The 115,343-nt window shown below is 41.2% G+C and carries 96 protein-coding genes, 1 pseudogene and 1 riboswitch (2 of these 98 running past the window's edge); of the genes and pseudogenes, 34 read left to right on the plus strand and 63 right to left on the minus strand.

The window, feature by feature from the left end:
* Both FZC88_RS13645 and FZC88_RS13650 read right to left on the minus strand, forming a co-directional pair.
* A protein-coding gene (locus FZC88_RS13645; RefSeq protein ID WP_148970072.1) for an acetyl-CoA C-acetyltransferase crosses the window boundary here: on the minus strand, positions 1 to 446 show its start. Its footprint begins 733 nt before the window's first position; only the first 446 of its 1,179 coding nucleotides appear in the window; it begins with the start codon at positions 444 to 446; its stop codon lies beyond the left edge, outside the window.
* A gap of 37 nt (positions 447 to 483) precedes the next feature.
* A complete protein-coding gene (locus FZC88_RS13650; protein WP_148995282.1) occupies positions 484 to 2,868 on the minus strand; it encodes a 3-hydroxyacyl-CoA dehydrogenase/enoyl-CoA hydratase family protein in 2,385 nt (794 codons plus the stop codon).
* A 245-nt stretch (positions 2,869 to 3,113) separates the two neighbouring features.
* Here FZC88_RS13650 and FZC88_RS13655 point away from each other — a divergent pair, with 245 nt between their 5' ends.
* The 3 genes from FZC88_RS13655 (at position 3,114) to FZC88_RS13665 (ending at position 6,018) form a co-directional block, all read left to right on the plus strand.
* Entirely contained in the window at positions 3,114 to 4,715 is a 1,602-nt protein-coding gene (locus FZC88_RS13655; protein WP_148995283.1) for a bifunctional metallophosphatase/5'-nucleotidase, read from the plus strand.
* Positions 4,716 to 4,782: 67 nt separating this feature from the next.
* Positions 4,783 to 4,920 carry a YuzL family protein gene (locus tag FZC88_RS13660; RefSeq protein WP_148970075.1) on the plus strand — a complete coding sequence of 46 codons (138 nt, stop codon included), beginning with the start codon at positions 4,783 to 4,785 and terminating at the stop codon, positions 4,918 to 4,920.
* Between the two features lie 471 nt (positions 4,921 to 5,391).
* Positions 5,392 to 6,018, plus strand: a complete 627-nt coding sequence (locus FZC88_RS13665) for a YczE/YyaS/YitT family protein (protein WP_148995284.1) — start codon at positions 5,392 to 5,394, stop codon at positions 6,016 to 6,018.
* 111 nt (positions 6,019 to 6,129) lie between these two features.
* Here the strand turns inward: FZC88_RS13665 and FZC88_RS13670 are convergent, their stop codons facing one another.
* The 3 genes from FZC88_RS13670 to FZC88_RS13680 form a co-directional block, all read right to left on the minus strand.
* On the minus strand, positions 6,130 to 7,593 hold the full coding sequence (locus FZC88_RS13670; protein ID WP_148995285.1) for a potassium/proton antiporter: 1,464 nt from the start codon (positions 7,591 to 7,593) through the stop codon (positions 6,130 to 6,132).
* 164 nt (positions 7,594 to 7,757) lie between these two features.
* Positions 7,758 to 8,273 (minus strand): GNAT family N-acetyltransferase, encoded by a 516-nt coding sequence (locus tag FZC88_RS13675; protein ID WP_148995286.1) that lies wholly within the window; start codon positions 8,271 to 8,273, stop codon positions 7,758 to 7,760.
* An 84-nt stretch (positions 8,274 to 8,357) separates the two neighbouring features.
* The gene (locus FZC88_RS13680) at positions 8,358 to 9,275 is read right to left on the minus strand and encodes a proline dehydrogenase family protein (protein ID WP_148995287.1); all 918 of its coding nucleotides are present in this window, start codon (positions 9,273 to 9,275) and stop codon (positions 8,358 to 8,360) included.
* Positions 9,276 to 9,590: 315 nt separating this feature from the next.
* On the opposite strand from FZC88_RS13680, the gene FZC88_RS13685 reads away from it, so the two are divergent.
* Both FZC88_RS13685 and FZC88_RS13690 read left to right on the plus strand, forming a co-directional pair.
* Positions 9,591 to 9,854, plus strand: coding sequence for a hypothetical protein (locus FZC88_RS13685; protein ID WP_148995288.1), 264 nt, complete (start codon positions 9,591 to 9,593; stop codon positions 9,852 to 9,854).
* Between the two features lie 16 nt (positions 9,855 to 9,870).
* Positions 9,871 to 10,218, plus strand: a complete 348-nt coding sequence (locus FZC88_RS13690) for a spore coat protein (protein WP_148995289.1) — start codon at positions 9,871 to 9,873, stop codon at positions 10,216 to 10,218.
* Positions 10,219 to 10,369: 151 nt separating this feature from the next.
* Here the strand turns inward: FZC88_RS13690 and FZC88_RS13695 are convergent, their stop codons facing one another.
* Genes FZC88_RS13695 through FZC88_RS13715 form a run of 5 tightly spaced genes read right to left on the minus strand, consistent with a single transcriptional unit; the run spans position 10,370 to position 14,299 of the window.
* Complete coding sequence (locus tag FZC88_RS13695; RefSeq protein ID WP_148995290.1) at positions 10,370 to 10,633, minus strand: DUF2573 family protein; 264 nt, start codon at positions 10,631 to 10,633, stop codon at positions 10,370 to 10,372.
* A 28-nt stretch (positions 10,634 to 10,661) separates the two neighbouring features.
* Entirely contained in the window at positions 10,662 to 11,384 is a 723-nt protein-coding gene (locus FZC88_RS13700; protein WP_187443629.1) for an IucA/IucC family C-terminal-domain containing protein, read from the minus strand.
* A 35-nt stretch (positions 11,385 to 11,419) separates the two neighbouring features.
* Entirely contained in the window at positions 11,420 to 12,238 is an 819-nt protein-coding gene (locus tag FZC88_RS13705) for an ABC transporter ATP-binding protein (RefSeq protein WP_044338193.1), read from the minus strand.
* A gap of 15 nt (positions 12,239 to 12,253) precedes the next feature.
* A complete protein-coding gene (locus FZC88_RS13710) occupies positions 12,254 to 13,309 on the minus strand; it encodes a FecCD family ABC transporter permease (protein WP_148995291.1) in 1,056 nt (351 codons plus the stop codon).
* A gap of 3 nt (positions 13,310 to 13,312) precedes the next feature.
* Entirely contained in the window at positions 13,313 to 14,299 is a 987-nt protein-coding gene (locus tag FZC88_RS13715; RefSeq protein ID WP_148995292.1) for a FecCD family ABC transporter permease, read from the minus strand.
* A gap of 225 nt (positions 14,300 to 14,524) precedes the next feature.
* Here FZC88_RS13715 and FZC88_RS13720 point away from each other — a divergent pair, with 225 nt between their 5' ends.
* The 4 genes from FZC88_RS13720 (at position 14,525) to FZC88_RS13735 (ending at position 19,389) form a co-directional block, all read left to right on the plus strand.
* Entirely contained in the window at positions 14,525 to 15,487 is a 963-nt protein-coding gene (locus tag FZC88_RS13720; protein ID WP_148995293.1) for an ABC transporter substrate-binding protein, read from the plus strand.
* A 202-nt stretch (positions 15,488 to 15,689) separates the two neighbouring features.
* Entirely contained in the window at positions 15,690 to 17,195 is a 1,506-nt protein-coding gene (locus FZC88_RS13725) for a spore germination protein (protein WP_148995294.1), read from the plus strand.
* A 17-nt stretch (positions 17,196 to 17,212) separates the two neighbouring features.
* Positions 17,213 to 18,301 carry a GerAB/ArcD/ProY family transporter gene (locus FZC88_RS13730; protein ID WP_148970088.1) on the plus strand — a complete coding sequence of 363 codons (1,089 nt, stop codon included), beginning with the start codon at positions 17,213 to 17,215 and terminating at the stop codon, positions 18,299 to 18,301.
* Complete coding sequence (locus FZC88_RS13735) at positions 18,298 to 19,389, plus strand: Ger(x)C family spore germination protein (RefSeq protein ID WP_148995295.1); 1,092 nt, start codon at positions 18,298 to 18,300, stop codon at positions 19,387 to 19,389. The genes FZC88_RS13730 and FZC88_RS13735 overlap by 4 nt, the downstream gene beginning before the upstream one ends.
* A gap of 43 nt (positions 19,390 to 19,432) precedes the next feature.
* On the opposite strand, the gene FZC88_RS13740 is transcribed toward FZC88_RS13735, so the two are convergent.
* Entirely contained in the window at positions 19,433 to 20,473 is a 1,041-nt protein-coding gene (locus FZC88_RS13740) for an oxidoreductase (protein WP_148995296.1), read from the minus strand.
* Between the two features lie 708 nt (positions 20,474 to 21,181).
* On the opposite strand from FZC88_RS13740, the gene FZC88_RS13745 reads away from it, so the two are divergent.
* Positions 21,182 to 21,496, plus strand: a complete 315-nt coding sequence (locus FZC88_RS13745) for a thioredoxin family protein (protein WP_148995297.1) — start codon at positions 21,182 to 21,184, stop codon at positions 21,494 to 21,496.
* A gap of 62 nt (positions 21,497 to 21,558) precedes the next feature.
* On the opposite strand, the gene FZC88_RS13750 is transcribed toward FZC88_RS13745, so the two are convergent.
* From FZC88_RS13750 to FZC88_RS13770, 5 genes are all read right to left on the minus strand, one after another.
* A complete protein-coding gene (locus tag FZC88_RS13750) occupies positions 21,559 to 22,983 on the minus strand; it encodes an esterase/lipase family protein (protein WP_148995298.1) in 1,425 nt (474 codons plus the stop codon).
* A gap of 188 nt (positions 22,984 to 23,171) precedes the next feature.
* Positions 23,172 to 24,356: a GTP-binding protein gene (locus FZC88_RS13755; protein WP_148995530.1), complete on the minus strand. Its 1,185-nt coding sequence runs from the start codon at positions 24,354 to 24,356 to the stop codon at positions 23,172 to 23,174.
* Positions 24,357 to 24,398: 42 nt separating this feature from the next.
* Positions 24,399 to 25,556, minus strand: a complete 1,158-nt coding sequence (locus FZC88_RS13760) for an FAD-dependent oxidoreductase (RefSeq protein ID WP_148995299.1) — start codon at positions 25,554 to 25,556, stop codon at positions 24,399 to 24,401.
* A 97-nt stretch (positions 25,557 to 25,653) separates the two neighbouring features.
* Positions 25,654 to 26,556 (minus strand): TIGR03943 family putative permease subunit, encoded by a 903-nt coding sequence (locus FZC88_RS13765; protein WP_187443630.1) that lies wholly within the window; start codon positions 26,554 to 26,556, stop codon positions 25,654 to 25,656.
* A 14-nt stretch (positions 26,557 to 26,570) separates the two neighbouring features.
* A complete protein-coding gene (locus FZC88_RS13770; RefSeq protein ID WP_148995301.1) occupies positions 26,571 to 27,569 on the minus strand; it encodes a permease in 999 nt (332 codons plus the stop codon).
* A gap of 182 nt (positions 27,570 to 27,751) precedes the next feature.
* On the opposite strand from FZC88_RS13770, the gene FZC88_RS24085 reads away from it, so the two are divergent.
* Positions 27,752 to 27,892 carry a hypothetical protein gene (locus tag FZC88_RS24085; RefSeq protein ID WP_187443387.1) on the plus strand — a complete coding sequence of 47 codons (141 nt, stop codon included), beginning with the start codon at positions 27,752 to 27,754 and terminating at the stop codon, positions 27,890 to 27,892.
* 57 nt (positions 27,893 to 27,949) lie between these two features.
* On the opposite strand, the gene FZC88_RS24090 is transcribed toward FZC88_RS24085, so the two are convergent.
* Positions 27,950 to 28,105 carry a hypothetical protein gene (locus FZC88_RS24090; protein ID WP_187443631.1) on the minus strand — a complete coding sequence of 52 codons (156 nt, stop codon included), beginning with the start codon at positions 28,103 to 28,105 and terminating at the stop codon, positions 27,950 to 27,952.
* A 114-nt stretch (positions 28,106 to 28,219) separates the two neighbouring features.
* Here FZC88_RS24090 and FZC88_RS13775 point away from each other — a divergent pair, with 114 nt between their 5' ends.
* A complete protein-coding gene (locus FZC88_RS13775) occupies positions 28,220 to 28,399 on the plus strand; it encodes an H-type small acid-soluble spore protein (protein ID WP_148970097.1) in 180 nt (59 codons plus the stop codon).
* A gap of 65 nt (positions 28,400 to 28,464) precedes the next feature.
* Here FZC88_RS13775 and FZC88_RS13780 read toward each other — a convergent pair whose 3' ends face one another.
* The 4 genes from FZC88_RS13780 to FZC88_RS13795 all read right to left on the minus strand — a co-directional run bounded on the left by FZC88_RS13780 (position 28,465) and on the right by FZC88_RS13795 (position 34,275).
* Positions 28,465 to 29,844, minus strand: a complete 1,380-nt coding sequence (locus FZC88_RS13780) for an alkaline phosphatase (RefSeq protein ID WP_148995302.1) — start codon at positions 29,842 to 29,844, stop codon at positions 28,465 to 28,467.
* Between the two features lie 176 nt (positions 29,845 to 30,020).
* A complete protein-coding gene (locus tag FZC88_RS13785) occupies positions 30,021 to 30,878 on the minus strand; it encodes a dimethylarginine dimethylaminohydrolase family protein (RefSeq protein WP_148995303.1) in 858 nt (285 codons plus the stop codon).
* Between the two features lie 179 nt (positions 30,879 to 31,057).
* Positions 31,058 to 32,638: a long-chain-fatty-acid--CoA ligase gene (locus tag FZC88_RS13790; protein WP_148995304.1), complete on the minus strand. Its 1,581-nt coding sequence runs from the start codon at positions 32,636 to 32,638 to the stop codon at positions 31,058 to 31,060.
* A 185-nt stretch (positions 32,639 to 32,823) separates the two neighbouring features.
* On the minus strand, positions 32,824 to 34,275 hold the full coding sequence (locus tag FZC88_RS13795) for a DEAD/DEAH box helicase (RefSeq protein WP_148995305.1): 1,452 nt from the start codon (positions 34,273 to 34,275) through the stop codon (positions 32,824 to 32,826).
* An 89-nt stretch (positions 34,276 to 34,364) separates the two neighbouring features.
* On the opposite strand from FZC88_RS13795, the gene FZC88_RS13800 reads away from it, so the two are divergent.
* Together FZC88_RS13800 and FZC88_RS13805 are read left to right on the plus strand one after the other, a co-directional pair.
* The gene (locus FZC88_RS13800) at positions 34,365 to 34,820 is read left to right on the plus strand and encodes a hypothetical protein (RefSeq protein WP_148995306.1); all 456 of its coding nucleotides are present in this window, start codon (positions 34,365 to 34,367) and stop codon (positions 34,818 to 34,820) included.
* 78 nt (positions 34,821 to 34,898) lie between these two features.
* Positions 34,899 to 35,435, plus strand: a complete 537-nt coding sequence (locus tag FZC88_RS13805) for a flavodoxin family protein (RefSeq protein ID WP_148995307.1) — start codon at positions 34,899 to 34,901, stop codon at positions 35,433 to 35,435.
* Between the two features lie 113 nt (positions 35,436 to 35,548).
* On the opposite strand, the gene FZC88_RS13810 is transcribed toward FZC88_RS13805, so the two are convergent.
* Positions 35,549 to 35,977: a MarR family winged helix-turn-helix transcriptional regulator gene (locus FZC88_RS13810; protein WP_148995308.1), complete on the minus strand. Its 429-nt coding sequence runs from the start codon at positions 35,975 to 35,977 to the stop codon at positions 35,549 to 35,551.
* Positions 35,978 to 36,166: 189 nt separating this feature from the next.
* Between FZC88_RS13810 and FZC88_RS13815 the strand changes: the two genes are divergently transcribed.
* The 3 genes from FZC88_RS13815 (at position 36,167) to FZC88_RS13825 (ending at position 38,578) form a co-directional block, all read left to right on the plus strand.
* Positions 36,167 to 36,589, plus strand: coding sequence for an organic hydroperoxide resistance protein (locus FZC88_RS13815; protein WP_148995309.1), 423 nt, complete (start codon positions 36,167 to 36,169; stop codon positions 36,587 to 36,589).
* 132 nt (positions 36,590 to 36,721) lie between these two features.
* Positions 36,722 to 37,132 (plus strand): VOC family protein, encoded by a 411-nt coding sequence (locus tag FZC88_RS13820; RefSeq protein ID WP_148995531.1) that lies wholly within the window; start codon positions 36,722 to 36,724, stop codon positions 37,130 to 37,132.
* Positions 37,133 to 37,387: 255 nt separating this feature from the next.
* Positions 37,388 to 38,578, plus strand: coding sequence for an NAD(P)/FAD-dependent oxidoreductase (locus FZC88_RS13825; RefSeq protein WP_148995310.1), 1,191 nt, complete (start codon positions 37,388 to 37,390; stop codon positions 38,576 to 38,578).
* Between the two features lie 17 nt (positions 38,579 to 38,595).
* Here FZC88_RS13825 and FZC88_RS13830 read toward each other — a convergent pair whose 3' ends face one another.
* Genes FZC88_RS13830 through FZC88_RS13850 form a run of 5 tightly spaced genes read right to left on the minus strand, consistent with a single transcriptional unit; the run spans position 38,596 to position 42,648 of the window.
* On the minus strand, positions 38,596 to 39,231 hold the full coding sequence (locus tag FZC88_RS13830) for a Crp/Fnr family transcriptional regulator (protein WP_148995311.1): 636 nt from the start codon (positions 39,229 to 39,231) through the stop codon (positions 38,596 to 38,598).
* Complete coding sequence (gene msrB / locus FZC88_RS13835; RefSeq protein WP_148995532.1) at positions 39,228 to 40,370, minus strand: peptide-methionine (R)-S-oxide reductase MsrB; 1,143 nt, start codon at positions 40,368 to 40,370, stop codon at positions 39,228 to 39,230. The genes FZC88_RS13830 and msrB overlap by 4 nt, the downstream gene beginning before the upstream one ends.
* A complete protein-coding gene (locus tag FZC88_RS13840) occupies positions 40,370 to 41,419 on the minus strand; it encodes a HAMP domain-containing sensor histidine kinase (RefSeq protein WP_148995312.1) in 1,050 nt (349 codons plus the stop codon). The genes msrB and FZC88_RS13840 overlap by 1 nt, the downstream gene beginning before the upstream one ends.
* Positions 41,409 to 42,116 carry a response regulator transcription factor gene (locus tag FZC88_RS13845; RefSeq protein WP_148995313.1) on the minus strand — a complete coding sequence of 236 codons (708 nt, stop codon included), beginning with the start codon at positions 42,114 to 42,116 and terminating at the stop codon, positions 41,409 to 41,411. Before FZC88_RS13845 ends, FZC88_RS13840 begins: the two co-directional genes overlap by 11 nt.
* A 13-nt stretch (positions 42,117 to 42,129) precedes the next feature.
* On the minus strand, positions 42,130 to 42,648 hold the full coding sequence (locus FZC88_RS13850) for a DM13 domain-containing protein (RefSeq protein ID WP_148995314.1): 519 nt from the start codon (positions 42,646 to 42,648) through the stop codon (positions 42,130 to 42,132).
* A 163-nt stretch (positions 42,649 to 42,811) separates the two neighbouring features.
* Here FZC88_RS13850 and FZC88_RS13855 point away from each other — a divergent pair, with 163 nt between their 5' ends.
* The 3 genes from FZC88_RS13855 to FZC88_RS13865 all read left to right on the plus strand — a co-directional run bounded on the left by FZC88_RS13855 (position 42,812) and on the right by FZC88_RS13865 (position 44,915).
* Positions 42,812 to 43,894, plus strand: coding sequence for an MBL fold metallo-hydrolase (locus FZC88_RS13855; protein WP_148995315.1), 1,083 nt, complete (start codon positions 42,812 to 42,814; stop codon positions 43,892 to 43,894).
* A gap of 58 nt (positions 43,895 to 43,952) precedes the next feature.
* Positions 43,953 to 44,495 carry a DUF6944 family repetitive protein gene (locus tag FZC88_RS13860; protein WP_148970111.1) on the plus strand — a complete coding sequence of 181 codons (543 nt, stop codon included), beginning with the start codon at positions 43,953 to 43,955 and terminating at the stop codon, positions 44,493 to 44,495.
* Positions 44,496 to 44,654: 159 nt separating this feature from the next.
* Entirely contained in the window at positions 44,655 to 44,915 is a 261-nt protein-coding gene (locus FZC88_RS13865) for a spore coat protein (protein ID WP_187443632.1), read from the plus strand.
* 103 nt (positions 44,916 to 45,018) lie between these two features.
* Here FZC88_RS13865 and FZC88_RS13870 read toward each other — a convergent pair whose 3' ends face one another.
* Both FZC88_RS13870 and FZC88_RS13875 read right to left on the minus strand, forming a co-directional pair.
* Positions 45,019 to 45,867, minus strand: coding sequence for a VOC family protein (locus FZC88_RS13870; RefSeq protein ID WP_148995316.1), 849 nt, complete (start codon positions 45,865 to 45,867; stop codon positions 45,019 to 45,021).
* 15 nt (positions 45,868 to 45,882) lie between these two features.
* Positions 45,883 to 46,284 carry a DoxX family protein gene (locus tag FZC88_RS13875; RefSeq protein WP_148995317.1) on the minus strand — a complete coding sequence of 134 codons (402 nt, stop codon included), beginning with the start codon at positions 46,282 to 46,284 and terminating at the stop codon, positions 45,883 to 45,885.
* 151 nt (positions 46,285 to 46,435) lie between these two features.
* Here FZC88_RS13875 and FZC88_RS13880 point away from each other — a divergent pair, with 151 nt between their 5' ends.
* Complete coding sequence (locus FZC88_RS13880) at positions 46,436 to 46,750, plus strand: winged helix-turn-helix transcriptional regulator (protein WP_148995318.1); 315 nt, start codon at positions 46,436 to 46,438, stop codon at positions 46,748 to 46,750.
* A 7-nt stretch (positions 46,751 to 46,757) separates the two neighbouring features.
* On the opposite strand, the gene FZC88_RS13885 is transcribed toward FZC88_RS13880, so the two are convergent.
* Positions 46,758 to 47,768 (minus strand): nuclease-related domain-containing protein, encoded by a 1,011-nt coding sequence (locus FZC88_RS13885; protein WP_148995319.1) that lies wholly within the window; start codon positions 47,766 to 47,768, stop codon positions 46,758 to 46,760.
* A 309-nt stretch (positions 47,769 to 48,077) separates the two neighbouring features.
* Here FZC88_RS13885 and FZC88_RS13890 point away from each other — a divergent pair, with 309 nt between their 5' ends.
* On the plus strand, positions 48,078 to 49,280 hold the full coding sequence (locus tag FZC88_RS13890) for an MFS transporter (RefSeq protein ID WP_148995320.1): 1,203 nt from the start codon (positions 48,078 to 48,080) through the stop codon (positions 49,278 to 49,280).
* A 102-nt stretch (positions 49,281 to 49,382) separates the two neighbouring features.
* Here the strand turns inward: FZC88_RS13890 and FZC88_RS13895 are convergent, their stop codons facing one another.
* Positions 49,383 to 49,538: a DUF1540 domain-containing protein gene (locus FZC88_RS13895; RefSeq protein WP_082051198.1), complete on the minus strand. Its 156-nt coding sequence runs from the start codon at positions 49,536 to 49,538 to the stop codon at positions 49,383 to 49,385.
* A 143-nt stretch (positions 49,539 to 49,681) separates the two neighbouring features.
* On the opposite strand from FZC88_RS13895, the gene FZC88_RS13900 reads away from it, so the two are divergent.
* Entirely contained in the window at positions 49,682 to 49,957 is a 276-nt protein-coding gene (locus tag FZC88_RS13900; RefSeq protein ID WP_148995321.1) for a hypothetical protein, read from the plus strand.
* A gap of 42 nt (positions 49,958 to 49,999) precedes the next feature.
* Here FZC88_RS13900 and FZC88_RS13905 read toward each other — a convergent pair whose 3' ends face one another.
* From FZC88_RS13905 to FZC88_RS13915, 3 genes are all read right to left on the minus strand, one after another.
* Positions 50,000 to 50,761 (minus strand): hypothetical protein, encoded by a 762-nt coding sequence (locus FZC88_RS13905; RefSeq protein ID WP_148995322.1) that lies wholly within the window; start codon positions 50,759 to 50,761, stop codon positions 50,000 to 50,002.
* Positions 50,762 to 50,778: 17 nt separating this feature from the next.
* Positions 50,779 to 51,228, minus strand: a complete 450-nt coding sequence (locus tag FZC88_RS13910; protein ID WP_148995533.1) for a flavodoxin — start codon at positions 51,226 to 51,228, stop codon at positions 50,779 to 50,781.
* Positions 51,229 to 51,407: 179 nt separating this feature from the next.
* Entirely contained in the window at positions 51,408 to 52,613 is a 1,206-nt protein-coding gene (locus FZC88_RS13915) for an MFS transporter (protein ID WP_148995323.1), read from the minus strand.
* Between the two features lie 171 nt (positions 52,614 to 52,784).
* Here FZC88_RS13915 and FZC88_RS13920 point away from each other — a divergent pair, with 171 nt between their 5' ends.
* The gene (locus FZC88_RS13920) at positions 52,785 to 53,219 is read left to right on the plus strand and encodes a MarR family winged helix-turn-helix transcriptional regulator (protein WP_148995324.1); all 435 of its coding nucleotides are present in this window, start codon (positions 52,785 to 52,787) and stop codon (positions 53,217 to 53,219) included.
* A 21-nt stretch (positions 53,220 to 53,240) separates the two neighbouring features.
* The gene (locus tag FZC88_RS13925; RefSeq protein WP_148995325.1) at positions 53,241 to 53,996 is read left to right on the plus strand and encodes a sugar phosphate isomerase/epimerase family protein; all 756 of its coding nucleotides are present in this window, start codon (positions 53,241 to 53,243) and stop codon (positions 53,994 to 53,996) included.
* 47 nt (positions 53,997 to 54,043) lie between these two features.
* On the opposite strand, the gene FZC88_RS13930 is transcribed toward FZC88_RS13925, so the two are convergent.
* Positions 54,044 to 55,024 (minus strand): zinc-binding dehydrogenase, encoded by a 981-nt coding sequence (locus FZC88_RS13930; RefSeq protein ID WP_148995326.1) that lies wholly within the window; start codon positions 55,022 to 55,024, stop codon positions 54,044 to 54,046.
* 161 nt (positions 55,025 to 55,185) lie between these two features.
* Here FZC88_RS13930 and FZC88_RS13935 point away from each other — a divergent pair, with 161 nt between their 5' ends.
* Positions 55,186 to 55,557: a winged helix-turn-helix transcriptional regulator gene (locus FZC88_RS13935; protein ID WP_148995327.1), complete on the plus strand. Its 372-nt coding sequence runs from the start codon at positions 55,186 to 55,188 to the stop codon at positions 55,555 to 55,557.
* Positions 55,558 to 55,597: 40 nt separating this feature from the next.
* Here FZC88_RS13935 and FZC88_RS13940 read toward each other — a convergent pair.
* The 9 genes and pseudogenes from FZC88_RS13940 to FZC88_RS13980 form a co-directional block, all read right to left on the minus strand.
* Positions 55,598 to 56,104 (minus strand): annotated as a pseudogene (locus FZC88_RS13940) (DUF1731 domain-containing protein); the annotation flags it as partial.
* A gap of 314 nt (positions 56,105 to 56,418) precedes the next feature.
* Complete coding sequence (locus FZC88_RS13945; RefSeq protein WP_148995329.1) at positions 56,419 to 57,654, minus strand: aspartate kinase; 1,236 nt, start codon at positions 57,652 to 57,654, stop codon at positions 56,419 to 56,421.
* A 47-nt stretch (positions 57,655 to 57,701) separates the two neighbouring features.
* Complete coding sequence (locus FZC88_RS13950) at positions 57,702 to 59,522, minus strand: IucA/IucC family protein (protein ID WP_148995330.1); 1,821 nt, start codon at positions 59,520 to 59,522, stop codon at positions 57,702 to 57,704.
* A gap of 38 nt (positions 59,523 to 59,560) precedes the next feature.
* Positions 59,561 to 60,907, minus strand: coding sequence for a lysine N(6)-hydroxylase/L-ornithine N(5)-oxygenase family protein (locus FZC88_RS13955; RefSeq protein WP_148995535.1), 1,347 nt, complete (start codon positions 60,905 to 60,907; stop codon positions 59,561 to 59,563).
* Complete coding sequence (locus FZC88_RS13960; protein WP_397541192.1) at positions 60,882 to 61,469, minus strand: GNAT family N-acetyltransferase; 588 nt, start codon at positions 61,467 to 61,469, stop codon at positions 60,882 to 60,884. The genes FZC88_RS13955 and FZC88_RS13960 overlap by 26 nt, the downstream gene beginning before the upstream one ends.
* Positions 61,459 to 63,252, minus strand: coding sequence for an IucA/IucC family protein (locus tag FZC88_RS13965; protein ID WP_148995331.1), 1,794 nt, complete (start codon positions 63,250 to 63,252; stop codon positions 61,459 to 61,461). The genes FZC88_RS13960 and FZC88_RS13965 overlap by 11 nt, the downstream gene beginning before the upstream one ends.
* Positions 63,249 to 64,772 carry a pyridoxal phosphate-dependent decarboxylase family protein gene (locus FZC88_RS13970; RefSeq protein WP_262371870.1) on the minus strand — a complete coding sequence of 508 codons (1,524 nt, stop codon included), beginning with the start codon at positions 64,770 to 64,772 and terminating at the stop codon, positions 63,249 to 63,251. Before FZC88_RS13970 ends, FZC88_RS13965 begins: the two co-directional genes overlap by 4 nt.
* Before the next feature lie 4 nt (positions 64,773 to 64,776).
* Complete coding sequence (locus FZC88_RS13975) at positions 64,777 to 66,126, minus strand: aspartate aminotransferase family protein (RefSeq protein WP_397541193.1); 1,350 nt, start codon at positions 66,124 to 66,126, stop codon at positions 64,777 to 64,779.
* A 368-nt stretch (positions 66,127 to 66,494) separates the two neighbouring features.
* A complete protein-coding gene (locus FZC88_RS13980; RefSeq protein WP_148995333.1) occupies positions 66,495 to 67,439 on the minus strand; it encodes an arginine deiminase family protein in 945 nt (314 codons plus the stop codon).
* A 126-nt stretch (positions 67,440 to 67,565) separates the two neighbouring features.
* Here FZC88_RS13980 and FZC88_RS13985 point away from each other — a divergent pair, with 126 nt between their 5' ends.
* Entirely contained in the window at positions 67,566 to 68,891 is a 1,326-nt protein-coding gene (locus tag FZC88_RS13985) for an amino acid permease (RefSeq protein ID WP_148995334.1), read from the plus strand.
* Here the strand turns inward: FZC88_RS13985 and FZC88_RS13990 are convergent.
* Positions 68,881 to 69,627: a YqcI/YcgG family protein gene (locus FZC88_RS13990; RefSeq protein ID WP_148970129.1), complete on the minus strand. Its 747-nt coding sequence runs from the start codon at positions 69,625 to 69,627 to the stop codon at positions 68,881 to 68,883. The genes FZC88_RS13985 and FZC88_RS13990 overlap by 11 nt on opposite strands.
* Before the next feature lie 64 nt (positions 69,628 to 69,691).
* Positions 69,692 to 70,321, minus strand: coding sequence for a LysE family transporter (locus FZC88_RS13995; protein ID WP_148970130.1), 630 nt, complete (start codon positions 70,319 to 70,321; stop codon positions 69,692 to 69,694).
* A gap of 129 nt (positions 70,322 to 70,450) precedes the next feature.
* Between FZC88_RS13995 and FZC88_RS14000 the strand changes: the two genes are divergently transcribed.
* Positions 70,451 to 71,089, plus strand: a complete 639-nt coding sequence (locus tag FZC88_RS14000; RefSeq protein WP_148970131.1) for a spore coat protein — start codon at positions 70,451 to 70,453, stop codon at positions 71,087 to 71,089.
* A gap of 127 nt (positions 71,090 to 71,216) precedes the next feature.
* Positions 71,217 to 71,711, plus strand: a complete 495-nt coding sequence (locus FZC88_RS14005; protein WP_148970357.1) for a L,D-transpeptidase family protein — start codon at positions 71,217 to 71,219, stop codon at positions 71,709 to 71,711.
* A 38-nt stretch (positions 71,712 to 71,749) separates the two neighbouring features.
* On the opposite strand, the gene FZC88_RS14010 is transcribed toward FZC88_RS14005, so the two are convergent.
* The gene (locus FZC88_RS14010; RefSeq protein ID WP_148995335.1) at positions 71,750 to 72,946 is read right to left on the minus strand and encodes an aspartate kinase; all 1,197 of its coding nucleotides are present in this window, start codon (positions 72,944 to 72,946) and stop codon (positions 71,750 to 71,752) included.
* 41 nt (positions 72,947 to 72,987) lie between these two features.
* Entirely contained in the window at positions 72,988 to 74,235 is a 1,248-nt protein-coding gene (locus FZC88_RS14015) for a homoserine dehydrogenase (protein WP_148970133.1), read from the minus strand.
* A gap of 150 nt (positions 74,236 to 74,385) precedes the next feature.
* A riboswitch (SAM riboswitch) is annotated at positions 74,386 to 74,496 on the minus strand.
* A 261-nt stretch (positions 74,497 to 74,757) separates the two neighbouring features.
* Here FZC88_RS14015 and FZC88_RS14020 point away from each other — a divergent pair.
* On the plus strand, positions 74,758 to 76,143 hold the full coding sequence (locus FZC88_RS14020; RefSeq protein ID WP_148970134.1) for a DUF2254 domain-containing protein: 1,386 nt from the start codon (positions 74,758 to 74,760) through the stop codon (positions 76,141 to 76,143).
* 448 nt (positions 76,144 to 76,591) lie between these two features.
* On the opposite strand, the gene FZC88_RS14030 is transcribed toward FZC88_RS14020, so the two are convergent.
* The 7 genes from FZC88_RS14030 to FZC88_RS24675 form a co-directional block, all read right to left on the minus strand.
* On the minus strand, positions 76,592 to 76,852 hold the full coding sequence (locus FZC88_RS14030; RefSeq protein ID WP_148970136.1) for a hypothetical protein: 261 nt from the start codon (positions 76,850 to 76,852) through the stop codon (positions 76,592 to 76,594).
* A gap of 39 nt (positions 76,853 to 76,891) precedes the next feature.
* Positions 76,892 to 78,121 (minus strand): helix-turn-helix transcriptional regulator, encoded by a 1,230-nt coding sequence (locus FZC88_RS14035; protein WP_148970137.1) that lies wholly within the window; start codon positions 78,119 to 78,121, stop codon positions 76,892 to 76,894.
* A 439-nt stretch (positions 78,122 to 78,560) separates the two neighbouring features.
* Positions 78,561 to 79,061: a protease inhibitor I9 family protein gene (locus FZC88_RS14040; protein WP_148995336.1), complete on the minus strand. Its 501-nt coding sequence runs from the start codon at positions 79,059 to 79,061 to the stop codon at positions 78,561 to 78,563.
* Positions 79,062 to 79,175: 114 nt separating this feature from the next.
* Entirely contained in the window at positions 79,176 to 79,895 is a 720-nt protein-coding gene (locus FZC88_RS14045; protein WP_148995337.1) for a hypothetical protein, read from the minus strand.
* 19 nt (positions 79,896 to 79,914) lie between these two features.
* Positions 79,915 to 80,454: a signal peptidase I gene (locus tag FZC88_RS14050; RefSeq protein ID WP_148970140.1), complete on the minus strand. Its 540-nt coding sequence runs from the start codon at positions 80,452 to 80,454 to the stop codon at positions 79,915 to 79,917.
* 577 nt (positions 80,455 to 81,031) lie between these two features.
* A complete protein-coding gene (locus FZC88_RS14055) occupies positions 81,032 to 82,270 on the minus strand; it encodes a helix-turn-helix domain-containing protein (RefSeq protein WP_187443390.1) in 1,239 nt (412 codons plus the stop codon).
* A gap of 153 nt (positions 82,271 to 82,423) precedes the next feature.
* A complete protein-coding gene (locus FZC88_RS24675) occupies positions 82,424 to 86,524 on the minus strand; it encodes a S8 family serine peptidase (RefSeq protein WP_187443633.1) in 4,101 nt (1,366 codons plus the stop codon).
* A gap of 537 nt (positions 86,525 to 87,061) precedes the next feature.
* Here FZC88_RS24675 and FZC88_RS14065 point away from each other — a divergent pair.
* Positions 87,062 to 91,132, plus strand: a complete 4,071-nt coding sequence (locus FZC88_RS14065; RefSeq protein WP_148970143.1) for a S8 family serine peptidase — start codon at positions 87,062 to 87,064, stop codon at positions 91,130 to 91,132.
* Between the two features lie 505 nt (positions 91,133 to 91,637).
* Entirely contained in the window at positions 91,638 to 92,021 is a 384-nt protein-coding gene (locus tag FZC88_RS14070; protein ID WP_148970144.1) for a hypothetical protein, read from the plus strand.
* Here the strand turns inward: FZC88_RS14070 and FZC88_RS14075 are convergent.
* Positions 91,980 to 95,819 carry a S8 family serine peptidase gene (locus FZC88_RS14075; protein WP_187443391.1) on the minus strand — a complete coding sequence of 1,280 codons (3,840 nt, stop codon included), beginning with the start codon at positions 95,817 to 95,819 and terminating at the stop codon, positions 91,980 to 91,982. The two genes, FZC88_RS14070 and FZC88_RS14075, sit on opposite strands and share 42 nt — an antisense overlap.
* 1,163 nt (positions 95,820 to 96,982) lie before the next feature.
* Between FZC88_RS14075 and FZC88_RS14080 the strand changes: the two genes are divergently transcribed.
* Positions 96,983 to 97,699, plus strand: a complete 717-nt coding sequence (locus FZC88_RS14080) for a YwaF family protein (protein ID WP_148970146.1) — start codon at positions 96,983 to 96,985, stop codon at positions 97,697 to 97,699.
* A gap of 160 nt (positions 97,700 to 97,859) precedes the next feature.
* Here FZC88_RS14080 and FZC88_RS14085 read toward each other — a convergent pair whose 3' ends face one another.
* Positions 97,860 to 101,951, minus strand: a complete 4,092-nt coding sequence (locus tag FZC88_RS14085; protein WP_148995338.1) for a S8 family serine peptidase — start codon at positions 101,949 to 101,951, stop codon at positions 97,860 to 97,862.
* A gap of 134 nt (positions 101,952 to 102,085) precedes the next feature.
* On the minus strand, positions 102,086 to 103,489 hold the full coding sequence (locus tag FZC88_RS14090; protein ID WP_148970148.1) for a helix-turn-helix domain-containing protein: 1,404 nt from the start codon (positions 103,487 to 103,489) through the stop codon (positions 102,086 to 102,088).
* Positions 103,490 to 103,576: 87 nt separating this feature from the next.
* Here FZC88_RS14090 and FZC88_RS14095 point away from each other — a divergent pair, with 87 nt between their 5' ends.
* The gene (locus FZC88_RS14095) at positions 103,577 to 104,803 is read left to right on the plus strand and encodes a helix-turn-helix domain-containing protein (RefSeq protein WP_148970149.1); all 1,227 of its coding nucleotides are present in this window, start codon (positions 103,577 to 103,579) and stop codon (positions 104,801 to 104,803) included.
* A gap of 62 nt (positions 104,804 to 104,865) precedes the next feature.
* Here the strand turns inward: FZC88_RS14095 and FZC88_RS14100 are convergent, their stop codons facing one another.
* The 5 genes from FZC88_RS14100 to FZC88_RS14120 all read right to left on the minus strand — a co-directional run.
* Complete coding sequence (locus FZC88_RS14100) at positions 104,866 to 109,026, minus strand: S8 family serine peptidase (protein ID WP_148970150.1); 4,161 nt, start codon at positions 109,024 to 109,026, stop codon at positions 104,866 to 104,868.
* Positions 109,027 to 109,570: 544 nt separating this feature from the next.
* The gene (locus FZC88_RS14105; protein ID WP_148970151.1) at positions 109,571 to 110,848 is read right to left on the minus strand and encodes an MFS transporter; all 1,278 of its coding nucleotides are present in this window, start codon (positions 110,846 to 110,848) and stop codon (positions 109,571 to 109,573) included.
* A gap of 95 nt (positions 110,849 to 110,943) precedes the next feature.
* Positions 110,944 to 112,848: an alkyl/aryl-sulfatase gene (locus tag FZC88_RS14110; protein WP_148995339.1), complete on the minus strand. Its 1,905-nt coding sequence runs from the start codon at positions 112,846 to 112,848 to the stop codon at positions 110,944 to 110,946.
* 165 nt (positions 112,849 to 113,013) lie between these two features.
* Positions 113,014 to 114,222, minus strand: coding sequence for an iron-containing alcohol dehydrogenase (locus FZC88_RS14115; RefSeq protein WP_148995340.1), 1,209 nt, complete (start codon positions 114,220 to 114,222; stop codon positions 113,014 to 113,016).
* 46 nt (positions 114,223 to 114,268) lie between these two features.
* Positions 114,269 to 115,343: the 3' portion of an aldehyde dehydrogenase family protein gene (locus tag FZC88_RS14120; RefSeq protein WP_148970154.1), read on the minus strand. It continues 446 nt past the right edge of the window; only the last 1,075 of its 1,521 coding nucleotides appear in the window; its start codon lies beyond the right edge, outside the window; its stop codon occupies positions 114,269 to 114,271.

Here is a 115,343-nt window from a genome sequence, read left to right on the forward strand (position 1 = left end):
TGCCCCATACTCATATAATATTGAGGCGCGTTTTCAGCGAGCTTCGCATTCGGACGGACTACGTGACCCATCATGGGAACAAGACTCATGGATTCAGCTCCACCTGCAATTGCTGTATCAGAGTGCCCAAGCATGATTTTTTCTGCAGCATAAGCAATGGATTGCAGTCCAGATGAACAATAACGGTTAATCGTGATTGCCGGTACTGAATCAGGCAGGCCCGCAAGACCACCGATATTTCTTGCCATGTTTAACCCTTGTTCTGCTTCAGGCATCGCACATCCGATGATCAGATCATCAATGTTGCCTTCATAATTCCCTGCACGTTTGAGGGTTTCTTTAACTACAAGTGCTCCGAGATCATCTGGCCGTACCTGTGCTAATGATCCTTTTCTTGATTTTCCGACTGGTGTTCTTGCACCAGCAACAATGACTGCTTCACGCATGATATTCCCCCGCTTTCTAATATGGTATAAACGCTGATTAATTGCGTAATGGTTTTCCTTTAACAAGCATGTGCTGCATTCTTTGTTGTGATTTCGGCTGTGCAACAAGACTCAGGAATGCTTCTCTTTCAAGATCCAACAAGTATTGTTCGTCTACTTCAGTGCCGTATGGAACCTTCCCGCCAGCAATGACGTAGGCAAGTTTTTTTGCGATCATCAGATCGTGTTCCGAAATAAATCCTGATTGAAGCATGGATTGAGCTCCAAGAAGAAGCGTTGCATATCCTGTTTCACCCACAACGGGTACTTTCTTACGGATCGGTGCTGAGTATCCACCTTCATACAGGCTTAGTGCAGCCTGTTTGGCATCGTATAACAGATGATCATTGTTTACACTTACTCCATCTGCTTTATTTAAGAAGTTGTTGTCTCTTGCTTCATCACCGGATGTGGAAACCTTCGCCATAGCAATCGATTCGAATACTTTATTGGCTACTTTTTGAAGATCGAATTCCACTCCATTTGGAAGGTTCGCTAAGTGCTTCATATAGAGCTCTTTGTTTCCGCCTCCACCCGGTATCAATCCGACTCCGACTTCCACTAATCCCATATAGGTTTCCATGGACGCCTGAATATGGGCTGCAGGTAAGCAGACTTCGCTCCCTCCGCCTAATGTCATGCCGAATGGTGCTGCTACAACTGGTTTCGTTGAATATTTGATCTTCATCATCGCCTGCTGGAAGTGTCTGACGACCATATCTATTTCAAATACGTTGTCATCCTGTGCTTCCATAAGAATCATGGCAAGATTTGCTCCTACACAGAAGTTCTTGCCCTGATTTCCGATGACGAGTCCTTTATAATTCTTCTCTACTTCATCAACTGCAAAATTGATCATTTGCGTAATATCCATTCCAATGGCGTTATTTGGAGAATGGAATTCAAGAAGCGCGATTCCATCACCGATATCAATCAAGCTTGCTCCAGAATTCTTTTTGATCAGCTTCCCTTGCGTCTTTAGTGCCTTTAAGTCGATTGCCTTCGGGTTTCTTTCTACAAGTTGATAGTCTCCATTGTGATAGAAGTGACGCTCGCCATCTTCATCTTTATAAAAAGTGTAGTGACCTTCAGCGAGCATCGTTTCCACCCACTCAGGTACGATGTGGCCTTCTTCCTTCATGCGAGTCACAGATTTTTCAACACCGATTGCATCCCATGTTTCAAATGGGCCCATTTCCCATCCAAAGCCCCATTTCATGGCCTGGTCGATGCCTACGATATCATCAGCGATTTCACCATGCAGCTGGGCTGAATAGTTTAACACCGGGGACACGATATTCCATAGGAGCGTACCTGCTTGATCTTTCGCATACACAAGTGATTTTATTTTATTCTTTAATCCTTTTTCATTTTTCGCCATTTCAAGAGAGGCCGTTTTCAGCTTCTGACGTGGCTGATAATCCATCGTTTCAGGATTAAGCTCCAGGATCTCTTTTCCTTGTTTCAGGAAGAAGCCCTGTCCGCTCTTGCTTCCGAGCCATCCGTTTTCAAGCATCCTCTGCATGAAGGCCGGTACTTCAAACACTTTCTGCTCTTCACCTTCCACTTGGTCGTACACATTTTTCGCTACATGTGCGAATGTATCGAGCCCGACCACATCAAGTGTACGGAAAGTGGCACTTTTCGGTCTTCCGATCGTCGGTCCCGTGATGGAATCAACTTCTCCTACAGAGTAGCCGCCTTTCAGCATTTCTTGAACAGTGATGAGCAATCCATACGTTCCGATGCGGTTTGCTATGAAGTTCGGCGTATCTTTCGCCATCACGACACCCTTACCAAGGATGTCTTCACCAAATGTCTTCATGAAACTGACCACTTGCGGATCCGTCTTCTTCGTTGGAATCACTTCAAGAAGCTTTAAGTAACGAGGCGGATTGAAAAAATGCGTGCCTAAAAAATTCTTCTGGAAATCATCGCTTCGACCTTTTGACATTGCCTCGATTGAAATCCCGGATGTATTTGAACTGATGATGCTACCCGGTTTCCGGTATCGCTCCACTTGCTCGAACACTTTCTTCTTGATATCTAAATTCTCAACGACTACCTCAATGACCCAGTCACAATCCCCGATATTCTGAAGATCATCCTCGAAGTTGCCTGCTGTTATGAGTGAAGCGTTTTGCTTTGATGTCAATGGCGCCGGTTTTTGTTTAAAGAGCTTTTTTAAAGCGTTTTCACTAAATTGATTACGAAACGCCTTGCTCTCTTCTGTCAGTCCCTTTGCTTTATGTTCGTCGGTTAATTCTCTTGGTACGATATCTAATAAAATTGTCGGGATGCCGATATTTGCAAGATGAGCGGCAATTCCTGAACCCATGACTCCTGATCCTAACACTGCGGCTTTCTGAATTCTACGAACCAATGGTATTTCCCCCTTTTACACACTTTGAATGAATACTCATTCATTTTTTACTCAAAAAAAAGACTCGAATGAGTTCCTGTTACATCTAATATATCTGATTTTCTAAAATATCGCAATATTTAAAAGACTAAAAATGATAAATTTTACAAAAACTTTGATGTTTTTACAGTGTCATGTTCTTTCCGGATAATGTACACTTGATAACAAAATAAGGTACTGAAAATTTCAAGGATATGGGGGATCGAATGAAAAAGCAAACGACATCTATCACCATTCTAGAAACCAGTGATATACATGGCCACATATTCCCTTACTTATATGGAACGAAGAAAAAGGCGACCGTTGGATTAGGTAGAATCGCTACCTTTATAAGAGAAGTACGGAGCCAAACCGGCAATGTGTTGGTCATTGATAACGGGGATCTCTATCAAGGCACCCCCCTTACTTATTATTATATGAAACAAGCTCGTCATTTGCCAAACCCTTTTGTTTCTATTTTACATGAATTGAATTATGATGCAGCCGTGATTGGCAATCATGAATTCAATTATGGAATGGAACCCTTACGTAAAGCTCATCAAGAAGCAGAGTATCCCTTTTTGGCCGCTAACATCCTCGATAAGGGGACTATGAAGCCATTGTTCGGACTCCCTTACTTTATCAAAGTGTTCCCCAATGGGGTGAAAGCCGCTGTACTTGGTGTAACGACACATTATATTCCAAACTGGGAAAATCCCTCTCACATTGTCGATTTGTCATTTGAAGATGCCTTTACCTCCACCCGGAATTGGGTGTCCTACATCCACACAGTAGAAAAACCTGACGTGATGATTGTTTCGTATCATGGGGGGTTTGAAAAGGATATTCAAACCGGGTCACCAACTGAACGACAAACTGGTGAAAACCAGGGCTATAAAATTTGCCAGGAAGTAAAAGGAGTCGATGTGCTGCTGACTGGTCATCAACACAGAAAACTTGCCGGCACCATCAATGGTGTTTCAATCGTTCAGCCGGGAATGCATGGTGAGAGCATCGGAAAAGTAACGATTGAGTTAAAACGGAACAAGCAAGGATGGACTATTATAAACAAAGAGCCTCAGGTCATTTCAATGGATGGAATTGAGGCCGATAAAATGGTCCTTTCCATCGCCGGTGACATTGAAAGCAAAACACAATCCTGGCTGGACCAGTCCATTGGTAAGATTGAAGGAAATATGCAGATAGAAGATATATTCGAGGCTCGTATTAAGGAACATCCATTCATTGAGTTCATCCAGCGCGTCCAATTGGAGGCAGCGGACGTCTCCATTTCAGCAACGGCACTATTCAGTGAATCACAGCAGGGACTGCCAAGTATAGTCACATTGAGGGACATCGTGTCTAACTATATCTATCCCAATACTTTAACCGTTCTTGAACTTACAGGTAGGGACATACGTCTTGCCCTTGAGCGCTCAGCATCTTATTTTGCTGTAAACCAAGCAGGGGTGCTTAGTGTGAACCCGGATTTCACCACTCCTAAACCTCAGCATTATAATTATGATATGTGGGAAGGCATTGACTACGTTTTGAATATCAGCCATCCAATAGGTGAACGCGTCACCTCCCTCTTCTGCAATGGTGAACCCTTAGCAGAAGAACAGAAATATCAAGTCGTCATGAACAATTATCGTGCAGGAGGCGGCGGCGAATACACCATGTTCAAAAACAAGAAGATCATCAAAGAAATACAAATCGACATGACCGAGTTGATTGCTGACTACTTCCTCAAGTACCAAACCATAAAAGCTGCCTGTAACCACAATTGGAAAGTTGTGGTCGACGGAGAGGGACGGACCTCATTTTAAGGTCCGTCCCTCTTCTTTTTCATAATTCTAAACGGATATGGGAATCTTAGTAATGGAGGTGTTCGACATGGCTAAGCATAAGAAAAATCCTTCCAAGGCTGGAGTGAGTGCAGCAAGCGTGAAGGGAGACGCTGGTCCTACCGTTGAGATGGCCGGCGGAGGGAAAAGAAACAGTCAAAACAATCAATTTAAGAAGCAACCATAGTATTTTTCAGTAAATGCAGCACCTGATCTTGTTGATCGGGTGTTTTTTTGGTTTGGTGTGGTAATGTGCTAGTGTGTGGTTGACGTTTCAATGGTAAGTTAAAAGGCTTTGGGAACTTTATCGACCGTTCTTTGGATTTATCGACTTGACTTTTATTTCGATATATCAACCGTTATCAGGATTTATCGACCGTTTTTTCATTTTATCAACCATATTTTCAATATATCAACCGTTCGACAAATTTCGCTAAACGCAAACACTATTCCTTCCCTTCCTAACCACACACACTAATCCCAAAACTTTTCCCCTCCCCATGCAAAAATTAACTTTGCCTTGTCCCCACTTTTACAGTAAACTAAGAATATAAATTTTAAGTTGTCAGACCTCCTACTTTATAAGCACCACCTAAGGTAGCTCGTCTGTTTTTTAAAGTACAGTAATGATAACGTTTACAGAGAAGGAGACTATAAAATGAAGCGCAGACTTATGTTTTTTACGATTGGACTTTTTATTTTGACGATGGGGGTTGCCTTGATTATTAAATCTGGCCTGGGTGCTTCTGCCTGGGATGCCCTGGCCGTTGGGGAATCGAATATGTTCGGTATTACGGTTGGAACAGCTGTTTTCAAAAATGGGGTTGTACTGATCGGTCTTAATGCTCTTATTATGAAGAAGAAGCCTGATGTATTGGCTGCGGGGTCCATTCTTGTGATTGGCCTTTTGATTGATTTTTGGTTACTGGTTGTCTTTAATGATTACGCTCCTGAGATGCTGATGAATCAGGTGTTCACCCTTGCTTCAGGTATTTTGACAATGGGACTTGGGATTGCGATTTACTTACAGGCAAAATTCCCGGCAAGTCCGATGGATACACTTATGGTGGCCATCCATACGCGTTTCGGTTTAAATCTTCGTAATTCGCGAATCATCAGTGAAGGATTTGCCCTGTCACTGGCATTCCTGTTTAAGGGAGATATCGGAATCGGTACGATCATTGTTACGCTCCTATTAGGATTCGTAGTTCAATATAGCTTCCCGATTTTCGAACAACTCTTTGAAAGAAAATCAATGGGTAAAGCAGCCGTTTCTGCTGAGTAATCAATAATAAAAAGCAATCTTCCTAGTGGGAGATTGCTTTTTTATTTTGTGACATAGATTTTGGCTCATCCTGAATGAGGAGCGGCTCGTGCCCGGCTACAATTGCTCTGGTTACGTTGAACTTAATCCCCCTCTAGAATTCAAGAGCTCATTGATACGCTTTCTCTGGCTTTTATTTGCAAGTACATAAAGTGTATCATTTGCTTTGATGACGGTGTCTCCCATTGGAGTGATCAGTTCATTGTTTCGGATAACCGCTGAAATCAATGTTTTCTCAGGGAGATTGATGTCTTTAATCGCCTTGTTTGTAATATAGGCATCGTCGTTAATGAGAACTTCGAGCATTTCATTGTTTGTTTTACCAATTGAAACGAGTTCTATGCTATGAGCGACAGGGGGTCTTTCTTCTCCTGCAAGCTTAAGGTAGTTGGCTAAAGGTGAGATGGTCGTTCCTTGTATCAGAGCCGATAGAAGAACAACGAAAAACACGACGTTGAAGATGACTTCATTGTTTTCGATATTGGCAACCATTGGATACGTTGCTAATACGATTGGTACCGCGCCCTTCAAACCAGCCCAAGAGATGAAGAATTTTTCTTTTATCGAGAAGTTCTTTGCCAGGGCAAGGCTTAAATACACTCCCAGTGGTCTCGCTACGACAATCAGTAGAATCGATAGGACGATTCCTTGCCACGCAATGCTTGGCAAATGCTGAGGGAAAACCAATAAACCCAGCAGGATAAACATGACGATTTGCATCATCCAGGCAAATCCTTCATTAAAGCGGACAATCGAATGTCGGTAGGTCAATTCCTGATTTCCGACTACGATCGCCATGATATAGACAGCTAATAGACCGCTCGCTTCAAGTATGCTCGTAAAAGCGTATGTGAAGATAGCCAGTGAAATGGACAGAACTGGATACAACCCGGATGAATCAAGGTTAATCCGATTGATGATCCATACAGATGCCCATCCCAGCACCAGTCCAAGTACCAGCCCCATACCCATTTGCCAAAAAAAGCTTAAAATCAAGGTAGCTGGATTTAATCCGGGAAATTGGATCAATTGCAAAAAAGCTACCGTCAAAAAGATGGCCATCGGGTCGTTACTGCCTGATTCTGCTTCCAGTGTAGATGAGATTTTAGGTTTGATGTTTTTGTTCCCTAAAACGGAGAAAACCGCTGCAGCGTCCGTTGAACCAACGATTGCCCCAAATAACATCCCTTCCAGCCAGCTTACATCGAGGATGAATTTTGCTGCCACCCCAATAGAAAGTGTAGTCACAATGACTCCAATGGTTGCCAGTGATAATGAAGGTTTATAGACACTTTTCACATTGCTCCATTTCGTCTGAAGTCCACCTTCAAACAGGATGATGATTAAAGCAAGTGTTCCGATGAATTGTGTCATGGGAGCATTATCGAAGAAGAAATATGTATTTAGTACCATACCTACGATGATAAATAATATTAGTGAGGGAACACCTAATCGTGTGGAGAACTTTGCGGTAATGACACCGACTAAAAGCAAGAGGCCAAGCAGTAAAGTCAAGTTATCAATGGTAATTTCCATTTTATCGCCTCTTATTTCATGAAGATTATACTCTTTCATTATATAATATTGTGAATAACGTAACAATTAAAAAGCCTTGCCTGTGACCGTATGGATCAAAACTTCTTAAAGTATGAGCGGGATGAACTCCATTTCCCTCATACTGTTTAGAAGTTGAGCGGAAATCAACGACTCCTGTCTTTTCTGCTTAAAGTTTTCCCCATGATGATGTATTCATGGGGGACATTCGGAAAGAAACCATCACGAAGGGTTTTCCAGTCTTGAGAATGATAAAAGTCAATGGCTGATTGATTATCCTTGCGGGTGGTAAGTACTGCTCTTTCTTCTCTTCTATTCTGCAATAATATTCCCATCAGTCGTTTAGCAATACCTTTTCCTCTGTAATCGGGATGAACGCCAAGTTCGACCAGCTCCATGCAATTCTCCATCCATTCACGATTCCGGTGTAGATGCCGGGTTAAGAGCTCGTGATAATATTGCCCTTTTACAGAAGAATATCCATATACGTACCCTGCGACTTCATCACCCACAATAGCCAAGTACCCTTCAAACTGCGGGTACGTAGAATGACGTTTAAATTGTTGTTCCATGCCGGCCGCGTCCACCTCAAAGAGCTGGCAATAAAGATTGATCATTTTCTTAAAATACTTTCCTTCCACTCGAAACGGGACAATTATCATTGTTCCTTAACCTCCTTTCCATGATTAAAATATACAAATAAGACTCCATGAACATCCATAGAGTCTTAATACTATCTACTATTATTATTTCTTTATGACCCCTTTTAGAACAAAGGCGACATTTGCCGGTCTTTCAGCAAGTCTTCTCATGAAGTATCCGTACCAATCCGTACCGTATGGAACGTATACGCGCATTTTATAGCCTTCTTTGACCAGTTCATGCTGGCGCTCTACACGAATGCCAAAAAGCATTTGAAATTCAAATTGATCACGAGGAATGTTATACTCTTCCACGAGTCTCTTCGTATATTCGATCATCTCATCATCGTGAGTGGCAATAGCCGTATAATTGCCGTTCAACAGATGAGTTTTAATAATTTTTTTGAAATTATCGTCTACATCCTTCTTCTCGGGAAACGCAACTTCATGTGATTCTTTATAGGCCCCTTTTACTAGACGCAGGTTGGGGGAATACGCATTCAAATCATCCATATCCTTTTCTGTTCTATATAAATAGGCTTGTATTACCGTGCCGATATTATCATACTCGGACTTTAACCTCTTGAAGATATCAATGGTCTTTCCACAGCGGGAATAGTCTTCCATATCAATGGTCACAAATACATTTTGCTTAGTTGCTTCATCAAGAATCAACCTCATATTCTTCATGACAACCTCTTCGGAAATATCCAACCCCATTGATGTCATCTTCAGGGATAATTGAGATTTCAGGTTTTCTCTCCCGATCGCACGAACAGCCTCTACACATTCCAGGGCCATTTCGTTTGCCTCTCGCTCATTGTCCACAAACTCACCTAAATAGTCGATCGTTACAACAAGATTCTGACTATTCAGTTCACGAATAACCTCAACTGCCTGCAGAATGGAAGATCCTGCAACGAATCGGCCGGCTCCAAAGCGCAGGCCATATTTCTTAGCCAGTTTCGTCATCGGCTTATTTTTTGAAAGGAATAAAAAGAAATTACGCATTGCTTGCTCCATGTTGCTTACCCCCTGAAAAAACATATATATCATACTATGAAACCGTTTTCTTTATTGCTAAAAAAGAAAAATTTCATACTATTATATATCTACCAACATTTTATCACCTTTTCAACGTTTTGAATATACTTTCAATACGTTCTGAGTAGAATATTATCGAAATTTGTAAACACGTGAATAATCATGTTGAGCATTAGGAAAAATAACCTTTGCCCTATGATTATAAAACTTTCTTAAGGGGTCGTATACAGGGTAATATTACCTATCGGTCATACAAAGAAAGGGTATTCAAAGATTGAAAAGGAGGAAAAGAATATGCAACAACAACCTCAACAAGGAAGCCAGCCACAAGCCTATACTGAACCACCGCAAATGCTTACAACGAAGGATTCTTTATATTTAAATGACATGCTTGCATGGAATCTTAATGCCATGAAGAAGTGCCATTTTGCAGCTGCCCACTGTCAGGATACTGAGATTAAAGCTGAGTTGGATAAATGCGGCCAGATGCATCAACGTCACTACCAACAACTACTTGCACATTTGAATACGGCTAATCAAAACCAAAACATGATGTAGGAAGGAGTCCCAATAGATGAATCAACAGAATCAGCAAAAAATTCAAAACCCGCAAACACAAGTACCGGAAACGCCACAGATGAATGATCGAGACTTCATTACTGATGTGCTGTCTCACGAGAAATACATGACTGCTTCTTACTGTACAGCTTTGAACGAAGCGAGTCATCAAGCGTTATATCAAGATCTGCTCACGATTTTTAACGAAACCCAAAATGCTCAACGCGAACTATACAATGAAATGTTCCGCAAAGGCTGGTACAAGCTTGAAGCTGCCGACAGTCAAAAGATTCAACAATCCTTTCAGCAGCACCAACAGTATTCTTCCCAATTCCCATATGGGTATGGCGGGCAGGTTCAATAATGTCAGAAGGCAGACGCTGGTCTGCCTTTTTTGTTTTGTGATGCGTGATAAGTAGACGTGTCTGTAAAATAATCTTCTGAATCCCGACTTCAGACAAAATCCAATAAAAAAAGCACCCTCTCTAAAAGGGCACTTTACTCATAAAAACCTCTTATTCTTCCTTCTTTTTCTCATTCATTTCCGCACGATGAGCTTCATTCATCTCTTTTATCTGGCCGACGATTCGTTTCATCTCATCTTTACCATCTGGATATAATGAATTCCAATGCTTCACGAGTGCAGGCATATTTTTCGCTATGAAAGAGTACAGAGCATATTGGGTGACCATTTCTTTCTTGTCCGAATCGGTATCACCTACTAATAGCTCAGTGTATTTTTCAACCAATGCATCAAATTGTTCCGGGAATTCTTTCATTATCTTAAACCTCCTTGTGAATATTGAGCTATGTCCTTTTCACTCGACAGGTTTGCGGACATGTTTTACAACGATACTTCTCCCCATTTTCCAATCTATAGGAGAAGCAACAGGTTTTACGAACACGAACCTTTTCCGGTACAGTATCTACATTTACTTTTTCACTATAGTAACGGGCCAATGGATTTTTATGATACTGTCCGAACCATGGGCTGTTTTCATCCGATAGCAGCTGGCGGAATTGTTGATCTCGTTGTGCTCTCATTCCTTCGTTTAAAAAAACATCATCACTCTCGAAAATCCAGAAAACATAGACAGCGATATTTTCCCATAGAATAAGATTTGACTGCTTTGTCGCTTTCTTTAACGACTGTATCACTCCATTAAGATGCTCCCGAAAGATCGACTGAATATATTCCTCTTTCTCCCCGGTGGAAGTGAATTCAGTAACGGTTACATCTTTCAAATAAAACTGAGGCATCCATAATCCATTCTTGTCTCCGTCCACCAGGATCAGGTTTTCAGGCTTGAGGTTTAATTTCTTATTCCAATACGTCATCGCCATTAATCCCATTGCTGCTATGAAAGCATAGCGTTTCATGAATAAGGACGCTGCTACCTTAAGATCATCTGTCCCGATTGCCGAAAGCCTGCCGGTTAGATAAGCTTTCATTTCAATCTCCCCTAAGAAACAGCTTGCCTCTTCCCCTTTAAAAGCAGGATCCCACTCTCTATGAAAACGATATTTCATAAGAGTATCCCACTGTCCCTGGGTGAGGACATTCATCATCCCGTCTCACCCACAGCATTCAGAATGCAGCGACCTTTACCAAATGGGATGCATAACGGGGTTCCAAACAAAGGATCACGTGATACCTGACAATCCATATCAAATACATTCTTCACGAGTTCACAGCTGATTACATCTTCAGGCTTCCCTTGGGCATAAATTTGCTTATCACGGATGGCGACAATATTATGGGCATAGCGACAGGCTAAATTAAGATCGTGCAGGACCATGACGATGGTTCGCTGTTCTTTCTCGTTGAGTTCAAATAATAAATCAAGAATTTCAATTTGATGGGTCATATCGAGATAGGTAGTGGGTTCATCCAACAGAATGATGTCTGTGTCTTGCGCTAGAGTCAACGCAATCCAAGCACGCTGTCTCTGTCCCCCTGAAAGTTCATCCACTTTCCGGTGCTGCAGTTCTTCCATTTTTGTTGCCTTCAGTGCGTCCTGGACAATTTCTTCATCCTTATGGGACCACTGCTTGAGCCATGTTTGGTGAGGGTACCGACCTTGCTTAACCAGCTGCAGGACGGTCAATCCCTCAGGAGCTGTTGGCGATTGAGGAAGAATGGCCATTTTACGAGCGACTTCTTTCGTTGATAAACGAGAGATGGCTTCCCCATCTAACAGAACCGATCCTTGCTTAGGCTTTAGCAATCTGGCAATGGACCGAAGAAGAGTCGATTTACCGCAGCCATTTCCGCCGATGAAGACAGAAATCTCCCCTTTTGGAATGTCAATATTCAGTTCATCAATGATCGTTCGTTCCCCGTAAGATAGAGTCAAATCCTTCGTTTGTAAAATATCACTCATTAATGGCCAACTCCTTTAAGAATTTCTTGTTTTAAATAAAAGATAGATAAAATAAGGTGCTCCAATTGCAGCTGTAAATACTCCTGCTGGAACTTCCAGCGGCAGGAATAGAGTCCTGCCTATCAGATCTGCCACCATCACGAGAATACCACCTATAAAAGCGGCAGTCGGAAGTAACGCACCGAAAGATGATCCTACCATCCTTCTTGCCATATGAGGAGCCATCAGACCTACAAAGCCGATCCCCCCTGCAAAGGCAACCGCTCCACCCACTAGAGCCGTTGACATAAGGAGAAGTAAAAAGCGTTGTCTCTGAACGTTCCCTCCAACACTTGTAGCGATTTCTTCTCCAAGTTCCTGGATATTCAATTGACGGGTAATAAAAAAGCTCAACACTATAAAAATCAGGCTCCATGGAAGCAGAATCCACACATCCTGCCAGTCGGATCCGTTAACGGTACCTGTAATCCATATATTTACTTGACTGGCTCTATATATAGGGCCGAGGATCATAAGCAATGTAGTCAATGCTTGTGTCAAAGCTGATATACCGATTCCGATCAATACGAGCCTGACAGGTGATACACCTTTTCTCCATGCCAAGAAATAGACTAAAAAGGCAATGACAGCTGCACCGATAAATGCTGCAACAGGCATCCATTTAATACTGACCATCAAGGTATTATCATCGTTACTGAAAAGTGTCAGGAAAGCGACGACCGCCGCACCCGCCCCTCCGGTGATCCCGATTATGTCCGGGGACGCCAACGGATTTCGAATCATTCCTTGCAAAATCCCGCCTGCAACGGCCAATGCCATCCCGGCGAGCAGAGCAATGATAATCCTTGGAAGGCGAAATGATGTAACAACAAGCTGTTCTAAACTTGTTCCGCCCCCAAAGAAGACGCTTACGACCTTCCATGGTGCTATTTTCAAGTCACCAATACCCGTACTCATAATAAGGACGAGTAAAGTGATGACGCCTAATATCATGATTTTCTTCATTGCTGATATATCAACGAGCATAGAAACCCGATCCTCGAGCCAGCGCTTCCCAATAAACTTATTCATCGGTTAAAACCCCTTCCTTGCAACGTACACGAAGAATGGTGCACCAATAATGGCTGTCATAACACCAACCGGCACCTCCTGGGGCATGATGATGTAACGGGCTCCGATGTCAGCGGCCAATAGTAAAATCGCTCCGAGTACCCCTGAGTAAGGAATCAACCAGCGATGATCCACCCCGATGATTTTTCTCGCAAGATGGGGGATTACAATCCCGATAAATCCTATTGGTCCTGCAATGGCTACAGAACCCCCAGCCAGGAGCACGACCACAAGTAATGCGATAAATTTAATCAAGGCTGTTTTGAGTCCCAACCCTTTGGCAACATCTTCTCCCATGGCAAGTATATTCATTTTTCCTGCCAACATGAGAGCAAGTATCCATCCTGCCACTATATAAGGAAATACTCCAGATAAAATGTCCAGGCTCCTTCCTTGAACAGATCCTGCAAGCCAGAATAAAACCTGCTCTAATGCTGCTTCATTCAGTACAAGCAAACCCTGTGTAAATGAAGAAAACATTGCCGTTATGGCAGCCCCTGCTAACGTCAGCTTCATGGGGGTCAAGCCGTTGTTCCCGACTGAGCTGATGACATACACTCCGACGGCAGCAAGTCCCGCTCCCAGAAACGCCAGCCACGTAAAGGATTGAAGATTGGTTACACCAAATAACGTAACCGCCACTACCACCATAAAGGCACCACCGGCATTGATCCCGAAAATACCGGGAGATGCTAACGGATTCTTGGTCAAGGTTTGCATCAGGACTCCTGAAATTGCGAGGGATGCCCCCACTGTCGCAGCAATAAGTGCACGTGGTAAGCGGATTGTCTGGAGCACGATATGCTCAGTCGATCCATCCGGGTTGGTAAACGCTTCAAGAGCTATTCTCCACGACGTATCCGTATACCCGTAAACAATGCTGATTCCTATACACACTATGAGAAAAAGGATGGTTCCTATAAACAGAAAAAATTGGTTTTGAGTTTTCATTATGCGGTAACCTTTCTATCCCTTATTGAAATAAGGAAAGGAAAATCTATTAAAGTTCACGTTCTTTTCTTTCATTACTATTTTAAAGAAGAATGAAACAACCGTCAATGATTTTGAAAATCATTATCATTTAAGTGTTGACAATGAAAACCTTCTCATCTAATATAAAAGTTGTAATTGATAACCATTATCAACCATATATCATTTTCAGGAGGATTCATACATATGAAATTAAGAAGTTTATTATCTTTATTCCTTATCGCTTCACTTCTATTCTTAGCAGCTTGCGGTAATAAAGAAGAAAAAGAAGGTTCTGCAGGGAGCAATGATAAAAAAGAAGAAAGCTACACAGTGGAACATGCAATGGGTACGGCTGAAATCGAAGGAACTCCTAAGAAGGTTGTCATCCTTACAAATGAAGGAACAGAGGCTCTTCTCTCAATGGGCGTAACCCCTGTTGGTGCTGTACAATCCTGGACAGGTGATCCTTGGTACGATCATATTGCCGACGATATGAAAGATGTTGAAGTGGTCGGAACTGAAAGCGAATTAAACATGGAAGCCATAGCAAAGCTTCAACCGGATCTTATTATCGGGAACAAAATGCGTCAAGAAGAGCAATACAATCAGCTGAAAGACATCGCTCCAACGGTGATGGCAGAAACATTACGCGGTAACTGGAAAGAGAACTTTGAATTATACGCTAAAGCAGTAAACAAAGAAGAAAAAGGTCAAGAAGTACTAGCCGAGTATGACCAGCGAATTGAAGATCTTAAAGGTAAACTTGGAGACAAGCTGAATCAGAAAGTTTCTATGGTCCGCTTTTTAGCAGGTGACGTACGTATCTACCATAAAGATTCATTCTCAGGTGTGATCCTGGATCAATTAGGATTTGCCCGTCCTGAAGGTCAGGATGTTGATGACTTTGCTGAAAAAGGTGTGACAAAAGAGCGCATCCCGGCAATGGATGGAGATGTATTATTCTACTTCACATATGAAACGGGTGATGGAGAAGCGAACAAGCTAGCTGAAGAGTGGCTGAACGATCCTCTATTCCAAAACCTTGAAGTAGCAAAACAAGACAAGGTATACGAGGTAAGTGATGCGATTTGGAACACTGCAGGTGGAGTCGTGGCAGCAAATGCAATGCTTGATGATATCGAGAAGTTTTTCCTGGAGCAGGAATAACCAAATGAGACTGGATAAGGGATCTCCCTCGTCCAGTCTTTTTTATTTCATTCATAACCCAAATTGATTCACTTCTAACTTATCCCCTTTTATCATTCAATAGATCTTAACGTTTTTTCCCACTTCCCCCATCAAATTTCATAATTCTCCTATTTTCGGAAATACTACAGTATAGACCATACATCGAACATGAGGGATTAGTATGTTTCCATTCTTTAGAAATAAGAAAAACACCGATAACACGAAGAATAAACAGACCTATGAAAGCTTTAAGCAGGAAGCTGAAAAATCGGCTGACTATAAACAAGCCTTTTATCAGAACCCTCATACAGGGGCCAAATTCAGTCTGCATTTCATTACCACCCTGATTGATGGGAAGATTCTGCAGGAGGATGTTCTTCCCTCCTTACTTTCAAAAGATTTTCATTCATTTGATGACTTAAAGACGTTAGTTCCTGTCCTGGATATAGAAGTATCCAAGGATGAAGCTCAAATTGAACAAAAACTTTTTAATGGATATACCTTGTTAACGATGGATGCCTCTAATCGGAAATTCGCCTTCATCGCTACGAAGAATGAAATGGGAAGAAAGGTTTCCCAACCGGAAGTGGAATTCAGTGTGGTTGGTCCGAAAGAGGCCTTTGTGGAATCTCTCAGTGACAACCTTAATCTGCTCCGAAAACGTCTTCCTATTAAAGAGCTATTAGTAGAAGAATTCAACCTCGGAAAACTGACTCACACGAGAGTCGCTTTAGTCTATCTTGATGGTTTAGTGGATGAAGCCAATGTGAATACGATGCGTCAACGTTTACGAGCCGTGGATTTTGATCAAATCATGGACAGTTCATTTATTGAACAGCTCATTGCCGATAATAGCAATTCCCCTTTCCCCCAGCTATTGGATTCAGAACGACCCGATCGTGTCGCTTCTGTACTGGTGGAAGGAAAAGTAGCGGTTATGGTAGACGGGTCTCCTCATGCCTTGATTGGACCCACGACCCTTGTCGAGTTCTTTAATGCATATGAGGATTATTTCTTAAATTTCTCGATCGCCTCATTCCTCCGTCTAGTGCGGGTTTTCGCAGTAGGGTTTTCGATTTTGATTACACCGATTTACGTTGCTGCACTGACGTATCATTATGAACTCATTCCAAAGGATTTAATGGCCACCCTTGTAACATCGAGACAAGAAATTCCTTTGCCTCCTATATTAGAGGCGTTATTTCTCGAATTAACGATTGAATTACTGCGTGAGGCAGGAGCACGCCTTCCGACCAAAGTTGGTCAAACCATCGGTATCGTTGGAGGGATCGTAATCGGGACCGCATCCGTAGAGGCGGGGATTACGAGTAATGTATTGCTCATTTTAGTTGCCCTTGCTGCGCTTGCTTCCTTTACGACTCCCGTGTACCGAATGGGTAATACTATTCGTTTGCTCCGATTCCCTTTCTTGTTGTTCGCACAACTATGGGGATTATTAGGAATCGTCTTCTGTTTCTGTTTACTTATGGGGCATTTATTACAATTAACCTCACTGGGAAGACCGTTCCTGGAGCCGCTCTATCCACCGAGAATGAAGGACCTGAAAGACGCTCTGATTCGGTTCCCATTTAATAAACAAGCTGGACGTCCAGAATATTTAAGAACGAAAAAACCTTACCGGTTCCGCCCATCTGAAGGAAAGAAAAAGCTGGATATAGATGAATAAAGGTCGGAGGTGATCAGATGCTAACCATTCCAGATAGAAGAAAAATATCCCCATTCCTTGTTTTCTTTCTTATACATTCGATTCAAGTCGGGGCAGGTGTTCTGGGGTTCCAACGAATCATTTCAATGAATGCGGGGTATGATGGTTGGATTTCTGTCATCCTGGCAGGTATTTTTACTCATATCCTCATGTTCATTATGTACTTAATTTTAGAAAAATCCGGAGGGGACCTTGTATCTGCTCATACCTTGGCTTTTGGAAAATGGGTCGGGAATATATTCAACTTATTATTTTCCCTTTATTTTAGTTTGCTCGTGATAACGATTATGAGGACGTATATCGAGGTATTGCAAGTATGGATGTATCCCCGATTAAGTACGTTTATGTTTGCGTTGTTCTTCTTAATCCTCGTCTACTATATTGTGAATGGAGGAGTCCGCACCATTGCAGGTACAGCTTTTTTTGGAACTGTACTACCCAGTTATCTGCTCTTAACCTTTGCGTTTACATTTAATTACGCAGATTTCCGAAACATTTTACCGGTATTTGATCACTCTATCAAAGACATCTTAATTTCCACTAAAAATATGTCACTTACTTACCTGGGATACGAAGCCATACTGATGCTCTATCCCTATCTTAAAGATGCGAAAAAGTCTCAGAAATATGCTCATTGGGGGCTTTTTACAACTACCATCATTTACACCTTGATTGCCATCATTTCGTTTGCTTTTTTCAGTCAAAAGCAATTAGAAAAAACTGTTTGGGCCACCCTTTCCATGTGGAAAATCGTCGAAATGCCCTTTGTTGAACGTTTTGAATATATCGGAATCGCTAATTGGTGCTTAGTGATTCTGCCCAACGTGTGTATCTCTCTCTGGTGTGCCAGCAGGACCATAAAGCGAATGACACCCTTAAGACATCGTCATGCCTTAATCATCATTTGTATTCTCTGTTTGTGCACATTAACTTTTATCACTGACCGAAAACAGGTAAATTTCTTGAACACAATTTCAGGACAAATCGGTTTTTATTTCAACTTTTTTTACATACCTGCCCTCTTGGTACTGGTGACTATCATGAAGAAGGTGAGACAAAAAAAATGAAAAAATTCTTGATCCTCTTCCTTTGTTCATTGTTCCTCACAGGATGCGTAGAGAAGGAAATTCTTGACGATTTATATGTTGAAACGGCAAAGGCCTATGATTATGTGGGAGAGAATAAAATTAGAGGGACAGCTCTGTTCCCCATTTATTTATCCGATAAATCCATCCAAAACGGCACGCTGTCCGCTGAAGCATCTTCCACACGGGAAGTGCTGGAGAAACTAGAAAGAAGGGCGCAGCAGCCCCTTGTAAGAGGAAGCTTGGATGTTGTGTTGATAGGAGAAAAACTGGCAAAGAAAGGAATCATCGATATCGGCGATTCTCTCCAAAGAGACGCCAGTATTGGCGCAAGGCTATATGTGACGATAGTAGATGGAGACGCAGGTGAACTGATCAAAGGGAATTATGGGTTAAGGGGCAATGGAACGTATATTTCTAACCTGATTACACACAACATTAAACGAAGAGAGTTACCGGAAACGAATCTACATTTATTTCTATTTAATTATTTCCAAGAAGGACAAACAGCCTATCTTCCTATACTGAAGCAGCTCTCTAATGAAAGTATAGCGATTACAGGTGTTGCCCTCTTCGATAAAGACAAAATGGTCAAAAAGATCCCTGCTGAAGATATGTTTTTCTTTAAAATATTAGTGGATAAACTTGCTGAAGGAAGCCATGTCATCAAAATGGGGAAAAAGCCTGGCGCTGCAGAAGAAACGGTTGAGGCTTCCGTAACGAGTCTGATTTCAAAGCACAAAATTATCATAAAACATAAAGCTGATCCTGTTGAAGTGACAATGAGAATCAAGGTCAGGGGAATTGTCAGAGAGTATACCGGAAAAAAATTGACACCTGATAAAGTCGGAGAAGTTGAGAAAAAAATGGAAAAAGATATAGAAGAAAAATGCTTAACCATGCTGAAGGAATTTCAGGAATTAGGCATCGACCCTGTCGGCATCGGTCAAAATCAAAAACATGGGGTACGTGGGTTTGATATTAAAGAATGGAAAGAAAGCATTTATCCCCGTGTAAAATTCAATGTGGACGCAAAGGTTCAAATCTTAGAAGCAGGTACGGTAGAATAGTATCCATAAAGAAAGGCTCCTTATTATTAGGAGCCTTTCTACACTATTTCAGTGGAATAACACGTTTGCTCTCTGCACTTTCTTTACAAGCTTCAATGATTTTGATCACCTGTAAAGCATCCTCCGGTTTCACGGCAAGAGGGATGTTTTCTCTTAAGGTTCCGTATATCCCCAGATAGAATTGAGTATAATCCCCCTTTTCAGAAGGAATGACTTCTGAGGTCACTTCTTCACCAGATAGTGTTGTAAGAATACCCCAGTTTTCCTCGTCTTCCATTCCCCACTCTTCACCAAGAGGATTTTTCCCTGCTTTTAAATCATCTTCCTGACGATCCATTCCGTGCTTCACATAGCTACCCTGTAATCCATGAACCTGATAGCGTGGTCCGGGATCAAGGACTATAGAACGGGAGTATAATTGTACTCTCAATACGTCATACCCGAGGGTAATGTGGAAATAGTCTTCCGCTTTCTCCGGATTTCGCTGCGGGAACACATCTGCCTGCACCCATTTTGGTGTTCCAAACAGTGTGAGTGCTTGATCAAGGAGGTGAGAACCCAAATCATATAAAACGCCGGCTCCCTCAATTTTATTTTCTTTCCAACGATCTTTAATAATCGGACGGAAACGGTCGAAGTGGGCTTCATATGTATAGACTTGTCCTAAAGCATCTTCTGTAAGTAATTTTTGGATGGTTAAAAAGTCGGCATCCCAACGGCGGTTATGGAATACGGAAAGATGCAAGCCTCTCTCTTTGGCTAAAGCTAACAGTTCTTCCCCTTCCACACTATTCGTCACAAATGGCTTCTCTACCACTACATGTTTATCAGCAAGTAATGACTGCTTAATCATTCTGTAGTGAAGATGGTTTGGCGTTGTGATCACAACTAATTCAATGTCTTGTTGAAGTAAATCCTCAAGGGATGAAACCACAGTCGTACCCTCAATGTCCTTCAGCACTTTCTCTTCATCAGAAGAAAGCACCGCTTCGATATGAAATTCCTCCAAGCGGGAAAGTAACGGGCGATGAAAGCTTTGTCCTGAAAAACCGTATCCTACTAATCCAACGTTAATCGGTTGCATAAATGTCACCTTTTTCTTTCAAAATGTATTCCCATATTATCATGTACAAGTTCAGACGAAAAATGATTCGTTTTACAATTGATCGATTGTTTGTATAAAATAATGAAAGGCTCTTTTCGCAAAGTTTGTAGTTATCTTAAGGGAGAAAGTAGTAGTTGATTTCCGCTCCAGGATGCTCGCTTTCCGCGGGGCTGGCGGTGAGCCTCCTCGGCTTTGCCTCCGGGGTCTCACCTGTCCAGCTACAAGGCTTAGGGGCTCGAGGTCATAAGCCCCTGGGCAAAGCCCCTCCGCTTTTCGTACAGTCCAGCTATTCCCGCAGGAGTCGAGCATCCTTCCGCTCCAATCAACTTACTGAGCATAAAACCTTATTAGTGAGAGAGAAAAACAAGAATTTTAGCGAACAACCTAATTTAAGGTAAGAAAAGTTAGTTCTCCTATTAAGGAAGAAGAATTCTGTTTTCTAGTTACATTGTTTTTCTTGCACACCTTAAGCTCTGTCACGAAAAATCTTTTAAAGATGGTGAGGGGAACTGCGTAGACCCCTGCGGAAGTACAGTCGTGCCGAGACCCCGTTCGGCTAAGCTGAGGAGCCTCGGCCGAACGCTAGCTGCAAGCGGAGCAGTTCCCCTCACCATCCAGCACATACTAATTGCAGAGCTCACAACAATCTTTACGAAATGATCCTAATGAAAGAAGGAGGTTAACAACATGCAAGCAATCAAAAACAAAGAAACCTTTGAAGATTTAATTACTTCGGCAGAGCCTGTGATCGTGAAATTCCACGCTGACTGGTGTCCTGACTGCCGTCGTATGGATATGTTCATTGATGAGATCATGGAAGAGTTCAGTCAATTTAAATGGTACGACATCAATAAAGACGAATTCCCTGAAATCGCAGAAAAATATGACGTCATGGGCATCCCAAGCCTGCTTGTCTACAAAAACGGCGAAAAAATCGCGCACCTGCACAGTGCCAACGCCAAAACACCAGAACAAGTAACAGAATTCCTCGGCGCACTATAATCCATAGGTCCGTCCCCATTTATGCAGAGGGACGGACCTTGCACTTAAGTCACCTCACACCATTAATCGATGTTCCCCTTTCCATCTACATAAACGGTTTGAATAATCGTTCTCTGAAATTTGTTTCCCTCCTGGGTTTCCCCTTCAATATCGATGGTGATGTTATGGACTCCTTCTTCAAATTCTGCAAGTGGAAAAGAAGATAGATCTTCAGTTGTAATAAAGGTGGTTTGTTTTTTGTTTCCGCTCTTCGTCGGAATATGGTGGATGGTATATGTTTTCTTTATTGGTTTGCCTTGTACATTCCCTGAAGCCATTAAAGGTTCTCCATCACCGGCCAACTGACTCCCCCCCTCACTATTACCCGTATGAAACAATACGCTTAACATGTATTTTTCACTTTGACTATTATGCGCCCTCATTTCCCACTCCCCTATAAGTGGCTTTGAAATGAGAACGTAATGATGATAAGCTCCAGGGAAAAAGCCTGTTGCATCTTCCGTAATCATGAACTGTTTATACACTTGTCCGTTCGGGCTAATGAGCTCATAGATAGCAGCCTGTTGATCACTGATCCAGTCCACCGAAATTTTTTCTACCTCTTCCTCCACTGAAAACTTCTCCACTCCAACACCTACACATACCCCTCCTCTATGGAGCACCGATGTTTCGCCCTCATTTGCAAGCTCGCTCATATCAGCATTGGATACCTCTTGCACCTCTTCTGTTAAGATTTTTTTCAAATAAGGGAAAATCTCCCCGCCTACTTTTATCGTCGTATGAGACCAGTCTTGGATACTTACCTCATCCCCATAAGGAAGGCGTGAACTTGTTACCAATACCGCTCCATCACTTTGTCCAAATCGGCTTAAGTATAATCCGCCCCAATACAATGCAGAATTCATCCCACCCCATCCTGTACCACCGAATGTATAGAATGGAATGGCTTTTGCAAGTTCAAGTTCATCCGTCTGGGAACGGAAAGATTTCATATATCCCGTTTGCAAGGAGAACACGGCATTATCTTTACTTTTTAAAGCATCGGTTAACCAGCCTGCCCATTTACTATAGGCAAGGTCTGCAAGCTCTGATCCATGATGAGGGGACGAAAGAGTGATGACCCTCTCTACATATGGTCCGGCACCATAATGAACCAATGCTGTTTGAACATCGATCCCTCCTTTACTATGGCCCACAACCACTACCTTCCTCTTAAAAAGGTCATAAATCTCACGAAGCTTTTTCTCTAATAGCTGCCCATTTTTCCACATATCTTCGTCTGGATGCAAATCAATAAAAACGGCTTGGTGTCCATATTTCCGCGAAAATTCCTGTAGATCATTTTCTCTTATCCACGTGTCTGACGAGGCATGAATCCCATGAATAAATAAAATCGGATATCCCTCCGATCCTTCTGCCATTTCATCGACAAACCACCTGCCCGGTATTCCCGACGCATTCTGAATCCCATCCATTTTCTCATGCAATTTCTTTACCTCCCTTAAGATACCCTATCTTCATTATCGTTTAGAAGAATCAAAATATCAGTAGGAATGTTAAATATAGGAATAAAGTTACAACTTCCATGTTCGTATCTTATGTTTCATAATCCGTCTTCACAAAAAGAAGACGAATGAAAAAAGCCAGGCACGTTCAAGCGCCTGGCTTTTCTCGTCTATCTATCTTCCACCGCAAATGCAGGGATCGGGTCTTTAAATTCTGTCCAATCCCCTGCCATTTCTTTTTCTGTTAACAAGCAGCTATCTAATGACTCCTCTATTTCTTTCCTGTTCATCCCAAGACCGATAAATACGATTTCGTTCATTCGGTCCCCATAAACAGGATCCCATTTCTCAGCTAATTCCACTTCTTCAGCGAGGATTTCCTTTCTCTCATTTTCAGGATAAGCAGCTACCCATTCCCCTACCCCCTGAATGATGATCGATGGACCTGCCTGAGATAATAAGCCCGTCATGTCGTTTCGGGTCGGCAGCCAAAAGAACCCCTTTGCACGCACGATGTCAACCGGCCACTCCTCCATCCATGTCATAAAACGTTCAGGGTGAAAGGGCTTGTTACGCCGATACACAAAAGAAGAGATTCCATATTCTTCAGTCTCGGGTGTGTGTTCTTCTTGTAATTCTATTATCCACCCGGCTGCCTGGCTGGCTTTCTCAAAATCAAATAATTGGGTGTTCAGTACTTGATCCAATGAAATGTTGGAATGTGAAGCTTCAATGATTCTAGCTTCCGGGTTCAACTTATGAAGGACAGCTTTTAATTCTATTACATCCACTTCTTCCACTAAGTCTACTTTATTTAAAACAATCACATTCGCAAACTCTATTTGATCAATCAGTAAATCCACTACTTCCCTTGTGTCCCCTTCGTCTGTTGCCTGCTTTCGATCCAGCAGAGTTTCACCACTTGCAAAATCATGCCAGAATCGGTTGGCATCTACAACCGTCACCATCGTATCCAGTCTTGTGTTTATCGTTAGATCAATATGCATCTCTTCATCCATATATGTGAATGTTTGAGCTACGGGAATAGGTTCCGAGATTCCGGTAGACTCAATCACAATATAATCAATATTCCCCTGATCGACCAATCGCTGTACTTCTATCATTAAATCTTCTCTCAAGGTGCAGCAAATACAGCCATTTTGAAGCTCGACTAATTTTTCTTCAGTTCTGGTAAATCCGCCACTCTTCACGAGGGACGCATCGATATTCACTTCACTCATATCATTCACAATAACCGCTATTCGCTTATCTTCCCGATTATGTAAAATATGATTTAACAACGTTGTCTTGCCTGATCCTAAATAACCGCTTAATACTGTTACTGGTACTTTCATGATAAACATTCATCCCCCTTTAAATATCGTAATCATTACGATTTAAATTGTATAATTTACTATTCTTTCTGCTGCTTTCCTTGCACCGGAAATATTACGTGAGACCGGCCCGATTTCCAACTCAGCCAGGGGCCCTGTCACAAATAAATGATTACACCATGACAAGTCTTCTTTCACTACCGGAAACCCACATTTCGCACACGTTAACTTTTCTTTTCGAATGAGTTTTTGCAGCCAGTCCACCTTCATGACCTCTTTTGAAAATCCCGTGGCAAATAGGATGGTTTTTGCTTTTACAATCGACTTTTCCTTCGTCAAATGCAGTATTATATCATCACCTGTTACAGTCCATGATTGGACTTCAGCTTGGATAAAGGTGAACGAATTGTTTCGCTTCAAATTTCTCAACTTATTTGCTAGTTCACTTGGCATAGACCCTTTATGACGGGCATGGTCAATGACCTCTCTTCTTTCTTCATACCGGGTAAGCTTTTCAAAGCGGCTCATATGCTTAGGCCCAAGCCAGCCGGGATCACTATCAAAATCGTGAACTCTATAAAGCTGCTTGGCAATTTGATATGCGTTTCCAGGATATTTTTTACTCAGCTTAATCACAAGGTGAGCAGCCGAGATTCCCCCTCCAATCACGACGATTGGGGGCTCCATGATCGGAATGGACTCAGCAAATAAATGGCCGACTTGTTTTGGTCGGGCCGCAGCAAGATCACTTCCCCACGATGGATATGCTAATTGATTATTCATTCCCGTTGCAATCACAATGTTCTTTCCAAGAAAATGGTCCAAACCACTGGTTCTCACTATCCAATCGTTCTCTCGTTTCTCAACGTGTTCTACTTTTCCCTGAAACCATGCTTTAGAGATTTCAATTTCATCTAATACTGTGGAACTGTGTTGATTAAATAGAGAAAGAGCCGGCCTCTTATACGGCCCGTAGAAATTTTCTCCTTCATCCTTCTTAAAGGATTGCAGACTAAAGGGATTTGTATCCAAATGGTGGACAAAAGGTGAACGTAAGTATGGCATATCAATTAATCCTGTCAGCCTTTTCCACTTAAAGAGGGGCTCTGGGTAAGGATCGATTACACATATTTTATGAATTGGCACCTCTTTTTTCTTCACAAGATACGTAGCCACTGTACATCCATGGATACCTCCACCGATTATGATCCAATCATACATATTATCACCACCTGATTATATCTATTAAAACGAAATAATTACGATTTACTCAATATAAGAGAATCCTTACTTACATAAAAGTAAGGATTTTCATCCTTTATTCAATTTTAATATAGAACTCCTCTACATATGGATTAGCAGGCGGATCTATTACTTCGAACACGGGATTCTTTAAGACCGGCATTGCCTGACCACTGAAATCCACCTTATCGATCACGCCACTCACGTTAATCCACGTATCGGGTTCAAGTTTACTCAGTCCTGAATCCCGGGCCAACAATCCATAAACAGAGGCATCTGCTACGCAGCACGTCACGGTAAAGCGGGAAATCACCAGTTCATCTTCTGCAAATCCTTCATCTTTATACACAAAGCCTGTAAGCTGAATTTCTTTTCCAACGAAATCGTCCAGCTTTTCGTCCACAATACTTAATGTCTGAATATATTGTTCATCTCTTACGACTATTTTTTCTCTTTTATTTACAATTTCTTTCAACTTGTCGAAATCCTTTTCAACGGGAAACTCATCATATGGACCGAGGGTGGGCTCAGTTGCAAACGAACTTTTTTCAGCACCCTCATCTTGATTCAACCCTTTTTGTTCACTGGATGTCGGTGTTGAAAATAGACTATTCCCTACTTTCACCCCTCTCTTAGCCGCTACGGAACTATCTAATAAGTTATCCGGCAGCAGGAACCCAACCACAATCGGAAAAATGAACAGGGCATATACCATGCTGGACCTCATGAAGCCTTTCGGCAGTTCATGACCTTCACAATCACAATGGTGTTCTTTTGCAGAAGCTGAAGAAGTCCCCCGGATGATTTGGATCGCACCCAGGATTATGAAAACCCCCAGAGCAAAATACATGTAACCATGCATTTTGGGCGCAACAAAGTTTTGCAGATTAAACGTTAAGAATAGTTTCAATACCAATAGGGCATATCCGATTAAGATGATTCCCCGGATGAATGTATGGAACTGTATGGATGGTTTCATACCTCTCGCCTCCTTTAAACAAATAATTGGACTATCAATGTACATGTATACACAACAATCGTCACGACCCCAATAAAGATCAGTACAAATTTTTTATTAAAGTATGCAAGCATCAATAAAGTATTCTTGAAATCAATCATAGGTCCATATACTAGAAATGCCAATATGGACGAAGCAGAAAATATACTGCCGAACGACGATGCCACGAATGCATCAGCCTCCGAACATAATGAAATAATATAGGCAAACCCCATCATGACTGCCGGAGCCAGTACCTCATTCGTCCCTATCCCCACTAACAGTTCTCTATCAAGGTATGTCTGAAATCCTGCTGCAACGAATGCTCCGATGATAAGGTATTTACCCATGTCAAAAAATTCATCACTGGCATGTACAATCGTCTGCATTAGTTTATTGGAAGAGTGATCATGATGATGCCCGTGATCATGCTCTTTCTGTATAAGCGGATTTCTCTTTCCGTAAAATCTGTACAATAGTGCCCCGATGATCAATGCCGCTACTAAAGCAATTCCCATTCTTCCAAAGACAATCGTCATATTATTTTGGAACGCATAATAAGTTGATGCGAAGACAATCGGATTTAAAATAGGTGCCGTTACCATGACGACAATCGCAAGATGAGCAGGCATTCCTTTCTTAATCAGCCTTCTTGCCACAGGTACAATGGCACACTCACAAACTGGAAGCAATGCTCCCACCACAGCTGCAGGAAACAGAGCCAGGTAAGGAAACCTTTTCGGGATGATTCTTTGTAATAGACTCTCAGAAACAAAGACTTGAATAAGTGCGGATGCGAAGACACCAATTAAGATAAAAGGGATCGCTTCTAACAAGATACTCAGGAATATCGTAATGACATTCACCATCGAAGAAGTAAGAAACTCGTCAGGGATATAATCTTTTACCCAATCTCCCGCTAAAAAAAGAACAATAAATAACATGAATAATACTATCCCTGTCATCTCTTGACTAAAGTTCCTCAAAGAATTCATTCATTTACGTTTCCTTTCTAAAGTTTTAATCGTAATCATTTCGTTTTATATTATAACTTATTCTTGTCCCAAAAAACTATGCTAAATTATTTTTTAATCTTTCTTTAACATTTCTATTTGTGCATAACCTTTTGTTAATCTTCAAAAACTACTATTGAATCGAGTAGAATGGAGGAAATGAAATGACGAAAAAGAACAACAAAGGCAGCGAAAACCAAAATTCACCTAAGCGCGGAACGACGGAGTTTGCTAAAGAAATTACGAGTGGAGACAATAGTAAGGGGAATAAGCATAATAAAGACCAACGTAATAAAACGAAATGACAAAAACCTGCCCGATGGAAGATCGGGCAGGTTTTTGTTATGATTCAGCTGGTACTCTTACTCATCATCACCAGTAATCCTCACCGCGGCCGTATTATTTTGAATATAAGTGGGCGGTGCCGGATCAACTTCTTTTTCATTACTCCCATAAAATCTTTCATTCAATTCCATGTTTGCTTCTGTAGTGGATGTTCTTTCATTCTGCTTCTTCATGTCGTCACCCTTTCGCTATTAGAGTATCGGATTGCAAATGAAATATACGCTCATTATTCTCTGAAAAATGGACAAACTAACCAATGAAAATAGAATATAAGGAGGACATAAGTGATGGATTCTAATCGTGTAAAACAGATTTTATCTTCTTCAGCGGATATTGAAGTAAAATATAAAGATGCATCCGTTTGGATTGACTCTGTTCATGAAGATGGAAAAACAGCCGTTGTTCATCTTCGTGGACCTTTAGAAGAACGTTCTGAAGTAAGTGTTTCAGATTTAGAAGAAGCATAATCGGAAAAAAGACCATGCATTCCATCCCAAAAGGAGGGACAAGCATGGTCTAATCTCAATTAAGCTTATTTCTTATCTTTGATTTTCCCTTTATTCTTCAATAATTCAAAGATCATTTTCGCTTGATCTGTGTTATCGATCATGCCAGAGAATTTCTCTTTTTGAGGACCAAATGCATACACAGGAACGTCATCTCCTGTATGTCCATCCGTTGTCCAGCCAGTACCTGAACGTTTGTCGAAGATTTTTTCGATGGCATTATCGATTTCGGTTTGATCGCCTTTTTCTGCTTCTTCTTTCACAGAAGCGATTTCCTCTTCCGTCAGCTCAAGGTCGATATTTTCAGCTAATGTTTCTTCCACTGATGCACCATTTACAATTTGTTCTGCCATAAAGTCAGGAGTGCGTTTTGCAGCTTGAATCGGTGCCGGATCCCAATTGTATTCACCGTCTGCACCAATCGAGATTCCCCCTGTAGAGTGGTCTGCTGTAACAACTACCAATGTTTCACCATTTTCTTTCGCGAAATCTCTTACTTCTTCAAGTGCCATCTCAAAGTCTCTCATTTCACTCATAGCCCCGACAACATCATTATCGTGACCAGCCCAGTCAATTTGACTGCCTTCCACCATCAGGAAGAATCCGTCCTTGTCACCTTTTAAACGGTCGAGTGCAGATGTCGTCATATCCGCTAAGCTTGGCTGTTCTTCATCACGGTCGATCATCTTGTCCATTCCGACTTCAGAGAAAAGACCAAGAACTTGTTTGTTGTCATCATTTTTAAGTTCTTCAGCGGATTTCACATAGCTGTATCCATCCTCTTGGAACTGCTTGGCAAGATTTCGGTCATCACGTTCGAAGAAGTCCGTCCCTCCGCCCAGCATGACATCAATCTTATGTTCACCGTTAATCATTTCATCATAATAGTCATCCGCAATCGCATTTTCGCTTTTACGCTGCTCTTCATGGGCTCCATAAGAGGCTGGAGTCGCATGGGTGATTTCTGATGTCGCTACAATTCCTGTAGACATACCGTTTTCTTTCGCCTGTTCTAATACGGTTTTAACGTCGGTTTTATCATTATCGACTGCTATCGCATTATTATATGTCTTGACTCCACCGCTCATCGCCGTCGCAGCAGCTGCTGAGTCTGTTACGTTTTCTTTCTCATCCTCTGGATAAGTGGATTGTAATCCGACAAGGTAAGGATCAAATGCCGTTTTTTCCATTTCAACTGTTTCTGGATTGTCGTTCATATAGCGAAGAGCCGTTGTGTAAGGAACACCCATTCCATCACCGATCATAAAGATGACGTTCTTGGCTTTACCGTTCTTGGATTCCTTCGCTTGTGCTTCTGAATTATCTTGGTTCATCCCTATTGCAGTTCCTAGAGCCAACGTTGACACAACCGCTAACGGAATAATTTTCTTCATAGAATTCTTCATTTTTCCCCTACCTCCTGTAATTTCGACTACATTTGCAGGATAAAGGGGAAATATGAAGAGTCATTTGCAAAAGTACTACAGGAGTGTAAAGCTTCTGTAAAATGAAGAAAAACAGGTATTAAGTCACCTGTTTTTCATTAATAAATCTATCCAGTTCATAGTCAATAATACCTCATCTACTCTCTAATCAGAGGGAGCGTACAACAACGGAATGATCCGCCTGACTTGATGATTTCGGATAAATCAAGTTCGATTACGTCAAAACCCTTCGATCTTATTCGTTCATTCAAGTCTTGGTTTTGAGTAAGACTGATGATTTTTTCATTACCGATTGCTAATACATTGGGGCCCATTTGAAACTGTTCGTCCTCCGTGACAGTGATGATATTATAATGTTTCTTGATTGTTTCAAGATCCTCTTTAGTAAAGGCCGGTGGATATACAAGTGCCCATTCCTTTGAAATGATCGTAAATACACAATCTAAATGGAGGACACCTTCTTTTAATGGCAACTCATGAACGGTAAATTGGGGGAGCTGATTTCGTAAGGATTGGATGGCCAGTTGGTTCGTCCGTCCACTCACCCCGATCCAAATATTCTGCTCATCAACGAGCACATCCCCTCCTTCAATGGAATGGAGAAGTTCATTATAAGGCACTTCATTGGTTTCCAGCCATTTCTTCAGCGTTTTCACTTCGCCCCGCCTGACATCGGTATTCATCGATGCAACGAAGAACTGATCATGAATCGTGAACCCGATGTCCCTTGTGAAGACTTGTTCATTAAACTCTGGTGATGGCTGCAGGTGAATGACTTCTGAACCGTTTTTCTCTAACGTATCAACAAAGTTTTTATGCTGCAGAACCGCTTTTTCTATATTGATATTTTCCTTTAGGAAATGCTTTTGAGTCTCATTTATGATTTCATTTATTTGCATATTTTCAGGTGAAACAACGACCACTTTCTTTAACTTTCCATACTCATTGGCACAATGTGTTTTTGGATTTGGAACCAACGGGGAATTTAAACTCATCTTTACACCCTCCATTTATCTACTCTTAAAAACTGCTATTCCCTGTTATTATGCTGATAAAACTTCCTTTTTATAATTTATGCTGAAGAAGCCTAAACAGGCACGACGGGCATCCTGTAATTAAGAAATAAGGGCATTTGTCCAGACGAAAAAGGCATGCATCCGCACACCTCCTTCCATTAATGAACCATCCTGTCATGATCCTTCCAGTATTCTTTTCGGATCAAAACCTTTTGGATTTTTCCTGAAGCGGTCTTAGGTAACTCCTTTGCAAACGTAATACTTTTCGGAGCTTTGAAGTGGGCAAGCTTTTCTCTGCTGAATTCGATAAGCTCCTCTTCCGTTAAGCTGTGACCCTCCCTGATAACAACGACTGCATGGGGCACTTCACCCCAACGCTCATGGGGGATGGCTACGACCGCTGCTTCGAGGACACTGTCATGTTCATAGAGAGCCCCCTCTACTTCAATAGAAGAGATGTTTTCTCCGCCGCTTATTATGACGTCTTTCATCCGGTCGACAATTTCTATGAAGCCATCCCCGTCAACGGTCGCCATGTCACCTGTATGGAGCCATCCATCTCGAATGGCTTGATTGGTGGCTTCAGGGTTTTTATAATATCCTTCCATCACTGTATTCGTTCTGGTAACGATTTCTCCAATCGCTTTCCCGTTACAGGGCACTTCGTTTCCGACCTCATCCACTACTTTCACCTTGCTGCCGATCATACTGTATCCGGCTTTCGCCTTTAACCGGTACTTTTCTTCCTTTGGTCTGTCCTGTTCTGAAGATCTCAGGATGGACGTAGTGATGAGTGGAGAGATTTCTGTCATTCCGTACACCTGGATGAACTCCCATTTCAGATCCTCTTCCACCTTTCGGACAAAGGCTGGTGGAGGGGCTGAGCCCGCAATGACAACCCTTACATTTCGAGAGATAGTCCGCTCCCTGTCCGGGTAGTTTTCCAGAAGCATATTCAGAACCGTCGGCGCCATATGCATAACCGTTACCTCATGTTTCTCGACTTTATCTAAAATCGTCTCCGGTTCTACCTTTCTGAGCATCACCTGGGTCGCACCGTTGGCAGTATAGTAAAAGGGTGACCCCCATCCGTTCACATGGAACATTGGCAGCACGTGAAGCAAAGTGTCCTGATCGGAAACACGCAAATGATGCATGGAGGATAGGGCATGCAGATAATTTGAGCGGTGTGTGAGGAGCACTCCCTTCGGATCCCCTGTCGTTCCACTTGTATATAATAATGAAGCGATATCGGTTTCTTCCAGGTCTACGCGATCGAAAGCTTCGCTGCTGAATGAGCCGCGCCACTCGTCATAGCCGGGATATCCATCTCTGGAATCACCATGGATCACAATATGCTTCAAATTCGGCACCTTAGACAAAATCGGCTGCACCAGAGGATAAAGTTCCTCATCTACAAATAATGCTTTGCTCTCGCTATGTGTCAGGATAAATTGATAATCCGCAGGTTTTAAGCGCGTATTAAGCGGGGTCATGATCCCTCCTGCACCATAGACTCCATAGAACCCTTCCAGCATCTCGGTCGTATTCGGAGCCAGATACGCAACCTTGTCCCCTTTTTCAATCCCCAATTCCATTAGTCCTCTAGACAGTTGATTCACACGGGCATTCAGCTGCTTATATGTCAAACGCTTCACATCGTCAATAATCGCAACTTTTTCTCCATATTGCTCGACTGCCCGATCTAGAAAATCCGTTAACACTAAAGGTACATGCATATGTACAACCCATCCCTTCTGTTGGTTAATGACTATTTATATTCATTATTTTAGCAGATTCAGGAGTAGATTGGGAATATTCTGAAATTTTATATGGAGGTACTGATTTTATAGGGATCAGTATTTTGCTGAAAGATTTTCTAACCAAAAAGCATGATGACACATTGGTCATCATGCTTTTTGAGTTAGCGGCCTCTTCTATTTGAAGAGGATTTGCCTTGGCTGTTTCTTTTTGCGCTGGAGTCGCTTCTTCTTGATTTGCCGGAATCACTTGGTCTGGATTGTCTGCCTCTTGAGGAACTGGCTGAGTCTCCTCCACGTGGGGATGATGATTCTTCCCTTCTCGATCGACGACTGCGTGAAGAGTCACCACCTTCACTGTTACGAGACCGACCTCCCCGTGGAGACCTTGCTTTTCGCTCTTTATTCGCTTGGATATTCTTTTCACGTCTATCCTTCGCACTTTCATTTGATCCCTTATGGACATTGGCGGTTTCCTTAGAAGGAGCGACCTCCACGACACGACGAGGCAATGAACGGCCTATGCCGTTTTCAATCATTTCCAGATCCTGCTTGTCCTTTAGTGCAACAAAGGTGATGGCAAGCCCATCTTTTCCGGCACGTCCCGTACGTCCGATTCTGTGAATATAGCTTTCCACATCTTGAGGGATATCATAGTTGAATACATGAGTGACTCCTTCAACGTCAAGACCACGAGCAGCCACGTCGGTCGCGATAAGAAGCTGAAGTTTCGCTTCTCTGAACTTCTTCATTACTCCTTCTCTTTTCGCTTGAGATAAGTCACCGTGCAGTTCATCCACCAGGAATCCTCTCGTTTTCAGATCTCCCAGCAGCTTGCTGACCCTTCTTTTCGTTCTGCAGAAAATGATGCCTAAAAACGGCTGAACGTCATGAATTGTTTGACTAAGGGCATCTAATTTCCGGCGATCCGTCGTTTCCACGATTTCCTGCTGGATTTCCTGCACAATTTTTTCTTTTTCGCGAATTTGTACATTATGTGGATTGTTCATATAGCGCTTTCCGATCTTACGGATATCCTTTGACATCGTCGCAGAGAATAGCGCGGTTTGACGGGTGAACGGCGTCTCGCGAATGATTGACTCGACTTCATCAAAAAATCCGATATGGAGCATTTGATCTGCCTCATCCAACACTAAAAACGATACATTCGAAAAGTCCACAGTCTCCCGGCGAACGTGATCAAGCAATCGTCCAGGAGTTCCAATCACGATATGAATCGCTTTATTCTTCAGTCGCTTAATTTGCTTCTCGACATCCTGGCCACCGTACACAGCTAATACATGTATGTCATCTTCAGTAGAAGAAAGAATCTGATTTAATTCAGCAGTTACTTGAATCGCGAGCTCTCTCGTCGGAGTCACAATAAGAGATTGGATCTCATCTCTCGTTGGATCAATTTTGGCAAGCATAGGCAAAAGGAATGCCATCGTTTTCCCCGTTCCGGTCTGTGCCTGTCCAATCACGTCTTCACCATTTAATAGTACAGGGATGGTTTCACTCTGAATCGGTGTTGGCTCTGAAATGGATTGTTCTTTTAACGCATTCACGTACTTAGGCTCAATTCCTAAGGATGTAAAATCATTCAATGGGGTCACCTCTTTGTACCCATTATACCTTTAATCGTCTTTAGAAAATAGGGCTCTATGTTATAATGGGAAAATCGTAAATGAAATGAGGAGTAATAATGCTGACATATGAAGATAAATTAACCATAATCGAAGAGTTCCCTGAACTTTCACGTAAGGACGTTTCACTGAATCGGGTGAATTTCCACTTTGAAGAAAGTCTTTATGAAAAGACGACTGTGGTGTACCATCTTCATCCGAACGGAAACGGTTTTGTTTATACGGGAGGGCTTCCCGATTATGAAGCCAATAAAAAAGGTCTCGTGAATATCCGTGATTTTTCTGGTGAAAAACTGCGCGAAATTATCCGGGCTTCCATTGATCATTTGGCAACGGAAGAAGAAATCGTGCCTCCTGTGGAACAGATGTGGAAAGATGCTGAAGGACATTCCCTCATGTTGATCGAAGAGGATGACCGCTGGAATATTTATGCCGGCGATAACCTGGAAGACAGCTTTGGCGGGTATGATGAAGCAGCGTTGTATTTACGTGAGGAAGGGTTTCGCAGACGCTGATAAGAGGTCTATTTTCATGTGCAATACTAGAAAAAATGGCCAAGCTGTAAATTTGAATTCACTGAGGAGTGTTGATAAATGAAAGTATTAGCCCTTTTAGGAAGTACGCGAAAAAACGGCAACTCAGAATACCTTACAAAAAAAATCGTAGAAGGAACCGACCACACTGTCGTATCTCTTACGGACCTGCATATTGAACCGATCGAAGACTTAAGACACTCTGAAGGTGGATTCTCTCCTGTCGATGATGATTACGAAAAACTGGTCCAATTAATAGAAGAGCATGACGTATTACTATTTGCTACACCTCTTTATTGGTACGGAATGAGCGGTCCCATGAAAAACTTCTTTGACCGATGGAGTCAGTACCTGCGCGATGAGCGCTTTAACTTAAAAGAAGAGCTTACGAAGAAAAAAGCATATGTAGTGATAACCGGTGGAAGCTCAGCAAAGATTAAAGGCCTGCCCCTGGTACAGCAGTTCAATTATATTTTTGAATTCGTCCATATGGAATTTGCAGACTATATGATTGGTGCCGGAGTGAAGCCTGGAGAGATTGTGAATGACATAGCAGCACTTGAAAAAGCTGAGCGGTGGAATGCGTTATTTAAATGAGATGATCCCTTTTAAGGGGTCATCTTTTTTTAAATTCTACACTGATAAGGAAATATCACCATGATTCTACAATTTCCACAAAAAAAGATGACCACAGTCATCCCTTCTCTCTACTATCCTTGCAGTCTTCCCAATATCGTCGTCAATGTCTGATCCAATCTCTCCAACTCTTCCCCATCCATCTCTAATCGCTCGAGCAACCGAGCCGGAACACAAGCTGCTTTTTCTTTCATGGCTATTCCTTTTTTTGTAAGAGTTATCACAACGCTCCGTTCATCTTCAACAGACCGGTGACGCTCGACGAGTCCGTTCGATTCCATTCTTTTCAGCATCGGAGTTAACGTTCCCGAGTCCAAGAACAATTTCCGCCCCAATTCTTTTACAGATACCGTTCCATCTTCCCAAAGCACTAACAATGCAAGGTATTGCGGATAAGTCACACCGATTTCTTCAAGTAGCCCTCGATATAACTTGGTAATCTCCCGCTCTGCTGTATAGATCTTAAAACATATTTGATTCTCTAATAATAATGGATCTTTCATACATGTGTATTCCTTTCTTGAACATACTAACCTGAGATCATCATACAAAAAAAGATATCAATTATCAAATTTAATTGTGCAAAATTTAATTGTTGACAATTAAAAACAAAGCCGTTAATATTAATTTTGTAATATTGAATTTTGCACAATCAAAAAAAAAAAAAAACACACAAATGAGGAGTGAATGAAATGGAAGCATTATACACAGCAAAAGCAACAGCAACAGGTGGACGCGCAGGAAAAGTAACAAGCAGTGACGGAGTATTGGACGTCGGATTGGCGATGCCTAAATCACTTGGGGGTTCTGGAGCAGAAGGGTCAACGAATCCTGAACAATTGTTCGCAGCTGGATATGCGGCTTGCTTCGATAGCGCTCTTAACTTAGTGGCTCGTCAAGAAAAGAAAAAGATTGAATCGAAAGTGGCAGCTGAAGTTTCCCTTGGAAAAGATACAGATGGTGGATTCAAACTCGGCGTTGTGTTAACAGTAGCAGTAAAGGGTGTTGAATTAGATGAAGCGAAGCAATTAGTCGAAAAGGCACACGGAGTTTGCCCGTATTCTAAAGCAACGAGTGGGAATATCGATGTTGAATTAAATACTGAATTATTATAAATAATCGTGGGTAGGCAGTTAACTGCCTATCCTTTTTTTCTAAAAAAACGAACATTTGTTCTTGTTTCATTCCAACAGTTTGGACTATAATAAAGATGTAATAAAATTCATACGAACTGGAGTGGAGAAATGATGAAACATCAGGCTGCACCTTATTTTAGTTTTAGTGGCGAAGCGAAAGAAGCATTAGACTATTACAAAGAAGTGTTTGAAGGAGAAGTATTGGCAGTTCAGACTTTTGGCGAGGCCGATTACCCAAGTCCACCGGAAATCGCTGATCAAATCATGCATGCCCACTTTAAAAAAGGAGAGCTTTCCTTTATGATGTCAGATAGCTTTCCGGGTCATCAGCCAACGGTAGGTAACAATATATCCCTTATCCTGGAGCTGGAAAGTGAAGAGGACATCGATACTTACTATCGCCGTTTAACTGAAAAAGGAACCGTAGTTATGGAACTTCAAGACACGTTCTGGGGTGCTAAATATGCAAAGGTGAAAGATCCTTATGGAATCCATTGGGACTTGAATTACACGAAAAAATAACTCATCGGCTACTGCATCTTCAGCATACATAAACCATGCAGTAGCCGTTTTTCCACGTTTATACTGATACATTTCGATTGAATTTCTTCCGACTGAAATATCTCACTATCCTCATTCGAATTAATCCCGCTTTACTTATATGATGCTGGAACCCACTAAGACCCTGCGGTACAAAAATATATGTTTTATCCAAGACTGTTAAAGGGAATGGAATATGAACATTATTTAAATACGATACTTATTGGGGGAACCAAAATGGATTTGCATAATGGCCGCTTATATTGGCCTTCTACATTAAAAGATAAAAACAGAAGCTTCGATAAACATTATGATGTAGCGATTATCGGAGGGGGAATGTCCGGAGCATTATGTGCCTATTCACTTACCGAAGCGGGTTTGAACGTTGCAATCATTGAAAAACGGACTATGGCTTCAGGAAGTTCCGCTGCCAACACTGGTTTACTGCAATTTTCCAACGATATCATGCTCCATGATCTGATTGATCAAATCGGAGAAGAAAAAGCTGTCCGATTTTATAAGCTGTGTTTTGAAGCAATTGATAACCTTGAAAGAGTCGCTATGAATTTACCATTGTCTCCCGAATTCATCCGGAGGAAGAGCATCTACTATGCGAGCTCTACGCGGCATGTATCAAAGCTGAAAAAAGAATACAAAGTATTGAAGGAACATGGCTTTCCGGTAGAATATTGGTCCAAGAAAGAAATCAAACAGCGCTTGCCTTTTTCAAAACCGGGAGCATTGATCACCAATGGAGATGCAGAAGTAAATCCATACCGATTTGTGAACGGCATAATCGACTATTTAAAGGCAGGTCAAAAGACAACAATCTTTGAAAATCTTGAAGCTGGCCGAGTAGAAGAGGCAGCTGACGGTGTCAACATTCATACTTCTGAAGGTATTATTCAGGCATCTCACTTGGTTCATGCAACCGGATATGAAACTCCTCCGATCGATAAGAAAATAGGCACTGAAGTCAATCGATCTTATGCCATTGCCACTGAGCCCATTGAAGATTTATCTCAATGGCCTGAACGTGCCCTCATCTGGGAGACGAAACGCCCCTATTTATATATGCGCTCTACAGTGGATAATCGAATCATTGCAGGGGGCTTGGATGAAGATCCTCCCGAGGCACCTCAGAATGAGAAGAAAATTGAAAAAAGGGGAAAGCAAATTGAGAAAGAGGTTCAAAAGCTATTTCCCGACCTGGACATCAAAATGGACTATGCATGGGGGGCAAGCTTTGGAGAATCATTGGACAACCTCCCTTATATAGGAAAGCACCCTGAAAAAGAACGAACATATTACTTATTAGGCTACGGTGGAAACGGTACGGTATATAGCATGCTCGGATCTAACATCCTCCGTGACCTCATCTTAAACCGTACAAACCAAGACGCAGACATCGTTAAATTAGACAGGTGAAAATAAGGGACGGACCTTCAAAGGTCCGTCCCTCCCATCACAAGATAATGCTTATCTTTTTTTTGGATATGCCCTTCTGTTATCAGTTCTTTGGTGAGGCTGGTCACAGTTTCTCTTGTAGAGCCAATGAAGCTTGCGATGTCCTGGTGGGTTAGGGGGACCGTTAATTTCATGAATCTCCCTTGTTTTTCTCCAAAATTCTTCATTAGGAATGACATGAGGTAAAGGATTCGTTCTTTAACAGGTGCGTACATGATGCGTTCGAGGAACATGTTTCGTTGTTTCATATGTTGATTGAAGGTGTAGAAGAGCTCTGCAAGAAAAGCAGGTTGCGAAACGCTTAAGCTATCCAGTTGTTTAAGAGAGATGACTGTTAAGATCGTTTCATCGATAGCTTCTGCGTAAACTCCCTCGTCGTCTAAGCTGAAACGCGCTATATTACTGAAGAAATCTCCCCCACCCAGCATGGTGAGGATGGTTTTGCGTCCCTCCTCACTATTCTTATATAGCTTTATTTTCCCGGATTGAATCCTGTACAGATTTTGACTAAGTGAAAAAGGTTGAAAGATCACTTCTTTTTTTGAGTAGTTTGCGATCTTTCCCGGAAGATCACTGTTGGCTGAAGCAGATCGTAATGACGTTGCTGCATTCAAGACGACTCCCCCTCCACTTTTTTAAAATGAGAAACGAACTCTCCGTAGCCTTGATCTTCTAACTCATCTTTCGGGACAAATCGAAGGGCTGCTGAATTCATGCAATATCTTAAACCTGTTGGCTCAGGACCATCATCGAACACATGCCCCAGGTGGGAGTCTGCGTGTTTACTCCTTACCTCGGTCCGCACCATGAATAGTGTGCGATCTTCGACTTCCACAATGTTTTCCGCTACCAGGGGCTTCGTGAAACTCGGCCATCCGGTGCCACTTTTATATTTATCTTTTGAACTGAAGAGAGGCTCCCCTGAAACGATATCCACATAAATCCCTTCTTCTTTGTTGTCCCAATATTCATTATCAAATGCTTTCTCGGTCCCGTCTTCCTGAGTCACTTTGTACTGGATATCCGTAAGTTTTTCTTTTAACTCTTCTTCTGAATAGGTGGGGTAAAGTGGTTTCGTGTCGAGCTTGATGTTCCGGTCTTCTCCCCAAGCTTCATCAAGGAAGTCATCCCTTCCTGAGTTGTTTCGATAAAACTTATAGCTTAATTCATTTTTCTTATAATAATCCTGATGGTACTCTTCCGCTTTGTAAAAGGTGGCAGCGGGCTGGATCTCTGTGACGATTTCTTCTTCAAATCGCCCTGAGTCTGCTAACTCCTGTTTTGATTGCTGTGCTATTTCCTCCTGTTCTTCACTATGAGTGAAGATACCACTCACGTATTGAGGACCCCGGTCGACGAATTGTCCACCATTATCAGTAGGATCGATCTGTCTCCAGAAAATCTTTAATAGTTGCTCATACGTAATCACTTTAGGATTATATTCAATTTGAACGGCTTCCACATGACCCGTCTGTTTCGTGGAAACTTCATCATACGTTGGATTCTTTTCCTCGCCACCTGTGTATCCGGAAATGACGGAATATACACCATCCAATTTTTCAAAAGGTGGCTCCATGCACCAGAAGCATCCTCCTGCAAAGGTCGCAACCGCATGTTCATTATCCACCATAGCAGTCTTTACGGGCTCACTTCCCAAAGACTTCTCGGTCATACTTGCATACAGTTTAGGGCCGAAAAATACCGCCAGACTCACTACCAGCATCAGGCCGATTCCAATCATCACTTTTTTCATCATCTCTCCTCCTTACTCATTTCTAAAGGCAGTCGGAACCAAAAAGTACTGCCCGACTCACCATCACTTTCGACTCCGATCTCTCCTCCATGAAGTTCAACAATTTCTTTGCTTATGGACAGCCCCAGGCCAGATCCTCCTCCTGCTTTGTTACGGGACTTCTCTACCCGATAAAAACGCTGAAATATCGATGCCTGTTCTTCAAGGGGAACACCCTTTCCTTCGTCTGTGACTGAAAAGTTCATCATCTCTCCATCTTTTACTGCTTTAATTTCAAGTGACGTCTGATCAGGAGAAAAGGATAGGGCATTTTGTATGAAGTTCGTCATCACTCTTTTGATTTGAACAGGCATTAAAGGAACCAGAGGTAAATCTTCATCGTACTGTACAATCACTTCAACATGCTTCTCTTGTAAAACCCTTTCGAACTGCTGAATGGTTTCAATCAGGAGTTTATCGATTGGTGTCGGATGCGGATTCCATGGCAGTTTCCTATTTTCCAACTGTGAAAACTCCAGTACTTCTTCAATTAATAGACCCAGTTTTTCGGTTTCTGACAAAATGGTCTCGTAATATCTCTTCCGTGCTTCAGGATCTTCAATAATGTCATCGTTCAAAGCGGCAACAAAAGAATGGATCGATGATAAAGGTGTTCTAAGGTCATGGGAAACATTGGCGATCAGTTCACTTTTGAACTTCTCTGATTCCCTTAATTCGTCGAACATCGCTTCTATTCTAGTGGACATATGATTAAAGTTAGCAGCGAGCTCTCTAATTTCCTGAGGTCCTGCTTCTGTCACCTTCACATCAAAGTCACCCTTAGCCATTCGCTCTGCTTCATGGCTCATCTGCTTTACTGACTTTAATAAAGGCGATGTAATCATCAAATTTACGGCAAAGGATAGTATTCCCGCTCCAAGCGTAATAAGGGAAAGCAGGATGATGATATTGGTTGAGATAAACATCTGAACATACGAGATTGTGAGAAATACTAAGATTACGGAGAGTGAAATCGTGTTGGCTAAAATAAGGAGTGTTCTAATTTTCATAATGCTGCTGCCCCTCAAACTTATAACCTATTCCCCACACGGTTTTTATCCATTGAGGCTCAGAAGGATCGACCTCTATCTTTTCTCTTAACCTGCGAATATGAACATTGATCGTATTCGCATCACCCAGATATTCATACCCCCATAAGGTTTCGAGCAACTGGGATTTGGAGAACACCTGTGAAGGATGCTCTGCTAACAGGGTTAATAAATCGAATTCTTTCATGGTCATGTCAATTTCTCTCCCATTAACGACTACTTTTCGTTTATCCCGATCAATGAGTAAGTCTCTCCACTTAAGAACTTCCCTTTGACCTTCCCGGTTTGGAGTGGAGTAGGTCCTTCTTATTACGTTTTTGACACGGAGCAATAATTCCCGGGGACTGAAAGGTTTGGTGACATAGTCATCAGCACCTATCGTCAACCCATAAATCCGATCCTTCTCCTGCCCCAATGCTGTCAGCATGATGATGGGTGTGTCGCTGTCTTCCCTTATCTTTTCAGCTGCCTGCCACCCATCCATTTGTGGCATCATGATATCCAGTATCACGATGTCCGGTTGGAACGTTTTGTATCGTTCGATTGCCTCATATCCATTAGAGGCAGTACTCACTTCATACCCCTCCCTCATGAGATACCGTGAGCATACATCCACAATATTTTCTTCATCATCTACTAACAGCACTTTGTTTGCCATGGCTTACTCTCCTTTACATTACCTTACCTATCTCAGCACGACCGAAATCCACATTAAATTGTTTACACCAAATCACAATTTGCATTCCTGATGATGCAGAATGATCTCCTGGAATCTCATAATTTTGATTGCCGATATTCCCCTTTAATTCACCCAGTGAAATCCCTTTTTTCGTTTCCTGACCTTCTTCTACTAAGTAAACGTATAGATCCGGTCCATTGGTCACTTCAAAATTTTCCAATCGAATATTTTTTCCTGATATACTCACTTTTCCTTTTGCATCGTGATTTTCATCTGCGCCTTGAAAAATCCCGACTAATTCATTTACCTTCATTGTATCGTTTGTCATTTCGTCTTGCGAAGATGAATCGGTTTCTTTCATAGTATTCTCTTCTTGTTCTTTCATATTTGAGCCAGAAGACGATGAAACAGGCGCTTCGTTCACCACCTTATCAAAAAATAACGGAGAAACCAGCCACCATCCCACTCCTAATACTCCTACTGCAACTATTCCAATCATCCATTTTTTCATTTGCTTCTCCCCTCGTTATGATTAACGATAGTATAATAAACAAACCTTATGGATTCTTAACGAAAATCTTAAATAATTCTTAAATGTGATACTCCTTTCATTTTGGACAGTCGCAAGCTTATCTGAGATAGTAATAGATATCGAATGAAAAGGAGCAGAATCCATGCTTATATCTATATTTTCACTTACCGCTTTGATCGTGATTGCCTTCCTGGTTATCCGGTTTTATCCTGCATTTGGTGAGAAGCCTTCCCTTGAACGTGTTCAGTCCTCTCCCCAGCATTCAAAAGGCTCATTTAAAAATCCCATCCCAACTTCTATGGATACCAGCTTTTCCACGTCTCTTACAATGATTCGGGATCTTATGAAAAGAAATGCCAACCGTAAGCCTGATACCGATATTCCAAGAGTCGGATTTCCGTCCTTTAAACATCCTCATTACGTTACGAATGTAACCTGGTTTGGGCACTCTGCATCGATGATTGAGATTGAAGGAAAAAGACTACTTCTTGACCCCATGTTTGGTCGTGCGCCATCCCCGTTTCCTTGGATAGGCGGGAAGCGGTATAGCAAAGACCTTCCTTTTCACATGGATGAACTCCCTTCTATTGATGCTGTGATCTTTTCACATGATCATTACGATCATCTGGATTATGGCACGATTCGAAAGCTTCAAGGCAAAGTGAATCAGTTCTTTGTTCCCATCGGAGTAGGGAGTCACCTTGAGAGGTGGGGAATCCATTATGATCACATTGTAGAGCTTGATTGGTGGGACGAGGTTGAGTGGAGTGGTCTTACTCTGGCGTGTACCCCGGCACGACATTTTTCCGGGAGAAGCTTACATGATCGTAATGCTACCTTATGGTGTTCATGGTGTATCATCGGGAACTCTTCCAGACTCTTCTTTAGCGGTGATAGTGGATACGGCCCTCATTTTAAAGAAATAGGCAGTGTTTATGGACCATTCGATTTGTCCCTGATGGAATGTGGTCAATATGATCCCAGATGGGCGCCGATACATATGTGTCCGGAAGAGACTGTACAAGCCCATCTTGATGTGAAGGGGAAGTGGCTTCTGCCCATTCATTGGGGTGCTTTCACGTTATCTTTTCATGAATGGACAGATCCCATAATGAGAGTGACGAAAAGCGGCGCAGAACAAGGGGTTCATGTTGTTACCCCTCGAATCGGAGAAACTTTTCCTGTAGAAGGTGATTCCTACCCCTCTTTAATATGGTGGGGATGAACCAACCATCGCCTAGTTGTATACAATATCTAAGAACCTTAAAGTAGGCGATTATACTATGAGCAATGAACAAAAACTCACGTTCGGAGCATGGGTTGCGGCAATCGGAACGGTCCTTGCCGCTATTGGCAGTACCCCTATTAAAAGCATTCCAGAAGATACTTTACAGTCGTTCAATCTCGTAGGAAATGAATTGCAAGCAACGGGAAATGCATTAGAGGCAGATGCAATAGATGATTTCACCCTGACGAAAGCAGGAAATGAAATTCAAGCAATCGGAAATGTCACTGTTATAGCCGGCATACTGATTAAGTTCAATGACATAACAAAGCAAGAGTTGAATATTAAAGGAAATCTCCTCCAGGCACTGGGTGGAGGGGCTGCCCTCGCAGATTCCTTTAATGAAGAACATACGTTAGAAGAGCTTTATTCGATTTATGGCAATCTCCTCCAGATTATCGGTAACTCCCTGCAGGCCATCTCAGGCATCCTTGAGTTAAATCAAAGAGACAGCGGGAATATCAATGTAGTGGGAAGCTGGATCCAGGCAGTGGGTTCTGTCATTTCTGCATTGGTGCAAACGAAGGAATCTTCCTCCTGAGGTTGTTATACATACTCGATATGTGAGAATGTATACAACCAGGTTAGCTGTTGCTAACCATAGGTCTAATTTCACAAAGTCTCTCCAGATGGGTTAATGCCCAATCCATTTCGAATCCGGGCGAATATTCATAACCTAGATAGAGAGGAGGTTTATGTTATGAATGACTTTCACACTTTAAATAATGAAACTTTTTTCAATTTTCATGATGTACGACGCCCGATCGGACGAGTGGGATTTGGCAGGCCTGGCTTTGGTGGGTTTGGAAGAAGACCGTTTGGATTTGGATTCAACCCGTTTTTAGGTGGCCTCGCCGGTGGACTGCTTGGAGCTGCATTATTGAGTCCATACTCATATGGATATGGATACGGATATCCCCCACCTTACTATGGTTATCCTCCTTACCCTTATTATTATTAATAAAATCATACAAAAAAAGGAGCCAGCGCCACATTCAATGTGCTTAGGGCTCCTTTTTAGATATTCCTGATATTCATCCATCAAGAGGGACGGACCTCTTCTCTTACACGCTTAGATAAATCCGGTTGCCTGACGGGTCTTCAGTCAGGATTTTTCCGTTCTGTTCGCGGATGGTCGCTCCCATGGATTGAAGCTTTTGGATGATGGTGTTTCGTTTTTCTTCGGTTGGGAAGTGAAGCGTGAACCAGTTTAAACCGACACTGTTTTCAGCTGGTGCCGGAGCCCCTTCCCCATTCCAGGTGTTCAGTCCAATATGGTGATGATATCCACCCGTTGAAATGAAAAGTGCCTGACTTCCAAATCGGCTGACTACATCAAAACCAAGTCCCTCCCCGTAAAATTCCTCTGTTGATTTCAAATCAGAAACATGCAAATGGATATGACCCATGACCGTACCGGCAGGAAGTCCTTCCCACGGTTGTCCCATTGCCTCAGCCAATATCCCCCTTGCATCGATTGGATCAACGGCCATCTTTACCTGATTGCCATTCCATGTCCATTCCGATGAAGGACGGTCCCTGTAGATCTCGATTCCATTTCCATCCGGATCAGATAAATACAGAGCTTCACTGACGAGATGATCAGAAGAGCCCAGTTGAATATTCAGCTTTATGAGATGATCTAATATTTTCCCCAGATCTGTTCTATTCGGCAGCAACAGGGCAAAATGGTACAAACCTGTCGTTCTCGGCTCCTTAGGTGAAACATTTACTGGTTGTTCCAGAGATAGCAATGGGTGGATTCCATCTGCCGTCAGAGTCGCTCTATTTTCTGTTTGTTCCATCACTTTAAATCCAATTACTTCTTGGTAATAGGAAAGAGATCGCTCTAAGTTTTCAACTTTTATATTTACTTCCCCAACGAATGTATGTGGTTCTTTATGAAAATTCATCTTTATTCCTCCATTTCAATTTTGCTGTGAAAACTTTTGATCTAATGAGAACAATGATTCCTTTGCCACGACAAAATATAAAGACATCGCAAGCAGTGCTAAGTCAAATTCGTACCCGGCCATCTGTCCATTCCCTAAGAAACCTGCAGCTAATTTTACTTTAACGATTGCTCCTATCATGATTAAGCCGAATAATCCAGCTACGACGCGAGTACCTATTCCCAGGATCATGGCTAATCCGCCAACCAATTCAATGATGGCGACCACATAAGCCGCTCCCCCTGGCAGCCCTAAGCTTTGAAAGAAACCGGCCGTATTTTCGATCCCACCCTGGAACTTAGTCAAACCGTGGATGAAGAAGGTGATTCCTAAAAATATTCTTAAAATGAGTGCTCCTATTAAGTGATTCTGTAACATTGTCTATTCTTCCTTTCTTTATGTTATTTTATTAAAGTTAGTTACTTTATGTAACTTATATTATTTTAATAACTATGAACTGTCAAGTAATTAAATTACTAAAATGGTGATGATGTGGTATACTTGTTATAAAGAAGGAGGCATTGACAGAATGAATCAGTCAGAAATTTGTCCAAGGTTCGAGAAAGCCATCGGCATCTTAAGTCAACGATGGACAGCACTCATCATTTATCAATTGCTTTCCGGACCACAACGAAACTGTACCATCAAAGACGCAATAGGCATCAGCGGCAGGCTTCTTTCAGAGCGACTGAAGGACCTTGAAGAAGAAGGCATCGTACAGAGGGACGTCTATCCGGAAACACCCGTGCGTATTGAGTATTCACTAACTAAAAAAGGGTATTCTTTAGAACCTTTAATGAAAGATATAGAGAAGTGGTCCCAGGAGTGGATTGAGAAGGAATGAAAACTCGTCAGATTGTTGGCGGGTTTTTTTGTTTGTGCTTTCGGGTCGGACTTTCATCGGATGATAGGATGTATTGTGTTCCTTTTTTGGTGCCTGTTGTGGGGAAGTTTAGGGATTGGAGGAGTCTTTTTGCAACATGAGAGGAATTGATTTTTAAAAATTTTCTTAGTTCCGCATTACTTATAGTAGGTCCTATCAAAAGTTCATAGTCCTTAAAGGCTTGGATATGAGCATTGATATTTTCACTATTACAATTCATACAAAGCCATTTTCCATGCTTTCTCACTAACGGCCGATGATTGCAAGCTTCACATATGACCCCCTTTAACAGCTCTCCTTCTGTAATGTTATATCGCTCCAAGACAGAGGGATTAGGTTCTTCATGATGTCGTTTTAATGTGCGAATTATTTTTTTCATATCTTTAGGTGTTACGTTTTCTTGTCGAATAGAAACCTCTATATACTTCACCTTGTCCAGTAGAGAATGGCGATGGATGACAATTTTATTAAGGGTTTTGTTATCTGGAGAAGTTTTAATGATAGTCCGATCGTTGCTCATGACTACGCAAGAGTAAATGGGGATGTTGGGAAATCCATGCTTCGATAACCAGCTTATAAGTTGGCTTTCCTGTCTTTTAATTTGAATCGTAGGGTCCGGTAAAGCTGATTCAATACCATCTTTTGTTTGAATAAGTTGATTGAAGATGGGGTCGAAGTAAGCAGTGCCCGCAAGGTATTTGACTTCAATATTGAGGATGAATCTGGTTGAGATGAGCAGGGTGTCTATTTGAAAAAAGCTGTCTTTGTAGGGAATTCTCAGGTCGTGGAGAATGTAATATTTTTTGGGGTCTAAAAAGCTTAAAGTGTAATCTAAAGCTGTCTCTCCTTTGAATCCGGCCGTTCTTTTACCAAGTTCCTCGGATATCATGGGCAGTTTTGGATGGTTGAGGGGAAGTCGGCGGAGTAAAGCTTGTAAAATGAGGATAATTCGAGGGATGATTCGTTCTTTTTCGATCATTTTATCACTCCAATCGGGTTTTATATTACGTGTATTCTCCTTGGACTGCAGAAAATCCTGCTTCGAGATGGCAGATATTAATTTTATCAGCGGAATTTTACTTATATCAGCGGAATTTTACTTATATCAGCGAAATTTCCGATATATCAGCGAAATTCAAATTATATCAGCGAAATCTTAATTTTATCAGCGAACTGCTTCTCTTCCAGATAACTACAAAAATCCCAACCAAAAAAATCATTCCCATTCCCCTCCCGCCATAGTATATTTAGAGAAGCGAAATAAATCGACTGCGAGGGACGGACCTATATGTGGAAAAATAAAAATGTATGGATATTATTGATAGGTGAATTTATAGCAGGTCTCGGATTGTGGTTAGGGATCATCGGTAATCTGGAGTTTATGCAGGAAAAGGTGCCTTCGGATTTTCTGAAATCGGTGATTCTCGCTTCCGGACTGCTTGCGGGTCTTGCTGTTGGACCTTTAGCCGGCAGAATTACGGATCAGGCAAATAAAAAGACGGTGATGCTCATCTCAGGCTTCACCAGGTCATTAAGTGTTATTTTCATGTTGATAGCGATTGATACCGGCTCGGTGCTATGGATGGTCGTCTTCTTAGTGAGCATCCAAATCTCTGCTGCCTTCTATTTCCCTGCTCTGCAAGCTGCCATTCCGATGGTGGTGAAAGAGAAGGATTTACTGCAGATGAATGGGGTCCATATGAATGTTGCTACCCTCTCAAGGATCCTTGGTACTGCATTAGCAGGCGTCCTATTAGTGATCATATCTTTAACGATGGTATACGTTCTCTCATTAGTGGCGTATCTGGCACTATTTGTGATGACCTGGTTCTTATCAATTGAAGAAACCGCGACTACCTCTACACAAGGTGAAAAACCAAAAGGGGCAAGCTTCAATGAAGTATTTCCTGTTATAAAAGGGCTTCCGATCGTATTTATGACTCTTGTGATGACGTTGATACCACTGCTATTTATCGGCGGGTTCAACTTAATGGTCATCAACATCAGCGAGCTTCAGGATAGCTCGGAGATTAAAGGTTGGATCTATACCGCCGAAGGGATTGCCTTTATGGCAGGTGCCTTTGCCGTCAAGAAAATGGGCGAAAAAATGTCACCGTATAAAATATTATTCTTTTTTAGCTTCATCATCGGGATTGCGCAAATGATTCTTTATTTTGCAACCAGTCCGATCTTGTCAGTGCTTGCGTTTACAGTGTTTGGATTTGCCGTGGGATGCTTCTTCCCGACTGCTGCCACGATTTTTCAAACGCGTATACCGAAAGAATTTCACGGCCGCTTCTTCTCGTTCCGTAATATGCTCGACAGACTGATTTTCCAGGTTGTGCTCCTTCTCACAGGATTGCTGCTGGATCTCGTAGGACTCCAAATCATGACGGTATTATTCGGATGTCTGTCCCTTATGATGACTGGACTGTTCTATTCAAGGTACCGACAGCTCAAAACGACCACATTATCGGAACAGGCAAGTTAACTTAAAGCTCACTTTTGTGAGCTTTTTTTGTATAAGAATGAGAATTATTATCAATACTATATAAAAAGAAGACAACCACGCCTATGGTTGCCTTCTCTTCCATTACATACCCGGATCAAATGTTTTACAATCTGTTTCTTCACTGTTGTGGGCTTTGTTTCCTTTATGACTGACAACGAAAATCTGGTCTGCAGAGCACTTCTTACCTTCACGGTTATATTTGCAGTTGCTTACTTCACATAGTACGTCTTGTGCCATCTTCAAACACCTCCCTTATTATCTTTAGAGTGTACTTTCCCACCCTTTTTCATACCTGATTCGTGGAGAGTAATCATCATATATCTGAAGCTTTCACCATATAATCAAAGAGATATGTTTGATATGAAGGGAGAATCTTCGGTATGGAGCAGAGACGACTGTATCATGTTCAAAATCTTGCATTTGAAATAATGGATCAAATGAATACCAATAACGAATGGAAGAAGCCAGATCATTTAAAGCATGTGATCGATCATTTATCCCGTGCAATTGGGAGTCTTACAGATCCATCTGGGACTTTCTCTATTGATTATGTTGAAGAAAAAATTGCCACCGCCCATTATATATTGTTTAAAAACGAGAAAAAAGTTGCTCGAATAAATTTTGATAAACAATCAGCATCCGCTTTAATTGAATGAGAAAGAGGACTTACCAAAATACGGTAAGTCCTCTTCTCCTATTTAATGCTTTTTTTGAAAAAGAAATTCTATTTCATCATTGGCACAAACCTCCACAAAAGGACAGCTCAAACATACTTCCCCATTCGGTTTGGTACTGGATGATAGTGGTGCAGACAGCATATCTTTTAATTTCTCTATGTAATGCAAACCTTTCTTCATCTCTGTCGGTGACGGGCAATGGACAAATTCTTCTCCATTTAACAAGGAAACGATTCTTATCGACGAAGGAAGTCTTCCAAAGGATCTTTCACAGAAAACCACAGTCAAATAATAATACAAGGTAATCATTTCGTGATTTGTATCCACAAGATACTTGGTGACTGTGAACGATTCTTGTTCCCATTCTGCCACTTCTATCGTGAGGGATAAGTGAGTTTCAAGTTCTTCAAAGTATTGTCGAAACTTTTCATTTATAAAAAGAGGTGGTAATGTCCCATAGTTCTGCGTTAAATCCTGCATTAAGTAATCCGTCACTTTCGCCACCACTAAGTAATAATCAATCTTCGAATCAAAGATGTTTGTTTTAATAGAGGTAAGGTGCTTCTCGATGATCTCAAGTGCTTTGATGGGAGTCCTCATTTTGACGGGAAGCATAAAGAAGTCCTTTACTACTTGGTTCACAATGAACTGCATAACCTTTTTCCATTCAACTTTACTTGCTTCTTCACGCTGGATGTAGTGATAGTAAAACTTGTGGGGACAATTGATGAATTCCTTTAGATGTATATCCGATAATGTTTTAATCGAAAGTGAATAGTTCACGAATGCCTCTCCTTTCTCTAGCCCTCTTGTTTACTGAACAAGAGCTCACTAGCAAATGTGCGCCCAAATTCTTTGCACGCTTCCACATCCTCATCCTCTGGTGTTAATTCCACTTTCAAACCATCATGAATCAAACGGGCTCCCCTTTCTTGCAATTTCTCATTTAATAAATCCACCGCTGCCCCGTACTTAGGATAAAAAGAGTCACAGGAACCGAAGCTTGCGGCAATCTTAGACGATAAGTCCACGTCGTCCATGTCATCGTAAAAATCCTCAAACTCATAAGGAAGTTCGCCATCCCCCCAGGTATACGCACCTAACAGGATCCCTGCATATTCTTCAAGGACCTGAGCATTCGGACAGTCATTTATATCAATTACATCGATTTCAGCTCCGGTTTCCTTCACACCTGTCTCGATGGCCGTCGCCATTTCTTCTGTATTTCCACTCATGCTTGCATAGATCATTATAATTTTATTGGTCATGATAAACCTCCAATGTATACCTAATTGATAATAATTATCATTATCACTATAAGTAAACCATACAAACTTTCCTTCTATTTGTCAATAATTAATTGAAAATAATTCTCAATTGGGACATAAAAAAGCATCCCCCTTATGAGAGATGCTATCTTACAAATTCATTACAACTCCAATACGCCCGCTTTCTGATTTTTATTATGATTTCCACGTTTAGTTACTACTTTATAAACCACGATCGTGACGAAGATCATTCCACTGCAAATAATATACAAAGCGGAAAATCCAAACTGGGATGAAACGACTCCCAGTACAAATGATCCAACGGCAATTCCAAGGTCATAAAAAATAAAGAATGTAGCGGTCGCATGCCCTGTTCTCCTCTTAGGGGCAGCCTGAATGGACATGGTTTGAAAACTCGGAAGCAAAGCACCGTAACCAAGTCCGATAAGCGTTCCTGCAATCAATAGTAAAAGGACTGATTGAGCGATACTCAAAAGAATCAAACCGATGGCAAAAATAATAAGGGACGGATAGATGACAGCGTTTGGTCCTGACCTGTCATATAAGCGTCCTGTATATGGTCGCGATAACAGCATAGCAGCTGCAAAGACGACGAAGAATAAGCTGACGGATTCGAATATACCGACAGACTTCGCATAGACGGATATAAACGACATGATCCCGGAGTAAGCAAATGATGTTAAGAATCCTACAAGGGAAATCGGAATCGCTTTAACTTCTATCAAATCCTTAAAGGTTAATCTCCCCGGCGTTTTTGCTTCCACCCCATCGTCCTCCGAAACCTGAATGCCGAATGAACAAAGGAATCCGATGACGATAACAAAGGAAAGACTCATAAACAATGTTGAATAAGCAACCCATTGAATCAATGCTAATGAAATAAACGGTCCGACCACCACGGCTAAGTTCATTGACATGGCAAAATAACCAAGCCCTTCCCCTTTCCGGTGGGGAGGGATCATGTCTGCGGCAATCGCGACTAAAACCGTTGTGCCAATACTAAACCAAATGCCATGAAAAAAACGGAGCCCCATTAAAAGATAAAAATCATTCACCCAGAAGTAAATGAATGATGAAATCCCGAAAAACATGACACTAATAATCAACGTCTTTTTCTTTCCCAACAGCTCAATGATTTTCCCCGAGAAAGGCCGAATAATGATAGCCGAAAGTAAAAAAATCGTTGTAGCGAGACCGGCTTCCCCTTCCGTTCCGTGAAGTTCATCGATCACATAGAGTGGCAGGACGGTTAACAACGAATAGAAAACTAAAAAGATAAAAAAATTATTCACTAATGCCATAAAAAATGGCCGTGTCCATATAGATGTTTGATTGGAATGACTCATAAAATTCTCATTCTCCTTAATTAATTGTTATACTAATTATATCTATAACATGTATATTTGTAAATATAGTTGTTGTAACAACTATATTGAATTACTTTTATCGAACTTCTCAAATCATCCTGAATTTCATGTATGATAAAGAGAAGAAATGAATGTAGTAGGTGAAAAATAATGACAATGTCCCGTGACGAATCCATTGGCTTGTATACGAGCCATACAGTAAAGAATATTATTCGATTTCTTACATTTCATCTGAAAGAATTTGATGTGACACCCGAGCAATGGACTGTGTTGAAGCGATTAGCGGAGCAGGATGGAATCAGTCAAAAAGAACTTGCGATGAAATCAGAAAAAGATCAGCCGACCGTAACGAGGATCTTAGACATTTTGGAACGGAAGGAATTGATCTACAAACAGAGAAACCTTGATGATAGAAGATCATTCCTCATTTTCATATCTGAGAAAGGAATGGCTGCCAAGGATGAGCTGTCTCCTTTTATAGAGGGGTTATATGAAGAAACGATTCTTAAAGGGATTTCAGAAGAGAACTTAGAAGTATATAAGAGTGTTCTTGCTCAAATGAATGAGAACATTACTAGAAAATAGCGTAGTGATAGGAGGATGGACATGAAACAAATACCGATTGCCCTGCAAATGTATACATTGCGCAACGAAACGGAAAAAGATTTTACCGGCACCCTTCAAAAAGTAGCCGGGTTAGGATATGCAGGTGTGGAACTTGCCGGCTATGGAGGATTATCCCCGAAAGAGCTTAAGGGTACACTCGATAGTCTGAATCTTCGTGTCGCGTCAAGTCATATTCCTCTATCTGAATTAAGAAATGATGTTCACAAAGTGATTCATGATCAACAGGAGCTGGGCAGCAGCTACATTGTCTGTCCGTATCTTCCACCTGAAGAGAGAACAGAGAAGCACTATATTCAATTGATTGATGATTTAAATTCAATTGGGGAAAAATGTTTTAATGAAGGAATCACGCTTTGCTATCACAATCATGATTTCGAATTGACGACCTTATCGAACGGGAAACAGGCACTCGAAATGATCCTGAATGAAACGAATCCTCATTGGGTGAAAGCAGAGTTCGATATTTACTGGCTGACCTTCGCAGGAGAACAGCCTGTGGAATGGCTGAAAAGATATCAGGGACGAACCCCACTTGTTCATTTGAAAGATATGACGTTGGACGGTGAACGATTTTTTGCCGAGCTGGGAACGGGTGGTGTGGAACTCACTTCTGTTCTCGACTATGGTATACACAGTGATGTGGATTGGTGGATCGTTGAGCAGGATGAGTCCAGGATCTCTCCTATTGAAAGCGTCCGGAAGAGCTTAGATTATTTACGTCTGAACAAAATTTAATGAAAAAAGGAGAGTCTGGCACAACAGACTCTCCTTTTTCATCAGCATTATTTTAATTTGGCCACGATCTTTCCTTTCACATGACGTTCTGATAAACGTATCAGTGCTTCAGGAACTTCTTCCAATCTCACTACTTCTGTTAACATTGTGTCTAAGTTCCCTTCCTCTACTAAGGAAAGCATTTGGTCCCCAATTACAGCAAAATCCTTTTGGGCAACCATGTCATTCGATTGATGGGCAGCTGCCAGGGCGATTTCATGATAGGATACAACCTTTGTGAATGGTTTAATTTTTGTAAAATCAGGAGCTCCCGCAATGTAAACCATGTGACCCATATACGCCAATGCGTCTAATGAGTCTGTAGCACTTTGTCTGCTCACCGCATCCACAACGGCGTCCACTCCACGTCCATTTGTTATTTCCATCACTCTTAAATTCACGTCTTCTTCTCGATAGTCGATTACGTAATCTGCGCCAAGTGATTTTACATATTCATGATTATGGGAAGAAGCTGTGGATATTACTGTTTTGCCGGCAAGCTTGGCAAGCTGGACACCAAATCCTCCGACGCCGCCTGCTCCCCCATGAATCAGAATCGTATCTATCTTCTCCAACGGCAGTTTACGGTGAAGCGCCTGATAGGCTGTATATCCCGCCGTTGGAAGGGCAGCAGTGTCTTCAAATGTAACTTGTTCAGGGATACGGGAAACGGTATGAGCATTGATAACCGCATATTCTGCATAGCCACCTTTTTTGGTGAAGTCTCCATGGTAAACGACACGATCACCTTTCTTCCAACCGGTCACTCCCTCTCCTGTCTCTACTACCACTCCTGCTACATCAAGACCGAGAATATGCGGGTAAGACCAGACTGGCATTCCATTGGTCGCTGTTTTATAATCAACCGGATTCAAACCGACAGCATGAACTTCTACAAGCAATTCCCCTTTTTGTGGTGAAGGTGTTTCAATTTCCTCAACCTTCATGTCCTTCCATGAACCTTTATCTTTTAAAAGCAGTGCTTCCATATACATTCATCTCCTTGGAGAGTATATAATATATACTCTAAGGAAAAAGCACAAGTAGGCACTATTTAGTATCCTAGTTACCATTTAGGAACCTGGAATGAATCTTAGTAATTTGAGTGACTCAATTCCAATAGCCATCCCACCTAAATCAAGGAGGTACCATGAAACAACTACATCCGGAATACCAATGTTCCATCGACCTGGTCATCGACGTCATCGGAGGGAAATGGAAGGTACTCATTCTTTGGAATTTAAATGAAGGAGTAAAGAGGTTTAATGAGCTGAAACGTTCCATGCCAAATATCACGCAAAAAATGCTCACTCAGCAGCTTCGGGAGCTGGAGGAACATGGACTGGTCGCCCGTAAGGTGTATCAGGAAGTTCCTCCGCGTGTAGAATATTCCACGACCGAAATGGGGAAGAAACTGCAAATGACTCTTTTTGAAATGTGTAAATGGGGAGATGAGTATGCAGAGCAAAAAGGCATAGCGATGAATCGCTGTTGGACTTCATATGATTTCATGGAGAGTTGATGAAAAGGACTTGCCAAATTGGCTAAGTCCTTTTTTGTGACTAATGGGAAAGTATATGCCGAAGGGTTTTTCCCAACGTTTCATATTTAAACTGGTACCCCTCTTCTTCCAATCTTTTCGGAACGACCCACCTGCTTTTTAGTACCAATTCGGGTTCAGTTTTAATAAAGAAAGCGCCAATTTCTAGCATCCACTTTGATGTCGACAGCCCTGCTTTCTTATTCATGACAGTACGCAAGTGTTCCATAAACTCTCGGTTGGTGACAGGATTTGGAGAAGAGCAATTGAATACACCACTTAACCCCTTCTTATATTTGAGAAATAATATGATTCTGAACAAGTCTTCGATATGAATCCAACTAAACATCTGATTCCCCGGTCCCTGCACTCCTCCCAGACCAAACTTGACCAGATTTTTGTAGGGGTTCATCACTCCTCCATCCGGACCTAATACGATGGCGATACGCAAAGCCGCTTGCCGAGTATAGGTTAAATCAAATGAAAAGAAAGCCTTCTCCCATTCCTTCGCTACTTCTACAGAAAAGCCTACCAGGGTGGCATTATACCCACTATTCCGATAAAATGGTTTCTCCTTATGATGAAGAAATCTTTGAGCAAGCGGAGAAATAACTCTAGCTTGATAATAGAACGGGACGGAATAAAGTATGTGATTTCCAAATGGTTGAAGCCATTCATGATATCAACTGACAAGGTTCAACATCTTTTCCCAGGAAATGATGTTGAGTCTTATCGTAACCACGTGAAAAAAGGAGAAAAAATCGATTTCATCAAAATCGATTTTTTCTCCTTTTCACTTATGATAGTATGGCTCCTAAAATAATGGTTGCAAGCTCCTTTGATTCATACTGAAGCCTTCATCACGACTTCATAATCTAAGCCGAATCCGGTATGCAAACGTTCTGCCGCCAGCTGGACCTGGCTTTTCTCAACGACAGCCGTTATGCTTATGGCAGACTCACCTACCAATTTCACCCTGACGGCATTTTCCAATAGAATTTTGCACATGTTCATTTTAATGATTGGCTGTGATTTAATATTTTGTCCGATTGCCGACACCTTTGACAGACCGCTTTTCCCCTCGATCCGGGAGTACACCCAATTCTCTTTATCTTTTCCTTCATTTAATATCGATAATACCTCTTGATGATCGTTTTTCTTGATCAATAAGGACAGGATATTTCTACAGCTTTGTTTATATACATCGGCCTGAATGTGACGAGATGCCAGCTCACACATCAATGCTTTCTTTAACCCTTCAATATCTTCACAATCAAACAGTTCAATTCGATTAATATCCTCTTCGAACGTGATACCAATCACAGGGGTTGATCCATTCTGCTTTGCCTTTCCATGGATCATAGTTCCCCTGCCATTTTCAAAACTGGATTTCACTATCATTGGAACTCCGAATTTTTTCGCGTGTTTGACTGCCCTTGGATGAAGTACACCCGCTCCCATGATAGCTAAATTCTGCATATCTTCATAAGAAAGGGAAGTGATTTTTGACGCTTTAGGTACAAATCTGGGATCAGAGGTATACACTCCATCCACATCGGTATAGATCTCACACCGATCTGCTTGTAACGCCGATGCAAGAGCAGCTGCCGTGATATCGGATCCCCCTCTTCCCAGAGTGGAAATATTCCCATCCTCCGTCATTCCTTGGAAACCTGCCACCACAACCACTTGCCCATTATCTAATTCGTTCCTGATTCGTTTGGTATCAATAGATTGAACATGAGCATTTCCAAGGACGGAATCCGTTTGAATACCTGCCTGCCATCCTGTGAAAGAAATTGCCTCCACCCCTTGCTGATGAAGAGCCATTGTAAGAAGGGAAATCGTAACCTGTTCTCCGGTTGACAGTAACATATCCATCTCTCGCTTACTTGGTTCACTTGTGATATCACCAACCATTTTCACAAGTGCATCGGTAGTTTTCCCCATTGCAGAAACCACTACAACGACGTCATGACCTTTTTTCTTTTCCTGTATGACTCTGTCCGCCATACGTTTTATGCGCTCGGTAGAACCAACAGATGTTCCACCGAATTTCTGCACAACAACTGTACTCAAAGGTGGTCCTCCTTTCTATTTATAAATTGACGCTATTGATTGGATTTTCAGATTGACCCAACAGTCGGGTTTATTTTAAATGCAGCCAGAGCGTTTGTTACTTTCCCGAATTCAGAAGCGTGAGGACGGTCATCGTCATCAGAGTATCCGTAATCCACCATACGGTTCCGGTTCAGGCATAATTTCGTAAGCTCTGGCTTAAAGAAATCAAATAGCTTGAAACGTTCTTGTAATTGCGGGAATCTCTTCTGATAGTTAAGTATTGAGTCAGCAAGAAGACCCCAGAAGGTTTCTTCTTCCATCATTTGATTGTTCATTAACAAGTTACTCAAGTATCTCAGGTGACAGATAAAGAGACCTGTGAAGATAAACTGTGTAAGCCCTTCAGGCGGCTCCGTTCGAAGGACCGCTTTAAATTCAGTTGACAGCCCTTGCAGCTCAGGGAAATCCTGGTCTGAAATATTGACGTCATCCACAAAATCTTTAATGGCTAATCGGTGTGGTTTCCCATCCTTCAACACGACAATTGTATTTTGGCCATGAGGAGAAAAAACCGTTCCGTATTGGTAAAGGTAATGGAGAAGAGGATCCATTGCGACTTTGAAAAATTGTTTCATCCATTCTTCTGAGTCCAGGCCTGATTGTTCAATTAAACTCACAACATACGGTTTATTGTTATGATCTTCATACAGTAAGGCGGCAAGTGTAATCGCTTGTTCTCCGTCTTCCAAATACGTATAGATGCTTTCTCTCCATATGGTTCCAAGCATCTCCAAGTATTGATAAGGTGCCTGCTTTAATTGTGTATAGTAGCGGTGATTTACATTCATACTGGCATTTTCCCCTGGCAGGATGACCCGGCATTCATCTTTTAAAAATGGGTCCTTTTCAGCCATTCCTTTAATGAACTCAGTAACCTTAGGAGCAATCAGCGTTCGTTCAGATGGCAGTCCCCGATAAACCAGCGTGTTCAAAATACTCATCGGAAGCTTCACATGATGCTTATCTTTGTTCGTTCGATTCACAAATGTGCGGATCGACTGCTGAGGAAGGTAGCGGTCTTCTCCCTCTCCCAAGGGAATGATGCGCCCCATTGCCAGCTCCTCAGGGAAATTCTGAATGAGTGTGTTTTTCCATTGCCACTCGTGCACCGGCAAGAAATAGTATTCCGATGGTTCGCTTCCATTTTGTTTTACGATCTTGTCAAAACGGATTCGGTCTTCCTCACTTAGTTCACCGGCAATCAACGTTTCATAATCCAATCCTTCCACAGATTGAAACGATGCAAGATCCTTATGAACAGCAATCCAGGAAAGCTGGACCTCCTTCTGTTGTTCAGGAGCAAAGGCAAGGTAATCATCATATCCGAACCCGATTCTTCCTTTGTTATATGTAATCCATGGGTGCCCTGTCATATAACCTTCGAGGGTTGCGTAGTCTTCATGAATTAGTTCGTCCGATGTTTTCGTTCCTTTTTCAAGAAGATGGGCATCGGCTATTAATGTGCTGTTCATTTCCTTGATTAAGTGCCCCGCCGTCTCAGATGACATCCCGATGACCCCCTGGAGATCGACCAATAGCTCTATTGCGCTATCAGCTTCCTTTCTTGCTCCATTTTCAACGATATAAACCGTCGTCCATTTGACATCGAAACTATCAAACAATCGTTTTTGTGCGATATAGTGATAGTGCTTGGAACCTGTGACCTGCAGGGAATATTCAATATCCTCTCCTTCTTCTGAGAGGGTTTCAGGCCGGATCATATCTTCATACATATACTCAGACAGCATTTTACCAATCAATTTCTTGTTTACTTTCGTCCAGCTATCACTCTTAAAAACACGGTGAATTTCTTCACTGAATAACATATTATCCCTTCTTTCACTTAGTCTATGTTTCCTCTGCATCAGAGAGGAACCGGAATGTGAGCCGCTTTCGTTCCAAAGGTTTGAAACACATTTTTGTTCTGAACCTGATATACGTCTCTCCCTGTAATGGTATTGATGATGGTCGCATTACGGTGTGCACCGAGTCCAAGATCAGGTGCCCCGACTCCATGAGTATGCATTTCACCGTTCTGAACAAAAATTTCACCCGGACCTTCTACATAGGTTTCCAATCGATAATCTTCTTTCACTTTATATCTGTCGTATTCGTCCCATGCAATCCACTCTTTCATTTTTGAAAGGAATCCAGGGAATGCAGGTTTGTAGCCAGTGCCAAGAATGATGACATCTGCTTTATCTACAAAACGTTCATCCTTGATCCGGTGATAGCCATGCAGTTCAAACCCTGTTTCATTTTTTTTGATTCCGACGATCTCTGTCATGGCCTGTAAGCAAATGTCCGGCTCCTCGCTACCTACAGATCGTTCATATAAATAATCATATATATCGGCGATCGTCTCTGAACTGATGCCTTTATAAAGAAGATCTTGTTCCTTTAGGAGCTGATCCTTCTTTTCCTGCGGAAGCTGATAAAAGAAACGGGTATAATCGGGTGAAAAATACTCAAGGCCCAGTTTTGAATATTCCATCGGGAAGAATCCCTTTGAACGTGTATACCATTGCAGTGAAAACCCTTGGTTCTCCTGGTCTTTGGCTACATCGAGAAACACTTCGGCTGCACTTTGGCCGGATCCGATCACGGCAACAGATTCAGCATTTGTACAAATCTCCTTATTGGATAAATAATCGGCACTGTGAAATACGGATTTGCCCAGCATTTCCTGAAAAGCTTCAGGTACAGAAGGAACAGAACCTATTCCAAGCACGAGATGTTTCGTAAACATTGTCTCAGTTTGTAGAAGGGCATCATTCCACACGGTGACTTCATATACGCTGTCCCCACTTCCCAATTGAACCGGGACGACACTTTGGACATCCATCCCGAATCGGCATGTGTCCAACTGCTCACTCACCCACTGGCAGTAATGGTTATATTCTTTTCGCGGGATATGAAATTTTTCCAGAAAATAGAAGTGATATAAGCGGTTATGAGCCTCCAGGTAGCGGAGAAAACTGTAATCACTTCTTACATCTGCCATACTGACTAAATCCGCAAAGAACGGCACTTGTAAGGTCGTTCCGTCAATCAGCATGCCCGGATGCCAATTGAAGGCTTTCTTCTTTTCCAAAAATACGCTTTTCACTTCTGGTACCGAATCCAATAAGGCAGCTAACCCCAGATTAAACGGACCCAATCCGATCCCGATGACGTCATATAATTCATTTGATCTGTTCGTGAAGTCCATCATTCAGCCACCTCTTTTCAAATTCGCTTCTCTCACAAAACATGAGCATTCCGGTTTTGTCGGGGAGAGTAATCGGCTTAACGGGTTTAAAACCGCATTTCTCAAAAACATGAATCATTTTGTCATTTCGAATATCCGGCTCCGCTACGACTTTATTAGTCTTCTTTACTTGGAACTGATACGAAACCATCGCTCGTAATAATGGCAGGGAAAGTCCTTTACCAAGATACTCCCTCTCTCCAATTAACAGATGTATTCCCTGATCGAAAGGAGCAGGAGTATACGTTTCCTCGACCACGTCGCCCTTTACCCAATAGGCCTCCCAGTAACTCATCGCCACACCGTCAAGATACCCTGCGTACAGGGTTTGATGTGAATCAGACATTGCTTTTTTCAAATGGTCTTGGAACGTTTCAAAGGGAATATTTAAATTCCAGAATGGATGGACATGCTCCTCCATCATCCATTTGTGAATAAGCTCCGCGTCCCGGTCAAAATCAATCTTCTTAAATTGAATCGTCTTTTGGATTTCTTGATCATACACTTCGTAGTCAAAGGACATGATGGATTTCCACCTCTTTGGCAAGGGGATTCTTCACCATTGTATAGACCGATTGAGCTTCCATCGGACCGACCAGTTCATCCATGTCATAAAATCGGGTCAATAGATTCGCTTTACATGGAAGGACCGGTTGATATAATAAACTGCTCAAAAGATTGGAATCTTCCCCCCACTGCTGTTCATGGTACTCCAGACGTTCCTTTACAAGATTCATAAGTTTCTCTTCATCGATGAGACCACTTGTTCCAAAACCATTGATCAGTCCGAATAAATGGTTAAAGAAGAAGTAATAACGCAATCGTTCCTCTGCCACTTCATCGGCACAAACGGTGTCGCTTTCCTGATTTAATTCTGGAAGGAATTCTTTTAGTTTTTCTACTTTGGATTCGCTATAATAGTATCCCTGATTATCTCTGTAATAGAAGGTTTCAGGGTAACAGTTCCTCAGTTGTATCACCGAGTTCTGCTGATGGGCTTCCAGGGCGATCCCGTACGTGTGGAACAACCAGATCATAGGATCAAGCGTCAGGGATAAGTATCGATCGAACCAATCCAGGCTCACTTCTTCCAGACTTCTATTCTCTCTTTGCGCTATCCCTTTAATGATGGAATGTATTCTGGCTTTTCCTCCATAAGCATGGTCTTGGCATAGGGCTGCGATCAAGCTGGTATCACGACTGTTTTCATAGAAAGGATTTTCCCTGATGACAAGCTCAAACCCTGAAACTTCTTCTTTCAAGTCTAAGTTTAAATAAGCAGGGTCCTGGATGACCTTAAATCGTGGGAACTCTCTGTTAAGGCTTTTTCCCACTTCCGTTTCTAGTAATCTCGAAACCTCTACTCCCCTTGCCAGTTCCTTCTTTTGGTTGATGCGAAGAGAGTTTGTGATTTTGACAGGGACGGAGAATTTATACATGTATCGAGAATCTTTGCTATAGACCGTTCTGAATGATGACGTAGCCGTGAAGCGCTTCCCTAACGGACCGATGTATTCCAGTCTTCCTTCTTCCATCAGGTCTTGAACGTACACCTTTTCCAATAATGTCTTCACTTGAAGGGGGTGTACAGGAAGCAAGACGCGCCCACCCTCTTCCATCAGCATCTGTAACCATTTCTGATCTACATCAGGATCATCCTTTAACTCTTCAAGAATGATGGAAGCTGCAGATTTGTCGTCACTTGAATCCTGTTCTACCAACGATTTTTCCGCACTAAAGTAATGTAGCTGAAATTCCCCTTTATATTCAGGAGAATACAGGTGGTCTTCCTGTTCCGTCAGGCCTTGTTTACTTTTCGGGGTTGGATGAAGCATATGTCCGAATAGAAGGGACTGCTCAGCATCGATGTAGTCGAATTCTTCATCCGTAAGTGCCTCGTTGTCCTGTACCCGACTTTCAACATAGCTTTTTATACTTCGACAGCTTAAGATCACTCTTAAGAGCAGTTCGTCCTCTGCACCACTTTGACTCTTATCAAGTAAGAACTCTTTTACCACTAGTGTTGTAAGGGTAATGTAGTCGAGTGGTTTCAATTCGCATTTACCCACTCGGTAATAAAGTGGGAAGCCGAATAGATGACGATCCGTAAGAGACCAATATCTCACTGGTATAATCAATTCAATCTGCTGCAGAACCAAATGAGATACGATGACTTTCTCAAACTGTCCAAGTGACGGATCATTGTCGTAGCGGCTCTCTTGAGTGTAGTTCCCTGTTTCTCTTAAATAGCAATTCAGAAAGCTTTGCATTGTTGCATGTTCAGCAATCTCCTTAGAATTTCTCAATGTATGACCCCTCCATTTACTAATTCAGTCCCGATTTCTTCAATCTCGTGTAGAAGGGAATGAATATCTTCCGGCTTTGTTCTTGGATTTAATAACGTCAATTTCAAGAAGGTTTGACCCTTTATCACTGTTTTCGCAATAACCCCTTTCCCCTTATATAGCAGGGTTTGCTGGATCGTCCGGTTCAAATGATTGAGATCGAGATCCTTTCCTTCCATCCTTTTCGGCTGATAGCGAAAGATGACTGTATTGATTTCCGGCTCAGGGTTTTGTATCACAATGTCCTCTAACACTTCCATATAAGAAGCTGTGTATCTGGCGAGCTTCATCGTTTCATCGATCATATCCCCAAAAAGGTCGGTCCCTACTGCCTTTAAGGACAGATACAGTTTCAACGCGTCGAATCTTCTCGTCGTTTGAACCGACTTATTCACCAGGTTCAAGATGCCCTCTTCATCGTCTTTGACGGGGTTCAAGTAATCAGCATGATAGGATAGATAACGGAAATGGGCCTCATCCTTAACGAGGAAAGCTCCGCAACTGATCGGCTGGTAAAATAATTTGTGGAAATCCACCGTAATGGAGTCGGCGTTCCCCAACCCTTTCAGTTTGTCTGCATGAGAATGACTCAGCATCAGACCGCCGCCGTAAGCGGCATCGATATGGAACCATAACCCCTGCCCACGGGCTATTTCTGCCAATTCCCCCATTGGGTCGATACTTCCAAAATCGGTGGTCCCACATGTAGCAACAAGGGCAAAGGGCAATAAGTTCTCCTGATCAAGCTTCTGGAGTGTTTCATTCAATTCCCGGACGCTCATCCGATGATTTTCATCGGTCATAACCGTCACAACCGCTTGTTCTCCCAACCCTAATTGGGAAGCGGCTTTCTTCACAGTGAAATGGGCCTCTTCTGAACAAAGAATCCTTAATCGGTTAAAACCTTCGGGTAACCCATCCCGTTGTACGTTATGGTTCCATTTCGAATGACAGAAGGCATCGCGTGCCAATAGGAGTCCCATATAATTGGATTGGGTTCCACCACTTGTAAAGACTCCGCCGGATGATGCAGGAAGCTTAATTTTTTCAGTTAACCACTTCACCATTTCCGCTTCCACATAGGTGGCAGCTGTACTCTGATCCCAGGAATCCATTGATTGATTGAGCGTTGCGATGATCAATTCCGCCGCCACTCCAGGAAGAAGGGGTGGACAATGTAAATGGGCCATACTCTTCTGGTGGGAAATATGAAGACTGTTTTTTAAAATCGGTTCATTGATTTCATCCAGGACTTCTGCAAAGGATTTCCCTTCAGGAGTAATCGCCATGATCGGTTGGATTTCTTCTTTTATTGCACTGGGCATTTTTCCGATAAAAGGTTTCCCGGTACCTTCATATAGGTCTTGCAGTTTCCTGCTAACCCCATCTATCATTTTATTAAATGCACGGAGTCCTTCTCCCCCTTGATGTAGAAAGAAGGAGTCCTGGCTGGTTTCTCTTTCGATTGTTTTCATTTTCATGATTTCACTCCGCAAGAGAGGCGATTAAAGCTTCTCTGAATATCGATACCACTTCATCGACTTGCTCTTCTGTGATGATCAATGGCGGAAGGAAACGGACAACTGCCCCATGTCTTCCCCCTACCTCAAGGATCAATCCCCGTTTGAAGCATTCACGCTGGATTCCGCTTGCGACGGCAGGATTAGCCGGCTGACTTCCGCTCGCTGAATGAGGTTTAGCGGGATCAATTATTTCCACACCTACCATCAGTCCTCTGCCTCTTACATCCCCTATCTCAGGAAATTCTTGTTGAAGCTCTTTCAAGGAATGAAGGAGTCTCTGTCCCATTTCCCCGGCATGGGCAACCAAGTGATTCTCCTTAATGAACTTCAATGTTGCTGTTCCTGCTGCCATGGCCATTTGATTTCCTCTGAATGTGCCGATATGGGCCCCCGGTTCCCAGGCATCCAGGTCGCGGTCGTATATCACAACGGATAGTGGCAGACTCCCGCCGATTGCTTTTGAAAGAACAAACACATCCGGTATGATTCCTGCATGCTCAAAGGAAAATAGTTCTCCAGTGCGTCCGATTCCCGTCTGCACTTCATCGATGATGAGTGGAATTCCCCGCTCTTCAGTGATTCTTCTCATTTCCCGGATCCATTCGATCGGTGCCGGTATGGAACCACCTTCACCTTGGACCGTTTCAAAAATCATGGCAGCCGGAGGTAATATTCCGCTCTCTGGATCATCCAGGAGATTCTCGATGTATTGACTGCTGATACGATGGCTCTCTTCTCCTCCAATCCCAAATGGGCAGCGGTATGTATATGGATAAGGTAAGAAGTGAGTATCAGGCATCAGTCCTTGTACGTTCTTTTTTGGACCCAGGTTTCCACTGATCGACATCGTTCCGTGAGTGGCACCGTGGTATCCTCCTTGAAACGTAAGAATACTTTGTCTCCCGGTTGCCGTCTTCACTAATTTCAACGCAGCCTCAATCGCATCACCGCCTGTCGGTCCACAAAATTGGATCTTTGCACGATGACGAAATCCTTCCGGCAAGGAAGAGAATAATTCATTCACAAACTCCTCTTTCACAGGAGTCGTAATATCTAACGTATGTAATGGTCGTTTATCACGGATCACTTGCTCCATGGCCTCAATGACCGTTGGATGATTGTGCCCCAGCGCTAATGTTCCCGCTCCCGCTAAGCAATCCAAGTACTTATTCCCTTCCATGTCCGTGACATAGATTCCCTCTGCTTCACTGATTGCCAATGGGATTCTTCTCGGATAGGATCTCGCATTTGACTCGCGTCTCTCTTGTTGGTCCAGTAATTCTCTATTTGAAATGGCACTTTGTACATTCATAATCAAATCTTCCTTTCGTGATAGATTGGATTTTGCTTCCAACGTCATCTTAATTGATAATGATTATCAATGTCAATAGTAGTTGATAACTATTCTCAATTATTTTCATCTACTTCTAGTCATTTTGTACGGGAAAGGGTCTAATCTATCGATTGTCATCGAGTTGCTGTCATACATAGGTTTAAAGTAAAATAGTTAACAGATTTATGCGTTTACAATTTTACGTAAAGTGATATACAGGTCTTTTATCCCGACCCCATAACAGGGATAAAAGTAGTGTTAATTTAATTTAAATGAGAATGCTTGATGTCATAAAAAAAAACCGGAGAAGTAATCTCCAGTCTATTTGTCAATCAGCTCTTCATGATTCATTTCCTTTCTAAAGGCAGCGTCATGCATCTTATCCCGCCTCCACCTTTCTCAAGTTCATTCACTTCGACTTCTATCAATTTCTTCCCTCGTAATTTCGTATGCCCTTTCAATATCTTCTTATTGGCTTTGGTGCTGACTAACAGGGTCTCCGGATCCAAGTTCAGAAAATTGATATCCGCAACCGTGTGTTTTACGTCATCCGTCCAGAGAACGTCGAAGCCCTGACGTCGGATGAATTCCTCCATCATGACGTACCGGCCACCTTTCTCTGTGATGATTTGTACTGGAAAGAGCCTCATATAGCTCTTGGCTATGAGAAGGTCGGATCCGGCTACATTGCAGTTCATATCCAAATGCATGGTTTCCCCGGTTCGCGGCAAGTCGATGACCCCGATCTCCGAGAAGCCTGCCCGAAAAATCTCCTGTTGGATCTCTTCGATACTTTCAATGCTTGTCCGCATGCCTGTATTAATAAAGACAGCATCTTTATTCAGAACGAATACATCCCCATTTTCCAATGCCTTTAATCGGTTATTCTCCTTGATCGAAAACGTTTTTTCGTCAAACCATGTTTGAAACAGCTCATGACTATGTACGTATTCAGGTGCCCTCATTGTAATCCCCGCATCACCCGGAATGACAGTATTTCCATACACACATGCCAGGTCCCTTACAAATACCCTATTGATAAGCTGATGATTAAGTTCAGCCTTATCTCCCTTTAAGTACAGGGAATAATCAATAACTGTTATTCCTGCGTCTTCCATTGCCTTCTTCATACCTTCATGGTTTTCTTTCGCAATATCCTGGTTTACAGGCTTTTCCCACCCAACGTAATCCGCCGTTCTTTGGTCAGGAATGTCCAATGAAGAAGGCGTGCACACCATCACCGTCTTTAACTCTCCATGTTCGCTCCAGCAATTCGGATGAATCTTTATCATGAGCCAGCCTCCTTAATATCAGTCTCCATTACTTTCTCCTTTCTAAGGGAAATCATTCTGTGCCTTTCACATAATTCATGACCCCAAACGTCAAACTATGAGGGGTAAAGGTCAGGTGAAAAACTAATGAGTAAATGTACGAATCAAACAAATCTTACATGGTGGCAGCTTTCTTTTATAGGGGTAGGCTGTATCATTGGAACAGGTTACTTTCTGGGATCAGCCATCCCTATTCAAAGGGCGGGGTCCTCTGTATTGATTGCTTATTTAGTGGCCGGAATTGGAACATGGATAGTGTTTCAAGCCCTTGCAAAATTAACGGCCCATCATCCGGAAAAGGGGTCCTTCCGTACTTATGCAAAGCAGGCTTACGGATCATGGGCAGGGTTCAGTAACGGATGGGTCTATTGGTCGGCAGAAATGCTCATTATGGGGAGTCAACTAACCGCTCTTGCTCTATTTGCTCAATTCTGGTTTCCTTCCATTCCTCTGTGGATGTTCACTGCCGGATTTGCAAGCCTTGGATTATTGATCATTTTGATGGGCGTGCAGAAAGTGGAACAGATGGAGAATCTGTTTGGAATCATGAAAGTAGCTGCCATCGTGATGTTCGTCATCATCGCTGCTGCCGCCATGTTCGGGTGGTTAGGGACCGATGCTAAAACCCAAACGCTTCAATCTCCAATAAAAGAGATTCTGCCGGATGATGGAAAGGGCTTATGGCTCGCACTTCTTTTTGCCTTTTATGGATTCGGGGGAATTGAAGTGATGGGACTGATGGCTCAGGAGCTTAAAGACCCGAAGGATGCTCCAAAGTCAGGGAATATCATGCTCCTTATCCTGACCATCCTTTACCTTTTATCCTTTTATCTCGTATTAAAGCTCGTACCGTCAGGAAGAATTAATCCCAATGAAAGTCCATTTCTAACGGCGCTTAAACAATATGACCTTCCCTGGGTCCCACATGTATTCAACGCCATTCTGATTATTGCGGGGTTCTCCACCATGGTCGCTTCCTTATATGCAGTCTCGACGATGCTGGTGTCATTGGCTGAAGAAGGGGATGCTCCTAAGGTTTTCGCCAGAAAGGGGAAATGGAAGGTCCCCCTCCCTGCTTTCGGACTCATCACGCTTGTTGTCGCAGCTTCGATAATGATCGCCATGCTACTGCCGGACAAATTATTCGAGTATATCACTACAGCGGCGGGACTCATGCTTCTCTACACGTGGATGTTTATTCTTGCTTCCTTTCACAAGCTGATGAGCAAAGGTTGGTGGGAGCGTTCCCAAACAATCTTTGCACTCATCCTCATTTTATTGGCGATCAGCGGCACGCTTCTTGATCATGTAAGTCGCATTGGATTTTTTGTAAGCATCGGCTTCATTGTGCTGATTGCGATTGCGACAATCGTAAAAGAAAAAAGAGTTAAGCCTGAACGCTTTAACTCTTGATTTTCTTATGCATATTTAAAAATGGGCACTTCGATAGAGATGAATCATCATCACTCAGATAATACTGTTTCCATTCATAGTTGTCTTCCTGACCATACCATTTAAGGCTGGGATGGGGTTCTGCCTCATCATACTCAATGAGCCGCTTCCGAATCACTTTCTTTAATTTCTGGCCAAATGCAGTTGAAGAGTTGATTTCATCGAACACCCACCGGGGCTGGAAGGCTACAAGAAAATAAGGAAAATGACGGCTTTTCCGCACGGTATGGGCAGGTGTTGCACAGAAGGCAAAGTATGGCTCCCCGTCAAAACAAAATTCCCATGTATGATGATGGGGATCCTTCGCTATATCTTCCGGCCATGGTGATTCATCCAATTCATGAATCCGATTCAATAGCCCCCAGAAAATATCCTGATAAGAATCAATCGATTGATTCTCAGCCCCTATCCCCTCTGAATTAAAAAAGACAACAAGAGATGCATACTTTCCTGTATCCCTTGAGATTTCACCATATTGTTTGAGTAAGCAGGCAAGTTTTTCAGAAGCTGCTTGTTTTCTTGGATCATCTGCAAATCCGAAGCGTAATGTATCTGTCTGAAAGCCTTGTTTTCCAGGTACGCATGGGTAAGGTTTTTCTTCGTCGCACATTGCGGCCGAGAAATGCCCATAGGCTGCTCTTTGCCATGGAGCGAGTTCCTCCCCTAGTTGATCAATCAAACTTGTAGACCATAGCATATAGCCGATCCCTCCTAAATAGTACACATTTATCCTATTAGGAAGGAACTTAGTGGGTGTCTGTCTAACCGAATAATAAACGGCAGGCCTGGACACCGAAGTAGATCCCAAACCCCATCAAGATGAGGCCGGAAATAATGGATATGACACGCAAAACAACAGGACTGACCAGTTTCCTTGCCCCTGTCGCCACACCGGCCATCGTAAGATCCCAAAAGGTGATACCAAGAAAGATCCCCATGCTATACAGGAAGAGCTGACCTGCTTCATAGGAACCGGAAGCCTGAGCTAACATGGAACCATAGATACCAAGCCAAAATAGAATGCTTAATGGATTGGAAATGGCCATAAAAAATCCTGTGCGAAAAGCTTTTCCTTTTGTTTCATGAGGATTTTGATGGGAGGTTTTTGTAATGGATCCCGATTTCAGGATGCCTTCAATCCCTGTATAGGTCAATACAAAGAAGCCGAATACCCACAAGGACAATTTAATGACCGGTGTATCAATAAATTGAGAGACTCCGAAGTATATAAGAAGCATAAAAATGCCGTCCGCTACCATTCCCCCTACCCCCACAAGCCAGGCATGAAAAAAGCCAAAGCGGATCCCCTTGTCCAGTTGAGCGGCATTTATCGGTCCCATAGGGGCAGAAAGCGATAATCCCAAAATGATATAGCTTATGAATATACTCATCTACGACCACCTTCAAATTGACTTCTTCCTATTGTATTCGGACAGGCTGGCAAGTATTAAACCGAAATACATAATTGTGCGTAATAAGGATATTCTAATCATCGATGCTATTTTCAAGGAGGAAAAAAGATGCAAAACCAAGGACAACAATCGAATATGACACCACCAGGAACTCAGATGCCACCGAATATGATGAACACTCAGAGTAAAAACCATGGGGGCCATGAGCTCTTTGATGCCCATGAGATCATAGCAGGCATCATCAGCATGCTTGATCAGTATCAAATGTATGATCAGCACATTCAGGATCCTGAACTAACGGATATACTAAAACGCCAGTCAACATTCGTCACGACTATGTATAATACGATTGTGGGCAGCTTTTCGACAGGGCATGACCCCATCGTTCCAACTCAAGCATACAAAATGACTCAAACCAATACTACCACATACGGCATCAAACCAGGAGCACCTAAAAAACCGAATCAATCGGTCAACGATCTTTCCGATAAAGGCTTGTCTGCTTATATGCTGGGACAAACCAAGTCACTGGCCATGCTTCTTGCCATGACAGCCCTTGAGATGACAAACCCTGTATTACGGCGTGTCGTAGCTGACAGCGTCCCGAATTTCATTGAAATGAGCTATGAGATCTACCTCTATCAAAATAAACACGGATACTATCAGGTCCCTCAATTAAACGACCAGGATATGACCCTTATGCTTCAAAGCTATACAACCGTTCCACAACAAAACATGCCTCAATAACGTTGGATGGATGCCTGTCGTTTCTTTTATTTTAAGAGGCGCAGGCTATTTTATTTATTCATCTTCTTGAACGACTTTCTCTCACGCACATAGGATAGAGGGAGAGTGAAATTGGGAGGTGTTTGAGCTGATTCACACAGTCAGGGTGGGGGAAACACTCAGTCAAATTTCGAGGGATTACAGGACTCCGTTTCCTGCTATACTTAATGCCAATCCCGGTATTGATCCGGATGTGATTTATCCAGGTCAAACGATTACGATACCAGGGATTCCGGATACAACCAATAACCCTTACCGCATTCAGGTTTCTGTTAATAACCGGTGGCTGCGTTTATTCAAGGATGGGGTTCAAATCAAGCAGTATCCCATTGCAGTGGGGAGAGTGCTCTTTGAAACTCCCATTGGGGAATTTATCATCATTAACAAAGCACCAAATCCCGGCGGACCTTTTGGTACGATGTGGATGAGTTTATCGAAAGAAAGTTATGGGATTCATGGAACAAATGACCCAAGCTCGATTGGAAATGCCGTGTCCAGGGGTTGTATACGAATGTATAACAAAGACGTCGAAGAGTTAGCGGGAATCGTTCCAATCGGTACGCCTGTTTTGATCAGTCCATGAGTGAAAAAAGTGTATAGGCGCCTATACACTTTTTCCTTTTACAAAACGGCTCTCCTTGATTCCACATAATCCAAACCGAAGTGCATGTGAAGGACTCTGGCTGCTTTTTCTACATCGCATCTATCAACCAGTGCACTTAATCCTACCGGGGATTCCCAAATGGATGCCTTTCCGATATGGTAGTCATGAAAAACGTTGGTAACCTTTTCCCTCACTTCATGTGATGAGTTGATCCGACCGATCACGGATACCTTAGACAGGTCCTCCCTTTCCTCTATACGAGAGTATGCCTGGTTATATTGTCCAACGATTCTTTTCACTTCATGAAAATCCTTGTCTTTAACGATGAGAACAAGGTTTTCCTCGTATTTAATGATTTCTGTCTCGATATGATGGGAATCGAGATCATAAAGAATCAGTGACTCCCCACCATTACAGTCTATTATTGTCAGAACAGAGATATCACTCTGATAGGCCACTCCCACAATAGGGGCATTTCTCTTTGACCTTCCACTAATGACGGTCCCACTCCCCTCATTCAAACTGGAACAAACCACAAGCGGCACATGATGTTCCCTTGCATGTTTAATCGCTCTCGGATGCAGGACTCCAGCTCCCATGGTGGCTAAACGCAGCATCTCATCATAGGAAAGGGTGTCAATTTTCGCTGCCCGGGGAACGCTTCGCGGATCCGACGTATACACCCCATCTACATCCGTATAAATATCACACCTATCCGCTTTTAAAGCGGCAGCAAGAGCAGCTGCCGTCGTATCGGAACCGCCCCTCCCTAATGTAGTCACCTCTCCTTTATCCGTAATTCCTTGAAAACCGGCTACCACGACGATTCGTCCTTTGGATAACTCCGATTTTATCCGATCGGTATTGATCGAGGTAATCTTGGCATTCCCAAATACTCCATCGGTTTGAATTCCCGCCTGTCTGCCTGTCAGGGATACGGCTTCCAGCCCCTTATGCTGCAGGGCCATGGTCAAAAGGGAGATCGTCACCTGCTCCCCGGTACTTAAGAGCATATCCATTTCTCTCTTACTTGGCTTTTCGGAGAGCTCCCCTGCCAATCTTACAAGTGTATCAGTCGTTTTGTTCATAGCTGATACTACTACGACAACATCATGGCCTTTTTCTCTTTCCTTCATGACATGAAAGACCATACGTTTGATCCGATCTGTAGAACCAACAGAGGTTCCACCAAACTTTTGAACGATCATACTCAATGATACCCCTACTTTCCATCAGATCTTATTTAAGATTACTTCTAAGAAACTGCAGCTCCAGTTTTCACTTCATTTTCCAACGGAATTTCTTTTAAAATAGGAACGGCTTGAATATGTTCATGTGTCCGAAGGAGCGATTCCAGTGTCTCTTTCGTGCCTTCAACAAATACGTACAAGTTATCGCCCAAATGAATACGATCCTTTAATATGAACGAAGGGAGCCAGTTTTGATACTCATCATTTTCACGGATTCTCAAGACCCAGTTGTGGCTGCTCTCATCATGAACCTCTCCCGTATTCACGGTACTTTCCGCAGAGTCGGTATACTTTCTCTCTATCAACGACAGAAAATCCTCTACCATGGCACTGCCTGTAGGTAATTTTCCAGCGCCTGGACCAAGCAGGGTGATCCTTCCTACAAGACTACCCTTAAGGGAAATGGCATTTTCCACATCCTCCACACCGTAAAAAGGATGGGTATCATGTACAAGGATCGGCTCTACTTCACCTTGGATATGGTCCACTGAATCCCGTCTAAGAGAACCTACGTGCTTAAACCGCAATCGAAAGGATTCCGCTGCCTGGAGCCATTCTGCAGTCAGGTGGGATATCCCCTTTCGCCGGATATTTTTCCAATCGGGCTGTCTGCCAAAGGCCGTTTGACTTAAAATAAGCAATTTATAGAACGCATCATGGCCTTCGATGTCATTTGTCGGATCGGCTTCAGCGTATCCCTTCTCCTGAGAAATTTTTAAGGCTGTCTCAAAGGCAAGACCTCTTTTTCTCATTTGAGATAAGATGAAGTTTGACGTCCCATTCAGAATCCCTTGAATTTGTCTGATCTCATTCACCTTCAGAAGCTGCCGGATACTGCCGATCACAGGGATCCCTCCGGCTGTCGTCGCTTCAAATCCGACCGATACTCCCTTCCTTTTCGCCTCCTCCAATAGCTCAGGACCATATTTGGCAAACATCGCTTTATTGGCCGTGACAATATGAATCCCCTTCTCAATGGCTTGTGTTAAATACGTATAGCTCGGCTCTTCCCCCACGATCGCTTCAAAGATAACGTGTAAATCCTGTATATCCAGGATTTCCTGGAAATCCGTTGTGACGTTGATGGATGATTCAATATTTCGCTCCTTTGTGGGATCTTTAATAAGGATTGCCTTTACCTTCACCTCTTTACCCAGTACTTCCTTCAATCTGTCCTGATGAGTATCGATTGCTTCACAGACCCCTTGCCCTACCGTTCCAAACCCCAGAAGTGCCACATTAATCGCTGACATCATTCAGCCTCCTTTTATCTACTTTTCACTTTATACGTAAGAATGATTCGTTCCAGTTGAAGATCCACTTGAGGGATATGAGCGGAAAAGAAAAAGGTATACAGAAAAGCCCTCTTCTTTTAAGAAGAGGGCTAAATGAGCATGCTCCTCCCCTTATCTTCCAGATTCGTTTGGAATCTGTAGGAATTGGCACCTTTGCAGTCTGATCCTGCAGGTTGCCGGGCTTCATCGGGCCTATCCCTCCGCCGCTCTTGATAAGAGATATAATGTTTCGTTTTGGTATTACTTGCTATTTGAGTATGAATTGGATTATAAAGGGGATTTATTCTCTCGTCAATACTATTTTTAGTATTTTTTAAAAATTCTTTCAAATGTCACAGGCGATTATATTTCCTATCGGATTACTTGAAATTCTTGCATCGCCTAACAACCTATAAATCTATTTTGCAAAGAGACGTTTTAACATGTTCTGGCAGGGAAAACTAATCCATATCCCTTTATTTGAAAGGAAACAGATCAATTATGTTGAAAAAAATGCTTCCCTTATCCATCAGAAAATATGTGGTTATGTCCAAACGGCAGAGAATGCGTGAGATTCGGCTGACCATATGGTATATGCCGTTCTTTTATATTTGTTTTTCCATACTGCTTGTCGCACTCACCCTCTATTTAGATCTGTATGCCGACATCTCGCAGTATACATCCGATTTCTTAAGTATGGATGCATCTGTTACACGCATGCTTGTCAGTACACTCATCGGGGCTATCCTGACGCTCAGTGCTTTCACCTTGAATTCACTGCTCGTTGTACTCACGATGTTCAGTGGTCAATTTTCCCCCAGGATGCTCCTGGACTTCATTTCGGACAAACAAACACAGCATGCCCTCGGAATTTTTAATGGCAGTTTTGTATATGTCTTGCTCCTCTTTCTTTTTATCGGAGATTCAAAGGAAGAACTGTTCGTAGCTGCCCCGATCATGACGATCGGACTTGCATTCCTTACTGCGGTCACATTTATCTTCTTCATTAACCATGCTTCCACCTGGATGCAGGTGCACAATATTACGTACAATATGAAGCAGGTTTCTGAAGTGATGATCAATCAGACGTTAAAAAATGATTTAGAAACCCATCGAACAACAGAAAATGGCGACCTTATGGAACAAGAGAAGGGGAACATCATTCACTTACAGGCAAGGGATTCAGGGTATATTCAGTTAATCGATTTCCATGGAATAATCGAACGGGCTATGCAGGATAACCTCATCATTCAGCTTCATTACAAAGTAGGAGATTATATATTGGCCGGCAATAAAATCATGAGTATTTGGGGACCTGAGACCAACGATATTTCGGATGGTTTCTATCTCACTTTCATTGAAATGGGACATAAAGAAACCGAAATCCAGGACCTGCAAATGGGGATTCACAAGCTGGCTGAAGTTGCAATCAAAGCACTCGGGAATGATGATCCAAAAACGGCCTCTAATACGATTGATCAAATGGCTGACCTTATGCTGACGGTGGAGGATCACTTATCCTTCACTCCTTATTTGATCGACCGGGAAGGAAGAGTCCGGGTCATTCTCCAGTCCGAAGCATTTGATTATTACCTGTATCGCGGGTTTGGCTATATTCGACATTATGCTAAAGACAATCATTTAATCATTACTGACATTGTGCGGGCACTGGCGCTCATTGCAGAATCCATCCAGCCATCCAAACACAAGGACATCTGGGAATTTGCCTGTAATACCATTGATCATATTGAAAGGGAGGTCATTTATGAATTAGATAAAACGTTTCTTCTTCAAGAAGTTCATAAGCTGGCACGCTTAACTGAAAACCTTGGGGAATATAAGAAAATCGAAAGTAAATTCTACCCTTCTGCCAATGAAAATACGTAAAAGAGACTGGGCAAAACTAAAAAACCACGGTATAAAGACGAATAATAGAAGTGTCGGTTCTTATTACCGCTAATGATTTCCGTGCAAGACTACGCTTTCCGCGGGTAGCCCGTGAGCCTCCTCGGCAAGCCTGCGGGAAGAAAAGCGGAGGGGCTTTGTTCAGAGGCGGGTGGCATAAGGCGAAGCGTCCACGAAGGCGTTCTTTGCCTTCTTGGAGGGTTTGACTTAAGACATGTGCCTCTAAGCCCCGGAGCTGGACGGGTCTCACATAAGCTACTTTTCCCGCAGGAGTCTTCGTCTTGCACTCCAATCAACCGCTGGAAACAGCTAAAATCAAGTGGTCCGAAAATAAATAATAAACCCGAACAAATCTAAATACTAGGATGCAGATTTGTTCGAGTTTCACTTAGACTAAAACACTTTTGTCCAAGTCTCATTTTACTTTGAATTAAATCCATGTCTCGACAATGCTCGGATCTTCCTCTTTTGCTCTCGGAACGATCGAGAAACGTTCGGGAATTTCACTTCTGATTGCTTCTAATGTAGGTCTCATCAAAATATAATGAGTCGGTTGATTCACGTCGAATAGCCTTGCTACAAACATGCCTTGATAATCTTGCGGACTGGAATAAATACAGATGATGGGCATCTTATAATCACTTAATGTCACCTCATCAAATGAAGAAATTAAACGATCCGGGTTTTCCATCAAACCACTCCTTTACTGTAATTTCTGATCATATAACCGTCAGCTTAAAACGCATTCTTTTCCTTTTGCCTTTATCCCATCCATTTGATTATGAATGTAGAGTTTTTGAATGTAATAGTTACACTGAGCGTATTTCCCTTCTTCCTTCAATAGGGGGATGATGACATTCTCTATATATTGATAATATGCTTGCTCTCCCTCATGGACCCTGATCTCAAGCATCGTAAAGAAAGTTTCCATACAGGGATTTTTCATATCTCTCACAGATGCCTGTCCCTCTTCTACTAAACTTGCATATTTTTCATTATTTGCGGAACCGTCTACATTCATGGAACTATCAATATAACCAAAAAGGCTGTTTGCATACATTTCTTTATCGGACTCATGCTTCAATAATCCATATGCCATTTGAAATGCATCTCTTGCCTTTCTATCATCAAAGACATCTCGGTAAAGATTCCCTAAATTCAGTTGAAGAACGGCTTTTCTCCTATGATCATGGAGATTATCACAATGTTGGATCAACTCATCATATTTCTCTACCAACGAGGCCAGACTCGACTCTTCGCTTCTGCCTTCCGCTACCAACTGAATCGTAGCAGCGTCTACACATCTTGTAAAATTAAACGTTTCCTTGAAATAGTTCAGAGCCAGCTGACTATAACGCAGGGACTTGTCATACTGCCCAAGATCATGGTAGCAAACTGACATATAATAGTAGGCTTCAGGGTTTGAATAAATATCTCGATCTATTTTCTCCAAATACTTCAGGGCTGTTTGTGGATTTCCTTTTGCAAGCTCATACATGCCTTTTATATGATAGTATAACTGAAAATCGTATTCGAACATATGGAAGGACAGACGCTTATTAGAAAACTGACTTAAATAGAATGCAGCTTCTATTACCTCCCCTTTCATGATAAAGTACCTTGCTTTCAGTAGCTTAAAGGTGCCATTCAGGGTTTCAATTTTGGTTAAGGGATTTTGTTCGATGGTCTCCTTCAATAATTCAATTTTTCCGTTTACCTGCTTGATCATGACATCATGCCACAATTCCAAATCTAATTGTAATTTTTTATACGCCTTTAACTCTTTCTCAACGTTAATATTTAACCTTTGATTGAACAATTTAATTTTATCTTCCGTAATCTGTAAGTGTCCGCTTTCAATCTTACTGATATGTCCAGGGGTACAGATCCCATCTCCCACCTGCTTTTGGGTCATCCCCTTAAAGATCCTATAATACTTAATAAATGTCCCAATATGCATGCTTTAACCTCCATGGTGATGTAGTATAAGTTGGTTCATTTCATCCAAACAACGGTTCCAACGCTTTTGATTTTTTAATTTAATATAGGTTCTATTTCTATTATACTAGTAAGTGATCATGAAAAAATTGGGGTTTTCAGTGGATGTCCATCCGTCTAAACAAGTACTATTTACCTAGTTCTTTTTTCTCAACATCCTGATAATTTCACTCCACAAAATACATTTCAATGAAATTCACACACTAGTTCTTGCATATTTGAAAATTTTTCAATTATTTAGCAATAGAACGAAAACGGATGTAATTCTTAATACCTAATCTATTTTCCCGATTTCTCTCACATTTTTTATACTATTTTCCGAAAATGATTGTAGCTTTTAAAATTAGAGAAAAAAGATAACCGGCGCACCAGACTGATTCAAGGTGTGCCGGTTATCTTTTTTACATTTGATCTGAAGGTTGGATAGGAGGATCCAATTGGATTTCCTGGTTTGGATATATCTTTGAAATAACGGAAGACCCCGTTAATCTCTTAATTTCATTTGCCGGTAATTCTATTGACACCCCATTAAAGGCTGTCTTATACCTGTGTTTGATTCGATATTTTACTTCATTATCATCCAGGAAGGCATGAAGTTCCTGTTCGAAAGCCTGATGACTTTGTTCAACGTGTTCCTTGGCTTTCTCCAAGGTCATATCCACGCCTTGAGCTTCTGCTTCTAAAACGGCGATTTGTGCAGGTTTTGTCTTAAACTCAATAATAACGGAAATAACCTTCTTACTTGAAAGGTTAATCGATGGGTCAACTTTAACTGACGAATTCATAGTCTCTTTCACCGCCTCTTCCTCGTTTTGATAGGCATTTTCCCCTATGTTCTCCTGACATCCTCCCATGTACATCATAAAGAGCAGGAAAAGGACACTCCAGTAGCACTTCTTCATAAACTTTTGATCTCCTTTATTTAAGAGTAAAAAAAAAGACAATCTATCAGGATTGTCTCCTATCGATTGCCTTTTCAAACGTTATTCGCGAAGTTATTCTATTTTAGGTGTAACTTAGTTTTTTGCACCCTCATCCATTTGCTTGGCTGTTACATTCAAATTCGATGTATAAGTAACTCCTTGATACTCATTACCGGCTTTTTCATCCAGTTTGATTGCGAAAGAAAGATCAATATATTGGTCATCATTTAATTGCCAGAATTCATGCTTCTCGCCTTCTTTTGAACCATCCCCAAGTACCATCTTGGCTTTCCCACTCATGCCTTTTGCTTTTGCAGCAGGTTGAACTTCTTCTTCCTCGACAAATCCGACAACCATTTCAACTCCAGGAGCGATCGCTTTGGACATAGATTTTACTTCATTGGTTGTCCCATTGAATAACTCATCTAAGTAGATTCTTGATTCTTCCAGAATGTCGTCTGTCATTTCTTGTCCTTCAGAGAACTTATAAGCGATATACCCTACTTTATAGGAATCTAAAGGTACATCTGCACTTAGAGACTGGTTATAGGTAGCTCGAAGATATGCATCCATATCACCTGTATTTTCAATCTTTAACCATTCACCGTACTTTAATTGAGAAGGGGCAAACCCAGTAGCTTCGATGATCTTTGTTTCCATGTCTTGTGAGTTGTTGATTTCTAATGTACCGTTTGTAATCTCTCCTGTGGCATTTGTCTCGGATGTGAACCAAGAATATGTACCAAAGCTTCCAGATACTACGATTGCTCCTACTAATGCGCTTCCTAAAAATGCATTTTTCAACTTAAACATGTCAATCCCCCATTATTTTTTATGATTTGGTAAACTCCTCTTGCTTCTTCGGTTTGATTTTTTCATAAACCGTTAAACACACATACCCTGTTAATGGAACAATAATGAATAGTAAGAAACCCATCGGGCCTTTCGTATATTGAGAAAGGAAACCAAGATTTGGAATATGAAAGAGTTCCTTCCCTACGATTTCATCTGCCGTTGTGACATCTTCATCTACCGCATTGTTATTGTCACCTTGAGTATAGAAGTGCTTTACTCCGTCTTCCCCCACAATGGAGGTGATTCTGTGAGTAATCAGGTTATTCTCCTGGTTGTAATAGGAGATGATATCTCCCTCTTTAAGATCTTCTGCATCCATCTCTCGGGTAATGATCACGTCTCCAGCCTCAAAGGTAGGAGCCATACTATTCGACAATACGGTTAACGGCTTGTATCCAAAAAAGGATAGCGGTTTACTGCTGTTCAGGCTTATGAAGATGGAAACGATGATCATCATGATGAGTAAAAAGATTACGATTGGTATGGCTTTTCTGACAATTTTCACTACTTGCTCCATTTCTCACCCTCTATTCTGGTTGTGTTGTGTGTATTTTCTCATGGAAGTAAAAGAAGTTTTTTTCTAATCAGAATTTCATTAAGATTCTGATTTCTATCTTTATTATTACACAGCTCGAAGACATAGTGTATTGGGGTTTACAAGGGGAGGAACTTCTAGGGTTATAGGTATTATTACCTAATATCTTCTAGCATTGAAATTAAAGAAGTCTATATTCTCATAAGAAGAATTCTGAAATGTGACAGAATAACCAGTCTTATATCACTATTTCAATCCCCCAAATTTGTCGGTTAGAGGCATCTTTTGTAAATTTACTGTTGGTTTAGTCTACTGATTAGAAATAAAATGCTGGAGGGCTTAATGATAACGTCCACTCTTTCTGGTTTTTTAAGGGATTAGTAGAGGTTTTGCTTCAAAAAATAAAAAACCAAGGTACTTTTTTCCCGTACTCTTGGTCTGGAAAGAATTCTATTCTACCTATATAAAGATCCTCTCTAAATTGAGGATCTATTTACAAAATATTGTCTTCCGACTTGCTTAATTTTTGGGGACGAATCCAAATTTTTCGCGGTTTCATCTAACAATTTTGAACCAATCTACTCGCATACTGGAGAGCCTTCTCTTGATTTCCTTGTTCTAAATAATGCTGATACATGGTTCTTTCATATGTTTGTAATTGTTGATGTTTTCCTTTTTCCTCTAACATAGGAATGATCTTTTCTTCAATAAATTGATAGTACTGATTTTTTTTATTCTCAAATAATAAACTCAGCATTTTGAAGAATTGATAGCTGCTTTGATCGTGGATGTCCTTTGCAATTTGACTGCCTATTTCAATTAATTGCTTGAGCTGCTGTTCGTCTTGATCTCCTTCAATGTGTAAACAGCAATAAACGTACCCAATCAGATTATTAAGATAGGTAGGAGAGTTTTTATTTTTTCCCAGTAAAGATAATGTCTTCTCATAGTACTTTTTCGCATTCTCATTGTCCCCTGCATAGGAGTGTTCATAAGCCAAATTGCTTAATAAAGCCGCCTTTTTAGAGGTTTCATTGAGAATATCACATTGTGCTATTAATCGATTATATCGATCAACGAGATCTTCAAAATTCCAAAGTTCGTTTCTTCCTTCGTTTATCAACTTGATAGTTTCAGCATCAATGACTTTTTTAAAATTATTCGTTTTCCTGAAGTAATCCAGGGCGAGTTCACTATAGTAATAAGCCTTTACTTTAAAATGAAGGTTATGATAGGCAATGGCGATCTGATAGAAAAACTCATGATTTAAATATTCTTTTTCATTGATTTCAAGCAGGTACTCCAGTGCTTTCTTGAAGTCCCCTTTCAGTACTTCTGTGATTCCCAAAAGGTGATGAAGCAAATGAATTTCATATGCGTTTAATTCTTTACGGTGTTTTTTCATTTTATCCAAAAGGATTTCTGCTTGGGTTATGTTTCCTTCCAAAAGGTAGTATCTTGATTGCAATAAGAAATATTTATTTTTCACAGATTGAATAAGGAATAATGCATTCTCTTCTACCTCATTCTTTAATCTCTCAATTTCACTTTTTTGCTGTAACACCATACTATCAAGCCATTGATCAAGTAAGCGCTCATATTTCTGAAGCGATTGCATTTCTTTTTTAAGGTCAATCCCCAGTTTCTTACTTAGCAAATGTGTGATTTCAGGGGAATATTGGGTGTTTCCACGTTCAATTTTGCTAATATGTGTAACAGAACATATCCCTTTTCCCAGTTCTTCTTGTGTTAATTCTTTTTTCTCTCTATAAAACTTTATAAGGATCCCTGAACTCAACGTTATCACTCCCAACTGATTTTATTATTCAAAATTTATTGAGATCATAGGGTGTTTTCACCAACTAAAGTACTAAGAAGGGTAGTCCTTTAAAGGACTACCCTTTCTTCTGGTTGATTACGATGATCACCATGATGTTGTGGAATGTAGCTGTTAAGGATTAATTCCCAATTCATCTTTAATCGTGTCTATCGTTTTACCATTCACTTCTGATTGAGGACTTGGTGTATCAAGAACAAAGTCGTTTTCTGATAAATAATACTTTTCAAGAAGGGTAAAGTCTTGTTCATCTGTCGTACCATCAAAGTTTATATCTGTATTTCGATAGTCTGTTCCCCAATGCTCTTGCAGCAGTAATGCATCATGGATATCAATGGCATTATCTTTATTAATATCCCCTGGCTTTGATACAGCTGTTCTATAAGAAATCCATTCTCCGATATCTATACCATTCTCTTCTCGACCAACCTCAAGCGGGGTATATGTCGTATAGTGTCCTGGGATATCAATGATCATGGTATATTTCTTCTTTGTTATTGGGAGTTTATCGAAATAAATGACTCCATTTGGTTCTAATCTCGCTGGATAAATGGTCCCTTTTGTATCTTTTAATTGAACAGTTGCTCCTACAGTCGAGTAATCTCTACTGTGATCCATTCCACCTTTGTCTGTAAGCAGTCCTTCTGCACCTAAATATCCCGCATCCACCTTTGAAAACGCTGGATAAATGGGGTGAAGTCCGATTTTCGTTTGAATTCTAGGACCATGATTCACCTGCATTGTAGAGTTACTGAACAGGGGAGAATAAATATTTCTAAACTCATCTGAACTGGTATCTGCTACGACCTCAAATAAAACAACATCTCCAGAGACTCCTTCGTCAGGAATAGTAATATCGATGATCGTCTTGGTAGTTCCTGGAGTAGTCGTTGTCTCTACTAATTCTGACCCTTCTGGCAGATCAGCCCCTAATTGGAAATCAACAGAATCATCAAAGTATTTATTTTGATAATTGAAGGTCATAGATAAATGCTGGGCATTTTTCAAATTATTAGCATAGAAGGTATACTTAATTTTATCTCCCATTTGATAAGACTCTTTATCTGGTTTTGCAAATATATACTGTGATCCTTCTTTTGCATAATAAACAACCTTTGGCACCGCAGTATTTCCTGCATAATCGGCACCAAGATATTGCATTTCCCTTATGGAGCTTGTTCCAACATTCAATTCTTTTGAAAACTTTCCATTTTCATCTACTTCAAGTTGGTAATTCGGGCCAGTTGGACCGTACCATATGTTGTTACTTGCCGGAGTTAATGACATACCTGCTTTTTGGGTTTCACTCATTTCCGGATCCACCAAAGTACCTGATAATGTTACTGTATCTTGGCCTGTTGGCAGTTCAACAATTGGAAGATCTCCTTTCGGTAGTGCATTTGTCTCATCAAAACTAATTTTCGGCGCGCCATTATCAAGGCTAATAGTCGACGTTTTAGCATACTGTCTGCCATCCTTCGTCGTACCGATCATTTTGACTTCATATATGCCATCTTCTGCCCTTATTCTTGTATAGCTGATTGGCTTCTTTTCATGTCCAGTTAGCGGGTAATAATACCCTGCAAATCCATCATCAATGAAATAATCATAGTCAATCGCCGCTCCTGTTGCATTCACTCCTGTAATCCAGCCCAATTCTGCTTTCGTTTCCGGGTCAACTAATACCCAGTCCAACCTTTCCATTGGCGAGTTTAATCTGAAATCAAGATCAGTCGCCTTTCTGCTGTAAAGATTTTTCACACGGTTTGTCGAAATACTCGGTGTATATACTTCAAAGTGCCCAATTCCTTCCTCCACTACCTTTGCCCCAAATGGAATACGGTAGATTTCTTCTGGATTCTTCTGGTTCTTAATTACAATATACCCTTCATAGGTCCCTTTTTGGGCTGATTTCGGAATCGTAAGGAATGCATTGAAGCGTTCCTCTTTATTTTTCTTTACTTTAATCGAGCCGGGAACATTCAGTCTTACACCGTTTTTCTCTGCATCCAGTGACCCTGATGCTTCCGCTCCAACATTATACTCAACGGAAATAGCATATTTATTGTTTTTATCACTATTATTTGTGATTGATAGATTCGTTGTTTTGGTGATGTGTTCATCCCCCATCGGTATGAAACCGTAGCTTAGGGCACCGGTTTGTTCCGGGATGATTACTTCTTCCCCATTTTCAATAAATGGCGTTTCATCCAGAACAGAAATCATTGTATCAGAGTGGATCGCCTGCATTGGATCTACTCTTCCAGCTCCCACTTCAAATACGCTATATTGATTTTTCAAGGGATCGGCGGTATTCATTAACACAGATTTAATATCACTTGGCTTGTATCCGGGATGTGCCTGAAGTAACAATGCTGCAATACCAGCCACTTGAGGTGACGCCATTGATGTCCCAGATAATCGTTGGTAGGCATGCGAATAATCCGTAGTATCTTCTTTATTTTGAACATAAGCGGGAACGGTTGATAAAATATTCACTCCTGGTGCAGTCACTTCTGGCTTGATATCATATAACGTTCCTGAAGGGCCCTTCGAACTAAAGGAAGCCAGCTCGTCTCCACTGATTTCTGCTTTCCCTACTTCACCAAGAGTAATCCTAGGTGTACCTTCCTTAAATAGCTCTTTTACTTCTAATCCGGCATGGTTTGATAACGAAAAAGTAGGGATATTATCGTTACTTTCACCTAGATAATGTGGAATATGGCCTTCGTCTGGATTATTATTATAAATCACAACACCAACCGCGCCATTTTGTTTTGCATAGTTCATTTTTTCAATGAGGGCATAAGTACCTCTGGCAACAAAGGCCACTTTCCCATTGACATCTTTCCCGTTGTAATCAGCTGGTCCGCCTTCTCCCACTTCGACCATTTCAAAGCTTTGTCCTTGGAGGTTACTAAACTCATCCGTCCATTTGTTGGTCATTAATTGAAGGTTTCCGTCCAGCTCCTTGCCTTCTGCTGAAAACGCACCATCATAAGTGGTGACAAAAGATGGAGCAGAACTTGCGCCCACTGTCAAAGCAAGTGCGGCAGCACCAGGCGAACCTAATGTACTATTCCCAAGATCTCCTGAGTTCCCGGCAGCTACGACTGCCGTTACGCCACTTAACACGGCATTATCGACCGCTAAGCTTGAAGCATCCAAAGGATTGTTCGTTTGTGCTCCAAGTGATAGATTAATGACATCCATCCCGTCTGCAACGGCCCGGTCTATTCCGGCAATGATCGCGCTGTTCGATCCACTTCCATATGGACCTAATACACGATAAACGTTCAATTCTGCATCAGGGGCCACTCCTATGACCTTATAATCAGAATCATTTTCAGCTTGGCCAACGATTGTCCCTGATACGTGTGTCCCGTGTTCTGTGTAGTATGTGTTACCTTGGTTTACTTCCGGGTATCCAGCAGCCGCTTCCCAATCCTCATACGTTGTTTCCATCGGGTCATCATCATTGTCTACAAAGTCATATCCACCTTTATAAGCATCTTTTAAATCCGGGTGATGATAATCGATCCCTGTGTCAATAACCCCAACTTTCACTCCTTCACCTGTAAACCCTTCTTTATGTAACTTGTCGATATTCATGAAGGGAATACTATCCACTTTGGTCGTTGTCCCTTCTTCCACTGTTGATTTAGGTGGAGGAGTGAGCTGAACCTCTAATTCGCTATATATAGCTTTTACAACGTTTGAGTCTAATAGATTTTCAACCTTATTGGCTGGTAGAGTGATGGCCACTCCATTAAGCGCATTCTTATAGGAGTGTTTGAGCTCGTAGTTATCTTTCCCGGATTTTGTCTTTTTCACGAACTTCTCATCCAGGTCTTTCTTGAATTTTTCATGGGACTCTTCCACTTTTTTCTTTGCCTTTTCAAGAGAAACTTCTTCACCCTTGAGGGACTTTTGAATTTGCTCTGCCTTTGCAGGAAGCTGTTCAAATTCGACAATAACGGTTATATCTTCATCACTTTTTAAATCTATTTCCCTCGACAATTGAAGTCCTCTCAATGTTCGGTTGGCCTCTAATTTATCAAGTGCTTCACGCTGCTCTTTCGAAAGATCCGCAAGTACGTTCATGGCATTAGATCCTGATTCTGCTTGTACAACTGGGTCAAAACCGATTGGCCCCGTTGCTCCCAACAGAAGTCCCATGCTTAGAGCAACCTTAGGAAATTTGCTATTTCTCATCATTTTTTACCCCCTATTTATACTACTTATAATTATATTGTCGAATCTTCATGATGTCATTTGGGGGAATTTAGTCCATTTACAAGAGAAGATCTTAATTATTTTTCCTTCTAATGAGTAGGAGAATACTGAAAAATCGATATTTTCAGAGTATTAAACGAAAAAAACAAACCTTTGCACTAAGACCTTGTAACCATACGAATTGGGCAATATTGAAGATCCTTGACAAAACAGCTACCTAGACAAGGCACATAGAAATACCATTAATCTACTACTTTCGTTAGATCGGATAATACGAATTAACATTTGGGAAAAACAAGACTATCAAATGAACTAAATCATTTTAATAACTTTCAGCCTAAAACATGAAAATACACAAAATAATAAATCGAATTACCCAGAATTAAAGACACATCCGTTGCTCATCGTTCTCTAAATTACCCCAATACATTCCCCATTATATTTATGAGATGATTTTTATAATAGTAAGAAAATTCAATCTACTTACTAAATACCTATCAAGGAGGAGTGTATCATTTGGACAAGAGCAAGTTAGTAAAAAAAGCAGCCACAGCCGGACTGTCATTGGGAATGGTATTCAGCACAATATCCTATTCCCCTGAAAGTGCATTGGGTGAGACAGTCGAAAAAACTCTCGTTTCTCATACGGAAATGCTCAGTAAACTTACTGATACCCAAAGAATGGCCTTAAAGAACTTAGAATTAAACGACAAAACAGGGCTGCAGTTATCCCCTGATGTCAACCTTGATACCGATGAAAAGACTTCTATTATTGTGGAGTTGCATCAGAAGCCGGTCAAAGCGGCTCAACTTCAAGCAAGCTCAGAAGGAAATAAGCTGACAAAAACAGATGCTAAGAATGCTATTGACAAAGAGCAAAAGAAGTTTAAAGAAGAACTTGGGGAAATATTCAAAAAGGAAAAGGCCAAAGAGAAGTCATATAATATTAAATATCATTATACTGAGGCGTTTAATGGGGTTGCGATCACCTTACCAGCAAATAAAGTAAAATCATTATTACAAACTCAAACTGTAAAGACGATTTGGGGGAATGAAACATTTAAAATTGATCCACCTACTTCAACTGAAGTAACAAGTCTCGGTATTTCAACTAGAATGGCAGATAGCAATCCATACCTTGGAATTGACCGACTGCATGAAGAAGGATTGACAGGTAAAGGACTTAAAATTGGTGTCATAGATACTGGAATAGATTATAATCACCCTGATTTAAGAGAAGCCTATAAAGGTGGATATGACTTTGTAGATAATGATGAAGATCCAATGGAAACAACCTACCAGGACTGGGAAAATGCTAAATTCAAACCAGAATTTTCAGTGGGACATTCTTATTATACGGAACACGGTACCCATGTATCTGGAATCATTGCCGGTCAAGGTACAAATGAGAGTGACTATGCCACAAAAGGCGTAGCTCCTGATGCAGACATTTATGGGTATAGAGTGCTGGGCCCATATGGCAGCGGGACCACAGAAAATGTGCTAAAAGGAATCGACCAAGCTGTAGAAGATGGCATGGACATCATTAACCTATCATTAGGCGCTTCCATCAATGATCCCTATTTTCCGACCAGTGTCGCGGTTAACAATGCCGTCCTTAGTGGAGTAACGACAATCGTAGCTGCAGGAAATTCAGGGGATGCACCCTATACTCTTGGATCACCAGGATCTTCTGCACTGGCATTAACGGTTGGTGCAAGCGATACTCCCCTTGATATCATTACATACGAAGGTCAGCTTTCATCGCAATCTGTTACCCTACAGTTATTAGGAAAACACTATAGTAATAAAATAGAAGATTTCGAAGGCCAGGCACTGCCAATCGTAGAAGTGGGTTTAGGAAGGTCTGATGATTATTCCGGGAAAGATGTGCATGACAAAATCGTTCTTGTAAGTCGCGGGGAAATTACGTTGAATGACAAGATCAAATATGCAAAGCTAAATGGGGCTAAAGCGATCATGATCTACAACAATAACGAAGAAGAAGGGCATATCCCTTACTTCCTGGGTGAAAATAAGGATTTCATCCCAACATTCAGTTTAACAAAAAGCGATGGAGAAACATTACTTGAAAAACTCTCAAATTCTGAAGACTTCATGTTTAATAAAATCGCCACCGTTCAAACAGAGGGTGATCATCTAGCCGATTTCAGCTCAAGAGGACCTTCTAAATTTAATTATGATATCAAACCTGAAGTGACAGCTCCTGGAGTAGGTATTCAATCCACTGTTCCATCTTACATGATAAATCCTGAGGATGTGGACAACTATGAATATGCGTATCAGCGATTATCAGGGACATCCATGGCTGCTCCTCAAGTAGCCGGGATCGCTGCCCTCCTATTAGAATCCAATCCGGATTTACAGCCAGAAGACATAAAAACACTATTAATGAATACGGCTGATCCGTTAAACGGGGATTATAGCGTATTTGAAGTGGGTGCAGGGAGAGTCGACCCATATGAAGCGATTCATTCATCCATACAATTCCAGGTAATCGATGAAACAACCAACATTGCAAATGGAGAAGAAGTCATCATTGTTGAGAAAACAGGCTCCATCAGCTTTGGCCTCCAATACAACGATGGGAAACATATTCGTGATCAGCGCACAATACAAGTAAGCAATCATGGCAAGGAAAAGAAAACCTTCACAGGAAAGGTTGACTTTACAAGTCATTCCCTTGATGCAAACAAGAACGGTGTTCAGGTTGTATTGGATAAGAAGATCTCGGTTAAACCCGGAAAATCCAAGAAAACCAATGCCTTTGTCATGATTCCAAAAACAGCAGATCAAGGGTTTTACGAAGGATACATCACCTATGAAAATGAAAACGATGCAGATGAAATCTATCAAATTCCGTTTTCGATCCGTGTTGCTGGGGAAGGATTTGACTTCTTAGTATTTGATAAACAAGTATTAACCACTAATCCAGGAAGCTATTTTGGATTTTTACCTGTTGCTGCCTTTGGTTTCCAGCTAAATTCCAACGTAGAGCAAGTGGATGTTGTGTTAGCAGATGGAAAAACAGGTGAAGATATTGGATATGTCGGAAACTTCGATGGAAGTGACTTACAAATCGGTATCCCATATGGACTATACGGATATGGCGGGAATTATTATCCGTTTACAGGAGATGAGGATTATCCCGTCCACCTAAAGGAAATGTTCGCCAAACAAGGACACTATAAATTGAAATTTATTGCAACGAATGAAAATGGCAGAACCTTTACTGAAGAAGAAGACATTTTTGTCGATAATACGAAACCAGAATTTAAAACGAGTATTGATGATAACCTTGTTTATGAATTCTCGGAAGGTCAAGAATCCTACCCAGTAACCGGAACATTATTTGACAAGGAAGTAAAGGATATTCAAGATGCAGGTATTGACATTAGTCAGGCAGATAATTTCATCTATGAATATTTGTACGCGATGCTTCCTGAATATAGAATCTTCCCCGATGAAGATGGTACGTTTGAAATGGATATCCCTCTTGTCAGACAGACATATAATATAGCAGCATTGGATGCTCTTGATGCTGCGACGAACAAAACGGAAAAAAAGACGTATCATTTTCTTCCTGAAGGTACTTCCTACATGACAGGAACCTACGATAAGAAGTCCGCTAAACCTGGAGACACTGTTACATTTACGATGACAGCCAACAATGTAAAGCGATTAAAAGAAGCAAAGTTCACTTTATACTATACTGACTCGATGGAAATTCTCGATATTAAAAAAAATAATGCGTTATCCGGTTACGATGTAGATGTACAAACTGATATGTCTAGTGGTTCAGTTTCTAATGCAAAGGTGGACCTAATCCTAAACGGAGATCAGGAGATTACAGGAGAACTTCCACTGTTGGATGTGACATTTAAAGTAACCGATAAGATATGGACTGATTATGCAGGATTTAACTTTACCAGTAATCGATACATTGACACGAATGGAGATACCATCACGGCACAAGGATATATTGAAGGGTTGAAACTGCTCAATCAAACCGGTATCATCAGTGGGGGATTTGTCGGTCAAGGTTTCTTAAATCCTGACACTTCCGTTGATTTTTCCAGAGACTATACGAAAGTCGGTGCTTCCGTTGCGTTGATTAGTCCAAACGGAAAAGAATACACAGCTGGAATTACTAATAGAGCAGGCTTCCGTTTCGATAACATACCTGTAAATCCTGAACCATATACACTAAAAGTGAATATCCCGGGTCACTTCACATATTTTAAAGAGATCATGGTGAATAAAGAGGAAGATGGAGAAATTACCGGGACATTGACATCCATCACTGCGTTTACGTATTCAGGTGACGTGAATCAAGACGATGTCATTGATATATTCGATGCGCTATATTTGAAAGAAAAATGGCAGACTGATGATCGTTCTGCTGATATCAATTTAGATGGTATTGTCGATCAGAAGGATTGGAGTTATGTAGAAATGAATTATCTAATGAGAAACCATACATTGGATGAATTAAAGGATGCTGTTGAAAGTCATCAAGGTATGACACTGGAGAAAGTGAAGAAGGAATTAGGTATTACAGACTAATGTAAGAAAACCGTACCCGTGAACTAATGTTCGCGGGTACGGTTTTTGTGTAAGTGAATAATAAAGGTATTTCTTGAATCAATGATATAGTCTATTACTCTAATGAAAAAAGCCAAGAACATCCTTAATTGAAGGCTATTCTTGGCATATAAATTAATGTTAAACCGTAATTCTCTTCGAATCGGACGTTAACGATAATCCGGTCTCATTTGTACCCGTCACGGTCACTAGTAGTCTCCGTCTGGATATTCTCTTTGAACCCAGTTGCCACACTCTTACGTTTGTTCAACACTAGGTGAGACAGAATCCAGACTACAAGGAATTTTCGTTTGTTGAGGCTCAGCTCCCTCATAATTCAACGTACTCCAAGCTTCTCTCTGTTCTTTCGAAAGACTTGACAAGCTATCCTTTGCACTAGAATGAGATTGTGCATGTCCGATAGACTCGGAGCCTAAAGGTACCACTGCCCGACAAGCAGGAAGTGCTTCAGGATAACACTTATTCTGTGAAGCATCTTTACCAGATGACTCTGCCACAGCCTATGATTGATACAGTACTGAAAATCTCCACTTTCATGGAGCGTTACCCTAAGAACCCTGAAGATAGATTACCGCACCCTACAGTTGCAATTAAGATGGCTTCCGAAGCTAAGGAAAAGAGCAAGGTTGTAGGGGCCAATAAAACTCAGTGGCAAGTAACGGGAGATGTACAGCCTTTACCTTTACACGATAAAATTCCGTATTGGATTTATTACCGTATCTTTGACAGAGAGTATTTTGCTGAAGTAGAGCTTAATTTATACTTAAAAGCCAGGAATCTCCTTTTCGGGATTCCTGGCTTTTATTTTTTAGTGCTTTACTGTCATTTTCTTCGGTTCGGATGTCAGTGACAATCCATTTTCATCTGTTCCGGTAACCGTTACAAAGTAGTCTCCATTTGGATACTCTTCACCTGGGTACCACTTCAATCCGTATATTGAATGCTCATTTTCGATATCGGTATACTCAATCATATTCCCTTCTGAGTCAGAGATTTCAATATGCCAGTCCAATCGCTTGTAACCAAAGATGATCATCGAAGCTGGTTTATTTTCGTTGATGTTGCTTCCGGATACATGCAAGAAATTGATGAATGGATCTGCGTGAAGCAATTCTTTGTTGCCCCAATAGTTAACTCCAACATTCTGTACACCGTCAATTGCTTGTATCATCACGATTTCCGGTCTTTCATCAGATATATACTCCATTGCCCCCGCCTCAAGTGATTTTCTCTTACCATTCACCCAAAGCATACTTCCTTTATAACCTGTGTCTTCTTCTTTTACATTCCAGGTAATTTTATAGTTGCCGTCTTCTTGTTCTTCCACTTGGATGTTTTCTACTTGAGGTCCAGCGGCATCGATTTTAATAGGGATTTTTGTCTGCTGCGGTTCTGCACCTTCATAGTTTAAAGTACTTTCATACACATAATAATAATCACCATCAGGAAGGATGTTCCCATCATCATCCCTTCCGTCCCATAACAAGCCATCAAACCCGTAATAGAAGTTTCTGTAAGCCATGATATTTTTGCTAAAAGCGAGAGGACCGCCGTCTTCTGAGTACTCACTGAAATCCGTAATATTCGCGACGGTATCTCCGTCTTTATCTTGAACACTTAATGACATTTCCTTCAGATTTCGGAAAGCTGTAAAAGAAGGATAAATACCTGTCACAATTGAGTTCGGTGAATAACCAATCTGTTCAGGATTGAATTTGCCAGTTTTGCTATCATAGCCAATTGGCAGTTCCAGCAGATCATTCCAAAGAACAGTGTATGGAAGATAAGCATCTCCATTTATCGGACTTTCATCGATGTTGTCAAGTGAATCCCAATCTCCGTAGAAGCCCATATAAGGCATTGTTAAAGAAGGTGTCTCTTCGTTCTTAGGTACAAGTCTTACAAATCCTTCTACGAACTGATTGTCACGGAATTCCTCTGGAAGTTCTACCGAAACGTTTAATTCTACGTCTTTGTCTTTCATTGAAATGGATGTTCCGTTTTGATCGCTTACCTTCTTACCATTGACTTTAACGGATGCGTTCACTACTGGTTCGCTGGACAAAGTAAGGTACTCGTTGCTTTTGTCGACATTACCATCTTTGTTAAGATCGAATTCCTTGATCACAGTACCATCTTTTAATACATCAACATATACGTCATATTCAGTCGGTTTTGCTACTTTAACAGCAAATGGAACTTGGTATTTCTCCGTATCATCTTCTTCATTTATAAGCGTGATGTATCCTTCGTAAATACCTTCTCCAGCAGTTTTTGGTACAGATAAGAAAACATTTGTCTTCTTCGACTTTCCAGCCTTCACTTTTACCTTGTTTGAAACGGAAAACTGTACGCCATTCTTTTCCGCGTCATTGGAAAGCTCCGTATATTCAATGGATGACGTAAACGTCTTATCCTCTGAACTTGAGTTTGAAATTTCTAGTTGAGCATGTTCACGGATGTTGGACCCTTCTAAATACTTCGTCTCAAAGTTTAGATTTTCCATTGATTTATTACTCACATTGATGGAAATTTCAGAATCCTCTGGGTTTACCGATGCTTCACCATCTTTGAATACGCTGAACTCGTTGCCTTTCAATGGTTCTACATTTAACGAAAAATTAAATTTGTTCTCTACTTCTTTTAATGCAACAGAAGCTGCCTGCTCAAGCGGTGCTCCATTGTTTTTCAAGAGATAAGGCGTTTCCACTGCCTGTTTAATTTTCATAAGGCCGGATCCCTGGCGTCTTGGTGAATATGGTATGTTTTCACCATTCGGATCTTTTAAAATTTCAGACGTGTTCATTAAAGCCATTTTAGCTTTCAATACGGTTTCTTCATTTTTTGGAAGTCCCAACTCCTGATAGTATTTCTGCAGAAGTAGTGCAGCCCCTCCCGCTACTTGCGGACTGGCCATGGAGGTACCGCTCATCGCCTCATATTGATTATCCAATACGGTTGATGTAATTTTTCCGCCTGGAGCAGTGATTTCCGGTTTGAAGCTCAAGTCTGTCGGTGCCCCGTAAGAAGAGAAATATGACATTGGTTCTGTTGCCGGATTCTGTACCCACATGCCTTCATCTGAAAGCTCAACTGTAATCGTTTCACCGTTTTGAAGTGTTTCCATCAGTGTGTTTCCTGACTTCAGCTCAGTCGTGACAGCCGGAATGGAGTTGCTGGAGAAAATAAGATTAGGATAATCTGATGATTCATCTGGCGGGATTACAATAAGTGCTGCCGCTCCCTTTCCTGCAACTCTAAACTGAAAAGGTGAATAAGTAGAATAAGTATCCCCTGGTTTAACAACCGCGATCTTGCCTTCAAGATCTACCCCTTCCAATTCTTCTTTGTTAGCTTCACCCACAAAAACAAGCTCATAATCTTTACCAGCTTCCAGACCTTCGATTAATTTCTTTGAATTTGATTGGTTCTGGTAACCGAGCATGGTTCCATCGTTAAGCTCTAATGATTCGACTCTCATTAATTCATTTTCGGAAGATGCTACTTGAAGCGCAGAAGGTGTGATCCCCGGGTCACCCACTACCCCGATATCCGGATTTTTCGCCAATGGAAGTTCAGTATTCGGCAGTAAGTTCTGCTTCGTGCTGTAAGAAGAATTACCGGCGGAAGCGACCACAAGAACACCGTTATCAGTCGCATACTCGACTGCCCGCTGAACCGGATCATTCGGGTCAACAATTCCTGCATCAGATCCCAAACTCATATTAATGACATCTGCGCCGACTTCCACTGCATGATAGATTCCAGCTGCAATGTCATCGTCGTATGCGTATCCTTGAGTGTCCGAAAATACTTTTTCAGCAATCAACTGGACATCCGGTGCCACACCGACTGCTTTTTTCTGAGATTCTTCAAATGCACCTACGATACCGGCGACATGGGTTCCATGGGAACTACTTGCCGGGATGACATCGGTATCTTTGTCCGCCCAGTCATAACCTGTAGGGACTTTATCGGAATACCAGATGTCGTTTACTTCTGTTTCATTCAGTGTTGACTGGATATTTTCTTCATTATATTTCGCGTGTTCTTTCCCATTTTCGGTAAGCTGCAGAGCTTCGTGCCTGTGATCTATGCCCGAATCTACGATAGCCACGATCATTCCCTCACCTGTGTAATTGTATTTCGTCCACACATTCATCGCTTCAACAAGTTCATTGCTGTTTATATCGTGGTGCTCATAGGTTTTCGCAATGCGGATATCTTTTACACCATCAACCTTCTTGATTTTTTCCGCTTCCTCTATGGTTGTCTCCATACTGAAACCGTAAAAACCTTCAGAATATGTGTGGATAATTTCAGAACCGCCACTTCGTTTTTTCATGAAAGTGCCCTTTACTTGCTCAACCTTTTGTTCAGGCTTATCTTTTTTTTCTACATCGACTTCTACTATCAGTCTGATATTCTCTTTTGGATCAAATTTTTCTGATTTCTGCCCGTAAAGAGGATGACCTATAGCACTATCTTTCCATAGGTTATCTACCTCAGCCTTTGCCTCCTTTGACAGAGGAATTGCCTGTCCTGCATGTCCATTCTTATTTGGCAGTTCAAATTCCGCCCCGGCCGGTGTTGCGATGCTTCCGGCAATCAAAGCGGACATACCAATTGCAGATAATTTTTTCTTCATGGAACTCTTCATCCTCTCACCCTTTATTTATATTTTTTATGAAGATTCATAGATGTTTTAGAGACAGCTGTTTATCCCCCTTGAAATCCCCCCTTTGTTTTAGGCTCACTTAATTCAATTCTATTAGTATCGAAATATCCCTATTGGGGGATATTTTCTGTATATTCTGTCGAAATCCAGCCTATAGTTCAATATCAACCGGAGAGAATAGTTGATTTTAAGCCTTGGAAAGTGAAAAAAGGCGGATAATATAATTTAATAATTGGGGGGAATTACTTGATTCAGTCTTGAAATATTAGTTCGAAGGAAGTATACCGTGAAAAATTTGAGGAAAATTACCTATCACAGATACACTTGATGAAGGATCTTAGAAGTAGATTAGGATTATGCCAGTACAGCATAGTCCCTAGCAATCACTTAATATTGCTGTTTGAAACAAGATGCGCCAACTATCAGTATAAGATATAGTTAACAGATGTATGCTATGTGATTTGAAATCTCCGTGATACATACCGCTTATACCTTCGTGTCAACCTTCCCCCACCTTTTCTATCATTTCAGAAATAGTGAGCACCTCTTTTACACCCTCTACTGAAATCGACATTTTCCTATTGGGGGAAAATAAGAGAAAATTTAATAAATAATTGGAATTTTTATCCTTGAATGCTTCATTAAATGTTTATATTTCACCTGTTGACAATGGCAAAAGAATGAAGAAACAATAAGTTTATCGGGAAAAACCCTCGAATCGTTGAGGAAAAAGGAAAAATGATAGGATAAGGGATATAAGACGCTGGGTTTAAATCGAAGAAAAAAGAATCGTTTGAGTCGACCTTATCATACACTCGACTTTTCCTATCCACTTTACCTCTTTTCTAAAATAAAGTGCCGGTCACTAGGATCGGCACAATGAATCATTCTGTTATTTAATGGACACGTTCACTTCCTGGGCTTTTTTCTCTTTCAGTCGACTTCGAAATATTGTTTAGATTTTTTCTTTTTTCACCTTTTATTTTACCCTCAGGAAACTCCACAAAGTTTAAATTTGCTTTTACCTTGATCTCACCTTCAATATTTTAGTTAAAAAGCATAATAGCCGTATAAAAACCTTCCAAAAAGCACACCATAAGTTTGCTCTATATTTAAACTAGGGGTGGGAAATCATGGATTGGTTTGGCCACAGTCATCAATCTTTCCATTTTAGCTTGTTTTCTGTAAGTCACGTTGTTACGTTATCAATCTTTATTCTTGTTGCAGTCATCATTTTTCTATACCGAAAAAATTTGAATGATAGTAAATGGAGAAGTATTGAAAAAGGAACTGCTTATTCCTTGATTTTAATGGAGATCATGAATCATGTATGGATGTATGTACATGGAGTATGGAAATTCGGCCGTTCCATGCCTTTAGAGTTGTGTAATATCGCTGTCATTTTATGTATCTGTTTACTATTGACCAGAAAAAAAATATTCTTTGAATTATTATTTTTTATTGCTGTTTTAGGTGCGACACAAGCAATCATTACTCCCGCATTGACATATGATTTCCCTCACTTTCGATTTCTTCACTTTTTTTATTCCCATTTGTTCGCCGTATGGGTAACGTTGTATTTTACGTTGGTAAAAGGGTATCTCCCAACATTCAGGTCGTTTACAAAACTTATTGTCTTTATTAACCTCCTAATGCCGATCATCTTGTTTGTAAATAAGCAGGCAAACGGAAATTATTGGTTTTTACGCCACAAACCAAAAAGCCCAAGCCTATTTGATGTACTGGGACCGTATCCATGGTATATCTTAACTCTTGAAAGTGTCTTAATTGTAATTAGCGTGATTACATGGCTCATCTTACGAAAAATGCGGGGAACGATCTCAGCCTGAAACAAGACAATGATTCTATTTGCACAGTGCTAAAAAAGAGATCTTTGTTACTTAGATAAGCGTTAGAGGAAAGGTTCATTCATAAAAAATAGAGTGTTTAAGGAATTAATCCCTAAACACTCTAACAGATTCGTATAATATTGCTCAATTTTTTGTAACTTTATTGGACTCCAAGCTCCTCCAGAATCCTCTCCAATGATTTGCCTTTGTAGTTCTGTTTCGCTTTCGGAGCATTCTCTGCTGATGGATTTTGCAGGAGATAATTCTTCTTCACATAACCAATGTCTGCAGCATCCACGGTGCCGTCGAAGTTAATATCTGCAGCTCGGTCACTTGTTCCCCACTTCTCTTGAATGTAAACAGCATCCATTACGTCTATGACATCGTCTTTATTCACATCACCCGCTTCTAGTGTTTTAAACAAGACATCCTTGTTTCCATGAGAGCCCATTATAAACATTTTATGAAGTGTGAAATGTCCTGGGACATTCAATTCCATTTTGAGTTGTTCACCAATTACTGTTAATGGTAAATTGAAGTCAAACCCCGGACCATTGCCTATAGTTCCTTTATAAACTTTTCCATCCTCACCAGTCATTTTTGCTTCTGCACTGAGTGTTGAATAGTCAATATTCGTGGCAGGATCTCCATTATATGGGTTCATGAATGCCTCCGCTTTTATAGTACCTTTAGCCATTGTACCGGGTTTCATTCGAAATTGAGGTGTTGCATTAAACAACATGTCTTGAGTGTTTCCTTCAGCATCGGTAATGGAAGTCCTCAGACTACTTGGTGAAAGCGTTCCCCCATACCACTCATCCTTTACCTTATACGTCACGTTAACTAAAGGCAGGTCTCCCGTTAAAGGCTCCTGTCCTTCCTTCAAGGTTGCGGTTACCTCTAACTGTGAAGAATAAGGATAAGTATTATCATTGTCAACCTTCACTGAAATTTTATCACTCATGCCTGGCGCTGGTTTAACCTCTGCAATATCAACATATTGATTATTATAATTTAATGTGTAAACAGCTTCTTTTACCTTTTCCACATTATTTAAGGACAGAGTGACATCCAAATTTTCACCCATACCTGCTGCCTGTTTGTCTGGCTGTGCAAGTGCATAAGGCTCCCCTTCTCTGATAAAGTAAATGTCACTGGTTTCTCCATAGTATCCGTTAGTCGCAGGATCGATCCCATCAAACACAAGATGCATTGGTCTTGTTTCGTCCATTGGAATGTCAACAGAAAACGTTCCATCCTCATTTATCGGCAGTTCTCCTCTGTTTCGGAAGTTCAAATTATCCTGATAGAGGACTTTATTATCTCCTTGAGTAAAACTAAAGCCTTCATCTTTCATTGCCTCAATTTCTTCATCGAAAATTGAACCTGTAATATTTACTGTTTTTTCTTCAGGCTTGTATTCATATACACCGGACTCAAGGTTTAGATCAAACTTTGGTGCAGTATAGTCAATGTATAGTGTATCTTCTTTCGAGAAGGTCCTGCCTTCATCATTTGTGGCAACCACTTTTACTTTATAAAAGCCAGGCTCAGCACGTTCCGGATGATGATCAATTGGGTTATCCTGACTCCCTGTCATCGGATAGTAAACCCCATCAAAAGCATTTCTTAAAGACAAATCACCATTCGTTAAGCTCGAACCAAATCCATCAACTGATCCAATAAAGCCGATTTCTTTATTTGTTTTTCCATCTACCAGGAAGAGGTCAAGTGTCTTCATATGTGATTTTAAATTGAAAGTTGCATCTGTAAATCGAGCCATACTTGAATTAAAATAGTTAAATGGATAGGTCATTGCTTCATGGCTAAGATTGTAATAATTGATTCCTTCTTCCACAGTCTGAATTCCAAATGGCACCTGGTAGGTTTCATCCTGATTGTCTCTATTGGTATACACGACATATCCTTCATATGTGCCCAGTTCTGCTGTTTTTGGAATCGTAATGAATACATTCGTTTTCTTCTTGGCATTTCCGTTAACTTTTATTGTTGATTTGGTTGTAAGGTTTACTCCGTTTTCCGAGGCATCCTTTGAGCCTCTGCGATTCTTTTGGAACTGTACCGTTACATCAAATGTTTTGGATTTTTTACTGTTGTTGTAAAGGACAACGGAACGATCCTCTGTTAGATGTTGACCATTTGGGGCAAATGTACCGAAACTGATAGCTCCCGTGTTATTGTCTATGCTTTTTTCTTTTCCACCAACTGGATGCAACGTTTTGCCCAGCACTTCAATTCTTGTGTTTGAATGGACAGCCTCGTATGGATCGACAACACCGGCCCCTACTTCATACACACTGTAATCACCATTTAACGGATCTGCCGTATTCATTAAGGTTTCCTTAACTTCTGATGGTGATAATTCTGGATTTGATTGTAATAATAACGCTGCCACACCCGCGGCATTTGGACTTGCCATTGATGTTCCGGATAATCGGTCGTAGGCGTATTCATACTGCCCTATTTGATCCTCTCCATGCATATAGGATGGGATTGTCGAGAAGACAGAGACACCAGGAGCTGTTACTTCAGGTTTTATGTCATAGGTTGTCCTGGCTGGGCCACGTGAGCTAAAGTCTGCCAATTTGTTTCCTTCTGTCATTTCTTGTCCCATTTCATCAAAAGAGAATGTTGCTTCTCCGGCTGAGACTTCCTTTTTCAGCTCATTTCCTTGTTCGTAAGATAGATTGAATGTCGGGACAAATTGATAGCCTTCCCCTAAATAGGTAGGGATGAAGCCTTCTTCTGGAATATTATTATAGAGCAATACAGCTTTTGCGCCTTTTTTATAGGCTATTGTAATTTTATCAATGAAACTTGTAATGCCACGTTGAATTAAAACAATTTTCCCTTCCACACTCTTATTATTATAATGCGATTCATATCCGAGCGAAACATCAACAACTGGAATATTTTGTCCCTTTAGCTCATCCAAGTTGTCTTCATACCCTTTTCCAAGCAATTTCAAATCTGCAGGAAGCGGTGTATCAGCATGCAGTGCTCCTTTTGCGGTAACAATAGTTTCGGAAGTATCACTGGCACCAACCGTTATGGCTAATGGTGCAGTTCCCGGAGATCCGAGCGTATACATACCATTGCCACTGTTTCCTGCTGAAACGACAGCTGTCACGCCGGCAAGTACAGCATTATTTACTGCAATACTTGTTGCATACATTGGGTTGTTGTAGTTTGCTCCAAGTGAAAGATTGATGACATCCAGATCATCCGCTACAGCTCGATCAATTCCTGCTAATACATCTTCTGTATATCCGGAACCATAGGGGCCCAAGACTCGATAGACATATAAATCAGCATCTGGCGCTACCCCCGTTACTGCATGATCGACGCTGTTGTCCCCTGTACCGGCAATGATCCCCGAAACGTGTGATCCATGATGAGTATAATAGTATGCACCTGTAAGGGGATTCCTTTCTCCGTATCCTGAGTTCTTCCAATCTTCATACGTCGTTTCCATCGGATCATTGTCATTGTCCACAAAGTCATAACCGCCTTTATAGGCATCCTTTAAATCAGGATGGTTATAATCAACGCCGGTATCCAATACCCCTACCTTTATCCCTTCACCTGTAAGTCCTTCAGCGTGTAATTTATCCACTCCTGGAAATGTACGCATTCCTGTTTCTTTATTTTCGTCAGAGGAAACATCATTTTGAACCGGAGGCTCTACATGTACCTCATCATTTGACCAAACGGCTTTTACTTCGTTGGAGTCGAGTAATGCCTTTATTTTGTTGGCAGGCAGTTCAATCGCAACACCATTAATGGCATTTTTATACGTTCTTTTTACTTTATAGACATCTTTTTTCTTTTTTGCCTCTTCTTTATAAATCTTTCGCAAGTCTGATTTGAATGTTTTGTGCGCAGCCTCAGCTTTTTGTTTTGCTTCGTCCATTGACAGTTTCTTACCATCAGCAGCTGCTTCTAACACCGCTGTCTTGGCAGGCTTGTCCTTAAATTCTACTATGACGGATATCTCTTCTTCACTTTCTAGATTTGTTTCCGGGGATAGCTGCAATCCTTCTAAATTGTTCACTTTTAATTGATTTAATGCTTGTCGCTGCTCGGGTGTCAAGTTTGCCAGCACTTGGTCGATGGGTGATGCTGTTGATGCGGTGGCAACCTGATCAAAAGGAGTCTGTGCAACTGGATTAAGCAATAACCCCGTGCCTAACGTTAAAGTTGTTAAACTTTTTGTCAATTTGTTCTTCATTCATCTCTTCCCTTCTTCTTTTACTAAACCTCATTTCGATTATATTTGGACTTGACGGGATATCATTTTCGGAAAATTCAATCAAATCAAAAAAAAGAAAAAGAGCTCTTTTGCAGCTCTTTTCCTCAAAGTAATTATTCTATTTTTCCTGTTTGTAACAGATTAGAATATTTTTTATCATGTTGTGATGTAGCATGAACTCTATAATGCCAAAAAGCTAACAAACATTTTTTGAACCTTTCCATATTCCCAATCCTATTTGATAAATCCGCCACTTCTATAAGTTCATCCAAACCTTTTTCAAATTGACTGTTTTTACATTGAAACAAGGCATGCGCATAGCGAAAGTCTAAATTCATTTTTTCTTTCAGCCACGGTTCCTTGCTTTCGGCCATATCGTCGATTACATGTTTGAACCTTTCTATGAGTGTCTTGGCATCATTTAGACGATCTAATCGAATGTATGTCTCAAATATCCTAGGCAGTCCCACATATATATCTTCCCTGCTTTCCAGCCAGGAGAGATACTCATCTACATATTCCAACTTACCAAAATCCAACAGGGCTGCATAGCGATTACCTGCAGCAATTCCCGCATAATACTCACTTATTATTGAGTATTCATCTATTATATTCAAGACTTCTTCAAGGGAATTCCCAACCCTTGAAAGAGCAAGTCCCTTATACATTAATGCTCGTCCATAATAGTCGCCTTCTGGTGCCAGTTTCTTTAATTTTTCTGCGTAATTCAGCACCTGCCTCCATTCCTCACGCCGATAATAATCTGCCATGATCCACATGTAGGCTTCCAACATTATCTCATTCGGCATATAAGCTAATTGATCCAATACAAAAGACAGGGCATGCTGTCCTTTTTCTGTGCCTCTTACAATATAGAATCTCCTGAAATAACTTACTGCAACTTTTTCTGAAAAGCGATCCGACTCACTTTCAATAATCACCTCATAGAGCGGGAGTGCCTTCTCGCCTATTCCTCCTTGAAAAAGTTCTTCAGCAACAGTAAATATATATAATAAATTTTTCTTTCTGATCGTTTTTGACTGTTCCTCCAGCATTAAATTTATTAAGTCACTGTAAAGGTTGACATATCCTTCCGCTGCACACTTATACAAGAACTGTATACTTCTTCGTTTGTCCGCATGTTTTCCTTTATTTAAGCATTCCTCTACATAGTACTGATAGAGAGTATCTTCAGATAGACCGAATGCATTTGTTATCGCATCCAGATTTTGCAGAGAAAGAGGCTGCCTGTGATTAAAGAGGCGGCTGATCTCGCTTATATGAATACCAGATTCCTTGGAAAGCTCTGTTTTATTCCAATTCTTCATTTGCATATACTTTTGTATTTCTTGATAGAGAGCAGCATTCATTTGATTCACCTGTTCCTTTTCATAAAACGAATTGAGCTGTTGCCATGAACAAACTCCCTTGATTGATGTTGATTTGATAGAATTTTTCAAAAACATTATCCCATCAAATTCAATTATAATCAAAGGAAAATGATAGAAAAGTAACAAAAAGAGAGGACTAAACAGGCTTTGTTGATACCTTAAATGGAAGGTATTTATTCATTACTATTCTTTCAATTATGGAGTGGATGTGGCATGGATAAAGGAAAAATCATTAAATTTTATCGTCAGAAAGCCAAACTAACACAAGAACAGCTTGGATATGGGATTTGTTCAAATACTCATGTTAGTAAAATTGAACAGGGGAAAACGGATTATTCTTCAGAGATCACCTCTTTGTTTTCTAAACGGCTCGGGATTAATATTGATGAGGAATTAATGCGGTACAAAAATATCAAGAGACTTCTTCATTGTTGGCATGATGCGATGATCAGGCAACGCGATGAAGAAATCGAAACGATAAAAAACGAACTGGAGAAAGATCCATTAATAACGATCAGTGACTATCACGTTCTATATGAACTTCTGAATGCTAGATACCATCTATTACATCAAGATTTAAAACAGGCCGATAAAATCATAAAAACCATAAAAAAGAAGCATAAACATTTGCCACCATACGAAAAGAATTTACTCAAGCATCTTTCAGGAATTTACTACTTGTCAAAAAATGATGTGGTAAAAGCATTCACGATATTAGGGACAATTAACGCTGATGACTACAATAATGAAGAGTATTATTTAACGTTGGCAGCCTCTTACCTTGCTTCAGGTTCAATGGTAATGGCTTACTACTTTGCAGAAAAATCACTTCGATTCTTTATTAACAGCAATAATTTCCTTAAAATAATTGATGCAGAAATGATTATGTTAATGACTCGGGATAGTGACAGATACCGTGATTTTCAACAGAAAATTGAACAGTATGATGCGTTAATTCAAACTTGCGATTTATGTCATGCTTTTGATAAAAAGGCACAGGTGCTGCATAACTTAGCATATGAATACTATAATAAAAACGAATATGAGTCAGCCAAACGACTGTACGAACAATCGATGAGTCTGAAGAAAAAGGACTCAACATACTATTTAATCTCCCTGGAGGGGTTCATCCGGAACTGCCTTGACGGCAATCTATTGACGAATAATGAATTAGAAGAACTTGTATTTGAAGGAATGGCCACTTCAAGGAAAATTAATGACTATTTATATTCGATTAATTTTAAACTTCTCCATCTTCTAATCAATAATGAGCATACCGAATACTATAACTATCTAATCACTAACGCACTTCCATACTTTAAAAAGCGTGGTGTTGTTCCGTTAGTCCAACAATATGAAAAAGAACTCTTTCACCATTACTTAATAAAAGATGAGACCAATAAAGCTCTAGAAATGGCTACAAAAGTATTGTCAGGATAAATAGATAACCTCTTTTTCAAGAAATGCCAGGATAAGGTTCCTGGCATTTCTTGTTATGTTAGCTAATTTGTTTCAAGACCAATTGACCGGAATAACTTTTCCAATGTAACCTTGCCTTGTTTTTCTTTAGGCTTTTTATTTCCTTTGGCATCAGGTCCTTTTTCCAGGAAGTTTTTCTCAATCAAGCGAAGGTCTGATTCATCTACTACCCCGTCTTGATTAAGGTCTCCCTTGTTTACACCAAGATTTTCTTTACCATATGAGAATACAGAAACAATCGCATCATGGATATCAACCATTTTGTCGCCAGTCAAATCACCGGCCGGCGCTTTGTCCATACTTACCAACATTCTTACCCCGGCAAGATCACCATCGACGTTTTGCACTAATTTTGCCGTGGATTTGCTCGTGAGATGGCCTGGTACCTCTACATAAATTTCATATTCTTCTTCTGATAACGGAAGGTTATCGATTGTAAAGTATCCAGTCTCGAAAATCTCAGAAGCTTCATAGGTCTTACCATTTGGACCTTTTGCATATACTTTCGCTCCAAGCTTAGAGTAGTCAACAGAATTATCCAACTGTCCATTTTCTTTAAAGAAAGCTTCTGGACTGATATTTCCATTCACAACAGAGTGGCCAGCCAAAATCCTAAATGACTTATCTTTAAGTACACGAATAATGGAAGGACTGGAATCTGATGTTTTCTTATACTTAAATGAAGTTGTAGCAAATGTTAAGTTCTCTGGAGCATAGTATTCATCATTAATGACTTTAAATGTGACATCCAGGAATGGCAGATCTTTATCCATTGTTAAGTCACCTTCGTCAATTGAAGCCCCGACTTTAACATTTCCTGACGTCAATGTTGGCTCTTCCAAAGTTACATTTGCGCCTTTTTGCTCGGCATATTGTTTAAATGTTTCATTGACTTTGACATTTTTAAAATCAAGTAAATTTTTATTAAAAGGTACGCTGAAATCACCAGAGGCAATCTGCTCAACATTGTTTAAATTCAATGTCATTGTTATTTCGTCACCCAGATGGACCTTTTCTTTATCATAACTAGGAACAGCATATTCCGTTCCTGCTTTTATGAACATGTATTTATTTATACTTTCTGGATATCCTTCTGATGCTGTAGCATTGTCAAATACAAACAGGTTGGAATCTAAATAGGTCATCTGGTCAATTCTTTCCTTCGATGCAGGGAATCTGAAGTTTCCGTCCTTATCCACATTAAGGAAATAATGATTATAGAAGCTATATTCCCACCACATTACGCCATTCCTGGATTGATCAATATTCACCCCTTTTTCTTTAAGGGCATCGACAGTTGAGTCATATACATTCCCGTGTACCCATACCGCTGGACCTTCAAGCCCTTCTTCTTCTGTAAACATTGAATCATTCACTTCATAAAGGCCAGGTTCCATATCAAGTTCCACTTTCGGAGGCGTATTGTCAATCATGACAATTGCGTCTTTACTGTATGGTTTACCTTGCTCATCGTACCCAATCATTTCGAACGTATAATCTCCTTCAGACAGTTTCACCTTTTTATCAGAAACCGGGTTCGAAGGATCATTAGTGAAAGGGTACACCTCTCCCCTAAATATTTGACTCGCAAAATATTCAATACCGGTCAATAAATGACTTGCAGTAAGGGTTCCAATAAGTCCAATTGGTTCTCCGGATTTCCCATCATTCACTAACACATCAATCGTCTTTAATGGACTTGATAATTTGACGATTGCATTGGTATATGGAGTCGTATACGGATGCAACTTCGAGGTATCATTCGTAATCATCGGTCTTGTTAATACCATCTTTTCAAATCCTTTATCTGCCACACGGATTGCAAAAGGTATTTGGTAAGTCTCTTCTTCATTGTTCGAATTTACAAGGTGAATGTATCCTTCATACCTTCCGAATTCCGCACTTGCTGAAACGCGAATAGTCGGCTCAATCTCTGCAGATTCTCCTGCTTCTATAGTCACCGTACTTTGAATTTCTACATCTACTCCATTAGAGCCGGCATCTTGAATTTCTCCCTTAGCTGGTAGAAACTCTACATTTGTGGTAAATTCCTTTGCATTTTCTTCATTGAAGTTTTGGATAACAACCTTCCTGCTGTCTTCAATCTGTCCGTCATCCTCTTTAAAGTGACTTCCAAATGCAATTGAACCCGTTTCTTCATCGATTTCTACAAATTCACCATCCTGTTCATGCATCGTTTTGTCCAGAACCTTAACCAATACATCCGAATGGACTGCCTCATGGACATCAATTCTGCCTGCGCCAACTTCATTAACGGAATACTCGCCATTCATTTCATCAGCTGTATTCATTAATGCTTCCTTAACCTCAAAAGGTGTATATTCGGGGTGTGCTTGCAAGATGAGTGCTGCTGCACCTGCAACGTGAGGAGAAGCCATTGATGTTCCACTTAGTCGGCCAAATGCAGCATCATAATTTTCCCCATCTTCCGGATTATTCATAAACTCAGGAAGAGTCGATAATATCGCCACACCTGGTCCAACGACATCTGGTTTAATGTCATCATTCCCGTTAGCAGGGCCTCTGGAACTGAATTCCGCTAAATGATCTCCTTCTGTCTTAACACTGCCTAAAGAATCAAAGGTAATTTCTGATTGTAACTTTAGTTGCTCCCCTTCAGCCTTTGATATGCGAAAAGCAGGAACATAATTAGTACCTTCCCCTATATAAGCTTCGATTTCCCCATCGACATTGTTATAAACGATCGCGGCTTTAGCACCTGCATCTTTTGCATTTTGTATTTTTTCATCGAACGTAATGGCACCGCGTTCAATGATCGCTACCTTACCAGCCACATCTTTATTATTAAAATCCTCAACTTTACCTATCCCCACTTCAACAATTGGGAGGCTCATATCCTGGAGGTCTTCCAAGTTATCTGTATAATTTCGGGCTAACAACTTCATATCCATTATTTCCTGGTCTCCGGCACTGGCACTAATCGTCGGGATCGTTAATGACACATCGCTTGCACCTACTGTTATCCCAAGTGCAGCTGCTCCTGGAGATCCCAGTGTTTTTTCACCAGGGCCATTGTTTCCTGCTGCAACGACGGCAACAACACCTGAGAGCATTGCATTGTTTATCGCTATAGACGTCGGATTAAGGGGTTCATTGACATTCGACCCTAGAGACAAGTTGATCACATCCATACCATCTGTCACAGCCTTCTCAATACCTGCCATGACCGCGGCATTCGATCCACTCCCATATGGACCTAATACTCTGTACGCGTAGAGATCAACCCCAGGTGCTACCCCCTTAACAGAAGAGGCAGAGCTGTTTTCCTTTTGTCCTGCAATGGATCCTGCTACGTGAGTTCCATGGAATGTATAATAACTAGAACCATTGAATTCAGGCTTCCCGGAATCCTTCCAGTCTTTAAGAGTGGTCTCCATAGGATCTGAGTCATTATCAACAAAATCATATCCGCCTTTAAATACACCTTTTAAATCTGGATGATTATAGTCAACACCTGTATCAATAACCCCTACTTTAACTCCTGTACCAATAATATTTTCTTCATGAAGCTTGTCTGCACCGATTTGAGGAAGGCTATCATCTACCTTTGATGGAGTACCTGAGTTCATTTCTTTTACTTCTTGCGGGAGATCAACCTTTACTTCGTTATCCTTCCAAATACGTTTCACGACTCCTGTACTGAGCAGCTCTTGAACTGCCCTTCCCGGTAGTGTCATCGCTACCCCATTGAATGTCTCATGGAATTCTCTCGTAATTTTGGCATCACCCATTTTTTCATCATTTGGTCTATTTAGGCTTTTGACTTTTTTCCACTCTTTTTTAAACGACTCATGCTCGATTTTAGTTTTTTCTTTGGCAGAAGATAGAGACATTCTTTTCCCTTTGACAGCTTGCTTTGCTACCGCTACTTTTGCAGGAGCCTGATTAAATTCAACAATGACGTCAACCATTTCCGAGCTGTTTTGGTTTATCTCCGGCGAAATGGTGAAACCAGGTGAGATTTCCAGTTCTTTCAATGCCTTCCTTTGCTGATCCGTTAAGTTCATCAACATCTTCTCTACACTTTTCTGTTTATTCTGAAAATTCTCTTCAGCAATAGCTCCAGATGGAACACCTGCCGAAACTAGCAAACTAGCAATTAAAGTGCCCTTAATAATAGGATTAAGCTTTCCTTTATTCATAACGTTCCCCCTGATTGTTTTTAATGTTTAAACTACTAGTCCCCTGTTTAACGGGTGATTAAAGACATACAACCAACTAATAAATAGATCTATTCAAAACAAATGGGTACCCTAGTTAAAATTTTATATAACCTTCAATACTGCGACAATGGGGGGAATTGCTCGGGAACATCCAAGCTTTTACAATGAAATCAAACTCGTCTATAGGAAAAAAGATCTACTTTATGAACTTAATGCATTATCAATAATGAATATGCGGTCAATACGATTTAATAGTTTTTGGAAGTTCTACATGCATGTGTGAATAGCTATCTCCTTACAAGAAAGAATCCTATATGTTATTTCCTCTGAACCTGCAACTTATCAATATATCATAATAGTAACAGGCGTTAAGACCCATAAATCCAACATAAAATTCCCCCAAAAGGAACTATTAAGTAACTAAACAAATTGTGACGAGAAGTGAGCAGACAAAAAAAAGCTTGGAATAATAGGATATTCCAAGCTGCTTATATTCCTGATATCATTATCTACCAATCAGAACCTAATTTACTATTCGTTCGTTCACCTGAGCGTTTTTAATTGAAGAGCTATTAACACCTACGCTTCTTTCTGGATTAGCAAGAAGTAAGAAACAGAATCCAAAGATGAATAATAAGGCCGAAGATAATAGGATAGCATTATTAAACCCTTGGGCTGCGTGATTTCCTGCCGATTGTACAAAGTTACCGACAATAGCTGATCCAACAATACCCGCTAATGTTGCAATACCCATCATTAAGCCCGACATTAACCCTCCACGTTCAGGAAGTAAATGAGTGACAATCTGCGGTCCCATGATAAACATGAGAATCGCTGAAGCCTGAACAAAACACATTACAGCAAAAATCCAGGCTGAATAAGATAGGAGTGTGAGAGAATAAAAGAGTATTCCAGCGAATATTAAAGACAGTCCAGAGACAAGAACATGTGATTTTCTATAACTCTGATTCTTTCTGAATAAACGATCTGTCAGCCATGACAGTGTTATATATAAAACGCTTGCGATAACACCAGCTGTAGCTATAAAGTACCCCATGTTTGTTTGCGTAAAGCTTTTGACCTCAGTAAGATATGTAGGCATCCATACAAGAATGAACGCCACCATCCAGTAAGCGGCAAACCCAGCAAGACTAGTAAATATAAAGGTTCTCGATCGTAAAATGACTACGAGTTCGGACCATTTGATTTTTTCTAAAGGTTCTTTAGAATCACTTGCTATCACCTTGTTCTCCGGTTTATCACGTCCTAACCATATCCAAAGAATAAACCAAATTAAGCTTATACATCCTAATATTCCATAGGCTATACGCCAGCCGCTGCTTACGATCAAAGCAACCAAAATAGGAGCGGAGACCAACGCGCCAATTGAATTGCCGAAATTCAGGATCGAGAGCGGCAAACTGCGGGATTCTGGAGGAAACCATTTGTTCAGATGGTTGACAGCCGTCGCATAAAACGGCCCTTCCCCAATTCCTAATAGAACACGGGACAGTAGTAGTAAAGGGAGGCCCGTAATGATAAACGCACTAAATTGTACTAAAGACCAGATGAGTGCCATGATAGCCAACATTTTCTTTGTCCCCATTCTGTCAGACAATGCAGCTCCGATTACACCGGCAATCGAAAAGAACCAAAAAAAGCTGCTGCCTACCACTCCCCATTGTGAATATGTCAGATTAAGATCTTTCATAATTGGTACAGCCGCAAGCCCTGCGATGGATTTATCTGCAAAGTTGATCACTGCAAGAAAAAATAAGAACGCAAGTATCCCCCAACGCATAACATTACAATCCTCCCTTGATAACTAAATATACAATCCGTATGAAACTGATTGCATAATTCATTCCGTTTCTTTTAGTGAACGTTAAAATATTATTAAGGAGTTACGATAGCAGGAGACCAGTCGAACTCATCTAGTAGTGATAAAAATTCATTCAGTTTTGTTTGATCACCGGAAATAATTAATTTACCTGCAGCTGCAGCTTGTTCTGGTGGAAGCAGTTTAAGGCCGATTCCATAGAATGTCACTTGCTCAAGAGCCAGAGAAATATCTGGGTTAGAGTTTACTTCATCCACTTTATAAGTCAAAACTGCATTTTCTAATTTAATCGTATATTGTTGGTTAGAATCCGTTAATGTAACATTCAACGTTATTTTTCTTCCATCTGCTTTAGGCCCGTTTAGTTTAATAGCCATCAGCTTTAAAAATTCATCCACTGGCATATAGTTAATAATTCCAGAAACATCTAATGGGGAAAGATCTTTATTCATTCCATTTCTCAGTTCGGATGCCCCTACCAGATAAATATTACGCCAATTGGCTGATTCTGCCTGGTACCCTAATTGTTCGAATGCTTCGGCTAATAAAAGTTTCGCTTCTGAATTATCTGGATCTGCCATTACTACATTTTTTAGTACTTGAGCTACCCATCGGTATTCACCGTTATCAAAGTCTGCTTTTGCCTGCTTCAATACAGCATCCGCACCACCCATGTACTCTACATATTTACGACCGGCTTCCACTTGCGGCAAAGGATCTAAATCTGAAGGATGTGCACTATAATAACCTAAATAATAATTGTAAATCCCCTTTGAATTATGTTTTAAGGTACCATAATACCCGCGGTTCCCCCAATAAGTATCTAAAAATTTGGGGAGTTTGATTGTTTCAGCTATTTCATCCATCGTATATCCGTGATTGGCCAGACGCACTGTCTGGTCGTGCATATACTTATACAAGTCACGTTGCAATTGTAAGTGTTGTATAGCACGATTTTTTCCCCATACTGGCCACGCATGAATCATGAGCAACGCATCAATCTCTTCATCTTCAAATAAATCGATTGTTTTTTCGAGTGAATTAGCCCAATGGAGAGCATCCCGGGTTTTTGCCCCTCTTACCGTGTAAATTTGATGCATCAATTGATTGGCGTTCTCTGATACAAATAATGCCTTGTACTCTTGTATATAAAAATGCATTTCTGCTGGTGCTTCTGTGTTTGGAGTTAACAAAAATCGAAAGTTTATCCCATCGATTTCCATCGTTTGGACTTCATCTTCGATTTCAACAGTAGGCATTTCAAAACTCATGGTCCCAGAACTCATAGTCGGACCAAGCCCAATAGAGACAGAACCCTTACTGCCATCTGGAATGTTTTTACCAAACTGATACTCTGCCCTGCGCGCCATAATCGTACCTAAAAGTACATTTTCACTTAAAACTTCTTCTGTAAAATGTTGGGGAACGACAATAGGGATATCCGGATTTTCTGCATACTTTAGAACAGCTTGAATACCAGCAAAATGGTCCGCGTGACTTTGACTTATAATGATGGCTGAAACTGGCTTCCTTGGACGATGTTTATAATATAATTCCATCGCAGCTTCAGCAGATTCAGTACTTGCTAATGTATCACAGACAATGACTCCTTGGTTGCCTTCTATAAAGAAAGTGGTGGCAATTGATTGTCCACGAATTTGATAGACTCCTTCTACCACTTCAAACAAACCAGATATAGCCTGTAATTGTGCATTTCTCCACAGGCTTGGGTTTACAGTCTCAGGAGCAGTACCCTGTAGAAAATCCAGCTTATCGATGTCCCAGACGACTTCCCCGGAATCGTTCTTAATCATTGTAGATTCCAATGGTGCAATAAAACCTCGTTTGGCATCTTCGAAATCCTGTCGATCTTCAAAATTCAGAGAATCGTACACTTGTGAATTTGACTTTTTAGTATACGAAGTAGCGGGCATAGATTGATTTGATAGTTTGCTTATCATACAAGCCTCCAAGAATTGTTATTTTGTCATTAAGTAAAAAGGAAAACACTTTGAAATCCCTGGCACTTATGGTAGTTCCCCAACCATACATGAATAGTAGATTTTCAAGTGTTTTCCTTGTAACTGGAATGCCAGATTTTGAATATAATTAGATTGCGGCCGAAGCTAAGCCTTTATAGTCGTTTCTTCAAACACTTCGTTGGTCACTTTGGTAATAACCGTTGCTGGTATCTTATAGAAAACTCCAGCAGGGTCATTATGAACAGCTGGCACCAAATGTTGCAGCTGATCTTGATTACTTTCAAATTCAGCAAATGTGTCGGGTAAATTAACTGCTTTACGAAGATCCCTTATATAGTTGATAACATCCTCTAAACATTTTTCAGGTTGTTCTGAAAGATCCTTGATTCCTAACGCTTGGGCGAACCCAGTGATTCGGGGCAGATAGAATTCAGGCATTGATTCCATTACATTTGGCAACAGTACAGCATTTGCCAGTCCGTGAGGGATTTTAAATTTAGCCCCTATCGCATGGGCCAAGTTGTGAACCGGAATCGCATTCAGGCACAGACAGAATGCAGAAATCGCCATCGAACTTGCCATTAGCATATTCGCCCTGGCTGAAAGATTTTCTCCTTTACGAACGGCAATTTGTAAATTGTCTGCAATCATACGAACCGATTGTAGGGCATAAGCATCTGTCATTGGGTTTGCCTTTGGTGAAAAATACGCTTCTACTGCATGGGTCAAGGCATCAAATCCAGTAAATGCCGTGATTTTAGGAGGAAGCCCTACGGTTAAATCAGGGTCCAAAATGGCCATATCTGCACTGATGAACGGATGAAGCAGGTTTGTTTTTATCCCAAGCTTTTCATTAAAGATCACAGCTGCCGGTGATACTTCAGCACCTGTCCCAGCCGTTGTCGCAATGGCTACATGCGGAATCGGAATAAATTGTGCCTCCGGCCACCACTCCATCACATTTCCAGTAAGAAGCGAATCACGGATATCATCCAGTCCTTTATGTAGCATCCACTTGATCCCTTTGACTGTATCTAAGACGCTGCCCCCGCCAAGAGCAATCAAGGAATCACCGTTGCACTCTTTAAAGAAACGAGCTCCCCGATTAATGATTTCACCTTTCGCGTCCTGTTCGATTCCTTCGAAAACTCCAACGAGCTGAGGGGTACCAGGTATGAGTTCAAATAATTCTTTGATTTGATCTGTAATTCCAGCCTGAGTTAACCCTATATCTGTGTAGAGTACTGCCCGTTTACCTCCAAGCCCTTTAATCATCTCAGGAAGTAGGGTTCTGGATCCCGCCCCGCTATTAACAACAGTTCTAACAGAAAATTGAAAATATGATGTCGACATTGAATCACCTGCTTTTTTTATTTTTGTATTCTTAACGCGATCTGTATTATCCCAATAACATTTGATACCAAGGTCTTTGGCTTACTTCAGGTACGAGTGAGCAGTGAACATGCTTGACTTGAGAATATTCATCCAGCGCTTGGCGTCCCAATTCCCTTCCAAAACCGCTTTGTTTGTATCCACCGAATGGAGCATCACTTCTCATCATATGCCAATCATTAATCCATATCGTACCAGCTTTTAATTCACGTGCTATTTTCATTGCTTTATTGACATCCTTAGACCAAACTCCACCTGCTAAACCATAAATCGTATCATTCGCAATCTCAATTGCCTCCTCAACTGTGGAGTAACGAATGACTGAAAGTACAGGACCAAATATTTCCTCTCTCGCAATCTTCATGTCATTATGAACCTCTGCAAAAATGGTAGGTTCAATATAATATCCATTTTCAAATCCTTCTACGATTCTACGTTTTCCTCCGCAAACCAATCGTGCACCCTCTTGAACACCGGATTCAATATAAGAAAGAACGCTGTTCAATTGTTGTTTTGACACAAGCGGCCCCATACCCGTTCCCATATCTAATGGATTTCCAATTTTAATGGAGCTTGCAAGCTTGGATAATTGTTCGATTACTTGTTCATAAATGGAATCATGTACAAGGACACGAGTGCCTGATACACAAACTTGCCCGGAGTGTGTCAAGAATCCGAATAATATCCCTGGAATGGTGATATCCAAGTCGGCATCCGGCAATACAATGGCTGGTGATTTTCCCCCTAGCTCTAGAGTGACGCGTTTGACCGTTCCCGATGCCATTTGCATGATGCGTCTCCCGACTTCTGTAGAACCTGTAAACGCGACCTTGTCTATACTTGGATGGGTCACAAGCTCCTCACCGATGCTTGCTCCAGGACCGGATACAACATTAAATACACCTGCCGGTATACCGGCTTCAGCAGCCAATTTTGCTAATTTCAAGGTAGACAACGGCGTATTGGATGCTGGCTTGATTACAATTGAGTTCCCCATTGCCAACGCAGGAGCCAACTTCCACATAGCAAGAATCATTGGAAAATTCCAAGGTGTAACGGCCGCTACAACACCAATTGGTTCC

It is taken from the genome of Rossellomorea aquimaris (assembly GCF_008180865.1).
GTDB classification, from domain to species: Bacteria; Bacillota; Bacilli; order Bacillales; family Bacillaceae_B; genus Rossellomorea; species Rossellomorea yichunensis.

What these genes read in the sequence shown, in the direction of transcription:
- FZC88_RS13810 (WP_148995308.1), bottom strand. Translation starts at nt 35,977, where the DNA reads ATGAAAGATCCATTATTATTAGAGAATCAAATATGTTTTAAGATCTAT.
- FZC88_RS14040 (WP_148995336.1), bottom strand. Translation starts at nt 79,061, where the DNA reads ATGAAGAAGTGCTACTGGAGTGTCCTTTTCCTGCTCTTTATGATGTAC.
- FZC88_RS13745 (WP_148995297.1), top strand. Translation starts at nt 21,182, where the DNA reads ATGCAAGCAATCAAAAACAAAGAAACCTTTGAAGATTTAATTACTTCG.
- FZC88_RS14035 (WP_148970137.1), bottom strand. Translation starts at nt 78,121, where the DNA reads ATGCATATTGGGACATTTATTAAGTATTATAGGATCTTTAAGGGGATG.
- FZC88_RS13775 (WP_148970097.1), top strand. Translation starts at nt 28,220, where the DNA reads ATGGATTCTAATCGTGTAAAACAGATTTTATCTTCTTCAGCGGATATT.
- FZC88_RS14020 (WP_148970134.1), top strand. Translation starts at nt 74,758, where the DNA reads ATGTTGAAAAAAATGCTTCCCTTATCCATCAGAAAATATGTGGTTATG.
- FZC88_RS13885 (WP_148995319.1), bottom strand. Translation starts at nt 47,768, where the DNA reads ATGATCGAAAAAGAACGAATCATCCCTCGAATTATCCTCATTTTACAA.
- FZC88_RS14045 (WP_148995337.1), bottom strand. Translation starts at nt 79,895, where the DNA reads ATGTTTAAGTTGAAAAATGCATTTTTAGGAAGCGCATTAGTAGGAGCA.
- FZC88_RS13800 (WP_148995306.1), top strand. Translation starts at nt 34,365, where the DNA reads ATGCTGACATATGAAGATAAATTAACCATAATCGAAGAGTTCCCTGAA.
- FZC88_RS13895 (WP_082051198.1), bottom strand. Translation starts at nt 49,538, where the DNA reads ATGGCACAAGACGTACTATGTGAAGTAAGCAACTGCAAATATAACCGT.
- FZC88_RS13685 (WP_148995288.1), top strand. Translation starts at nt 9,591, where the DNA reads ATGCAACAACAACCTCAACAAGGAAGCCAGCCACAAGCCTATACTGAA.
- FZC88_RS13655 (WP_148995283.1), top strand. Translation starts at nt 3,114, where the DNA reads ATGAAAAAGCAAACGACATCTATCACCATTCTAGAAACCAGTGATATA.
- FZC88_RS13665 (WP_148995284.1), top strand. Translation starts at nt 5,392, where the DNA reads ATGAAGCGCAGACTTATGTTTTTTACGATTGGACTTTTTATTTTGACG.
- msrB (WP_148995532.1), bottom strand. Translation starts at nt 40,370, where the DNA reads ATGAAAAAAGTGATGATTGGAATCGGCCTGATGCTGGTAGTGAGTCTG.
- FZC88_RS13920 (WP_148995324.1), top strand. Translation starts at nt 52,785, where the DNA reads ATGACAATGTCCCGTGACGAATCCATTGGCTTGTATACGAGCCATACA.
- FZC88_RS13865 (WP_187443632.1), top strand. Translation starts at nt 44,655, where the DNA reads ATGAATGACTTTCACACTTTAAATAATGAAACTTTTTTCAATTTTCAT.
- FZC88_RS13985 (WP_148995334.1), top strand. Translation starts at nt 67,566, where the DNA reads ATGAGTAAATGTACGAATCAAACAAATCTTACATGGTGGCAGCTTTCT.
- FZC88_RS13730 (WP_148970088.1), top strand. Translation starts at nt 17,213, where the DNA reads ATGCTAACCATTCCAGATAGAAGAAAAATATCCCCATTCCTTGTTTTC.
- FZC88_RS14015 (WP_148970133.1), bottom strand. Translation starts at nt 74,235, where the DNA reads ATGTCAGCGATTAATGTGGCACTTCTGGGGTTTGGAACGGTAGGGCAA.
- FZC88_RS13970 (WP_262371870.1), bottom strand. Translation starts at nt 64,772, where the DNA reads ATGAAAATGAAAACAATCGAAAGAGAAACCAGCCAGGACTCCTTCTTT.
- FZC88_RS13720 (WP_148995293.1), top strand. Translation starts at nt 14,525, where the DNA reads ATGAAATTAAGAAGTTTATTATCTTTATTCCTTATCGCTTCACTTCTA.
- FZC88_RS13980 (WP_148995333.1), bottom strand. Translation starts at nt 67,439, where the DNA reads ATGATAAAGATTCATCCGAATTGCTGGAGCGAACATGGAGAGTTAAAG.
- FZC88_RS13765 (WP_187443630.1), bottom strand. Translation starts at nt 26,556, where the DNA reads ATGAAACCATCCATACAGTTCCATACATTCATCCGGGGAATCATCTTA.
- FZC88_RS14085 (WP_148995338.1), bottom strand. Translation starts at nt 101,951, where the DNA reads ATGAAGAACAAATTGACAAAAAGTTTAACAACTTTAACGTTAGGCACG.
- FZC88_RS13710 (WP_148995291.1), bottom strand. Translation starts at nt 13,309, where the DNA reads ATGAATAAGTTTATTGGGAAGCGCTGGCTCGAGGATCGGGTTTCTATG.
- FZC88_RS13660 (WP_148970075.1), top strand. Translation starts at nt 4,783, where the DNA reads ATGGCTAAGCATAAGAAAAATCCTTCCAAGGCTGGAGTGAGTGCAGCA.
- FZC88_RS13910 (WP_148995533.1), bottom strand. Translation starts at nt 51,228, where the DNA reads ATGATCTATGCAAGCATGAGTGGAAATACAGAAGAAATGGCGACGGCC.
- FZC88_RS13705 (WP_044338193.1), bottom strand. Translation starts at nt 12,238, where the DNA reads ATGAGTGATATTTTACAAACGAAGGATTTGACTCTATCTTACGGGGAA.
- FZC88_RS13755 (WP_148995530.1), bottom strand. Translation starts at nt 24,356, where the DNA reads ATGAAAGTACCAGTAACAGTATTAAGCGGTTATTTAGGATCAGGCAAG.
- FZC88_RS13925 (WP_148995325.1), top strand. Translation starts at nt 53,241, where the DNA reads ATGAAACAAATACCGATTGCCCTGCAAATGTATACATTGCGCAACGAA.
- FZC88_RS13700 (WP_187443629.1), bottom strand. Translation starts at nt 11,384, where the DNA reads ATGAAATATCGTTTTCATAGAGAGTGGGATCCTGCTTTTAAAGGGGAA.
- FZC88_RS13715 (WP_148995292.1), bottom strand. Translation starts at nt 14,299, where the DNA reads ATGAAAACTCAAAACCAATTTTTTCTGTTTATAGGAACCATCCTTTTT.
- FZC88_RS14080 (WP_148970146.1), top strand. Translation starts at nt 96,983, where the DNA reads ATGGATTGGTTTGGCCACAGTCATCAATCTTTCCATTTTAGCTTGTTT.
- FZC88_RS14110 (WP_148995339.1), bottom strand. Translation starts at nt 112,848, where the DNA reads ATGATAAGCAAACTATCAAATCAATCTATGCCCGCTACTTCGTATACT.
- FZC88_RS13780 (WP_148995302.1), bottom strand. Translation starts at nt 29,844, where the DNA reads ATGAAGAATTCTATGAAGAAAATTATTCCGTTAGCGGTTGTGTCAACG.
- FZC88_RS13760 (WP_148995299.1), bottom strand. Translation starts at nt 25,556, where the DNA reads ATGTATGATTGGATCATAATCGGTGGAGGTATCCATGGATGTACAGTG.
- FZC88_RS13815 (WP_148995309.1), top strand. Translation starts at nt 36,167, where the DNA reads ATGGAAGCATTATACACAGCAAAAGCAACAGCAACAGGTGGACGCGCA.
- FZC88_RS24090 (WP_187443631.1), bottom strand. Translation starts at nt 28,105, where the DNA reads ATGAAGAAGCAGAATGAAAGAACATCCACTACAGAAGCAAACATGGAA.
- FZC88_RS13740 (WP_148995296.1), bottom strand. Translation starts at nt 20,473, where the DNA reads ATGCAACCGATTAACGTTGGATTAGTAGGATACGGTTTTTCAGGACAA.
- FZC88_RS14000 (WP_148970131.1), top strand. Translation starts at nt 70,451, where the DNA reads ATGCAAAACCAAGGACAACAATCGAATATGACACCACCAGGAACTCAG.
- FZC88_RS13790 (WP_148995304.1), bottom strand. Translation starts at nt 32,638, where the DNA reads ATGCATGTACCTTTAGTGTTAACGGATTTTCTAGATCGGGCAGTCGAG.
- FZC88_RS14050 (WP_148970140.1), bottom strand. Translation starts at nt 80,454, where the DNA reads ATGGAGCAAGTAGTGAAAATTGTCAGAAAAGCCATACCAATCGTAATC.
- FZC88_RS14115 (WP_148995340.1), bottom strand. Translation starts at nt 114,222, where the DNA reads ATGTCGACATCATATTTTCAATTTTCTGTTAGAACTGTTGTTAATAGC.
- FZC88_RS13805 (WP_148995307.1), top strand. Translation starts at nt 34,899, where the DNA reads ATGAAAGTATTAGCCCTTTTAGGAAGTACGCGAAAAAACGGCAACTCA.
- FZC88_RS13855 (WP_148995315.1), top strand. Translation starts at nt 42,812, where the DNA reads ATGCTTATATCTATATTTTCACTTACCGCTTTGATCGTGATTGCCTTC.
- FZC88_RS24085 (WP_187443387.1), top strand. Translation starts at nt 27,752, where the DNA reads ATGACGAAAAAGAACAACAAAGGCAGCGAAAACCAAAATTCACCTAAG.
- FZC88_RS13900 (WP_148995321.1), top strand. Translation starts at nt 49,682, where the DNA reads ATGGAGCAGAGACGACTGTATCATGTTCAAAATCTTGCATTTGAAATA.
- FZC88_RS13870 (WP_148995316.1), bottom strand. Translation starts at nt 45,867, where the DNA reads ATGAATTTTCATAAAGAACCACATACATTCGTTGGGGAAGTAAATATA.
- FZC88_RS13845 (WP_148995313.1), bottom strand. Translation starts at nt 42,116, where the DNA reads ATGGCAAACAAAGTGCTGTTAGTAGATGATGAAGAAAATATTGTGGAT.
- FZC88_RS13875 (WP_148995317.1), bottom strand. Translation starts at nt 46,284, where the DNA reads ATGTTACAGAATCACTTAATAGGAGCACTCATTTTAAGAATATTTTTA.
- FZC88_RS13915 (WP_148995323.1), bottom strand. Translation starts at nt 52,613, where the DNA reads ATGAGTCATTCCAATCAAACATCTATATGGACACGGCCATTTTTTATG.
- FZC88_RS13990 (WP_148970129.1), bottom strand. Translation starts at nt 69,627, where the DNA reads ATGCTATGGTCTACAAGTTTGATTGATCAACTAGGGGAGGAACTCGCT.
- FZC88_RS13670 (WP_148995285.1), bottom strand. Translation starts at nt 7,593, where the DNA reads ATGGAAATTACCATTGATAACTTGACTTTACTGCTTGGCCTCTTGCTT.
- FZC88_RS13860 (WP_148970111.1), top strand. Translation starts at nt 43,953, where the DNA reads ATGAGCAATGAACAAAAACTCACGTTCGGAGCATGGGTTGCGGCAATC.
- FZC88_RS13675 (WP_148995286.1), bottom strand. Translation starts at nt 8,273, where the DNA reads ATGATAATTGTCCCGTTTCGAGTGGAAGGAAAGTATTTTAAGAAAATG.
- FZC88_RS13695 (WP_148995290.1), bottom strand. Translation starts at nt 10,633, where the DNA reads ATGAAAGAATTCCCGGAACAATTTGATGCATTGGTTGAAAAATACACT.
- FZC88_RS13690 (WP_148995289.1), top strand. Translation starts at nt 9,871, where the DNA reads ATGAATCAACAGAATCAGCAAAAAATTCAAAACCCGCAAACACAAGTA.
- FZC88_RS13825 (WP_148995310.1), top strand. Translation starts at nt 37,388, where the DNA reads ATGGATTTGCATAATGGCCGCTTATATTGGCCTTCTACATTAAAAGAT.
- FZC88_RS13890 (WP_148995320.1), top strand. Translation starts at nt 48,078, where the DNA reads ATGTGGAAAAATAAAAATGTATGGATATTATTGATAGGTGAATTTATA.
- FZC88_RS13930 (WP_148995326.1), bottom strand. Translation starts at nt 55,024, where the DNA reads ATGGAAGCACTGCTTTTAAAAGATAAAGGTTCATGGAAGGACATGAAG.
- FZC88_RS14030 (WP_148970136.1), bottom strand. Translation starts at nt 76,852, where the DNA reads ATGGAAAACCCGGATCGTTTAATTTCTTCATTTGATGAGGTGACATTA.
- FZC88_RS13850 (WP_148995314.1), bottom strand. Translation starts at nt 42,648, where the DNA reads ATGAAAAAATGGATGATTGGAATAGTTGCAGTAGGAGTATTAGGAGTG.
- FZC88_RS13770 (WP_148995301.1), bottom strand. Translation starts at nt 27,569, where the DNA reads ATGAATTCTTTGAGGAACTTTAGTCAAGAGATGACAGGGATAGTATTA.
- FZC88_RS13955 (WP_148995535.1), bottom strand. Translation starts at nt 60,907, where the DNA reads ATGGACTTCACGAACAGATCAAATGAATTATATGACGTCATCGGGATC.
- FZC88_RS14075 (WP_187443391.1), bottom strand. Translation starts at nt 95,819, where the DNA reads ATGAAGAAAAAATTATCTGCAATTGGTATGTCCGCTTTGATTGCCGGA.
- FZC88_RS13840 (WP_148995312.1), bottom strand. Translation starts at nt 41,419, where the DNA reads ATGAAAATTAGAACACTCCTTATTTTAGCCAACACGATTTCACTCTCC.
- FZC88_RS13975 (WP_397541193.1), bottom strand. Translation starts at nt 66,126, where the DNA reads ATGAATGTACAAAGTGCCATTTCAAATAGAGAATTACTGGACCAACAA.
- FZC88_RS13785 (WP_148995303.1), bottom strand. Translation starts at nt 30,878, where the DNA reads ATGAGTTTAAATTCCCCGTTGGTTCCAAATCCAAAAACACATTGTGCC.
- FZC88_RS13725 (WP_148995294.1), top strand. Translation starts at nt 15,690, where the DNA reads ATGTTTCCATTCTTTAGAAATAAGAAAAACACCGATAACACGAAGAAT.
- FZC88_RS24675 (WP_187443633.1), bottom strand. Translation starts at nt 86,524, where the DNA reads ATGAGAAATAGCAAATTTCCTAAGGTTGCTCTAAGCATGGGACTTCTG.
- FZC88_RS13880 (WP_148995318.1), top strand. Translation starts at nt 46,436, where the DNA reads ATGAATCAGTCAGAAATTTGTCCAAGGTTCGAGAAAGCCATCGGCATC.
- FZC88_RS14095 (WP_148970149.1), top strand. Translation starts at nt 103,577, where the DNA reads ATGGATAAAGGAAAAATCATTAAATTTTATCGTCAGAAAGCCAAACTA.
- FZC88_RS14100 (WP_148970150.1), bottom strand. Translation starts at nt 109,026, where the DNA reads ATGAATAAAGGAAAGCTTAATCCTATTATTAAGGGCACTTTAATTGCT.
- FZC88_RS14105 (WP_148970151.1), bottom strand. Translation starts at nt 110,848, where the DNA reads ATGCGTTGGGGGATACTTGCGTTCTTATTTTTTCTTGCAGTGATCAAC.
- FZC88_RS13935 (WP_148995327.1), top strand. Translation starts at nt 55,186, where the DNA reads ATGAAACAACTACATCCGGAATACCAATGTTCCATCGACCTGGTCATC.
- FZC88_RS13960 (WP_397541192.1), bottom strand. Translation starts at nt 61,469, where the DNA reads ATGTCCTTTGACTACGAAGTGTATGATCAAGAAATCCAAAAGACGATT.
- FZC88_RS13995 (WP_148970130.1), bottom strand. Translation starts at nt 70,321, where the DNA reads ATGAGTATATTCATAAGCTATATCATTTTGGGATTATCGCTTTCTGCC.
- FZC88_RS13950 (WP_148995330.1), bottom strand. Translation starts at nt 59,522, where the DNA reads ATGTTATTCAGTGAAGAAATTCACCGTGTTTTTAAGAGTGATAGCTGG.
- FZC88_RS13820 (WP_148995531.1), top strand. Translation starts at nt 36,722, where the DNA reads ATGAAACATCAGGCTGCACCTTATTTTAGTTTTAGTGGCGAAGCGAAA.
- FZC88_RS13735 (WP_148995295.1), top strand. Translation starts at nt 18,298, where the DNA reads ATGAAAAAATTCTTGATCCTCTTCCTTTGTTCATTGTTCCTCACAGGA.
- FZC88_RS13680 (WP_148995287.1), bottom strand. Translation starts at nt 9,275, where the DNA reads ATGGAGCAAGCAATGCGTAATTTCTTTTTATTCCTTTCAAAAAATAAG.